102 protein-coding genes, 2 pseudogenes, 2 riboswitches and 1 other annotated feature (2 of these 107 running past the window's edge) are annotated in these 115343 nt (G+C 65.4%); of the genes and pseudogenes, 63 read left to right on the forward strand and 41 right to left on the reverse strand.

Annotated elements, in window-relative coordinates; translation table 11 throughout:
- Positions 1-744 carry the 5' portion of an FUSC family protein gene (locus PW843_08370; protein ID MDE1146622.1) on the reverse strand. Its footprint begins 1263 nt before the window's first position, so the window shows 744 of its 2007 coding nt (coding positions 1-744); it begins with the start codon at positions 742-744; the stop codon falls past the left edge of the window.
- A 149-nt stretch (positions 745-893) separates the two neighbouring features.
- Here PW843_08370 and PW843_08375 point away from each other — a divergent pair, with 149 nt between their 5' ends.
- Positions 894-1805 (forward strand): LysR substrate-binding domain-containing protein, encoded by a 912-nt coding sequence (locus tag PW843_08375; GenBank protein ID MDE1146623.1) that lies wholly within the window; start codon positions 894-896, stop codon positions 1803-1805.
- An 11-nt stretch (positions 1806-1816) separates the two neighbouring features.
- On the forward strand, positions 1817-2710 hold the full coding sequence (locus tag PW843_08380; GenBank protein MDE1146624.1) for a LysR substrate-binding domain-containing protein: 894 nt from the start codon (positions 1817-1819) through the stop codon (positions 2708-2710).
- Here the strand turns inward: PW843_08380 and PW843_08385 are convergent.
- The 4 genes from PW843_08385 to PW843_08400 form a co-directional block, all read right to left on the reverse strand.
- A complete protein-coding gene (locus PW843_08385; GenBank protein MDE1146625.1) occupies positions 2707-4146 on the reverse strand; it encodes an efflux transporter outer membrane subunit in 1440 nt (479 codons plus the stop codon). The genes PW843_08380 and PW843_08385 overlap by 4 nt on opposite strands.
- 2 nt (positions 4147-4148) lie before the next feature.
- A complete protein-coding gene (locus PW843_08390) occupies positions 4149-5096 on the reverse strand; it encodes an HlyD family secretion protein (GenBank protein MDE1146626.1) in 948 nt (315 codons plus the stop codon).
- A gap of 14 nt (positions 5097-5110) precedes the next feature.
- Positions 5111-5299 carry a DUF1656 domain-containing protein gene (locus PW843_08395; protein MDE1146627.1) on the reverse strand — a complete coding sequence of 63 codons (189 nt, stop codon included), beginning with the start codon at positions 5297-5299 and terminating at the stop codon, positions 5111-5113.
- Positions 5300-5603: 304 nt separating this feature from the next.
- The gene (locus PW843_08400; protein MDE1146628.1) at positions 5604-5966 is read right to left on the reverse strand and encodes a hypothetical protein; all 363 of its coding nucleotides are present in this window, start codon (positions 5964-5966) and stop codon (positions 5604-5606) included.
- Positions 5967-6312: 346 nt separating this feature from the next.
- Here PW843_08400 and PW843_08405 point away from each other — a divergent pair, with 346 nt between their 5' ends.
- A complete protein-coding gene (locus PW843_08405) occupies positions 6313-7833 on the forward strand; it encodes an acetyl-CoA hydrolase/transferase family protein (protein MDE1146629.1) in 1521 nt (506 codons plus the stop codon).
- A gap of 109 nt (positions 7834-7942) precedes the next feature.
- A complete protein-coding gene (locus PW843_08410; protein MDE1146630.1) occupies positions 7943-8965 on the forward strand; it encodes an intradiol ring-cleavage dioxygenase in 1023 nt (340 codons plus the stop codon).
- 201 nt (positions 8966-9166) lie between these two features.
- On the opposite strand, the gene PW843_08415 is transcribed toward PW843_08410, so the two are convergent.
- Entirely contained in the window at positions 9167-10102 is a 936-nt protein-coding gene (locus tag PW843_08415) for a cell envelope integrity EipB family protein (GenBank protein MDE1146631.1), read from the reverse strand.
- 431 nt (positions 10103-10533) lie between these two features.
- On the opposite strand from PW843_08415, the gene PW843_08420 reads away from it, so the two are divergent.
- Positions 10534-11211, forward strand: coding sequence for a GGDEF domain-containing protein (locus tag PW843_08420; GenBank protein ID MDE1146632.1), 678 nt, complete (start codon positions 10534-10536; stop codon positions 11209-11211).
- A gap of 131 nt (positions 11212-11342) precedes the next feature.
- Here the strand turns inward: PW843_08420 and PW843_08425 are convergent, their stop codons facing one another.
- Both PW843_08425 and PW843_08430 read right to left on the reverse strand, forming a co-directional pair.
- Positions 11343-11819 (reverse strand): DUF1579 family protein, encoded by a 477-nt coding sequence (locus PW843_08425; protein ID MDE1146633.1) that lies wholly within the window; start codon positions 11817-11819, stop codon positions 11343-11345.
- On the reverse strand, positions 11816-14722 hold the full coding sequence (locus PW843_08430) for a pitrilysin family protein (GenBank protein ID MDE1146634.1): 2907 nt from the start codon (positions 14720-14722) through the stop codon (positions 11816-11818). Before PW843_08430 ends, PW843_08425 begins: the two co-directional genes overlap by 4 nt.
- Before the next feature lie 293 nt (positions 14723-15015).
- Here PW843_08430 and PW843_08435 point away from each other — a divergent pair, with 293 nt between their 5' ends.
- The 5 genes from PW843_08435 to PW843_08455 all read left to right on the forward strand — a co-directional run bounded on the left by PW843_08435 (position 15016) and on the right by PW843_08455 (position 20262).
- Positions 15016-17169, forward strand: coding sequence for a TonB-dependent siderophore receptor (locus tag PW843_08435; protein ID MDE1146635.1), 2154 nt, complete (start codon positions 15016-15018; stop codon positions 17167-17169).
- A 176-nt stretch (positions 17170-17345) separates the two neighbouring features.
- A complete protein-coding gene (locus tag PW843_08440) occupies positions 17346-18449 on the forward strand; it encodes a DUF5694 domain-containing protein (GenBank protein ID MDE1146636.1) in 1104 nt (367 codons plus the stop codon).
- A 10-nt stretch (positions 18450-18459) separates the two neighbouring features.
- Complete coding sequence (locus PW843_08445; GenBank protein ID MDE1146637.1) at positions 18460-19572, forward strand: serine hydrolase; 1113 nt, start codon at positions 18460-18462, stop codon at positions 19570-19572.
- Between the two features lie 61 nt (positions 19573-19633).
- Complete coding sequence (gene vapB / locus PW843_08450) at positions 19634-19876, forward strand: type II toxin-antitoxin system VapB family antitoxin (protein ID MDE1146638.1); 243 nt, start codon at positions 19634-19636, stop codon at positions 19874-19876.
- Positions 19873-20262 (forward strand): type II toxin-antitoxin system VapC family toxin, encoded by a 390-nt coding sequence (locus tag PW843_08455; GenBank protein ID MDE1146639.1) that lies wholly within the window; start codon positions 19873-19875, stop codon positions 20260-20262. Before vapB ends, PW843_08455 begins: the two co-directional genes overlap by 4 nt.
- Positions 20263-20577: 315 nt before the next feature.
- Here PW843_08455 and PW843_08460 read toward each other — a convergent pair whose 3' ends face one another.
- From PW843_08460 to aspS, 3 genes are all read right to left on the reverse strand, one after another.
- Entirely contained in the window at positions 20578-20970 is a 393-nt protein-coding gene (locus PW843_08460) for a hypothetical protein (protein ID MDE1146640.1), read from the reverse strand.
- Positions 20961-21551: an N-acetylmuramoyl-L-alanine amidase gene (locus PW843_08465; GenBank protein MDE1146641.1), complete on the reverse strand. Its 591-nt coding sequence runs from the start codon at positions 21549-21551 to the stop codon at positions 20961-20963. Before PW843_08465 ends, PW843_08460 begins: the two co-directional genes overlap by 10 nt.
- 153 nt (positions 21552-21704) lie before the next feature.
- Positions 21705-23525 (reverse strand): aspartate--tRNA ligase, encoded by a 1821-nt coding sequence (aspS, locus tag PW843_08470; GenBank protein ID MDE1146642.1) that lies wholly within the window; start codon positions 23523-23525, stop codon positions 21705-21707.
- 198 nt (positions 23526-23723) lie between these two features.
- Between aspS and rnd the strand changes: the two genes are divergently transcribed.
- Entirely contained in the window at positions 23724-24875 is a 1152-nt protein-coding gene (gene rnd, locus PW843_08475; protein ID MDE1146643.1) for a ribonuclease D, read from the forward strand.
- Positions 24876-25186: 311 nt separating this feature from the next.
- Entirely contained in the window at positions 25187-25966 is a 780-nt protein-coding gene (locus tag PW843_08480; GenBank protein ID MDE1146644.1) for a hypothetical protein, read from the forward strand.
- A 172-nt stretch (positions 25967-26138) separates the two neighbouring features.
- Here PW843_08480 and PW843_08485 read toward each other — a convergent pair whose 3' ends face one another.
- The 5 genes from PW843_08485 to PW843_08505 form a co-directional block, all read right to left on the reverse strand.
- The gene (locus PW843_08485; GenBank protein MDE1146645.1) at positions 26139-26396 is read right to left on the reverse strand and encodes a hypothetical protein; all 258 of its coding nucleotides are present in this window, start codon (positions 26394-26396) and stop codon (positions 26139-26141) included.
- Between the two features lie 193 nt (positions 26397-26589).
- Positions 26590-27546 carry a hypothetical protein gene (locus tag PW843_08490; GenBank protein MDE1146646.1) on the reverse strand — a complete coding sequence of 319 codons (957 nt, stop codon included), beginning with the start codon at positions 27544-27546 and terminating at the stop codon, positions 26590-26592.
- Between the two features lie 362 nt (positions 27547-27908).
- Entirely contained in the window at positions 27909-30434 is a 2526-nt protein-coding gene (secD, locus tag PW843_08495) for a protein translocase subunit SecD (protein ID MDE1146647.1), read from the reverse strand.
- 280 nt (positions 30435-30714) lie between these two features.
- Complete coding sequence (locus tag PW843_08500; GenBank protein ID MDE1146648.1) at positions 30715-32214, reverse strand: RimK family protein; 1500 nt, start codon at positions 32212-32214, stop codon at positions 30715-30717.
- A 105-nt stretch (positions 32215-32319) separates the two neighbouring features.
- Complete coding sequence (locus tag PW843_08505) at positions 32320-32511, reverse strand: hypothetical protein (protein MDE1146649.1); 192 nt, start codon at positions 32509-32511, stop codon at positions 32320-32322.
- A gap of 158 nt (positions 32512-32669) precedes the next feature.
- Between PW843_08505 and PW843_08510 the strand changes: the two genes are divergently transcribed.
- Positions 32670-33137 carry an N-acetyltransferase gene (locus PW843_08510; GenBank protein ID MDE1146650.1) on the forward strand — a complete coding sequence of 156 codons (468 nt, stop codon included), beginning with the start codon at positions 32670-32672 and terminating at the stop codon, positions 33135-33137.
- Here the strand turns inward: PW843_08510 and PW843_08515 are convergent.
- The 3 genes from PW843_08515 to PW843_08525 all read right to left on the reverse strand — a co-directional run bounded on the left by PW843_08515 (position 33134) and on the right by PW843_08525 (position 36709).
- Positions 33134-34054: a hypothetical protein gene (locus PW843_08515; protein MDE1146651.1), complete on the reverse strand. Its 921-nt coding sequence runs from the start codon at positions 34052-34054 to the stop codon at positions 33134-33136. The genes PW843_08510 and PW843_08515 overlap by 4 nt on opposite strands.
- Before the next feature lie 4 nt (positions 34055-34058).
- Positions 34059-35894 (reverse strand): ABC transporter ATP-binding protein, encoded by a 1836-nt coding sequence (locus PW843_08520; GenBank protein MDE1146652.1) that lies wholly within the window; start codon positions 35892-35894, stop codon positions 34059-34061.
- Between the two features lie 98 nt (positions 35895-35992).
- Positions 35993-36709 carry a fumarylacetoacetate hydrolase family protein gene (locus PW843_08525; protein MDE1146653.1) on the reverse strand — a complete coding sequence of 239 codons (717 nt, stop codon included), beginning with the start codon at positions 36707-36709 and terminating at the stop codon, positions 35993-35995.
- Positions 36710-36865: 156 nt separating this feature from the next.
- On the opposite strand from PW843_08525, the gene PW843_08530 reads away from it, so the two are divergent.
- From PW843_08530 to PW843_08540, 3 genes are all read left to right on the forward strand, one after another.
- Positions 36866-37906, forward strand: coding sequence for a patatin-like phospholipase family protein (locus tag PW843_08530; GenBank protein MDE1146654.1), 1041 nt, complete (start codon positions 36866-36868; stop codon positions 37904-37906).
- Between the two features lie 319 nt (positions 37907-38225).
- A complete protein-coding gene (locus PW843_08535; protein ID MDE1146655.1) occupies positions 38226-38435 on the forward strand; it encodes a cold-shock protein in 210 nt (69 codons plus the stop codon).
- A 376-nt stretch (positions 38436-38811) separates the two neighbouring features.
- Positions 38812-39399, forward strand: coding sequence for a MarR family transcriptional regulator (locus tag PW843_08540; protein MDE1146656.1), 588 nt, complete (start codon positions 38812-38814; stop codon positions 39397-39399).
- 95 nt (positions 39400-39494) lie between these two features.
- On the opposite strand, the gene PW843_08545 is transcribed toward PW843_08540, so the two are convergent.
- Entirely contained in the window at positions 39495-41129 is a 1635-nt protein-coding gene (locus PW843_08545; GenBank protein MDE1146657.1) for a tetratricopeptide repeat protein, read from the reverse strand.
- Between the two features lie 490 nt (positions 41130-41619).
- On the opposite strand from PW843_08545, the gene PW843_08550 reads away from it, so the two are divergent.
- From PW843_08550 to thiC, 18 genes are all read left to right on the forward strand, one after another.
- Positions 41620-42279 (forward strand): flagellar hook capping FlgD N-terminal domain-containing protein, encoded by a 660-nt coding sequence (locus tag PW843_08550; protein ID MDE1146658.1) that lies wholly within the window; start codon positions 41620-41622, stop codon positions 42277-42279.
- A 91-nt stretch (positions 42280-42370) separates the two neighbouring features.
- Positions 42371-43639, forward strand: a complete 1269-nt coding sequence (flgE, locus tag PW843_08555) for a flagellar hook protein FlgE (GenBank protein MDE1146659.1) — start codon at positions 42371-42373, stop codon at positions 43637-43639.
- A gap of 13 nt (positions 43640-43652) precedes the next feature.
- Positions 43653-44063, forward strand: a complete 411-nt coding sequence (locus tag PW843_08560) for a hypothetical protein (GenBank protein ID MDE1146660.1) — start codon at positions 43653-43655, stop codon at positions 44061-44063.
- Complete coding sequence (locus PW843_08565; protein MDE1146661.1) at positions 44060-44575, forward strand: hypothetical protein; 516 nt, start codon at positions 44060-44062, stop codon at positions 44573-44575. Before PW843_08560 ends, PW843_08565 begins: the two co-directional genes overlap by 4 nt.
- A gap of 12 nt (positions 44576-44587) precedes the next feature.
- Positions 44588-46324: a flagellar hook-associated protein FlgK gene (gene flgK / locus PW843_08570; GenBank protein MDE1146662.1), complete on the forward strand. Its 1737-nt coding sequence runs from the start codon at positions 44588-44590 to the stop codon at positions 46322-46324.
- Positions 46325-46337: 13 nt separating this feature from the next.
- Entirely contained in the window at positions 46338-47261 is a 924-nt protein-coding gene (locus PW843_08575; GenBank protein MDE1146663.1) for a flagellin, read from the forward strand.
- A 144-nt stretch (positions 47262-47405) separates the two neighbouring features.
- On the forward strand, positions 47406-48230 hold the full coding sequence (locus tag PW843_08580) for a flagellin (GenBank protein ID MDE1146664.1): 825 nt from the start codon (positions 47406-47408) through the stop codon (positions 48228-48230).
- A gap of 112 nt (positions 48231-48342) precedes the next feature.
- Positions 48343-50043 (forward strand): flagellar filament capping protein FliD, encoded by a 1701-nt coding sequence (gene fliD, locus PW843_08585; protein ID MDE1146665.1) that lies wholly within the window; start codon positions 48343-48345, stop codon positions 50041-50043.
- An 84-nt stretch (positions 50044-50127) separates the two neighbouring features.
- On the forward strand, positions 50128-50511 hold the full coding sequence (locus tag PW843_08590) for a flagellar protein FliS (GenBank protein ID MDE1146666.1): 384 nt from the start codon (positions 50128-50130) through the stop codon (positions 50509-50511).
- Between the two features lie 269 nt (positions 50512-50780).
- Positions 50781-51443 (forward strand): sigma-70 family RNA polymerase sigma factor, encoded by a 663-nt coding sequence (locus PW843_08595; protein MDE1146667.1) that lies wholly within the window; start codon positions 50781-50783, stop codon positions 51441-51443.
- Positions 51433-51843, forward strand: a complete 411-nt coding sequence (locus PW843_08600) for a hypothetical protein (protein ID MDE1146668.1) — start codon at positions 51433-51435, stop codon at positions 51841-51843. Before PW843_08595 ends, PW843_08600 begins: the two co-directional genes overlap by 11 nt.
- A gap of 382 nt (positions 51844-52225) precedes the next feature.
- Positions 52226-53566, forward strand: coding sequence for an amidohydrolase family protein (locus PW843_08605; protein MDE1146669.1), 1341 nt, complete (start codon positions 52226-52228; stop codon positions 53564-53566).
- A gap of 213 nt (positions 53567-53779) precedes the next feature.
- Entirely contained in the window at positions 53780-54217 is a 438-nt protein-coding gene (locus PW843_08610; GenBank protein ID MDE1146670.1) for a TIGR01244 family sulfur transferase, read from the forward strand.
- Between the two features lie 37 nt (positions 54218-54254).
- On the forward strand, positions 54255-54563 hold the full coding sequence (locus PW843_08615; GenBank protein ID MDE1146671.1) for a hypothetical protein: 309 nt from the start codon (positions 54255-54257) through the stop codon (positions 54561-54563).
- Between the two features lie 768 nt (positions 54564-55331).
- Positions 55332-55949: a hypothetical protein gene (locus PW843_08620; GenBank protein ID MDE1146672.1), complete on the forward strand. Its 618-nt coding sequence runs from the start codon at positions 55332-55334 to the stop codon at positions 55947-55949.
- Between the two features lie 85 nt (positions 55950-56034).
- On the forward strand, positions 56035-57405 hold the full coding sequence (locus PW843_08625; protein MDE1146673.1) for a lysozyme inhibitor LprI family protein: 1371 nt from the start codon (positions 56035-56037) through the stop codon (positions 57403-57405).
- Between the two features lie 53 nt (positions 57406-57458).
- The gene (locus tag PW843_08630) at positions 57459-58826 is read left to right on the forward strand and encodes a lysozyme inhibitor LprI family protein (protein ID MDE1146674.1); all 1368 of its coding nucleotides are present in this window, start codon (positions 57459-57461) and stop codon (positions 58824-58826) included.
- A 67-nt stretch (positions 58827-58893) separates the two neighbouring features.
- Positions 58894-59004: riboswitch (TPP riboswitch) on the forward strand.
- 167 nt (positions 59005-59171) lie between these two features.
- Positions 59172-61034, forward strand: a complete 1863-nt coding sequence (thiC, locus tag PW843_08635) for a phosphomethylpyrimidine synthase ThiC (GenBank protein MDE1146675.1) — start codon at positions 59172-59174, stop codon at positions 61032-61034.
- Between the two features lie 35 nt (positions 61035-61069).
- Here the strand turns inward: thiC and PW843_08640 are convergent, their stop codons facing one another.
- Genes PW843_08640 through PW843_08650 form a run of 3 tightly spaced genes read right to left on the reverse strand, consistent with a single transcriptional unit; the run spans position 61070 to position 65303 of the window.
- Positions 61070-62251: a glycoside hydrolase family 99-like domain-containing protein gene (locus PW843_08640; GenBank protein MDE1146676.1), complete on the reverse strand. Its 1182-nt coding sequence runs from the start codon at positions 62249-62251 to the stop codon at positions 61070-61072.
- 33 nt (positions 62252-62284) lie between these two features.
- Entirely contained in the window at positions 62285-63754 is a 1470-nt protein-coding gene (locus PW843_08645; GenBank protein ID MDE1146677.1) for a glycosyltransferase family 9 protein, read from the reverse strand.
- Between the two features lie 28 nt (positions 63755-63782).
- The gene (locus PW843_08650) at positions 63783-65303 is read right to left on the reverse strand and encodes a hypothetical protein (GenBank protein MDE1146678.1); all 1521 of its coding nucleotides are present in this window, start codon (positions 65301-65303) and stop codon (positions 63783-63785) included.
- A gap of 164 nt (positions 65304-65467) precedes the next feature.
- On the opposite strand from PW843_08650, the gene PW843_08655 reads away from it, so the two are divergent.
- Positions 65468-67396 (forward strand): tetratricopeptide repeat protein, encoded by a 1929-nt coding sequence (locus PW843_08655; protein ID MDE1146679.1) that lies wholly within the window; start codon positions 65468-65470, stop codon positions 67394-67396.
- 14 nt (positions 67397-67410) lie between these two features.
- Here PW843_08655 and PW843_08660 read toward each other — a convergent pair whose 3' ends face one another.
- Together PW843_08660 and PW843_08665 are read right to left on the reverse strand one after the other, a co-directional pair.
- Positions 67411-67926: a TIGR00645 family protein gene (locus PW843_08660; protein ID MDE1146680.1), complete on the reverse strand. Its 516-nt coding sequence runs from the start codon at positions 67924-67926 to the stop codon at positions 67411-67413.
- Between the two features lie 101 nt (positions 67927-68027).
- The gene (locus tag PW843_08665; GenBank protein ID MDE1146681.1) at positions 68028-68774 is read right to left on the reverse strand and encodes an EF-hand domain-containing protein; all 747 of its coding nucleotides are present in this window, start codon (positions 68772-68774) and stop codon (positions 68028-68030) included.
- 475 nt (positions 68775-69249) lie between these two features.
- Between PW843_08665 and PW843_08670 the strand changes: the two genes are divergently transcribed.
- The 4 genes from PW843_08670 (at position 69250) to PW843_08685 (ending at position 73160) form a co-directional block, all read left to right on the forward strand.
- On the forward strand, positions 69250-70233 hold the full coding sequence (locus tag PW843_08670) for a VacJ family lipoprotein (protein ID MDE1146682.1): 984 nt from the start codon (positions 69250-69252) through the stop codon (positions 70231-70233).
- Positions 70234-70459: 226 nt separating this feature from the next.
- Entirely contained in the window at positions 70460-71071 is a 612-nt protein-coding gene (locus PW843_08675; GenBank protein MDE1146683.1) for a MarR family winged helix-turn-helix transcriptional regulator, read from the forward strand.
- A 370-nt stretch (positions 71072-71441) separates the two neighbouring features.
- Positions 71442-72008 carry a hypothetical protein gene (locus PW843_08680; GenBank protein MDE1146684.1) on the forward strand — a complete coding sequence of 189 codons (567 nt, stop codon included), beginning with the start codon at positions 71442-71444 and terminating at the stop codon, positions 72006-72008.
- A 91-nt stretch (positions 72009-72099) separates the two neighbouring features.
- A protein-coding gene (locus tag PW843_08685; protein ID MDE1146685.1) for an IS630 family transposase occupies positions 72100-73160 on the forward strand; the annotation gives its coding sequence in 2 pieces (ribosomal slippage) (positions 72100-72592 and positions 72592-73160; 1062 coding nt in all).
- A 121-nt stretch (positions 73161-73281) separates the two neighbouring features.
- Here PW843_08685 and dnaE read toward each other — a convergent pair.
- The 5 genes from dnaE to PW843_08710 form a co-directional block, all read right to left on the reverse strand.
- The gene (gene dnaE / locus PW843_08690; GenBank protein ID MDE1146686.1) at positions 73282-76770 is read right to left on the reverse strand and encodes a DNA polymerase III subunit alpha; all 3489 of its coding nucleotides are present in this window, start codon (positions 76768-76770) and stop codon (positions 73282-73284) included.
- Positions 76771-76945: 175 nt separating this feature from the next.
- The gene (gene ahpF, locus PW843_08695; protein ID MDE1146687.1) at positions 76946-78508 is read right to left on the reverse strand and encodes an alkyl hydroperoxide reductase subunit F; all 1563 of its coding nucleotides are present in this window, start codon (positions 78506-78508) and stop codon (positions 76946-76948) included.
- 254 nt (positions 78509-78762) lie between these two features.
- Entirely contained in the window at positions 78763-79326 is a 564-nt protein-coding gene (ahpC, locus tag PW843_08700; protein ID MDE1146688.1) for an alkyl hydroperoxide reductase subunit C, read from the reverse strand.
- A gap of 408 nt (positions 79327-79734) precedes the next feature.
- Complete coding sequence (locus PW843_08705) at positions 79735-80241, reverse strand: DUF2059 domain-containing protein (protein ID MDE1146689.1); 507 nt, start codon at positions 80239-80241, stop codon at positions 79735-79737.
- Positions 80242-80429: 188 nt separating this feature from the next.
- Entirely contained in the window at positions 80430-81410 is a 981-nt protein-coding gene (locus tag PW843_08710) for a sulfate ABC transporter substrate-binding protein (GenBank protein MDE1146690.1), read from the reverse strand.
- 558 nt (positions 81411-81968) lie between these two features.
- Here PW843_08710 and cysG point away from each other — a divergent pair.
- The 6 genes from cysG to sugE all read left to right on the forward strand — a co-directional run bounded on the left by cysG (position 81969) and on the right by sugE (position 87199).
- On the forward strand, positions 81969-83453 hold the full coding sequence (cysG, locus tag PW843_08715) for a siroheme synthase CysG (protein ID MDE1146691.1): 1485 nt from the start codon (positions 81969-81971) through the stop codon (positions 83451-83453).
- A 15-nt stretch (positions 83454-83468) separates the two neighbouring features.
- Positions 83469-83780, forward strand: a complete 312-nt coding sequence (locus PW843_08720) for a DUF2849 domain-containing protein (GenBank protein MDE1146692.1) — start codon at positions 83469-83471, stop codon at positions 83778-83780.
- A 58-nt stretch (positions 83781-83838) separates the two neighbouring features.
- On the forward strand, positions 83839-85563 hold the full coding sequence (locus tag PW843_08725) for a nitrite/sulfite reductase (GenBank protein MDE1146693.1): 1725 nt from the start codon (positions 83839-83841) through the stop codon (positions 85561-85563).
- The gene (locus tag PW843_08730; protein ID MDE1146694.1) at positions 85550-86062 is read left to right on the forward strand and encodes a DUF934 domain-containing protein; all 513 of its coding nucleotides are present in this window, start codon (positions 85550-85552) and stop codon (positions 86060-86062) included. The genes PW843_08725 and PW843_08730 overlap by 14 nt, the downstream gene beginning before the upstream one ends.
- Positions 86059-86790, forward strand: a complete 732-nt coding sequence (locus PW843_08735; GenBank protein ID MDE1146695.1) for a phosphoadenylyl-sulfate reductase — start codon at positions 86059-86061, stop codon at positions 86788-86790. Before PW843_08730 ends, PW843_08735 begins: the two co-directional genes overlap by 4 nt.
- A 94-nt stretch (positions 86791-86884) precedes the next feature.
- The gene (sugE, locus tag PW843_08740; GenBank protein ID MDE1146696.1) at positions 86885-87199 is read left to right on the forward strand and encodes a quaternary ammonium compound efflux SMR transporter SugE; all 315 of its coding nucleotides are present in this window, start codon (positions 86885-86887) and stop codon (positions 87197-87199) included.
- A 77-nt stretch (positions 87200-87276) separates the two neighbouring features.
- On the opposite strand, the gene PW843_08745 is transcribed toward sugE, so the two are convergent.
- Positions 87277-87663 carry a hypothetical protein gene (locus PW843_08745; GenBank protein MDE1146697.1) on the reverse strand — a complete coding sequence of 129 codons (387 nt, stop codon included), beginning with the start codon at positions 87661-87663 and terminating at the stop codon, positions 87277-87279.
- A 94-nt stretch (positions 87664-87757) separates the two neighbouring features.
- Here PW843_08745 and PW843_08750 point away from each other — a divergent pair, with 94 nt between their 5' ends.
- Positions 87758-88312, forward strand: coding sequence for a hypothetical protein (locus PW843_08750; protein ID MDE1146698.1), 555 nt, complete (start codon positions 87758-87760; stop codon positions 88310-88312).
- Between the two features lie 5 nt (positions 88313-88317).
- Here PW843_08750 and PW843_08755 read toward each other — a convergent pair whose 3' ends face one another.
- The 3 genes from PW843_08755 to PW843_08765 all read right to left on the reverse strand — a co-directional run bounded on the left by PW843_08755 (position 88318) and on the right by PW843_08765 (position 91229).
- A complete protein-coding gene (locus tag PW843_08755; GenBank protein MDE1146699.1) occupies positions 88318-89238 on the reverse strand; it encodes an AraC family transcriptional regulator in 921 nt (306 codons plus the stop codon).
- Positions 89239-89336: 98 nt separating this feature from the next.
- Positions 89337-90677, reverse strand: a complete 1341-nt coding sequence (locus PW843_08760) for a divalent metal cation transporter (GenBank protein MDE1146700.1) — start codon at positions 90675-90677, stop codon at positions 89337-89339.
- 84 nt (positions 90678-90761) lie between these two features.
- Positions 90762-91229 (reverse strand): hypothetical protein, encoded by a 468-nt coding sequence (locus tag PW843_08765; protein MDE1146701.1) that lies wholly within the window; start codon positions 91227-91229, stop codon positions 90762-90764.
- Between the two features lie 1064 nt (positions 91230-92293).
- On the opposite strand from PW843_08765, the gene PW843_08770 reads away from it, so the two are divergent.
- Genes PW843_08770 through PW843_08780 form a run of 3 tightly spaced genes read left to right on the forward strand, consistent with a single transcriptional unit; the run spans position 92294 to position 95575 of the window.
- Entirely contained in the window at positions 92294-92827 is a 534-nt protein-coding gene (locus PW843_08770) for a hypothetical protein (GenBank protein ID MDE1146702.1), read from the forward strand.
- A 31-nt stretch (positions 92828-92858) separates the two neighbouring features.
- A complete protein-coding gene (locus PW843_08775) occupies positions 92859-93266 on the forward strand; it encodes a MucR family transcriptional regulator (GenBank protein ID MDE1146703.1) in 408 nt (135 codons plus the stop codon).
- Complete coding sequence (locus PW843_08780; GenBank protein ID MDE1146704.1) at positions 93263-95575, forward strand: hypothetical protein; 2313 nt, start codon at positions 93263-93265, stop codon at positions 95573-95575. Before PW843_08775 ends, PW843_08780 begins: the two co-directional genes overlap by 4 nt.
- Before the next feature lie 36 nt (positions 95576-95611).
- On the opposite strand, the pseudogene PW843_08785 reads toward PW843_08780, so the two are convergent.
- Positions 95612-96178, reverse strand: a pseudogene (locus PW843_08785) (IS3 family transposase).
- 19 nt (positions 96179-96197) lie between these two features.
- Here PW843_08785 and PW843_08790 point away from each other — a divergent pair.
- From PW843_08790 to PW843_08805, 4 genes are all read left to right on the forward strand, one after another.
- Positions 96198-96368: a hypothetical protein gene (locus PW843_08790; GenBank protein MDE1146705.1), complete on the forward strand. Its 171-nt coding sequence runs from the start codon at positions 96198-96200 to the stop codon at positions 96366-96368.
- Positions 96369-96523: 155 nt separating this feature from the next.
- A riboswitch (cobalamin riboswitch) is annotated at positions 96524-96736 on the forward strand.
- A 110-nt stretch (positions 96737-96846) separates the two neighbouring features.
- Positions 96847-98787: a ribonucleoside-diphosphate reductase subunit alpha gene (locus PW843_08795; protein MDE1146706.1), complete on the forward strand. Its 1941-nt coding sequence runs from the start codon at positions 96847-96849 to the stop codon at positions 98785-98787.
- Complete coding sequence (locus tag PW843_08800; GenBank protein MDE1146707.1) at positions 98778-99875, forward strand: ribonucleotide-diphosphate reductase subunit beta; 1098 nt, start codon at positions 98778-98780, stop codon at positions 99873-99875. Before PW843_08795 ends, PW843_08800 begins: the two co-directional genes overlap by 10 nt.
- Positions 99876-99974: 99 nt before the next feature.
- A complete protein-coding gene (locus tag PW843_08805; protein MDE1146708.1) occupies positions 99975-100409 on the forward strand; it encodes a hypothetical protein in 435 nt (144 codons plus the stop codon).
- Positions 100410-100642: 233 nt separating this feature from the next.
- Here the strand turns inward: PW843_08805 and PW843_08810 are convergent, their stop codons facing one another.
- Positions 100643-101551, reverse strand: a complete 909-nt coding sequence (locus PW843_08810) for a LysR family transcriptional regulator (protein ID MDE1146709.1) — start codon at positions 101549-101551, stop codon at positions 100643-100645.
- Between the two features lie 110 nt (positions 101552-101661).
- On the opposite strand from PW843_08810, the gene metE reads away from it, so the two are divergent.
- From metE to PW843_08830, 4 genes are all read left to right on the forward strand, one after another.
- Positions 101662-103956, forward strand: coding sequence for a 5-methyltetrahydropteroyltriglutamate--homocysteine S-methyltransferase (gene metE, locus PW843_08815; GenBank protein ID MDE1146710.1), 2295 nt, complete (start codon positions 101662-101664; stop codon positions 103954-103956).
- Between the two features lie 74 nt (positions 103957-104030).
- On the forward strand, positions 104031-104165 hold the full coding sequence (locus PW843_08820; protein ID MDE1146711.1) for a hypothetical protein: 135 nt from the start codon (positions 104031-104033) through the stop codon (positions 104163-104165).
- A 27-nt stretch (positions 104166-104192) separates the two neighbouring features.
- A complete protein-coding gene (locus PW843_08825; protein ID MDE1146712.1) occupies positions 104193-104639 on the forward strand; it encodes a hypothetical protein in 447 nt (148 codons plus the stop codon).
- Between the two features lie 66 nt (positions 104640-104705).
- Positions 104706-105371, forward strand: a complete 666-nt coding sequence (locus tag PW843_08830; GenBank protein ID MDE1146713.1) for a hypothetical protein — start codon at positions 104706-104708, stop codon at positions 105369-105371.
- Positions 105372-105383: 12 nt separating this feature from the next.
- Here PW843_08830 and PW843_08835 read toward each other — a convergent pair whose 3' ends face one another.
- Positions 105384-105551: a hypothetical protein gene (locus PW843_08835; protein MDE1146714.1), complete on the reverse strand. Its 168-nt coding sequence runs from the start codon at positions 105549-105551 to the stop codon at positions 105384-105386.
- A 94-nt stretch (positions 105552-105645) separates the two neighbouring features.
- On the opposite strand from PW843_08835, the pseudogene PW843_08840 reads away from it, so the two are divergent.
- The 3 genes and pseudogenes from PW843_08840 (at position 105646) to PW843_08850 (ending at position 107649) form a co-directional block, all read left to right on the forward strand.
- Positions 105646-106891: pseudogene (locus PW843_08840) on the forward strand (IS3 family transposase).
- Positions 105927-106043: a sequence feature (AL1L pseudoknot), on the forward strand. It overlaps the preceding pseudogene by 117 nt.
- 40 nt (positions 106892-106931) lie before the next feature.
- Positions 106932-107285, forward strand: coding sequence for a DNA/RNA non-specific endonuclease (locus PW843_08845; GenBank protein MDE1146715.1), 354 nt, complete (start codon positions 106932-106934; stop codon positions 107283-107285).
- A gap of 139 nt (positions 107286-107424) precedes the next feature.
- Entirely contained in the window at positions 107425-107649 is a 225-nt protein-coding gene (locus PW843_08850; protein MDE1146716.1) for a hypothetical protein, read from the forward strand.
- 185 nt (positions 107650-107834) lie between these two features.
- Here the strand turns inward: PW843_08850 and PW843_08855 are convergent, their stop codons facing one another.
- Positions 107835-108461, reverse strand: a complete 627-nt coding sequence (locus PW843_08855) for a hypothetical protein (protein ID MDE1146717.1) — start codon at positions 108459-108461, stop codon at positions 107835-107837.
- A 467-nt stretch (positions 108462-108928) separates the two neighbouring features.
- On the opposite strand from PW843_08855, the gene PW843_08860 reads away from it, so the two are divergent.
- A complete protein-coding gene (locus PW843_08860; protein MDE1146718.1) occupies positions 108929-109342 on the forward strand; it encodes a hypothetical protein in 414 nt (137 codons plus the stop codon).
- A gap of 766 nt (positions 109343-110108) precedes the next feature.
- Here the strand turns inward: PW843_08860 and PW843_08865 are convergent.
- On the reverse strand, positions 110109-110669 hold the full coding sequence (locus PW843_08865; protein MDE1146719.1) for a hypothetical protein: 561 nt from the start codon (positions 110667-110669) through the stop codon (positions 110109-110111).
- Positions 110670-110829: 160 nt separating this feature from the next.
- Between PW843_08865 and PW843_08870 the strand changes: the two genes are divergently transcribed.
- Positions 110830-112035, forward strand: a complete 1206-nt coding sequence (locus PW843_08870; protein MDE1146720.1) for a serine hydroxymethyltransferase — start codon at positions 110830-110832, stop codon at positions 112033-112035.
- 103 nt (positions 112036-112138) lie between these two features.
- On the opposite strand, the gene PW843_08875 is transcribed toward PW843_08870, so the two are convergent.
- A complete protein-coding gene (locus PW843_08875) occupies positions 112139-113593 on the reverse strand; it encodes a hypothetical protein (GenBank protein MDE1146721.1) in 1455 nt (484 codons plus the stop codon).
- Positions 113590-115008: a DUF4365 domain-containing protein gene (locus PW843_08880; GenBank protein ID MDE1146722.1), complete on the reverse strand. Its 1419-nt coding sequence runs from the start codon at positions 115006-115008 to the stop codon at positions 113590-113592. The genes PW843_08875 and PW843_08880 overlap by 4 nt, the downstream gene beginning before the upstream one ends.
- A gap of 199 nt (positions 115009-115207) precedes the next feature.
- Here PW843_08880 and prpC point away from each other — a divergent pair, with 199 nt between their 5' ends.
- Positions 115208-115343 carry the 5' end (the start) of a 2-methylcitrate synthase gene (prpC, locus tag PW843_08885; GenBank protein ID MDE1146723.1) on the forward strand. 1034 nt of this gene lie beyond the right edge of the window, so only the first 136 of its 1170 coding nucleotides appear in the window; it begins with the start codon at positions 115208-115210; its stop codon lies beyond the right edge, outside the window.

Raw genomic sequence — 115343 nt, forward strand, 5'->3', positions numbered from 1 at the left:
CCGGAAGGCGGCGGATTCCACCGCGGCGTAGGTCGCCAGGTCATCCAGCCCCTGAATGTCGGCCAGCAGCGCCGAATAGCGCCCCCCCTGCCCGCCACCAAGCGCCAGATCGTCGCGCATGGCGACGGCCACGGCGGCGGTGACGCGGGCCACCCGGCTTTCCAGGCGCTGGACCGCCGTCACCGGCCACAGCACGCCCGAAACCGCCATCTTGCACACCACGCCCACGGTGATGGCGGCGATGCGGGCGGTGGCGATGTCGAAGGTGCGCAGGGGGTCGTCCACCGCCCCCATGGCGATCAGCGCCAGGGTGTAGCCCGCCAGCACGGCGGCATAAGACCGGAAGCGGCGCAGGCGCAGGGCCAAGGCAACGCAACCGCCCAGCCACAGGCTGTAGACCAGCAGGAAGGCCTCCGGCGATTGGCCGAACATGGCCATCAGGGCGAGCGCGCCAGCGGCACCCGCCAGCGTGCCCACCATGCGCCAAGCGCTCTTGGCGATGACGGCGCCACTCATGGGGTGGCTGACGATCAGCACCGTGGCCGTGGCCGTCTGGGGGCTGTCCAGTTGCAGGGCGTAGGCCAGGTAAAGCGCCAGCACGGCGGCGATGGCCGTGCGCACGCCATGGCCCATCGCCCCCCAGCTGGGAAGCTGGCTGGCCCAGGCGTCGGCGGCGCGCGTCCGCCATGACGTGAACGGCCGCACGGGGCCGACAATAAGGGTGGGCTGGACGGACAAGGACACTGGACCGGTCGGGGCGGCGGCGCGCCCTGTTCCATGAGCTTGGTCCCATGAGCGGGGCGCGCGCCAGTTCATCGAATAACAAGGTGCACCGGGCGAAGCTATAGGTCCAATATATCGACCAAACGTTTTCCATATTCTGGACAGGCATCTTGGACATTCGGCACCTGCGCTATTTTACCACCGTGGCCGAGGAGCTGCACTTCACCCGCGCGGCGGAGAAGCTGGGCATCCGCCAGCCCCCGCTGAGCCAGCAGATTCAGCAGCTGGAGCGGGAGATCGGCAGCCCGCTGTTCCACCGGCTGTCGCGCGGCGTGGAACTGACGGCCGTGGGCGCCGCCTTCCTGGAGGATGCCAAGGCCATCCTGGCCCACATCGACCGGGCGGTGGCCTCGGCCCGCCAGGTGGCGCGGGGGGAAAAGGGGCGCCTGCGGTTGGGCCTCAGCATGTCGGTCACGGCCCACCCCTGGATCTCCCACCTCATCCGCGATTACCGCGCCAGGAATTCCGGCGTGCAGGTGACCTTGGAACTGAACGATTTCGGCCAGTTGACGGACGCGGTGCGCGACGGCGCCCTGGACGTGGCCCTGGTGCGCGGCCGCACGGCGGAGGTGCCGGGCCTCAACACTTACGCTGTGGTGGAGGAAAAGCTGCTGGCGGCGGTGCCTGTCGGCCACCGCCTGGCCGACGCCGACGCCATCGACCTGGCCGACCTGGCGGATGAGGATTTCCTGACCATCACCCGCACCGCCGGCCCCAACATCTACGACATCATCATCGCCGCCTGCCGTGAGGCCGGATTCAGCCCGCGCATCGTGCAGGAGGTGCCGGCCTTCCCCCCCATGCTGAACCTGGTGGGCGCCGGCCTGGGCGTGGCGCTGGCCCCCGACAGCATGCGCAACATGCGGCTGGAGGGCGTGCGCCTGCTGGACCTGCGCCACGGGCAGGACACCGCCCCCATCATGATGGTGTACCGCGCCAATGAGGGGGCCGCCGCCGCGCGGGCCCTGATCTCCCTGGCCCGCCGCACCGCCGCCACCCCCACGCCCTCCGCCAGCGCCTAAGGACCTTCATCATGCTGGAACTGAAACTGCTGCGATCCTTCGTGCTGCTGGCCGAGGAACTGCACTTCGGCCGCGCCGCCGAACGCCTGCACATCGTGCAACCCGCCCTGACCCAGCAGATCCAGGCGCTGGAGCGCCAGATCGGCACGCAGTTGCTGATCCGCGGCCGGGGCCGCATCACCCTGACCGACGCCGGCGCCCTGGTGCTGGCGGAGGCGCGCCGGACGTTGGAGCAGGCGGCGCGGACGGAAACCATCGGCCGCCTGGCCGGGCGGGGTGAGGTCGGGCGGCTGGAGATCGGCTATGTCGGCTCAGCCGGCTTGAGCGAGTTGATGCCGGCCCTGTTGCGCGACTTCCGGCGCAGCCACCCGGCGGTGGATCTGGGCCTGACGGAGATGGCGGTGGGGGCGCAACTGGCCGGCATCGCCGCCGGCGGGCTGGATTTGGGTTTCATCCGCCTGCCGCCCCTGAGCCTGCCCAACGGCGTGTCCGTCCTGCCCCTGCGGCCGGAGGGTCTGGTGGTGGCGCTGGCCGCCGACCACCCGCTGGCGGCACTGCCCAGCATCCCCGTCGCCCGCCTGGCAAATGAGGCCATGGTGCTGCACCATCCCGCCAGCGGGGCGGAATTGCGCAGCCAGATCGACGATCTCTGCCATCGCCACGGCTTCAGCCCGCAGGTCGTGCAGGCCGTGCCGCAGGTGGCGCTGACCATCCGCCTGGTGGCGGCAGGCCTGGGCATCTCGCTGGTGCCGGAGACCACCACCTGGCTGACGGTGGCGGGTGTGGTCTACCGCCCGCTGGCCGACGGCGACGCGCCCTATTCCCTGGCGCTGGCCCACCGCACCGACGACCCGGCGCCGGCGGTGCGGGCCTTCCTGGCGGCGGCGCGGCAGGCGGCGGATTAATCCTTAACCGCCGCCTGCTCCATATCCTTATCCAGATCCACGCCCTGCCAGCCGCCGCCCAGCGCCTTGTACAGGGTGATGACGTGTTCCACCCGGGCCAGGCGGCTTTCCGCCTCGCGGTCCTCCGCCTGGTAGGCTTGGCGCTCGCTGTCCAGCACCTTCAGGAAGTCGGTCAGGCCGGCGCCGTAGAGCCGGGTGGCCTGGTCCAGGGCCTGGGCCGAATCGTCACGGGCGGCGATCAGCGTCTGTTGCCGGCGGGTTTCCGTCTGGTAGTTGACCAGCGCGTCCTCCACGTCCCGGAACGCCTCCTTCACCGTGCGCTCATACCCGATGCGGGCGGCCTCCGCCTCCGCCTTGGCGATGGTGATACGGGCGTCGTCGCGGCCGCCGTTATAGACGGGACCCACCACCTGGGCGCCCAGGGAATAGGTCAGGCTGGCCAGGCTGAACAGTTTGCCCAGGTCCGCCGCCTGCGGCATCAGCGTCAGGGGGATGGCGAAGTGCGGCAGGCTGGCCGCCGTGGCCACGCCGATGCGGGCGTTGGCGGCGGCGAAGGTGCGGTCGGCGCGGCGGATGTCCGGCCGGTTGGCCACCACCTCCGACGGCAGGCTGGCCGGCAGGCTGGCGGGCACCGACATCAGGGGCGCCGGCTGGGTCAGTTCCGCCTCCAGATCGCCGGGGTAGCGGCCCAGCAGGATGGCCAGCGCGTGGCTCATGCGCGCCACCGTCGCCTCCAGCGGCGGGGTGGCGGCCTGCACCGTTTCCAGCTGCGCGCGGGCCTGCGAGACCTCCAATTGCGTGCCCAGGCCGCGCTGGAAGGCGCGCTGGGCCAGGTCCAGCGCCTTGGCGGCGGCGGCGATGTTGCGGCCGGCGATGTCCAGGCGCAATTGGGCGGCTCGCAGGCGGGCGTAGTCGGTCGCCACCTCCGCCAGCAGGCTGACCAATAGGTTGCGCCGCCCCTCCTCCGTCGCGGCGATGTCGGCGTCCGCCGCCTCCACCGCGCGCTGGGTGCCGCCGAAGACGTCGATCTCCCACGTGGCGTCCAGTTCGGCCTGCCAGGTGTGATAGTTGCCGATGCCGGCCGGCCATTCCACGCTTTCGCTGGATCGTTGCACAGCCGGATCAATACCCAGCTTCACATCCGGCAGGTCGGCCGACTTGGCGATGACCCGGGCGGCCCGCGCCTGCACCAGGCGCTGGCGGGCGATCTTCAGATCCTCATTATCGGCGATGGTGGCCTGGACCAGGCGGCTGAGGGTCGGGTCCTGGAAGCTGTCCCACCAGGCCCGCATGTCGGCGACACCGGCAGCGGGCGGCAGCTGTTCCGTCCAATGGGCCGGCAGGTCCATCGCCACCGGCTTGTAATCAGAGCCGACCACGCTGCAACCGGACAGCAATGCCGCCAGCAGCAAGGCCCCGCCCTTGAGGCGTGACATCGTCAGATCCTCGATTCCAGATGCGCCAGCGCGCGGGCCACCAGGCCCTGGGGGTGCAGGGCCTCATCCCCCACCGACAGGGTGCAGGTCATGCCGGCGGCCAGCAGCACGCCCGGCGGCACGGTGTCGATGTGCACGCGCACGGGAATGCGCTGGGCCAGGCGCACCCAGGTGAAGACCGGGTTCACGTCCTGCAGGCCATAGGAATTGGGGGCGCTGTTGCGGTCGTTGATGCCGCGCGCCACGGTATCGACATGGCCGGTCAGCAGCGGGGCGTAGCCCATCAGCTTGACCATCACCCGGTCGCCCTCATGGATGTGGGCCAGCTTGGTCTCTTCGAAATAACCGGTGATCCAGAAGCTGTCGGTGTCGATCACCGCCACCCGCGGCTGGCCCGTGTTGGCGTAGTCGCCCACCCGCAGGCGCAAATTGGTGACGTAGCCGTTGACGGGGGAGCGGATGATGGACCGTTCCAGGTTCAGCTTGGCCAGGTCCAGCGCGGCCTCCGCCGCATCCAACTGCGCCCCGGCCACGGTGGCAGTGCTGCGGAAGCGGTCCTGCTCGGACGCGGAAACCACGCCGGTCAGGCCCTGGCGGCGCTGCGCGTCGCTGATCTTGAGCGCGCGTTCGTCGCGGGCGGCATCCACCGCCGCCTTGGCCTGGGCCAGGGCGATGCGGAAGCGCACCGGATCGATGACGAACAGCACGTCGCCCTTGTGGACCATCTGGTTGTCGCGGACCGGGATCTCCACGATGGTGCCCGGCACCTCCGGCGCCACGTCCACCACCTCGGCCCGCACGCGGCCGTCGCGCGTCCACGGCGCCACCATGTAGCGCTGCCACAGCCCGCCGATCAGCAGGGCCGCCAGCCCCACCATGGCCACGGTGGCGGCGATGCGCGCCAATGCGATCAGGATGCCCGCCAGCGGTCCCGCCAGCAGGCCGAACATCCCCTTCAGCCGTGTCATAGCAGCACCAGGCCCGACAGGATGGCGGAGAACAAGGCGGCCTCGAACAGGGCGGGGTGCCATACCGCCCGCCAGAAGCCCAGGCGCGCCAGCACCAGGCGCAACACCAGGAACAAAGCCAGGGCCGCCAGGCCATAACCCACGATGGGGGCCACGAAGATGCCGGCGACGTCCAATTCGGCCATCACGGTAAAACACCTTGGGGTTGGAGAGGGGGCGTCACGTGCCCCCGAAAGAAAGGCCCAGAGAAAGAAAAAGGACGTGGCCGGCAGAGATCGACCACGTCCTTGTTCTTTTACGTGACGGCCGCCGCCGCACCCGATGGGAGGGGGGTGGGGCGGCAGCCGATCACAGGACAGGAGGGCCAGCGGAACCGGATGACCGCTGTGTAGCCCCCTGCCCCCCACGGGTCGGCGGTTGCGAGGCGCCGTTCCCGTAGTTCCCCGGCACGGATACGCGCCGCCCGGGGCCCCAGCCGATAGACCCTTACTAGTTGGCCATCAGGGTCTGCTGGGTCAGGGCCGCGTCCAGGTTATCGACACAGGACGCGAACTGGGCACTGCCGGGGGCCACGCCGGCCTGGGCGCACGCCTGCTCCTCCTTCGCCACCTGGGGCGAAACGGTGCGGATGTGTTCTTCCCGGGCACGGTTCAACACGCTGGTGCAGGCGGCGAAGTCGCTGTTGGCCGGATGCAGGCCCATGGACTGGCAGGCCTGGTACACCACGGGCGTGACGGTCACCTCATTCGCGCTGGCCGGCAGCGGGGCGGTGGTGACCAGGATGGCCAAAGAGGAAGAGGCGGCGGCCACGGCAACCATCTTCAGGGACGACTTCTTCAGCAGCGCAAACATCAAAACTTCTCCGTCAATCAACCGGGCCGCGTCCTGTCAGGTCCATCGCCTTCAGTCAGCGCGGTCGTTGGTGAGGTGAACTGTGCGCCCGATTGTTGCGGTGCGTCCAATATATCGATGACGCGATATCGATATCTAAAAGCTATAACGCAACGATGCCGCCGGGCGGGTTGGCGGCACCCCCAATGGTTTGACGATCAAATTTCATGATCGTTTCTGCCCTCAGAAACTATTGGAGGGCAAGCCAAGGGCGGTCCCAAATATTCGTGATCCGCACCAAGGATACTTAATGGCCAAGGGGCCTTGGCCGTCCCGCCCGTGCGGTACCAAGACAACGGACAAGAACATGGTTAGAGAGCGAATCCGCCTGAGCAGCCTTCATGACCGCATCATGAGCGCTGAAGCTGCGGCCGGCCTGATCCAGGACGGCATGACCGTGGGCATGAGTGGTTTCACCCGGGCGGGCGACGCCAAGGCCGTCCCGCTGGCGCTGATCGAGCGCGGCCGGACAGAACCCCTGCACATCAACCTGCTGACCGGCGCCTCATTGGGCAACGATCTGGACGGCATGCTGGCCGACGCCGGCATGCTGAAGCGCCGCCTGCCCTTCCAGGCCGACGCCCGCCTGCGCGCCGCCATCAACCGGGGCGAGGTCATGTTCATCGACCAGCACCTGTCGGAAATGGTGGAACAGCTGCGGTCCGGCAATCTGGGCCACCTGGACTGCGCCATCATCGAGGCCGTAGCCATCACCGAGACGGGCGCCATCGTCCCCACCACCAGCGTGGGCAATTCCGCCAGCTTCGCCATCCTGGCCGACAAGGTAATCATCGAGATCAACCTGTCCCAGCCGGCGGCGCTGGAAGGCCTGCACGACATCTACATCCCCAAGCGCCGCCCGGCGCGTGAGCCCATTGAGCTGACCAAGGCGTCGGACCGGGTGGGCACGCCCTTCGTGCAGATCGACCCGGACAAGATCGCCGCCATCGTGGTGACGGACAAGGCCGACAGCCCCACGACGCTACAGCCGCCGGACACCGATACCAACGCCATCTCCCGCCACCTGATCACCTTCCTGGAGAAGGACGTGCTGGCCGGGCGCCTGCCCCGCCGCCTGCCGCCCCTGCAGGCCGGCATCGGCGCCATCGCCAACGCCGTGCTGCACGGCCTGATCGACAGCCCCTTCAACGACCTGGAGCTTTACAGCGAGGTGTTGCAGGACAGCGCGTTCGAGCTGTTCGAAAGCGGCAAGCTGGCCTTCGCCTCGGCCTCCTCCATCGTGCTGACGGCGCCGATGATGGCGCGGGTCATGCCGCACATCGCCGACTACCGCGACCGCATCATCCTGCGCCCGCAGGAGGTCAGCAACCATCCCGAGGTGGTGCGGCGCCTGGGCCTGATCGCCATCAACACCGCCATCGAGTGCGACATCTACGGCAACGTGAATTCCACCCACGTCAACGGCACGCACATGATGAACGGCATCGGCGGATCGGGCGACTTCGCCCGCAACGCCCAGCTGTCGGTGTTCGTCACCAAGTCGCTGGCCAAGGACGGCCGCATCTCCAGCATCGTGCCCATGGTCACCCACGTCGACCATACCGAGCATGATGTGGACGTCATCGTGACGGAGGTGGGCCTGGCCGACCTGCGCGGCCTGGCGCCCCGCGAACGCGCCCGCGCGATCATGGAGAACTGCCTGCACCCCAGCTACCGGCCGCTGATGGCCGACTACGTGCGGCGTGCGGTAGCGCGCGGCGGCCAGACCCCGCACCTGCTGGAGGAGGCCTATTCCTGGCACGTCCGGATGCGGGAAACCGGCAGCATGCTGCCCGCCGCCCCGGCGGCGGAAGCGCTGTCGGCGTAAAACGGAAGCCGGCGGCGCCTTTCGGGGTGCCGCCGGCGACAGGCCGGGCGGCGGTGGCCCGTGAAGGTGGGTTGCGACAGTTTGACCCACCCCGCGAGCCCCCCGCCCAATGCCTGACAAATCCCCCGCCGATCGGCCCGTCAGCCGGCGCCGTGCCCTGGCCGGTCTGGCCTCCGCCAGCGGCCTGGTGCTGACCGCCACGCCCGCCGGTGCGGCGCAAAATACCGCAGCGCAGCAAACCGCCCGCGTGACGGTCCCCACCGGCACCCTGTGTCGTGTGACGCCCCAATCCATCGAGGGGCCCTACTACATCGATCCCAAGCTGGTGCGGGCCGATATCCGCGAGGGGCGGCCGGGCGTGCCCCTGACCCTGGATTTCATCGTGTTGAACGGCGCCGACTGCACCCCGCTGGCGGGGGCCAGGGTGGACGTCTGGCATGCCGACGCCGGCGGCGTCTATTCCGGTTACGACCACCAGGGCGCTGACGACAAGACGGACACCAAGGGCCAGACCTTTCTGCGCGGTACGCAGATGACGGACGCCGCCGGCCAGGCCACGTTCCGCACAATCTGGCCCGGCTGGTACGCCGGCCGCACCACCCACATCCACTTCAAGGTGTTCCTAGACCAGAAGGACGGCGCGCCGAAGAACGTCCTGATGGGGCAGATGTATTTCCCCGACGCCCTGTCGGAATTCATCTACACCACCGTCCGGCCCTACTGCGACCGGCCGGGCATGCGCGACATGGTCAACGCCACCGACCCCATCGCGGCGTCGGACGATGCCGACCATGCCTGCTATTGCGCGGTGAAGGAGGAAAAGGGCGGCTACGTCGCCAGCCTGGCGCTGGGCGTGGACCGCAACGGCCGGACCAAGGAAGGATTCGGGCCGGGCGGCCCCGGTGGCCCCGGCCCCATGGCGGGCGGACCGCCACCCAGCGGCTTCGAGCCGCCCAAGGGGCCTGACGGCAAACCGCTGCCTCCACCCAATGGCCAGTTCGGCCCGCCACCAGGTGCACCACCTCCCGGTGGTCCCATGGGCGGCCCCCCGCCCGGCCTGGGCCCCGTCGGCCCCCGCATCCTGGTGCCCGGTGTGGCTTTGGCGAACCAGCAGGGCAAGGCCAAGGCGTAATAGAAAAGGCCCGGTTCCTGAAGCGTCAGGAACCGGGCCTTCGTCGTTCGAATACCGGCGGCATGAGATTTTGGCTCATGCCGCCGTAGGCCCCGACCGGGGCCGCCGGAAGTTTCCGGGAAGCGTAGCGGACTGGAAACTGAGGACCAGCCAAACCGGCGGATGCCGGTGCCGGCGACTGAGGACCGCGTATAAAGCCACTTAACAGGCGGGCTTGGGCAGGGGCTCCAGTGCCACCAGCTCGGCGCGGACCTTGAAGTCGCCGTAGTCGATCAGCATGGACTGCACGATGCCGTTGTCCATCAGCATCATGGCGGTGTCGTAGTCGGGCAGCGCCTGCTGTTCATCGTTGGGGAAGAAGGCCAGGTGCACCGGCCAGGCCTTGTCCTTGTGCAGGGCGGCCACCACGATGGCGTCATGGGCCAGCGGCTTGGCCTTGCCGATGACGGCGGAGACGGGGCCCGCCTCCTCCGCGTCCGAACCGTCGAACACCGGGCGGACATAGACCGGCGCGTCGCCGTGGCGGGCCTGGTCGATCAGCAGCAGGGTATGGGCGGTGGGAAAGACGGTGCCCGGCGCCAACTGGATGTCCTGTGGCTTGGGCTTTTCGAAATGGGCGACGCCGCCGTCCTCACCCGCCAGGGTGGCCACACCCTTCATCTCCTCATCCGGCTGGCCGCTGACCTGCTTGCGCACGTTGAAGCGATAGACGCTGCCGTCCTTCGCTTCCCACGTGGTGTAGCTGGTGGTCATCTCCTGGTCGTCGGACTCGGAATATTGGAAGCGGATCTGGAAGCGCTGTTCCGTCGTCCAGCCGCGGCAGACGTCGTTCCAGGCGAAATTCATGGCGCCGACCACACCGGTGACCCGGCTGCCCTCGCGCGAGGATGCCAGGCTGAGACGGTAGGCGGCGCGGTGGGGCGACATCTGCGCGCCAAGGGCCGTGACGGTGGACGCCATGGGCCCCCCGCCGGTGGACACCACCGCCGGGACATTGCCGGCGGTGGACGGCGGCACCGACGGCGCCGGGGTGGCGGAGGCGGGCGGGGCGGCATCGGCCGCCCAGGCGGCGGCACCCGCCATAGCCCCCGCGATGGGCAAAGACAGCAAGGCCAGGGCCGCCAAACGGGTGCGCATTCTGTCCGTCACTTCTCTCATCACCTTTCCAGGCGTTACCTTATGGTATCGCCCATGGCCCCGACCGTGTTCCGGGATGCCGAGTGGTCAGCATGCCGTGAGCCGGGGGCCGGCGCCAAGCATTCTTGTCGTCACACCCGCCCGCCGGCCAAAGACATACCCCGGTCGCCAGGCCGTCCAGGCGCAGGATAGATCATGGTTGATACGTCCCGGATGCCATCCTTTCGTCGTGCCCGCCTTCACCCCTTTGGGTCAAGAGGCAGACATTGCCGATGGGCTCTGCCGAAAGGGGGTCGGCAAATTCTGCCGACAGGGCCTCATAGCGTCGATAGACACTGAACATATTCTGTTATTTCAACACGCTAGCTAGCGGCACGGCCCTTGCGATCCCGTCTGGTGTCACCCACGACGCCTCGACCGGAGTAGCGCCCATGACCCCGCCGGACACCGCCCTGCCCCTGATGCCCGCCATCAACCTGACCCTGCCCCGGGGCCAGATGCCGGTCGGCCTGCGTGGTCCGGAGGCGGCGGCCAGCCTGAACCAGCTGCTGGTGCAGGAATTGGCCATGCGCCTGGCGGATGCGGAGCGTGTCATCACCGAACAGCGCGACCGCATCGACTATCTGGAAACCCTCAGCACCACGGATGAGCTGACCGGCCTGCTGAACCGCCGCGGCTTCCAGTCCGCCTTCCGGCGTGAGCTGGCGGCCGCCCGGCGCGGCGGCCGGGGCGGCGTGCTGGTGATGGTGGATCTGGACGGCTTCAAGCGCATCAACGATGTCCACGGCCACCAGGCCGGCGACGCCTACCTGCGGGCCGTCGCCCGCAGCCTGGCCGACCATGTGCGCGCCCAGGACGTGGTGGCCCGCCTGGGCGGCGATGAATTCGCCGTGCTGCTGACCCGTGTGGCCCCCGACCAGGGCAAGGCCCGCGCCGATGCCCTGTCCCAGACCCTGCACGCCGTGGCCCTGGATTGGCAGACCCACAGCCTGCCCCTGAAGGCCAGCTTCGGGTATCACGCCTATGGTGCCGACGACCGCGAGGAAGACGTCATCCACCGCGCCGACGTGCTGATGTACCAGACCAAGGCGGCCAGCAAGGCGGCTTGACGCCGCGCCTCAAGCGCCGGCGGGGCATCCGCCCCTTGGCTTATCCTCGATTTCCAGTCCGCTTTCGGCTCCCCAGAAATCTCCGGCGCCCGCAGTCGCGGGCTTGTCGCTACGCTCCATGCGCCAGGCCCTCACGGACGCCGGTAGCTGCCCCGCAGGAACGGGACCCAGGTCAGGCCGCCGTCGGTGGAACGGTCGATGGCGGTTTCCATGTGGTCAGGGATGGGCCACCAATAGCGGTGGCGGGCGCGGCCGCGGGCGGACGTGCGCACGAAGGTGAAACCCTCCGCACCATCCTCCGCCCCCTCGATGCCACCCCAAAGGCCGGGCGCCGGGCGGGCGGGCACATACCCCATGTCGTCGAACCAGAACAGCAGGTGCACCGCCACGTCCGGATCCCAGGTCAGAACGCCGTGCGCGGTGAAGCGCCCGGCATCCCCGCGATCCAGCAGATAATCCAGCAGCAGATGGTGGCCGCCCAGGGCCTCGCGCACCAGCATGCGGCCGGTGCCCATATCGCCGGGGCCGAACGGGCTGTCGGCCGCCACCCCGTCCGTGCCCGTCCAATCGCCCACGAAGGCGTGCAGGCGCCGCATCTCTTCCGTCATTGCGCGGCCTTTTCCTTCGCCGGCTTGGCCTTCGCCGCCGGCTGGTTCAGATTGCCGCTGTCCAGGTTCAACTGGGCGGCGGGGATGACCTCCACCTTGGGGTACTTGGCCTTCAGGGCGGCCAGGAACTGGCCGCTGTCGCCCACCACCACCAGGCTGCCCTGGTCCGGGGACAGGGTGCGGGACGCGGCCTGCTGCACCTGCTCGGGCGTCACCGCCTGGACGGAAGAAATGTAACGGCCGATCTCATCCAGGGGCACACCCTGCAAGGCCAGCGCGCCCACCAGGCCGGCGACACCCTGGGTACGCTCCACCGCGCGACCGAAATTGCCGATCAGCACCGCCTTGCGGCCTGCCAGTTCGGCCTCGCTGGGCGCCTGCGTCCCCAGCTTGGCCATCTCATCCGTGATCAGGCCGGCGACCTCGGGGGCCGAGGGGTTCTTGGTCTGGGTGGAGGCGACGAACGGCCCCGGCACCCGGCGGAAATCCAGCGCCGAACCGGCGCCATAGCTGAGGCCGCGCTTGATGCGGATCTCCTGGTTCAGACGCGAGGAGTACCCCACGCCCAGCACCGCGTTGGCGACGGAGGCCGGGTAATAATCCTTGTCCGACCGCGCCAGCCCGGGCCGCACCACCAGCACCGCCGCCTGGCCGGACTGGGGCAGATCGACCACCACGGCGCGACCCGCCGGCTGCACCGGGGACGCCGGCAGCGCCGGCAGGGCGGCCTTGGGCTTGGCCCAATCGCCGAACAGCTTCTCCGCCAGTTTGAGGCCCTGCTCCGCCGTCAGGGGACCGGCCAGCACCAGGGTGGCGTTGTCGGGGCGCCACCAGGTGCGATGGTAGGCCGCCAGGTCGGCCGGTTTCAGTGCCGCCAGCGATTTGGGCGTACCGGTCAGCGGGTGGCCGTAGGCGGCATCGCCGTACAGCACGCGCGGCGCCACCAGCTTGGCCAGTCCCGCCGGTTCCTTCAGGGAAACCGTCAGGCCGTCCAGGGTCTGGTGGCGTTCCCGGTCCAGTTCCTCACCCGCGAAGGCCGGGTTGCGGGCAACATCGGCGAAGATGGCGGCGGCCGGTTCCAGCACGTCGGCCTTCACCAGCAGCGACAGTTCCGACCCGTCCCAGCCGGCGGTGGCGGTCAGCGTGCCGCCCAGCGCCTCGACATCACGGGCGATCTCCGGTGCCGACAGCTTGTGGGTGCCCTTGGTCAGGACATCGGCGGTCATGGCCGCGGTGCCCGGCAGCCTGGCCGGATCCACCGCCCCGCCGCCGCCGATGCGCAAGGACGCCTCCACCAGCGGCACGCCGTGCGTGGGCACGACGATGACGCGCAGGCCGTTGGCCAGGCGCTTGTCCACCGGCTGGGGCAAGGCTGCCTCAACGGCAGGGCCGGCCGTGGGCGGCGCCTGGCGCTGGTCGGCCGGGGCCGGCTGCACGATCTTCAGGTCGGCCGGGGTCACCAGCGGGGCCGCCGCGATGGAGGGGGAGGTGGTGATGGTGTCGCCCCCCTTCCCGGCCCCTTCCGCCGGGACATAGCGCACGGCGATGCGGGTGTCGGGTTTCAGCCAGGTGGCGGCTACGCGCTTCACGTCGTCGGCCGTCACCGCCTGGATATCGGCCAGCAGGGTGTCGGCACGCTTGGGATCACCGAACACCACGGCGGCCTTGGCCAGCAGGCTGGCGCGGCCGTCCGCCGTCTCACGCTCCTGCAACTCGTCCGTCACCAGCTGGTTGCGGGCGGCGGCCAGCTCAGCCTCCGTCACGCCATCCTTGGACACCTGGGCCAGTGCGTCCAGCAGGGCCTTCTCCCCCGCCTCCGCCGTGGCGCCGCCGGCCAGGATGGCGCCGATGGCGTAGGCGCCCGGCTGCTGGTTCACCGCCTGGAAGGTGAAGACCTCGCTCGCCACCTGCTTTTCATAGACCAGCGATTGATTCAGGCGGCTGCTGTCGCCATGGCCCAGGATGGCGTCCAGCACGATCAGCGCCGGCACGTCCCGGTCCGTCGCCTTGGGGAAGGGGTATGAGAGCAGCACGGCCGGCAGGGGCAGGCCCGGCTGCGCCACCGTCAGCGTTTCCGGCGCTGTGCGCGCCGGTTCCACCGCCGTCACGCGGGGAATGGCGGCCGCGGGATGGCCCAGGCCGCCGAAATACTTGTCCACCCAGGCGTCCAGCTCGGCCGGCTTGAAATTGCCCACCACCACCAGGGTGGCGTTGTCCGGCCGGTAGTATGTCGCGTGGAAGGCCTGCACGTCCTGCAAGGTGGACGCGTCCAGATCCTCGATGCTGCCGATGCCGGGGCGGCCGTAGGGGTGCACCTTGAAGCTGACCTGCGGGAACATCAGGTAGAACAGCCGGCCGTAGGGCTGGGCCAGCACGCGCTGGCGCAATTCCTCCTTCACCACGTCGCGTTCGGACTTGAAGTTGTCCTCATCCACGACGAGGGAGCCCATGCGCTCCGCCTCCGCCCACAGGATGCGTTCCAGGTGGTTGGCGGGCACCGTCTCAAAGTAATTGGTGTAGTCGTCGTTGGTGGAGGCGTTGTTGTAGCCACCGACATCTTCCGTCAGCCGGTCGAACTGTTCCGCCGCCATGTCGCGCGTGCTTTTGAACATCATGTGTTCGAACAGATGCGCGAAGCCGCTGCGCCCCTTGGGATCATCCTTGGACCCCACGCCGTACCACACCTGCACCGACACGGTGGGCGTGCCGGTGTCCGGCAGGGCGATGACCTTCAGGCCGTTGGCCAGCGTGCGCTGCGTGAACGCCAGCGGCGGCACGGAGACCTTGCCACCGGGCGCAACCGCCGGTGTGTCCGCCGCCAGGGCGGGCGCCAGCGGCGGCAAGGTGGAGCAAAGGGCGGTGGTCAGGGCCAGGGCCGCGAGCGTGCGGGTGAAGCGCATCATGGGAACCGTCATCCTTTTTATGCCCGGCTTTTCATGCCTGGATTCCTAGATAGCCCAAAACCGTCCCGCTGCGGCGAAGCATTTGGTTAATTCGTTGTCAGGGAAGGGACTGGCGCCCGTTCGCGGCCAGTCACACGCCCAAGAAACCACCATCCCGCCCCTGTTTCTTTTCTGCCACAGGGGCACTTTAGCATGGCCGATAGCTTTGAAAGTCACTTGCATTCACAAGTGCGGCGGCGGTACCAAATTTCCATCAGGTAATGATAATAATTATTAGTTGCTGGAGCCATCAAGTGTCTAACCTGCGGCAGTTCCTCTCTGTGTATTCCATCGCGCTCGCGTCCGCCGTCTCGGTGGTCAGCCTGAGTGCCGGCATGGCCCGCGCCGATGAAGGCGCCCCCGTCTCTTCCGAAGAAGAGGTGCTGGTCACCGGTCAGCGGTTGGCGACCGACGCGTCCAGTGCGCTGAAAAGCGACACCCCCCTGCTTGAGACCCCCCAGTCGGTCAGCGTCATCACCCGCGCCGATCTGGATCTGCGGGTCGCCGACAGCCTGAACGAGGCGCTGAACTACATCGCCGGCGTCGGCCCGGACACGCGCGGCAACACCGCCGGCCGGTATGACCTGATGACCGTGCGCGGTTTCAACGCCGACCAGTACCTGGACGGCCTGCACGTCATCAGCTCCACCAACGGCTATGCCACGCCGCAGATCGACCTGGCCTTCCTGGAACGGGTGGAAGTGGTGAAGGGCCCGGCGTCCGTGCTGTACGGCAACGCCAACCCGGGCGGCATCGTGGCGCTCACCAGCAAGCTGCCCACGGGTGAGACCTTCGGCCAGGTCAGCCTGACCGCCGGCAGCTACAACACCTTCCGCGAGACGGTGGACCTGGGCGGCGTGCTGAACGAAAGCGGCAGCCTCAGCTACCGCCTGGTGGGCGTCAACGACCGGTCCGACACCCAGATCAGCCACACCGAGTCCGAGCGCTGGGGCGTCAGCCCCAGCCTGACCTGGAAGCCTGACAACCAGACCAGCTGGACCGTGCTGTTCGTGCACCAGCAGGACCCGAAGAGCGGCGGCTATGGCTCGCTGCCCGTCGATGGCTCGCTGCTGTCGAACCCGAACGGCAACATCCCGCGCGACTTCTATGACGGTGAGCCGGATGCCGAGCGGTTCAACCGCACGGAAAACATGGTCACGTCGCTGTTCACGCACAAGTTCGACAACGACTGGACGGTGCACCAGAGCACCCGCTACATGCACCTGACGACGGACTATCAGAGCGTCTACAGCACCGGCAGCTTCGCCGATGCCGCCGAGACGCAGCTGATCCGGTCCATCGCCGTCGCCAAGGAAGAGACCAGCAACCTGACGCTGGACACCAACCTGACCGGCACCGTCCACACCGGCCCGCTGACCCACAACCTGATCTTCGGTGTCGATTACCAGAACACCATCCAATTCGAGGCGGCCGGCTTCGGCGGCAGCGTCGGCAACCTGGACGTCTTCGACCCGGTCTACGGTTCGGCCATCACCCTGCCGGCCACCAGCTTCGACGTGCGCCTGCATATGCAGCAGACCGGCGTCTACGCCCAGGACCAGATCGCCCTGGGCGGCTTCCGCCTGGTGCTGAGCGGCCGCAACGACTGGCTGGACATCAACCAGCTGAGCTACCTCAGCAACAGCACCACGTCCAAGAGCGACTCCTCCTTCACCGGCCGCGCCGGCCTGCTGTACCTGTTCGACAACGGCGTGGCGCCCTACGTCTCCTACGCCACGTCCTTCCTGCCGCAGACCTCGACCGACAAGAACGGCAACGTCCTGTCCCCGACCGAGGGCAAGCAGGTCGAAGTGGGCGTGAAATACCAGCCCAAGGTCTGGAACGCGATGCTGACCGCCGGCATTTATGAGCTGCGCGAGACCAACGTCGCCACCACCGACCCCAGCTTCCCCACCGCCTCCATCGCGGCGGGCGAGGTGCGGTCGCGCGGTGTGGAACTGGAAGGTTCCGCCAGCCCGATCCAGGGCCTGGACCTGCACGCCAGCTACACCTACATCGACAACATGGTCACCAAGGACAATTCGGGCCTTGAGGGCTCGCGTCCCTACGCCGTGCCGCAGACCACGGCCAACGCCTACGCCAACTACACCCTGCAGGAAGGCCCGCTGGCCGGCGTGGGCTTCGGTGGCGGCGTGCGTTACCTGGGCCGCAGCTTCAATGGCGCCGCCGACGGTGCGGGCGCCATGGCCATCCCCGGCGCCACCCTGTTCGACCTGATGGGCAGCTACGACTTCAGCCACCTGGCGCCGTCGCTGACCGGCCTGACCGTGAACCTGGACGTCACCAACCTGCTGGACCGCCGCTACATCTCCTCGTGCTACAGCACCATCTGGTGCTGGTATGGCCCGGGCCGCGATGTGAAGGCCAACGTCAGCTACCGTTGGTAATACAGCCCTCCATGGCCGTGATCGCGGCCATGGGATAAGTGCCGGGGGCCGGGGTGGAGCGATCCGCCCCGGCCCTTCGCTTTTTGAATTGGCCCTGCGCCGGCATGGCCGTGCGGCCCCTCCCCTCCGGTCCCCCCGGTGCTATGTCACAGGCCATATCGGGGAATGGGGGTGTCATGAAGCGTATGCGGTGTCGATCGGTGGCCTTGGCGCTGGCCATGGCCTTGGGGCGTGCTGGACCGGGGGTGGCGGCCACCGCGCAGGACTACCGCCCCGTCTTTCATCCCGAGCAGTTGAAGGGCCCGCCCGCCGGCAAACCGAATGAGGTGCTGGTCCTGGGAACGGCCCACCTTTCCGAATTGCCCGCCCCTTTCCAGCCCGACATGCTGGCCCCGCTGTTGATGCGGCTGGCGGCATGGCGGCCGGCGGAAATCACCACCGAGAACGTCTCCGGCCTGCAATGCGACGCCATGCGCCGCTATCCCAGCCGCTACGCGTCAAGCACTCCGGATTATTGCCCCGACCCCACCGCCGCCGGCCAGTCCCTGGGGTTGGATGTGCCGGCCGCCAATGCCGAGGCCGAACGCCTGCTGGCGGCGTGGCCCTCCACGCCATCCGCCGCCCAGCGGCGCCACCTGGCCGCCGTCTTCCTGGCGGCGGGGGAGCCGGGCTCCGCCCTGGTGCAATGGCTGCGCCTGGCGCCGACGGAGCGGGCGGAGGGTGACGGCCTGACCGCCGCGCTGGTGGCCTATCTGGACAAACGCAAGGACCGGCACGACGAGACCGCCCTGATCGCCGCGGCCCTGGCGGCGCGCCTGGGCTTGGAGCGCCTGTGGAGCGTGGACGACCACACCGCCGACACCAGCGACCCGGCGGACCGGGACGCCTACACGGCGGCGATCACCCACGCCTGGGACAACCCCGCCACCAAGGCGCGGGTGGATGAGGACAAGCGGCTGCAGGCCGGCCTGGCGGAACCGGACGGCCTGCTGAAGATGTACCGCGCCGACAACGCGCCGGGGGCGCCGCTGCTGGCCTACCAGTCCGACTTCGGCGCCGCCTTGATGGAACCGTCGCCGCAGGCCTTCGGCCGGGGGTACGTCGGGTACTGGGAAACGCGCAACCTGCGCATGGTGGCGAACATCCGCGACGTGCTGGGCCAGCACCCGGGCACCCGCCTGCTGGCCATCGTCGGCGCCTCCCACAAGGGCTATTTCGAGGCTTATCTGAACCAGATGCATGACGTGCGCCTGGTGGATGCGAACACGGTGCTGCGCTAAAGAGGGCAACATGGACAGGCGGGGATTCCTGGGCAACACGATGCTGGCCGGCGCCGTCCTGGCATGGGCCGGTGCCCCGGCCACCGCCGCGCCCCTACCCGCCGACGGCCTGGAGGCGCAGGTCGCCACCCTGGTGGCCGACGGCGGCTTCAGCGGCACGGTGCTGGTGGAACACCAGGGTGCGGTCGTGCTGCACCAGGCCTATGGCCTGGCGGAACGGTCCTTCCAGGTGCCCTGCCGGTTGGACGGCCTCTACCGCATCGCCTCCATCACCAAACTGTTCACGTCCACCCTGGTGCTGCGCCTGGCCGCCCGGGGCCGGCTGTCGCTGGATGCCGTCATCCGTACCTATCTGCCGGCCTACAAGGGCCCGGCGGCGGACACAGTGAGCGTGCGCCAGTTGCTGACCCACACCTCGGGCATCGAGAATTTCGACAAGGGCCTGACCAGCTACACGGACGCGGCACGCGCCGGCATACCGGCCTACCAACTGCCGCACAGCAGCGATGAACTGATGGACCGCTATGCCAGCGGCCCGCTGGTCAACCCGCCGGGCAGCACCTTCGACTACAACAACGCCGACTACGTCATCCTGGGCAAGGTGGTGGAGGCGGTGACCGGCGGCACCTATGACCAGGCCCTGCGCCACGACATCCTGGATCCGTTGGGCCTGGCCCACACCGGCATGGCGCGCCAGGATGTGATCCTCCCCAATCTGGCGGCCACCTATTACAAGGACGGTGACCGGGATCTCGCCCACGACATGCCGGTCTATCCCCAGAACTGGTACGCCGCCGGCGGCCTTTATTCCACCACCGGCGATCTGCTGGCCTTCGCCCGCGCGCTCTACGGCGGCACCCTGCTGTCACCCGCCCAACTGGCCCAGTTGCTGACACCGGCCAAGGAGGAATACGGCTTCGGCCTCTGGCTCTCCGACCTCCAGGCCCGGGGCCGGCCCCACCGCTATGCCCAGCGCCCCGGCCGCATCATGGGCGCCAACACCCTGTTGCTGCGTTTCCTGGACGACGATCTCACCATCATCATCCTGGGCAACACCAACCTGGCGGACACCGACCGCATGGGCTTCCGGATCGCGCGGTGGTTCCTGGGGCCGAAGGACTAACCCACCTTGCTCGCCACCCCTTCATGGTATATATTTTTGATAGATATCAAAGGAGACAACCATGGATACCGCCAAGCTCTTCTGGTCCGGCCGCTCACAAGCCGTACGCCTGCCCAAGGACTTCCGGTTCGAGGGCCAGGAAGTGCGCATCCGCCGCCACGGTAACGCGGTGATCCTGGAACCCATCGCCGACAATTGGGACTGGCTGGCCGATGTCATCGGCCCGGTGGATGAAGACTTCGCCAAGGCGGCCATGGAGCGGCCCGATGACCAGGAACGCCCCGCCCTGGATTTCTTCGAGTGAAGTTCCTGCTGGACACCAATGCCGTCATCGCGGTGATAAAAGGCAACCCAGCCTTTCTCAGCCGCATGCAACAGCATAGGCCGGAGGACTTCGGCCTGCCGTCCATCGTGGTGCATGAGCTTTACTTTGGTGCCGCCAAGAGCCAGCGCCAAGCGGAGAACATGGCCCGGGTGGATGCCCTGCGCTTCCCCGTTCTGGACTTCGACCCCGAGGACGCACGAGAAGCCGGCCTCATCCGCGCCCAATTGGCGGCGGCGGGCACGCCCATCGGGCCGTATGACGCACTGATCGCCGGGCAAGCGTTGGCACGCACCCTGACGCTGGTGACGCACAATACGCGGGAATTTAGACGAGTGTCGGGACTGCGTTGGGAAGACTGGGAATAAATCCCGTCTGTACCGAACGAGTAATAGACCTAGAGAGTCAGATACGCAGTATAGCCGCCGCCAACTCCAGCCCCATCAAGACAATGAAGCCATTTTCCTTTTCGGACAAAAATATATAGCCAGCCCGCCCGCATCATGGGGGCCAACATCCTGCTGCCGGGCTTCCTGGACGATAACCTGACCATCGTCATCTTGGGCAACACCAACCTGGCAGGCACTCACCGGATGGGGGCGTCGTGGTTCCCTGGGGTAGAAGGAGGGATGAGAGGGCTCGCCAGGCATCCCCGGCCAGCGTAAGTCAGGGGCGAAGTGGGATTAGAGCTGCGGCCCCCTGAAATGAATCACGTCATTCACCTTATCGGACAAGAACACGTAGCCGGCGCCCCCGATATCTAGACGCCATGCGTATGACCTACCATCCTTCGTCTTCAAATGTCCGTGAAACACGCAGTTCAGTATCGTCGCCCGCTCGTGAAATCCCTCCCCTGGTTCTTCGTGAGCCACCTTGAACCACTTTAACACCTGGGAATTTGTCAGCTTCGTATCCGAGCAAGCCTCGACATATTCCTTGATGTCCCGATTCCCCTCGAAAACGGCGGATGATTCAACAGTGACCGACTTGATATCGATGGCCTTCGCCTCGACATCGCTGCCCGAGACCAGAAAAGCGGCTAAGGCTAATGGCGCGATTCTTTTTATCAATCCCATTTCGCGGTCTCCGCCTCATGTGGGTTTTTGACGCCCACCGCCGGGTGTCGGTAAATCTCAATGGTCGGGAAATTCAGAACCATCTTCAGGCCGGCGACCAGCCGGGTCAAAGATGTGTTCTGCTCTGGCGTGACTGGTTCATATGTCACGCCTTTCTCCGTTTCCACGTGGTAACCGACGATTTCTATGCCGATGGAATCGTCGTTCATGGGGAAGCGATCAGGAAACGCTTTCTTTTTCTCAATCTTATGAACCGCCGCGGCATCCCACTTCTTGATCGCCGCCAGCTCGGTCGGTGGACAACTGTGGCTCAGAAGGCAGCGCGCTTGTAACTGCCCGACATGCCACAGCTCCCAATGCATGGAGGCCGTCTGATAGACGTCCCCATTCTTGTCGATCAGGAAGTGCGCGCCGTTCGGCGCCTTGCCGGCGTAGCTGTTGAAGGTGGCGTCGCGGTTGGGCGAGTCCGTTTGGTGGACGATGATCCCGTCGATCGCGGTGATGGTCCCGTGCTTGAGATTGGGAAAGGGGTGTTTGGTCACCTCGGGGTCGACGACCCAACCATCCGCATCCAGCTGCATGGCGATACCCCTCCCACCGTCAACCTCAGGGATATCTGTCGCCGTGGGCGTGCGGCAAGGCGTACGTCCGGATGGATAGTTCCCAAAACAAAACGGGCGGCGCCCCGAAGGACGCCGCCCGCTTCAATCCTAAACCGATGCCGGAACCCGGCCTCAGCCTTCCTTCGCCTCCGTGGTGATCTTGGGCTTGGGCAGGTCGAGCTTGATCGACAGTTCCTTCAGGCGCGCGGTGTCCACCGCGTTGGGGGCCTGCATCAGCAGGTCTTCGGCGCGCTGGTTCAGCGGGAAGACGATGACCTCGCGGATGTTGGGCTCATCGGCCAGCAGCATGACGATGCGGTCGATGCCGGGGGCGGAACCACCATGCGGCGGGGCGCCCAGCTTGAAGGCCGACAGCATGCCGCCGAAGCGGGTCTCGAGGTCCTCGGCCGAATAGCCGGCGATCTCGAACGCCTTGTACATGATCTCGGGCTTGTGGTTACGGATGGCGCCCGAGGACAGTTCGATGCCGTTGCAGACGATGTCGTACTGGAAGGCCTTGATGTCCAGCGGGTTCATGCCGGTCAGGGCCTCCAGGCCGCCCTGCGGCATGGAGAAGGGGTTGTGGGAGAAGTCGATCTTCCCCGTCTCCTCGTCCTTCTCGTACATCGGGAAGTCGACGATCCAGCAGAAGCGGAAGGCGCCCTGCTCGATCAGGCCCAGTTCCTCACCCACGCGGGTGCGGGCCTGGCCGGCCAGCTTGGCGGCCGGGCCTTCCAGGTCGCAGACGAAGAACACGGCATCGCCGTCCACCGCACCGGTCAGCTCACGCAGCATCACCTGCGCCGCTTCCGGCACGAACTTGGCGATGGGGCCCTTGCCGGCGCCATTCTCGAACAGGATGTAGCCCAGGCCCGGCGCGCCCAGGCCGCGAGCCCAGTCGTTCAGCTTGTCGAAGAAGCTGCGGGGCTTGTCGCCCACGGCCGGCGCCTTGACGCAGCGGACGACGCCGCCCTTGTCCAGCACACCACGGAAGGCCTTGAACTCCACGTCGTCGCGGCGGAACACGTCCGACACGTCGGTGATCACCAGCGGGTTGCGCAGGTCCGGCTTGTCGTTGCCGTACTTCAGCATGCTCTCCGCGAAGGGGATGCGCGGGAACGGATAGGGGCTGACGGTCTTGGCCACACCGGTGAAGTCGCGGAATTCCGTGAAGATGCCGTGGATGACGGGCTCGATCGCGGCGAACACGTCGTCCTGCGTCACGAAGCTCATCTCGAAATCGAGCTGGTAGAACTCGCCGGGTGAGCGGTCGGCGCGGCTGTCCTCGTCCCGGAAGCAGGGGGCGATCTGGAAGTAGCGGTCGAAGCCCGCCACCATCAGCAGCTGCTTGAACTGCTGCGGCGCCTGCGGCAGGGCGTAGAACTTGCCGGGATGGTTGCGCGCCGGCACCAGGAAGTCGCGGGCGCCTTCCGGCGAGGACGAGGTCAGGATGGGGGTCTGGAACTCGGTGAAGCCGGCGTCGATCATGCGGCGGCGGGCCGAGGCGATGACGTTGGAGCGCAGGTGGATGTTGCGGTGCATCTTGGTGCGCCGCAGATCCAGGAAGCGATAGCGCAGGCGGATGTCCTCACCCGCGTCCTGGTCGGAGTTCACCTGCAGCGGCAGCTGGTCGGCCAGGCTCTGCACCACGACCTCATCCGCCTTCACCTCGACATGGCCGGTGGGCAGCTTGTCGTTGATGGTGTCGCCGGTGCGGGCCACGACGCGGCCGGTGACGGTGATCACCGATTCCAGGCGCGCAGCCTCCAGCACCTTGAAGCCGGGATTGTCGATATCGATCACGCACTGCGTCAGGCCGTAATTGTCGCGCAGGTCGACAAACAGCAATTGGCCATGGTCACGCTTGCGGTGGATCCAGCCGGAGAGGCGGACGGTCTTGCCGGCGTCTTCCAGGCGCAGGGCGCCGCAGGTGTGGGAACGATAGGAGTGCATGGGGCCGGGCCTTGACGAGTGCGGGTGGGACGAAAACAGCAGCCGACAGCCCCCGGTTGGGGGCGCGGCGAGGTTGCGACACTAGGGCCGGAGGGGGGCGGCTTGTCAAGCCGGGACGCTTTCCAGAGCCGGCCCGTCACGTCCTAGCCCCCACAGGCCCTATGCACGCGCGCGAAGCTATAGTATGTGAACTTTCTTATGACCCTGATCACCACGACCGCCGCCCTCGCCGCCTTCTGTGACCGACTGGCCTCCGCCGAGTACGTCACCGTCGACACCGAATTCATGCGGGAAAAGACCTACTACCCGCAGCTCTGCCTGGTACAGGTGGCCGGCCCGGATGAGGCCGCGGCCATCGACCCGCTGGCCGACGGCATCGACCTGGCGCCGCTGTTCGCCCTGCTGGCCAACCCGGCGGTGCTGAAGGTCTTCCACGCGGCACGGCAGGACCTGGAGATTTTCTTCAACCTCACCGGCACCGTGCCCGCCCCGCTGTTCGACACCCAGGTGGCGGCCATGGTCTGCGGCTTCGGCGACAGCGTGGGGTATGAAACGCTGATCACCAAGCTGACCAACGCGCGCATCGACAAGTCCAGCCGCTTCACCGACTGGTCCAACCGGCCGCTGACCGAGCGGCAGCTGACCTACGCCCTGTCCGACGTCACCCATCTGCGTCCGGCGTATGAGAAGATCCGCCGCCGCCTGGACAAGACGGGGCGCGAGGAATGGCTGGCCGATGAGATGGGCATCCTGACCAGCCCGGACACCTACCGCCAGGATCCGGAAGAATCGTGGCGCCGCCTGAAGCCCCGCACCGACAAGCCGCGCTTCATCGCCGTGCTGAAGGAACTGTGCGCCTGGCGCGAGCGCGAGGCCCAGCGCAAGGACATCCCGCGCAACCGCGTGGTGCGGGATGAGACCCTGATGGAAATCGCCGCCCACACCCCCAGCACGGTGGATGATTTGGGCCGCACGCGCGGCCTGGGCCCCAGCATGGCGGCAGGTCGTTACGGCACCGAAATCTTGGCGGCCATCGAAAAGGCGCGCGGCATCCCCGACAGCGACCTGCCCCGGGCGGAACCGCGGGCCGAACTGCCGGCCGGCATCGCCCCCACGGTGGAACTGCTGCGCGTGCTGCTGAAGCTGGTGTGCGATGACGAGGACGTGGCCAGCCGCCTGGTGGCCAACGCCGCCGATCTGGAGGCCATCGCCGCCGATGACGAGGCCAAGGTGCAGGCCATGCGCGGCTGGCGTTACGACCTGTTCGGCAGCCAGGCCCTGGCGCTGAAGCACGGCAAGCTGGCGCTGGCCATGGCCAACCGCAAGGTGAAGCTGGTCAAGCTGGACTGATCCGGCCGCCGCCCATCTCACCGCCAAAACGAAAAACGCCGCCCCCAGAACCGGAGGGCGGCGTTTTTTATATGGTTGCCCTCAGTCGCCGGGCGCGGGCATCCACCCGCTTGGCTTTCTCGCCTTCCAGTCCGCTCCGTTCCCCGAAAGGCTCCGGCGGCCCCAGCCGGGGCCTATGGCGGCACGAGGAAAAACCTCATGCCGCCGGTGCGAGGGATCAGCCGAAGGCGGAGCCCTGTAGCTGCGCCATGAAGGTCAGGGCGGAACCACTGAGCAGTGAGCTGGGGTCGATGGTGGTGCCATCGAGCGTGATGCCGTTGGTCGAACTGCTGCCAGACGTGCCGTCACTGCTGCTGGAGGCGACGGCGGTGCTGGTGCTGGAGGAACTGTCCGACGACGTGCCGTCACTGCCGGAGGCCCCGCCCGGCGGCGGCGGGGGCGGCGGGCCCATGGTACTGGCTGTCGATGTGCTGCTGGTGGACGTGCCGCTGGTGCTGGACGCGGTCGACGTGCTGGACGACGAGTCGCTGGTGCCGGTCGTGCTGGAATCACTATCCGAGCTGGAATCGCTGGAGCTTGAGGACAGACCGCTCATCAGCTGTTCCAACATCGCCAGCAAGGAGTCGGTGCTGCCGGACGTCGATGTGGTGCCGGTGGTGGACGACGTGTCGTCGGTGGATGAGGAACTGCTGGTGTCGGATGCGCTGGACGTGCTGTCCGTACCGGAACTGCTGGAGGACGAGCCGGACATCAGCTGCTGCAGCATCTCCATCAACGGGTCGGTGCCGTCGGACGTGCTGGACGTACCGCTGCTGCCGCTGGTGGTGGAGGATGTGGAATCGCTGGCGGCGGTGGCATCGGTGCCGTCGATGCCCTGCAGCATGGCGGCGAAGCTGCCGGTCTGGAAACTGCCGAAGGGATTGCTGACGCCATTGGCGGTGGTGCCGTTGTCGTTCAGCAGGCCGGCCAAGCCACCGCTGGAGGAAGAGGACGAGGTATCGTCCGTCGAACTCGTGTCGTCGGTGCTGGACGTGCCGAAGGTCGACGAGGTGGACGTACTCGACGACATTTGCGACAGCCAGGCGCTGTAAAGCGACTGGGTCGAATTGGTTGAGGAGACTGAGCTCATCGGGGGCTCTCCAGGAAGGGATCCCTCAAGGACGGCTCCCCCAACCGGTTGCCCCCCCAAGGATGCGCGAACACGCGCCAGCCGCCCTCAAAGCAACTGCCGTACCAGGTATCACAGCCTTGATTCCATTAGATTCAGAGAGGTGCGCCAGCAGTGATCATGTATTTATGGGCGACAGCAGGCAAAATCATCCCGGCAATTTCTGCCGACCCGGCAGGAATTTCATGCCCATCTTGGATGATTTTAACTTTTGCATTGTTGTAAATATCTGATTTTACTGCATTCCTGTTTGGCACGATAATTTCCCGAACTGGTACACGCGGCATTTGATCGTGACCGCTCAACTGCCGCCCCTCAGTCGCCGGGCGCCGACATCCGTCGGCTTGGCTCATCCTCACTTTCCAGTCCGCTACGCTCCCCGGAAAGCTCCGGCAGCCCCGGTCGGGGCCTACAGCGGCACGCGTGCCGCTGGTATCATTCCCGCCCGGGCGGCATGCGGCGGGGCATGGTTTCATACCGCCGCCACAGGACCGAATTGAGGGGACGCGGGCGCCACCCGTTTTGGGGGCCGCGTCCGTAGGCCGATCAGGCCGCCGCGAGGGAACCCTGCAACTGCGCCATGAACATCAGGGCGGAACCGCTGAGCATCGTGCTGTTGTCGATGGTGACGCCGCCGAACGTCGTGGTGCCGTTCGCCGATGCGGTCGCGGTGGTGCTGGTGGAGGTGCTGGACGACGACGTGCCGTCGGTCGCGCCCAGGATGCTGGCGGCCGAGGTCGGGTCGGTGTCATCGGTGCTGGTGTCGCTCAGCAGCGTGGAGGTCGAGGACGAGGCCCCACCGACCCCACCACCACCGCTGCCGCCATGATGATGCCCGCCGTGATGGCCGCCGCCCGCCGACTTCAGCGCGGTCTGCGCCTCGGACTGGCTGATGCTGCCGTTGCCGTCACTGTCCATCGCCGCGAACACCTTGTCCGCCAGTTCGGTGGCACCGGTACCGGTGCCGAAGGCGCTTTCGAACGCCGACTTGCTGATACCGTCGGTGGACGCGTCGGTGCCGTCGGTGGTGGTGGCGTCCGTGGTCGTGGTGCTGGAGGCGGCCGACGTGGTCGCCGTGGAGGTGGAGGTGCCGTTGGCGAGCTGCGTCAGCAGGCTCATCAGCGGGTCCTCCTGGGAACCATCCTGACCGGAAGGCGGCGGCCCCGGCGGCGGGCCGGGCGGGGGACCGCCGGCGCCGGACGCGTCAGCCGTGGACCCGTCCGTGCCGGACGCCTCGGTGGTGGACGGGTCGTTGCTGTTGCCGATGTCCTGCAGCATGGCCAGCAGGTCGCCCAGCTGGAAGGAAAACGGGTTACTGCCGGTGGTGGAAGTGGACCCGGAGCCCCCGCCCAGCAGCGACGAAAGATCGTCCGTGCCGGTGGTGGAGCCGGTGGTTGACGTGGTGTCATCGCTGCCGGCCGTGGTGGTCGACGTGCGGGACGCCCATTGGGCTTGCCAGGCGCCATAAGACGACTGGGATCCCGAGGCGGATACCGAACTCATGACATGGGTTCTCCCCGGTGAAGGAACCCTGGATGACGCCGCCCGAAGATGCCCCGCCGGCCCCGTCCATGGGATGGCGCGAACACGCGCACACCCACGGCCCGTCGCAACGGCGGGACCATTACTTACTTATTTGTAAAGATTGAGAGATTCGGTGCACGTTCGCAGATATGGAACATATGTGCGAACATATCGGCAGAATCTAGCCGGCAGTTTCTGCCGGTCGGGCGGAATCCGATTCCGCTTTGATTGCACTAATGCAGGAATTGGGCCGGGCAAATGCCTGGTTTTACTTCACTTGGGCCAGACACGCCTTGGGCCCCGGGGATATCAATCCCCGGGGCCCAAGGCATGGAAAACCATCACTCCGCCGGGGTGGCGGGGGCAGCGGCCCCGTCGGCCGGCGTCGGCCGTCGCAGGCTCTTCTCACCCAGGAACAGCAGGATGGGGGCGGCGATGAAGATGGAGGAGGACGTGGCCAGCACCACGCCGAACAGCAGCACCCAGGCGAACTCGCGCAGTTGTTCGCCCGCCAGCAGGGCCAGCGGCACCGTCACCAGGAAGATGGCCAGCGAGGTGCCGATGGTCCGGCTCAGCGTCTCATTGATGCTGCGGTCGATCAGTTCGCGCAGCGGCATCTTGCGATACAGGCGCAGATTCTCACGCACACGGTCATAGACCACGACCTTGTCGTTGATCGAGTAGCCCATGATGGTGAGGATGGCGGCGATGGACGTCAGGTTGAACTGCATGCCGGTGATGGCGAAGAAGCCCACCGTCTTGGTCACGTCCAGCAACATGGTCACCACCGCACCGATGCCGAACTGCCATTCGAAGCGGAAGGTGATGTAGATCAGCATGGCGATGGACGCCAGCCCCAGGGCCAGCATGCCGTCGTGGAACAGTTCGGCGCTGACCGATGCGCCGACGGCTTCCTGGCGGCGGATGACGCTGCCGGGGAAGTCCTTGGTCAACTCATCCTGCACGGCCTTCACCGCACCCTGCTGGGCGGCGTCGCCGCCGGCCTGCTGTTCCAGGCGCATCAGCACGTCGGACGGCGAACCGAACTGCTGCAACTGGACGGGGCCCAGATGCAGGGTTTCCATCTTGGAGCGCAGCTTGGCGAAGTCGGCCGGGCCCTCGGTGCGGATCTCGATCACCACGCCGCCGGCGAAGTCCACGCCGTAGTTCAGGCCCGGCTTGAAGAACAGCACGATGGAGGCGATGGACAGCAGCACGGACATGCCGATGCCCATGTGCCGCCCCTTCATGAAGGAAATGTTGGTGTGGTCCGGCGCCGGGCGCAGGCGGGTGCCGACGTTCAGCGTCTTGGGCCGGAAGCGGCGGAACCAGGTGGCCGTGATGAGGCGCGCCACCACCGTGGCCGTGAACATCGAGGTTATGATGCCCAGGCTGATGGTCACGGCGAAGCCCTTGATGGTGCCGGTGCCCACCGAGAACAGGATGGCCATCTTGATCAGCGTGGTCAGGTTGCTATCGGTGATGGTGGCGTAGGCCTTGGAGAAGCCGGCCTCCAGCGCGCCCAGCGGCGTGGCCCCTTTGCGCAATTCCTCGCGGATACGCTCATTGATCAGGATGTTGGCGTCGACGGCCATGCCCAGGGTCAGCAGCGCGCCGGCGATACCGGGCAGGGTCAGCGTCGCTTGCAGCAGGCCCAGCAAGGCCAGGGTCAGGAACAGGTTGCACAGCAGGGCGATGTTGGCGAACACGCCGAACAGGCCGTAGCTGACGATCATGTAGATGACGACCAGCACGAAGCCCACGCCCACGGCGGTGAGGCCGGCATGGATGCTGTCGGCACCCAGCTCCGGTCCGATGGTCCGTTCTTCCACCACCGTCAGCGGCACCGGCAGGGCACCGGCGCGCAGCAGCACGGCCAGGTCGTTGGCGCTCTGCGCCGTGAAGTTGCCGGTGATCTGGCCACTGCCGCCGGTGATGGGCGTCTCGATCACCGGGGCGCTGATGACCTTGTCGTCCAGCACGATGGCGAAGGGCTTGCCCACGTTGTTGGCCGTGGTCTCGGCGAAACGGCGGGCGCCAATGCTGTCGAAGCGGAAGGTGACGACCCAGCGGCCGGTCTGGTCGGTGCTGGGGCTGGAATCGGTCAGGTTGGCGCCATCGACCTCAATCTTCTTGCGCACCAGGACCTTGCGCTCACCCCGGCCGTCGGCGGCGGTCAGCAGCTGGGTGCCCGGGGGGGCGGCGCCATCGGGGCGCACGGCCTCACCATCCGCCACCAGGCGGAAGGTCATCTTGGCGGTGGTGCCGATCAGCTTCTTGATGCGGCCGGGGTCGTCCACGCCCGGCAACTGCACCAGGATGCGGTCGCTGCCCTGGCGGGCCACGACGGGCTCGTTCACGCCGGTCTCGTCGATACGGCGGCGGACGATTTCCTGGGACTGCGCCATCGCCTTGGAAATGCGGTCCTTGAAACCGGCATCGGTCAGGCTGAGCGTCAGGGTGGCGCCATCGGTGTTCAGGTCGATCTCGGGCACGCCGCTGCCGGTGGCGGCGCTGGCCGTCTGTGCCAGGGCCGCCCGCGCGGCGTCCATCGTGGACTCGTCCGCCAGGGTGACGACCACGGACCGGGCGGCCGGCGTCACGCTGGCGGTGGCGACCTTGGCGGTCCGCAGGGCGGTGCGCACCTCATCCGTCAGGCTTTCCACCCGCTCCTTGGCGACGGCATCGGTATCCACCTGCAACAGCAGGTAGGAACCACCCTTCAGGTCCAGGCCCAGATTGACGTGCCGGTCGGCTATCCAGCCGGGCAGGTATTTCGGGCTGATCAGGCTGGGCAGTGAGAACACCACGCCCAGCAGGCAGACAAGGGCGATCAACGCGGACTTCAGGGGCGAAAAGCGCAGCATAGGTGACGACGTCCTTGGGTCCTGGCGCGGGCCGGGGCCCGGTGCAGGGAACAGGCGGACCGGGCGGGGACACCCACCACGGGCCGGTTAAACCAAGCGCCTTGAATACTCGCAGCCCCGCACGCTTCCAACCAAAAAAGCGACGCGGTGTTGTTCTTATGCCCCCTCAAGCGCCGGGCGCTGGCATCCGCCAGCTTGGCTGATCCTCGCTCCGCCCTTCTGTGCTCGCTCCGGGGCCGGCGGTCGCCGGCCTTGAACCAGTGCTCTCATACCCCTGGCGTCACGCCACCGCCGCCCGCACCGCCGCCGTGCGGGCCAAGGCCGCCTGCTCAGCCGGCGGCAGGCTGGCGGCGCCGCGACGGTGATCCAGGAAATGGCGCAGGACGCGGCGCCATAGCTGGGGGCCTTCCGCCCGGTCTTCCGCGCCCACATCCAGGTTGGAATTGTCGTTCACCTCGATCACCACCACCCGGCCCTCCGCCGTCTGTTTCAGGTCCACCCCGTAGAGGCCATTGCCCATCAGGCGGGCCGCCTTTAGCGCCGCCACCAATACCGCCGGTGGGGCGTCTGCCACGGCCACGGCGCGGGTGGCGCCTTCGTCATGGCTGCCGTCGGCGCCATGGCGCACGATCTGCCAGTGGTGGGCGCACATATGATATTGCGCGACGAACAGCACCTGCCCGCCCAGCACGCCCACCCGCCAGTCGAAGGCCGTGGGCAGGTATTCCTGCGCCAGGATGATTTCCGACCGGTCCAGCAGGCCTGCGGCCACGCGATGGAAGGCGTCGATGTCCATCACCCGCTCCACGCCGCGACAGAAGGCGCCGTCCGGTACCTTCAGCACGGCGGGAAAGGCCAGCGTGGCCGCCGCGCGGGCCAGGCCATCGCGGGTGATCAGGTGGGTGCGCGGTGTCGCGATGCCGTGGCCGGCCAGGGTTTCCGCCAGGTAGACCTTGTTGGTGCAGCGCAGGATGCTGGTGGGATCATCCACCACCGGGATGCCCAGCGCCTCCGCCTTGCGGGCAAAGCGGAAGGTGTGGTGGGGCACGGCCGTGGTCTCGCGGATGAACAGGCCGTCGAAGCTGGCCAGGTGGCGATGGTCGCGGCGGCCGATGACCTCCACCCGCATGCCCATGTCGGCACCGACGCGGGCCAGGTGGGCCAAGGTGGCGGCCTTGCTGGGCGGCAACGGGTCGGCCGGGTCGTGCAGCACCGCCAGGGTGAAGGCGGGCGCGGCCCGGCCCCGGGGATGCTGCCAGCGACGCCGGGCGTAGGCGTCCAGCGCCGACAGGAATAGGGCGTCGTGCGCCGGGGGCACGCCGTCAGGCCCCAGCGGCGCCACACCGGCGATATGCCAGGCGCCTTCCCGAAAAACCAACGTCAGGCGCATCAGGGGGCAGTCCAGCCGCTGGAACAGCCGGGCGGCCAGATTGGCCAGGCCGGCGTCGGGCGTTTGCCCGAAATAGATGTTGGCGACGCGGCGCTCCGCCCCTGCCGCCGGCGGCGGCAGGGTGCCCAGGCCGGCGTCCAGGTCCGCCAGGCCATCGGCCAGGTCGGTGCCGGTCATGTCCGCCAGGGTCCGCAGCGCCGGGGTGACGCGATCGCCCCGCGCCTCCGCCAACAGCGAGGCGTAATAGCCGGCCGACAGATAATCGGCATGGCGGCACAGATTGATGACGCGGCGTGATCGCCCGGGCGATGCCGAGGCCGCGACATAGGCGCCGGCGGTCATCACCCGGCCAGCGGGGTCGGGCCAGCGGAAGTCACGCCTTCGTTCCACCACGATGGTCACATCAACGGGCGGCGACGATCTAACGGGCGATGCGGGGATGGATGAGGGAACGGCGACGGGTCCTGTGGAACAGTCCGGCATGGCGCCCTCCCCTCACCGTTGCACAGGCTTGGGCTGGGGCCGGCGTTCGGCGCCACGCAGCAGCACGGTGGGGTGGCCGGGCTGGAAAGCGGCGAAAGTCACGGCGTCGCGGCGCCGGGTGAAGATGCCGCCGATCAGGCCGGCGCTGTCGTGGGCCGCCCACAGGCCGCCCGGGCCGCGTTCGATGACGATGGTCCGTGCCATGGTTCTTCCCTTTCCTGGTTCCTGTGGCCCCAGGCTTCCGGGGCCAGCGATGCCAGTGTCCGGGCGACGGGCATTAAATCTCCATGGCAATGCCGCCGCTTTAAGATAAAGACCTTTTAATTAGGTCCCCTCCTTCCCCGTCCTTAAGGTGGCGCCCCATGAACACGCCCCCCGCCTTGTCCTTTCCAGCCCCCCGCCCGGCGACGCCCGCCGACCTGGAGGCGCTGCTGGTGCTGGAGAACGCGTGTTTCGAGTTCAACCGCATGGGCCGGCGCAGCTTTCGCCGCCTGCTGGAACGGCCATCGGCCCGCATCCTGGTGATCGACGGCCCTGCGGGCCTGGCTGCCGGCGCCGTGCTGTTGTCCCGCGCGGGCACCCGGGGCTTGCGCCTGTATTCCCTGGCGACCCATCCCGACCATCGCGGCCAAGGGCTGGCCGTCCGCATGGTGGAGGCCGCCCTGGCCCACACCCGCGACAGCGGCCACCAATGGCTGTCGCTGGAAGTGCATCCGGGAAACGCCGCCGCCCGCGCGCTCTACCACCGCCTGGGCTTCCACCAGGTATCGGTGGAGGAGGATTATTACGCCGACGGATCCTACGCCTTCCGGCTGCGGCGCCTGGTTTAGGACCTGTCCCGCGGCACCGGCAGGCCGGGCGGGCGCTTGGGCGCCGCGTGTTCCAACGTTTCCGCCTTGGCGCGGGGACCGGCCAGGAAGTCCAACAGCGCGTCGATGCCGCCCCTTTCCCACAGGTCGCCATGGCCGGCACCGGGGATGATGCCCAGCGTCTTGGGATGCGCCGCCGCCTGGAACACCGCCTGGCCCATGGCCGGCGACACCACCCGGTCGAACCCGCCGTGCAGCACCAGCAGCGGGCAGGTGTGGGGCGCGGCCCTCAGCCGTTTCACCACCGCCAGGGGATTGCTGGCCACGCCGGCCAGGAAGGAAAGATGCCAGTGTGCCGCCAGCAGGTCGGCGCCCGAGGTCGGCGGGGCCGCCAGCACCAGGGCCGCCGGCTTGCGTTCCCAGGCCATCTGCACCGCCAGGGCAGCGGCGGCCGACACGCCCAGGACAACCAGGCGGGAACCGGAAAAACCTTGCGCCGTCAGATGATCCAGCGCCGCCCGCGCATCGCTCAGCAACCCCGCCTCCCCCCACTCCCCGCCCGCGGGCAGGAGGGAGGACGGGCGGCGGCATGTCAGGAACACGCCGTAGCCGGCGGCCGTCACGGCACCGGCGAGGTCGGCCAGGTCGGCGCGGCGCTGGCCGGGACCGGCCAGGACCAGGATGACGGGCTTGGTCAGGCCGGCCGGGTCGGCGGCCCAGGCGGCCAGCAGGGCACCGTCGGCGGCCGGATAGGCCACGGCGCGCAGGCCGCTGCCGTCCGGCGGGGCGCCGGGATCGGGCAGGCGGGGATGGGTGAACAGGGCCGCCCCGCCCAGGCGCGACAGCTTGGTCAGCAGGGCGCCGAACCAGAGGGTCGCCGCGACCAGGGCAACCGCCACGACCATGAACACCATGTTCGTGACGGTGCCGCCGCGCATGGCGTCAGCCCGCCGCGGACAGGCTGGCGGCCGCCGCCAGGGAGCCGGCGTCCAGTTCCGCCACCGTGCCGTGGCCGCCGCCGGCCTGCAACGCGTGGAAGCGGGCATAGGCGCCGTCCAGCGCCAGCAACTCGTCATGCGTGCCGGATTCCACCACCCGGCCGCCGTCGATGACATAGATGCGGTCGGCGTCGATGATGGTGGACAGGCGATGGGCGATGACCAGGGTGGTGCGGCCCTGCTGCAACCGACGCAGGGCATCCTGCACCAGGCGTTCGGACTCGCTGTCCAGGGCCGATGTCGCCTCGTCCAGCAGCAGGACGGGCGCGTTCTTCAGCATGGCGCGGGCGATGGCGATGCGCTGGCGCTGGCCGCCCGACAGCTTCACCCCGTTCTCGCCCACCGGGGTGTCGTAGCCCTGGGGCAGGCCCAGGATGAAGTCATGCGCCGCCGCCGCCTTGGCCGCGGCCTCCACCTCTTCCCGGGTGGCGGACAGGCGGCCATAGGCGATGTTGCCCAGCACGGTGTCGTCGAACAGCCCCGTCTCCTGGCTGACCAGGCCGATGGCGGCGCGTAAGGACGACAGGGTGACGTCGCGGATGTCGGTGCCGCCCAGGGTCACCGCCCCGCCGGTGACGTCGTAGAAGCGGGGGATCAGGTTCAGGATGGTGGTCTTGCCCGACCCGCTGGACCCCACCAGCGCCACCGTCCTACCGGCCGGCACCGTCAGGTCGATGCCGTCCAGCGCCATCGTCCCGTCCTGGTAGGCGAACCGCACGTCCTTGAATTCGATGGCGTGGCTGGCGACGGACAGGTCCGCGGCATCCGAGCGGTCGACGATGGTGGGCGGGGTGTCCAGCAGGGCGAACACCCGCTCCGCCGAGGCCAGGCTGATCTGCAGCTGGGTCTGAAGCTTGGCCAGGCGCTTCAGCGGCTCGAACGCCAGCAGGAAGGCGCCGGTGAAGCTGGTCAGGGTGCCGGCCGTGCTGTGCCCGGCCGCCGCCTCCAGCCCGCCATAGATGATGACGCCGACGAAGATGAAGCCGCTCAGGATCTCATTGATGGGAATGAGCGAGGAGGAGACGCGGAAGGACTTGTTGGTCAGCTTGCGCAGATCGTCGGCGATGGTGGCCACGCGCTGCTGCTCATACGCCTCCATGCCGTAGGCCTTGACGTGGCGGGCCCCCTGGAAGGTCTGGGTCAGCAGGCTGGCGAAGGTGCCCAGCGCCGCCTGCGTGCGGCCGGCCACCCGGCGCAGGCGCCCGGTCATGCGCCCCATCATGAGGGTGGTGAAGGGCACCACGGTCAGCGAGATGGTGGCCAGCAGCCAGTCCTGCTGGAACATCACCCCCACCAGGAAGATCAGGGTCAGGGCGCTCTGGCCGTAATTGGTCAGCACCTCGGCCGTACCCTGGCGCACCTGGTTCACGTCGTTCACCAGGCTGGACACCAGCTGGCCCGACGGCAGGGAGTGCAGGTAGGCGAGATCCGCCTTGATCAGGTGATTGTACAGCTGCTTCTGCAGTGCCGCCACCAGCCGCTGTCCCACGTTATTCATGAGAACGGCCGAAAAATACCCGGAAAATCCCCGCACGACGAACGTGGCGAACACGATAATGGCGAAAGTGCGCAGATAGCCGGGGTTCTTGCCGCTCAGCACCTCATCGATCAGGGGCACCAGCTTCTGCGCCAGCACGGCGGAACTGCCGGCGTTGACGGCGATCAGGACGCTGGCCAGCAGCACCATGCCGATGTAGGGCCGCAGGTAATTGCCGGCCAGGCGCCGCACCAGCGGCATGGTGGCGGTGTGCTGCGGCTTCTGCTTAGGCTTCTTCGACAAGGGACCAACGAACCTCGGGATGCGGCAGGCCGGCGGCCCACAAAAGAAAACGGGCCATGCTTAACACAGCCGGCCCGCCGCCAGCCACAGCGGCCGCCTCATTCCCGCTCCGTGATCCGGATCGACAGGTCGGGCAGGCCGTCGATATGGGCTACGATCACGTCGCCCGGCACCACCGGCCCCACATTCTCCGGCGTGCCGGTGAAGATCAGGTCGCCGGGCAGCAGGGTGAAGGCCTGGGACAGGTTGGCGATCTGCTCCGCCACCTTCCAGGTCATCTGGTCCAGGGTGGACGACTGCTTGGCCGCACCGTTCACCCACAGGGTGATGGCGCCGGCGGCCGGGTGGCCGACCAGGGACACCGGGTGCAGCGGGCCGATGGGGGCGGCACGATCGAAGGCCTTGCCGATCTCCCACGGTTTCTTGATGTCGCCCATGGCGCGCTGCAGGTCGCGGCGGGTCATGTCCAGGCCGACGGCATATCCGACGACATGGTCCAGCGCCTGTTCCACCGGGATGTTGCGGCCGCCGACCGCCAGGGCCGCCACCAGTTCCACCTCATAATGATAGTTCTGGGTCAGGCTGGGATAGGGATGGTCGGCCACCGTGCCGACCGGGACCACCTGCACCGCGTCCGCCGGCTTCTGGAAGAAGAAGGGCGGTTCGCGCGTGGGGTCGGAGCCCATCTCGCGGGCGTGGGCGGCATAGTTGCGCCCGATGCAATAGATGCGATGGACGGGAAAGACCGCGTCCTGCCCCACCACCGGCACGGTCGGCTGCGGGACGGGGAACAGAAGCCGGGGGGCGCTGGTCATGCCTGGAAATCCGCGACAAACGAAAGGGCCGCCACGATAGCAGACATCAGCGCCGCGCCGCCGCCACTTTCACCGCCTATCAGAAGCCGGTACGCTGTTCCCCTTGGTCACCCGCCCTACCTTATGGTGGCCACCCCCCGGAGATACCCCGTCGCCATGCCCGATCGTCACGCAGAACGCCCCCACCCCCGTCCCAAGCTAGGCCTGGCGCTGGGGGGCGGCGTCGCCCGCGGCTGGGCCCACATCGGGGTGCTGCGCGGCCTGGCCCAGCACGGCATCGTGCCCGATGTCGTCGCCGGCTGTTCCATCGGCGCGCTGGTGGGCGGCGTCTATCTGGCCGACCATCTGGACACGCTGGAGAACTGGGCGCGCACCCTGACCAAGATGCGCATCCTGGGCCTGCTGGACCTGCGGCTGCGCACCGGCGGCGGCCTGATCGGCGGTGAGAAGCTGCTGGCCGAACTGAACCAGCACATCGGCGACGCCACCTTCGACGATCTGGGCCGCCCCTTCATCACCGTGGCCACCGATCTGGCCACCGGCAAGGAGGTGTGGCTGCGCCGCGGGTCGGTGGTGGAGGCGATGCGCGCTTCCTACGCCATGCCGGGCATCTTCCCGCCCAGCCATGTGGACGGCCGCTGGCTGGTGGACGGCGCCCTGGTCGACCCGGTACCCGTGGCCGCCTGCCGCGCCATGGGGGCCGCCATGGTGCTGGCCGTCGACCTGAACGCCGACATCATCGGCCGCACCCGGGGCCGCCATGACGGGGAAGCCACGGCCGCCGCCCCGCCCGACGCCGCCCCCGCCACCGAGGATATGGAGGCGCCGCCCGACGGCACCGCCGTAGCCGAGGCGCAGGCCGCCCAGATCGGTGCCCAGGGCCACGGCAAGCACAACTTCGAATTCCTGTCGGCCTTCCTCCAGTCCCGCCGCCGGCCACCGCCGCCCAAGTATGAGGGCCCCAGCATGTTCGGCGTCATGGCAACGTCGCTGGGCATCGCGCTGGACCGCATCACCCGGTCGCGCCTGGCGGGCGAGCCGCCGGACATCCACCTGAAACCCCGCCTGGGCCATATCGGCCTGCTGGAATTCGACCGGGCGGAGGAGGCCATCGCCGAGGGCAAGGCCGTGGTCGACCGCGCCCTGCCGGAATTGCGCGAGGCGTTGACGGTGTTCGGAATCGGGCACCGCAACTGACCCCATATCGGGCCCTGATACCGGGGTCCAATATCCGGTGGGGGAATGCCGGCCTATTCCTATCGGCCGAAAGGCGGCCCGGTTATATCCGCCGCCTGCGTTCCCCCCACCCATCAGGACAATCGCTGAATGACTTTAAGTATTGTTCAGCGTTTCTTGCTTGTCCTGAAACGAACTCCGCCGCATCACTATACGGTCGAATTTGTTCAGGATCTGCCCCCGGCACACCGGCACGGGTTCCGTCGCAATTTGACGCCCGTGGCCGCACGCGCGCGGCCGGGCGACATCCGTACCGGGGAATACCCCCAAAGGAGAGACTATGCCCATCGGCACCGTTAAGTGGTTCAACAGCACCAAGGGTTTCGGCTTCATTCAGCCTGAGGACGGCACGGCCGACGTGTTCGTGCACATCAGCGCCGTCGAACAGGCGGGCCTGCGTTCCCTGAATGAAGGCCAGAAGGTCAGCTTCGACCTGCAGCACGACCCCCGCAAGGGCAAGTCGGCGGCCGGGAACCTGCGCCCGCTCTGATCCACGCATGGTTTGGGGGATCACCCCCGGGAAAGGCGGCCGGCCCTATGTCGGCCGCCTTTTTCATGCCCTGATTCCAAAGCGCAATGCCAAGGGCACAAGTGCCGTTGTAGCCCGCGACTGCGGGCGCCGCAGGTTTCCGGGGAACGACGTGGACTGGAAACCGAGGATAGCCCAAGCCCCCGGAGGGGGCCGCCCGGCGATTGAGGGCAGCTTTGATCGGTCACGACCAAAGGCCACTGGCGAAACCACCCCTTTCGTATATAGGACCATGATGATCCCGATTTCCCGGCCCCTATTGATCCTGGTCAATGCCGGGGTGGGTCGGAGGGGGCATGGTGGGGGCCTGAAAACAGTTACGTGGGGGTTCCATTCCATGCCCGACGCCCTTGCCCATTTCCGCCCCGAGGACGCCATCGCCCTGTGCGTCGTCGACGTCGCCAACGCCCTGGTCCGCCACAGCGAACCCTTGCTGGAGGAAGCGGGGCTGACCGCGCCGCAATGGACCGTGCTGATGAACGTGGCGGGTGACCGCAACTTCAACGACGGTCCCAGCGGCCTGCCCGCCAACGACCCGCATATCGACGCCTTCGCCGGCGCCGACCTGGGCCGGGCGGGTTGCATCTTCTCGTCCGAGATCGCCGCCGCCCGCGGCCTGTCCCGTCCGCACATCAGCGCCACGGTGACGGAGCTGCTGCGCAAGGGCCTGATCCGGCAGGAGGACGATCCCAGCGACCGCCGCCGCAAGCTGCTGTCCGCCACGGCGGAAGGCTTGGCCGTGCTGCGCCGTTTGCAGCCGTTGCGCCAGTCGGTGAACGATCTGCTGCTGGCCGACCTGGACGCCAGCCAGCGGCGCACCCTGCTGGAAGCACTGCGCATCATCCGTGACCGCTCCCGCCGGGCCGACCAGATGCGCCCCTACGGTGACCGGTCGCACGCCCACGCCCTGCGCCACGCCTCTTGAGGTGCCGCCGCCAGGCGGCGGCGCATCCCGAATGCCGAAAGCATCCTCCGGTCATCTGATGCCGGGGGATGCTTTGGTGTGTCCGGACTCAGGATTCAGGCCTGACTTGACAGGGCCGCAACCACCCGCCCGACCAGGCTGGCCTGGGTCTGGCCGCCGGAATTGAAGACCCGCATGGACGGGAACCACGGTCGCGCGCCTGTGCCCAGCGAGGTGACGTCCAGATGGCCCGCCAGGCGCCAGACCGGCACGCCCAGCGCCGCCGCCAGTTCCCCCGTGGCCGTGGGCACGGTGATGACCAGATCCAGGGTCGACAGCAGGGCCGACAGCCCTTCCAGATCGTCACGCTGATCCAGGTCCGGGAAATGATGGGGGGCGGCATCGCCCAGGGCCGCCCGCTCGGCCGCCGTGTCGCCGTATTGCAGCGTCACGACCGTCACGCCCGGCAGGGTCAGCAGCGGCCGCCAATCCGCCAGGGTGGTGTAGCGCCCGTCACGGCTTTCCACCACCAGGCCGCTACGCCAGCACAGGCCTACCTTCAAGGTGGGCGCGCCATCCTCATCCAGGGCCGCCAGCCGGTCGCGCCAATGATCCGCCAGATCCGGCCGGGCCGACAGGAAACCCGCCCCCTCCCTGCCGAAGGTCGCCAGCCGGGAACGCAGCAGGCCAGGCAGGGAGCCCGCCGGCACCTGCGCCACGGCCCGCCCCTCGGCGGGATCGGGAACGGTGGTGACGCCCCGCGCCTCCGCCACGGCCTGGGCGCCCGGGAAAGCCCGACCGAACAGACCCACCAGGCGGGGATCACAGCGGATGATCGCCGATCCCGCGGCCGCCACGGCGTCGGCATAACAGCTGGCGAACATCAGCTCATCGCCCAGTCCCTGTTCCCGCCAGATCAGCAGCGGCCCCTCCGCCACGCGCCCCCCGGTCCAGCGCGGCAAGGCCGGTGCTGGGCGGAAGTGCTGGGGCTCGGCCGCGAAGCGCGCCTCGTAACCCGGCCAGGCCTGGTCCAGGCGGCCACGGTTCAGATTCAGGTTGGCCTGGCCGAACACCAGGCGTGGGTCCCCTGGACAGGCCCGCACGCCATCGTCCCAGGCGTCGGCAGCGCCCGTCAGGTCGTTCCGCATCTGCAAGGCGGCGGCCCGGGTATACAGCGCGTCCGCCTGGGCCGGGTCACGGGCCAGGGCCTGGCCGGCCGCTGCCAGGGCGCCGGCGGGATCCTGCCGCGCCAGGCGGATGGAGGCGAGGTTGACATGGCCGTTGACCAGGTCGGGGTCCAGCGCCAGGGCGCGGCGCACCGCGGCCTCCGCATCGGCCAGCCGGCCCAGGACACGCAGCACCGCCGCCAGGTTGCTATGGCACAGCGCGTCATTCGGCGACAGACGGATCGCCATGCGCAGCACCTGTTCCGCCTGGGCAACGCGGCCCAGACGGCGCAGCGCCACGCCCCACAGGGTGAAAAGCCCCAGGGCCGCCGCCTGCGTCACACCCGTGGTGGTCCCGGCCGCCAACGCCAGCAGCGGTTCCGCCTCCACCGGCCGGTCCAGCGCCAGCAGCACCCGGCCGGACAGGGCCAGCCAGTCAGGGGCCCGGATGCCCGCTTCCAATGCCGGCTGGCACACCGCCCAGGCGGCATCAGGCCGCCCGGCTTCCAGCAACGATGCCGCCGCGGCCAAGGTGGGATCCCCCGCCGCGTCAACCTGGCCGTCCCGCACCCGTGTCATGGCCATGAAGGCGGCCCCTTCCGTTTCGATCGCTTGCCCATCCCCTCACGTCGGGGGCGCGGCCATTCCGTCGCATCGATCCCGCATTCAAGCCCACCGGCATTCCGATGGGCAAAAACTGCCGGGCGCACAGGCGCATCCCCACGTGGGCGCGTGCCGCACAACCCTAGGATTCCCGCCATTTTTTGACGACGCCACGGACGCAATGCAAAGATTGCCGGGCAAAAACTGCCTATAGGAAATAAATATCCAGATAAAAACTGCCTATCTAAATACTCGATACTCTGTTTGAAAACTTAACCAAACACCCGAGAAGCATATAGCCGACGCATCGACTTCGTGGCTCGAAACTTTTTTTTGGATTTTCGAAAAAAAGTGCGCCCGCTTCTATAAGGGCTGCCGTTGAACCGACTGAAAGCCAATCCCAACGCGGGATCCGGGAACCGTTCGCCAAAGGTGGTGACAGGGTTCCGCCGCCGGATGATGGAGGTCAGTCGTGACGTCAGTAAGCAGCACCAGTTCAAGCTCGAGCAGCACCAGCACGTCCTCGTCCTCATCGTCCACCTCTTCGCTGGGCGACTTCACGACCATGCTGACGCTGCTGCTTCAGGAACTGCAGACGCAGGATCCGACCAGCCCCATGGACACCAGCACGTTCACGACGCAGCTGGTCCAGATGTCGAGCCTGGAGGCGCAGGAAGCGTCCACCACCATGCTGGACACCATCAGCAGCACGCTGAACACGTTCACCAGCAGCTACCCGGCTTATAGCTACATGGGGCAGACGGTTTCGACCGACAGCAACTCCGCCCCCTTGCAGGACGGGTCGGCCATCTGGAACTACAACCTGTCGTCGGCCGCCGACAGCGTCAGCTACTCGGTCACCGACAGCAGCGGCAACGTCGTCTACACGGGCTCCGGCACCACGACGGCCGGCAGCAACTACATCACGTGGGACGGCACCCAGACCGACGGCACCACGGCCACGTCCGGCACCTACACCATGACCGTCACCGCCACCACCGACGGCACCGCCACCACCCCCACCGCCTACGGCGTGGGCAAGGTGACAGGCGTCGACACCTCCAGCGGCACCGCGATGCTGGAGCTGGGGTCGTATGAGGTTAGCATGGACGACGTGACGTCAATCCTCTGACAAATAAGCGTTTTTTCGAGGTGGCGGCCTCGATCCCCCAACCGCCGGCCCACCGACATCCGGTCCTTCCAAATCTCAGGGAACCACGGCAATGAGCATTTTCAGCGCCCTGAACACCGCCACCTCGGCCCTCTACGCCCAGTCCAAGGCGTTCTCGTCGATCTCGAGCAACATCGCCAACTCGTCCAGCACGGGCTACAAGGCGTCGGACACGGCCTTCACGGCCTTGCTGACCGACAGCCAGTCGGGCTCCGCCGACTACGGCGGCGTCACCGCCAGCACGGTGCAGACGGTCAGCAACCAGGGCGACATCACCTCCACCACCACCTCCACCAACCTGGCGTTGGATGGCGACGGCATGTTCGTGGTGAACGATGGCAGCAGCACCCAGGCCTACTACACCCGCGACGGCAGCTTCACCGAGGATGACGACGGCAACCTGGTGAACGCCGAGGGCTACTACCTGGAAGGCTGGGCCACGGATGACAGCGGCAACATCACGGCCACGAACCGCAGCAACACCAGCAGCCTGGAAAAGATCAACCTGAACGACATCAGCGGCTCGCCCAAGGCGACGACCGAGGTGACGACCAGCATGAACCTGCCGTCCAACGCGGACGTGGGCGACAGCTTCACGACCGACACCGAGGTCTACGACAGCCTGGGCAACAGCAGCACGGTGACGATGACCTGGACCAAGACGGGCACCAACAGCTGGGAACTGGACGCCGCCAACCCGGTGTCGTCCGCCGACGGTTCCACCGTCACCGGCACCAGCAGCGGCACGCCCGTCACCCTGACCTTCAACACCGACGGCAGCCTGGCCAGCCCCACCACGGACATCACGCTGGGCGTCACCGGCTGGAGTTCCGGCGCCACCGACAGCTCCATCACCCTGGACTATGGCGAGAACGGCGGCAGCGGCGCCCTCACCCAGTTCGCCAGCACCAGCACCTCGCCCGGCATCACCACCACCAGCAGCACCCAGGACGGCTACGCCAAGGGCACGCTGAGCAGCGTGGACATCAATTCCGACGGCAGCGTGGTCGCCAATTTCGACAACGGCCAATCCAGCACGATCTACAAGGTACCGGTGGCGACCTTCGCCAACGAAAACGGCCTGACCGCCGTGTCGGGCCAGACCTACGCCCAGTCCACGGAATCAGGGTCCTACACCTTGAAGGAAGCCGGGACCGACGGCGCCGGCACCATCGAATCCAGCTCGCTGGAAAGCTCGACCACCGACGTTTCCGATGAACTGAGCCGCATGATCTATGCGCAGCAGGCCTATTCGGCCGCGGCCAAGGTCGTGTCCACGGCGCAGGACATGCTGACCACCCTGCTGCAGGCCAAGCAGTAAGGAGCCGGCGCCCATGAAACCGCCCTTCGTCCCCCCGCTGTTGATCCTGACCCAGGCCGAGGAACCCACCCCGGTCTCCGGCCCGGTTTTCGACGCCGGTTCCCTGCCCGTCCCCTTGCCCGGCACCGGTTCGTCCGCCTTCGACACCAAGCGGCTGGACCGTTTGCTGCGCGAGGGCAAGCGGCTGGAAGCGTCGGCGCGGTCCGTGCTGACGCCGGGCGTGCGGGTCAACGGCGAGGTGCGCCGGGCGGCCAATCTGGCGCTGATCGACGACCTGACCCGCTACGTGGAACGGCTGGAGCAGGCGCTGGCCGACCTGCGGCCCCTGATCCAGGTGCAGCAGCAGCGCTCGCAGGCCCTGAACCTCTACTCCCGTGCCCTCAACAACGCCTATCTGCCGGCCCATCGGAGGGGTAAGCGATGAGCTCTTTCTTCTCACGTCTGTTCACGGTTCCGGCCCCCGCCGCCAAGGCGGACGAGGCGGCGCCCACCGCGCTGGCCCTGCCGGCCCCGTCGGCGCCGCCCGCCGGCGCCAACCAGTTCCCGCCCGCCATGGCCGAAGCCTTCGCCGCCTTCCAGGCCGCCGCCCGTTTCGGCGAAGCCAGCCTGGAGCGCCGCCGCGCCATGTACAACGCGCTGAAGCAGCTGCGTGAGGCGGAGGCGGTGATGCGCGTGACGCTGCACCAGGTGCCGGCCGGCGCGCGGGCGGCCACGGGCCGCCACTGGGCGCCGCAGCTGCAGTCGATGATCAGCGAAATGGCCGACCTGCAGACCGGCATGGCCGCCGAGCTGAAGGGCCGCCGGTCGCGCCTGCAAGGCCTGCTGCACGTCACCCGCCAGCGCACCGAGGACGTGCGCGGCTATTACCCCGTCCGTGGCCGGCAGATCCGGGTGGATCGCCAGCAGACACGGCACTGTGTCCAGTTCACGGCGTAAGGACCAGAAACCATGTCGCTCCGGACCGCTGCCTCCATCGCCCAATCCGCCCTGTCGGCCACGCAGACGGCCATCACCGTCACCAGCGCCAACACGGCCAATGCCAACACGGCGGGCTACAGCAAGAAGACCGCGAACGACACGGCCGTCACCGTCAACGGCCAATCGTCCGGCGTCGAGGTCAGCAGCGTCACGCGCGACGTGGACAAGTATCTGTTGCAGCAGGTGGTTTCCGCCACGTCGGCCAATTCGCAGGCCAGCGTGATGAGCAGCTACATGGCCAATGTGGACACGGCCTACGGCACCGTCTCGGGCAGCACCTCCATTTCCGACGTCATCGACACGGTGACCAGCGACCTGTCCACCCTGTCGGCCGACACCGGCGCCGACGCGGACAAGAGCGTGGCCGTGAACGCGCTGTCGGACATGGCCACCACCATAGCCACGGCGTCCAGCACCATCCAGAGCCTGCGCGCCCAGGCCGACAGCGACATCGCCACCGATGTCACCGCCGCCAACACGGCCATCACCAGCATCGCCTCGCTGAACCAGCAGATCGTGGCGGCCAAGGCGGCCGGCCAGTCCACCGCCGACCTGGAAGACCAGCGCGACCAGCAGCTTGAGACCCTGTCCAGCTACATGGGCGTCAGCTATTCGGTGGACAGCACCGGTTCCATGCAGGTGTCCACCAGTTCGGGCCAGGTGCTGGTGGGCACGACCGCCCACACCCTGAGCTACACCACCGCCAGCTCGGTCGACGCCAGCACCACCTATCCCACGGGCTTCAGCGGCATCACGGTGGACGGCACCGACATCACCAGCACCATGCAGACCGGCGCCATCGGTGCCCTGGTGACCCTGCGCGACGACACCCTGGTGGACCAGCAGAGCCGCCTGGACAACCTGGCCTCCACCATCATCACCACGGTCAACACCATCTCCAACCAGGGGAGCAGCTATCCGGCGGCGGCCTCGCTGACGGGCACGACCTCGGTCAGCGCCAGCGACAGCCTGTCGGGCACCGGCACCATGCGCCTGGTGGCGGTGGACAGCGACGGTGACGCCGCCGCCGTGCTGGATGTCGACCTCAGCACCGTGTCCTCGGTCCAGGACCTGATGGACACGATCAATTCCAGCGGCAACTTCACCGCCAGCATCGACGCCAACGGCCACCTGACCATCGCCGCAGCGGACAGCAGCGACGGCATCGCCGTGAACGAGATGGACAGCAGCGTCGGCGACAACGCCGAGGGCGCCTCGATGTATTTCGGGCTGAACGACGTGCTGACCGGCACGGGCGCCAGCGACATCGCCCTGAACAGCAGCCTGGCCGCCGATCCGTCCCTGCTGCCCACCGGCACCGTGTCGGACAGCGCCGACCTGGCGGTGGGCGACACCGCCATCACCTCCGGCGATGTCAGCACCATCGACGCCCTGGAAAGCGCCTTCACCGGCACCCAGTCCTTCGCCTCCGCCGGTGGCCTGGCCAAAGCCAGCACCTCGCTGTCGGGCTATGCCGCCACCATCATCAGCAGTGCCGCCAACACCGCCTCATCGCTGTCCACCAAGGCGGACACCGCCAGTTCCGCCCTGGACACCGCCACCACGGCGCTGAGCTCGCAGTCCGGCGTCAGCCTGGATGAGGAGACGGCCATGGTCTCGACCCTGGAGCAGGCCTACCAGGCCGCCGCCAAGATCATGTCGGCGCTGCAGGAAATGTTCACGGCCACCATCGAGATGGTGAGCTGAGGGAGCCCTGAAGATGAGCGTACGGATCTCCACCTACGGCGCGCACACCGCCCTGGTTCAGTACATGCTGAGCAACGAATCCACGTTGAACGCGGCGGAAGTGCAGGAATCGACCAGTTCCAAGTCCCAGACCTACGCGGGCCTGGCCAGCACCGGCCTGAACGGCAACGTCAAGCTGCTGGTCAACCTGGAAAGCGAGGTCAGCTACAACACCACGCTGGCCGACAACGCCAACGTCGCCATCACCAAGATCGACGCCATCTCGTCCGACATCTCCAGCATCTCCGACGTCGCCACCAGCCTGAAGACCGCCATCAGCGAGGCGATGTCCGCCGACGATACTGAACGCGCGACATATCAGGAAGAGGCGTCGGGCTGGCTGTCGGACGTGGCGTCGACGCTGAACGACACCTACGGCGGCCAATACCTGTTCGGCGGCACCGAAACCGACAAGGCCCCGGTTTCGGTGGACAGCAGCACCTACCCCGCCCTGACATCCGACAGCGGCAGCGACACCAGCTATTACAGCGGCACGGACACCACGGCCTCGGTCCAGGTGTCCGGCACCCAGTCCATCAGCTACGGCGTCACCGCCAGCGACCCATCCATCGAGAAGCTGATGCGGGCCCTGAACATGATGGCCAACACCAGCCCGCTGGACGACGACACCCTGACCACGGCCCTGGATCTGGTGAACGACGCCTCATCCGGGCTCAGCGACATGTCGCAAACATTGTCGATCAGCTCCTCTAGAATACAATCGGCAGTCACCCATCTGAACGATATACAGACCTTCGCCTCGGACCAGAGCAGCGATATAAAAAGCGTGGACCTGGCAGAAGTGTCCACAACAGTGACGACGCTTCAAACGTCGTTAGAGGCGACCATGCAGGCTATTGCCGCGTCGCAGAAAATGAGTCTGGTGACCTACTTGTAGCGGGTCGAAAAATTTCTCGCGAATATGCGAAAAAAATGCGCCCGCTTCCATCTGATCTGCCGTTGAACCGTGTGAGGGGGAGTATGGCCCGGTCGCAAAACGCGGCAACCCCATCATCCTCTCGCCAACCAGATGGAGGTTTAGATGCCTGTAGTCTCGACCAACACAGCGGCGAATTCCGCCCTGCGTTATTTGAACATCAACTCCGCGGATGAATCGTCGTCGGTCTCCAAGATCGCCTCCGGTTCCCGCATCACCAAGGCGTCGGACGACGCCGCCGGCCTGGCCGTCGGCACCTCGATCCAGTCCGACGTCACCATGCTGAACCAGGCGTCGACCAACGCTTCGAACGGTGAATCCATCCTGCAGGCGGCGGACGGCGGCATGGCCCGCATCGCCGACATCCTGCAGCGCATGGAATCGCTGGCCACCGAATCCGACTCAGGTACTGTGACGGATACGGAACGCAGCTACGTCGACGCCGAATTCCAGCAGCTGACGAGCGAAGTGGACAGCATCGCGTCCGGTACCCGTTTCGACAGCCAGAGCTTGCTGGACGGCACGGGCAACTGGGCGTCGGGCGTCACCTTCCTGGTGGGCACGTCCACCTCGGACACGCTGACCATCCAGCTGACCACGGTCAGCAGCAGCGCCCTGGGCCTGTCGGGCACCAGCGTCTCCACGGCCGATGGCGCCGTGTCGGCGATCTCGGTCATCCAGTCGGCGATCAGCACCCTGTCCACGGCCCGCGCCAAGGTCGGTGCCCAGATCTCCCGCTTTGAATACCAGAGCGAGATGATCTCGACCTCGATCGAAAACCAGACGGCCGCGGAATCGGCCATCATGGACGTCGACGTCGCGTCGGAGGAAACCAACCTGGCCAACGAGGACACGTTGGTCCAGGCCGGCATCGACGCCTTGTCCAAGGCCAACCAGCTTCCCTCCCAGCTGCTGAAACTTCTGCAGTGAGGATGCGCGCGGGGGCGCCCTCAACCGGCGCCCCCGTTCTCTTTTTCCTGTTTCCACTTATCCGTCCGCCTAGCGGCTGACGGAACGCGGCGCGCGCAGCGGGGTTTCGATCATGACGTCGGTCTCAACCATTTCCACCAGCGGCTCAAGTACCACGACGAGCACCAGCACGAGTTCCGGTTCCTCATCCTCAGTGACGGGCCTGGACTATTCGGCGTTGGTCGCCGCCGCCGTGGCGGCGCGGGAGACGCGGGCGGATTCGATCGACACCGAGGTCACGAACAACGAAACCAAGATCTCCGCCTATGAAGATTTCCAGACGCTGCTGAACAACCTGGCGACCGCGGCGGAAGCCCTGTCCAATCCGGTCAGCAGCACCGCCACCAACCTGTTCTCTGAACGCACCGCCTATCTGTCGGGCGGCAGCACCGACGTTTCCGCCTCCGACATGCTGGGCGTGACCGTCGATGACGGCACCGCCACGGGCACACACACGGTCGTGATCAACCAGTTGGCGACGGCGGAAAAACTGGGCGGCGGCACGCAGACCAGCCAGACGACGGCGCTGGGCCTGACCGGTTCGCTCACCATCGGCCTGTCCGGCGGTTCCACCGCCACGCTGACCGTGGCCAGCACCGACAGCCTCAAGGACATCGTCAACAACATCAACAAGCTGACCGGCACCACCGACGTGGCGGCCAGCATCGTCCAGGTTTCCAGCAGTTCCTACCAGCTGGTGCTGACCGCCACCGACGAAGGCGAACCGATCGAGTTCACCAACGACAGCAGCGGCATCATGACTTCGCTGGGTGTCACCAATTCCGACGGGTCCTACGCCGACGAACTGACGGCGGCGCAAGGGTCGGACATCGAGGTGGACGGCATCGACATCAGCCGCACCAGCAACATCATCAGCGACGTGCTGGATGGCGTGACGCTGGACCTGTACACGGCCGTGCCGGACTCCACCATCAGCATGGAACTGACCGCCAACCTCAGCGCCATCAAGACCGGCATTTCCACCTTCGTCACCGCCTATAACGCGGTGCGCGACTTCATTTCCGTGCAGCAGGCCACGGGCACCGACGGCACGCCGGCCAGTTCCGCCGTGCTGTTCGCCGACAGCGACGTCCGTTCCATCTCCACCTCGCTGCAGGACGCGTTGAACATGACGTTCGGCAGCTATTCGCTGTCGTCGCTGGGCATCACCTTCAACACCGACAACACGCTGGCCATCGACAGCACCACCCTGGACAGCGCGCTGGCCGACAACCTTAACGATCTTGAGACCTTGCTGGGCTACAACTTCAGCTCAAGCTCGACTTCGCTATCCCTGCTGGCCAACCCGGACAGCACGTCCAGCATGTCCTTCGGCCTGCAGATCACCATGAATGACGACGGCACCATCGCGTCCGCCGGCGTCGATGGCGACACCTCCCTTTTTAACGTCAGCGGCAACCTGATTACCGGTGCCGCTGGCACGCAGTATGCAGGGATGTCGATGGTTTATACGGGAGCGGAGAGCCAGACAGTCAACGTCAGTGTCAGCGCCGGACTGGCCGACATCATGTACACCACGTCGGACAATGCGGCGAACGTCGACACCGGCACGCTGCAAACCAACATCGACAACCTGACGAGCTACGACACCGACCTGACCAGTCAGGCCGACGATATCCGCAGCCAAGCCGAAGCGTATGGAACGCAGCTGACAACCTACTACGCGCAGTTGGAAGCCCAGGCGTCATCGGCACAGACACTGCTGAAGACGCTGAAGGCCAACACCGCGGCAGCCAATAGCAGCAGCAGCTGATGACGGCTCCGGCCGTCATCGGCCGGAGGGCGACAGAGATTTTCGAAAACGGCGTTTCCCTCCAGAAAAAGCGAACAGACGGCCATGAATTACACCGCGTCCAAGCACGCATCGAGCGCCTACCGGACCGCCAATGAGACCCTGCCGCCGCACAAGGTGGTGGAGGCGTTGCAGGACCGGGCCATCCAGTTATGCATGTCGGCGGAGCGTCATGCCCGCGATGGGCATTTCGAACAGTTCCATGGCGACATCGTGCGCGCCATCAAGATCTACACCGGCCTGCAGGTGGTGATGACCAACCATGTGGGCGGTCACACCGGCCAGGCGCTGAACCAACTCTATGGCGCCTTTATCATGGCGCTGGGGCGGGCGGCGGGCGGCCGCGACGTGCCCAACCGCGTGCGGCGCATCCAGGAACGCCTGGCCCTGCACCGGCGCCTGTGGATGCGGAAGCCAAAAGGAAGCTGAATAAATTTGCATGCCTGTCGATTTCGGGAACAACCGGCGGCGTTTGCCCCGTTTAACAATCAGAATCCGGTGATTTCCCTTGCAAGCCATGGGGGTGGCCCAGGAGAAAACCGGAACGAAGGACAAGGGGGTGCCGGCTGAAACCGGAACCCCGGAACTGGAAGACGAGAGGTCGGGGATTCTGCCTGGTTGGGGCCAGGTCGGGGTGGATCAATGAAGACCGCGCGCGGGACAACCCGCGCGGGGAAAAAGACGAATGGCGGTGACGTATGACAAGCTCCACTTATCCGCGCGGCGGCATGGCCGGCGTGGTTCGGGATGACGGCGTGACGGTCGTGACCCCCGTGCTGGGTGACGGCGGCCTTGCCAACGCCACCGACGAGACGCTGATGGCGTTGCTGAAGACGGGCAACGTCGACGCCTACCGCCTGTTGATCCGACGCTACTTCCGCCGCCTGTACGCCGTGGCCCGCCGCATCCTGCCCAACGACAGCGATGCGGAGGACGTGGTGCAGGACGCCTTCCTGCAGGTGTGGAACCATCGGGAAACCTGGCAGCCCGTCAGCGCCAAGTTCACCACCTGGATCCACCGCATCGTCATCAACCGCTGCATCGATTATCGCCGCCGGCCCGCCGAAAACAGCCTGGATCTGGCCGAAGACATCCTGGACGACAGCCAGAGCTTCGACGAAATTGTCCTGGAAAAGGAATTGGCGACAGTTTTGCGGACAGAACGGCAACGACTTCCCACTAGTCAGCAAGTGGCGCTGGCCCTATATTACGATCAATCGATGTCCGCGGCCGAAGTGGCGGCGGCAATGAATACAACCGTCGTGGCGGCGGAAGCCTTGTTGAAACGCGCCCGCCAGCGCCTTCGCATCGCCTTTCGTAAAACGTCCATACGGCCCCGGGATGCTTTTGATGACGCCTGAGGAACTCGACGATTTGCTGTGCCAATATGGAGCGCAGCTCCGTGCTTGGCCCGTCGAGTATCAACGCGGCGTCGCGGCACTTCTTATTTCTTCGCTGGAAGCCCGCATCCGCGTACGGGAAATGCGCCGGCTGGAACGTCTGATCGCTGAGGACGTGCCCGACGCCGAACCACCGCCCGGCATGATGGAACGCATGGAACAGCGCCTGGTGGCCGCAGCCCTGAAGGACTGGAAGCCACCCGCCGCCCAGACGCAGGGCACCAAATCAGCCGTTTTTTTTGGCCCGCCCGGGATCAAGCCAGGCCAGCCGCCATCGTCCGCCGCCGCTAACAGCGACACGGAGCAGGCCACCCCGGCCAATGAAGGCCGGCGCCACATTCCAGAACCCCAACGCGACTGATTCCGGCGCCGCCCGGCACCCCACCCCGGCCCTCTCGCCACTGACCGGGTGGTGCGCCACACATATGGGCGCGCTCTGGAATCAGCCGCATCCGCGGCCGCCTGGATTGTTATGGGATCCCAATTTGGGAGGTTAATCGGTTCAAGCCCGCGCCTTTGCGCTGGGCCGGTCGCGCACCGTTTTACGGCGTCGCACACATTTCCACGCACACCCTCGCATATCCTGTCGCCGTTTCCTGACATTTTTTTAATGCTCGGTTTACGGTGCGACAAAAAGGGTAATGCGCCTCCCCGGCCAACGGCATTGTCGCCCTGTTGACGCCGGGGGGATGGGGACGGCACCTTCGCGTCAATCTTTTAACCACCATCAAAAGAAGAAGCCCATGCCACGTTCCCCCGCCGTGCCGTCCCGGAGCCACACCATGCGCAAGCGCGCCGGCGCCAAGGCCATCCTGGCCGCCACCGCCCTTTGCGCCCTGGCGGCAATCCTTCCGGTCGGCGCCCAGGCGGACACGGTGCTGGTGACGGCCGACCATCTGGTCGACGTGCTGGCGGGCAAGACGGTGGACAAGCCGGCGGTGCTGATCGTCGACGGCCGCATCACGGCAGTGGGCACACAAGGCGCCGTGACGGCGCCGGCCGACGCCCGCACGGTGGCCCTGCCCGGCCTGACCCTGCTGCCCGGCCTGATCGACATGCACACCCACCTGACTTTCCAGCCCACCTGGAACGGTTATGAATCCCTGGGCGTCAGCACGGCGGACAAGGCCATCGCCGGCGTGGCCAACGCCCGCCTGACCCTGCTGGCCGGCTTCACCGCCGTGCGCAACGTGGGCGCCGACGCCTTCACCGACGTGGCCCTGCGCAACGCCATCGACAGCGGCCTGGTGCCAGGCCCGCGCATGAAGGTGTCCGGCCCGCTGCTGGGCGCCACCGGCGGCCATTGCGATGAGAACCTGCTGCCGGCCGACTATGGCCGCGTGGGCGAGGGTGTGGCCGACGGCCCCTGGGCCATGGTGCAGAAGGTGCGCTGGGTGAAGAAGTTCGGCGCCGACCTGGTGAAGGTCTGCGCCACCGGCGGCGTGCTGTCCAAGGGCGACAGCCCCGGCGCCCAGCAGCTGACGCAGGAGGAACTGGACGCCATCGCCAAGGAGGCCCACGCCCTGGGCATGAAGGTGGCCGCCCACGCCCACGGCACCGACGGCATCAAGGCGTCCATCCGCGCCGGCATCGACACCATCGAGCACGCCAGCCTGATCGACGACGAAGGCATCGAGATGGCCAAGAAGCACGGCACCTGGCTGGGCATGGACATCTACGACGACGACTACATCCTGTCGGAAGGGGCCAAGGCCGGCATGCTGCCGGAAAGCCTGGAGAAGGAACGCAAGATCGGCCGCGTGCAGCGCGAGAACTTCGCCAAGGCCTACAAGGCCGGCGTGAAGATGATCTTCAGCACCGACGCCGGCGTCTACCCGCACGGCGACAATGGCAAGCAGTTCGCCAAGATGGTGCAGTGGGGCATGCCGGCGATGGAGGCCATCCGCGCCGCCACCCGCAATGCCGCCGAAGCCATGGGCACGGACAAGGACATCGGCGCCGTCGCCGTTGGCCGCTATGGCGACCTGGTGGCGGTCAAGGGTGACCCCCTGGCCGATGTGACCCTGCTGGAACACATCCCCGTCGTCATCAAGGGCGGCGAAGTGGTGAAGGACCAACGCTGAGTTTTTTCCTTGCCCTCAGGTGGCGGGCGGCCACATCCGTGGCCTTGCCTCACGGACCTGACCGGTCCGGGCCGGCAGCCGCCGGCCTTGACTGAACGCCACACCAATCAGCCGATTCAAGCCGGCACTGGAACCGGGCGGGGGATGGAGGTAGCTTCACCCGACATTCCCGCCCGGATCCCCTCGGGCGTCCTTGACCGGAGCCCGCAGCCCATGCTGAACCCCCGCCCGCTGACCGACACGCTGAGCGTCTCCCCGCAGATTGAGGAGGCGGACATCGCCCAGGCCAAGGCCCTGGGCTTCCGCACCATCATCAACAACCGCCCCGACGGGGAAGAGCCGGGCCAGCTGACCCACACCCGTGCCGCCGAACTGGCCAAGGAAGCGGGCCTGGAATATCTGTACCTGCCGGTCAATAACATGAACCTGGGGCCGCAGACCGCCGCCGCCTTCGCCGAGGCGCTGGACGCCCTGCCCGGCCCGGTCCTGGCCCACTGCCGCTCCGGCACCCGTTGCACCATCCTGTGGTCGCTGGGTGCGGCGTCCAAGGGCACCCCGGTGGGTGAGATCATCGAGGCCGCCGGCCGCCAGGGTTATGACCTGTCGCCTTACGCCCATGCCCTGGACGGCCTGGCACGCGGCCAGGGCTGAACCGATTCCCCTTCAACATTCACATCGCAGAATGCCCATGACCCGTACCCGCTTGGCGCTGGCCGCCCTTCTGGCCGCCCTGCCGCTGATGACCGCCACCGTGGCGCCTGCGATGGCCGAAGGTGCCGCCTGCACCCGCCCCGACCGCCCCAAGCTGCCCCCCGGCAAGAAGACCACGGGGCCGGACATGGAGACGGCGCAAAAGAAGGTGGCCGACTACACCGCCAAGCAGACCGCCTACCTGAAGTGCCTGGACAAGGCCAAGAGCGACGCCATGACCGAGCACAAGGCGTTGATCGAGGAATGGAACGGCGTCATCGACGCCTACAAGAAGAACCCGGGCTGAGGTTCCCACAGCACCCCGATCCCGCCATGCCCCCTTGGTGGCGCGCCCGCCGCGCCCTGACCGTGTCCACGTTGGCCCTGATCAGCGTCTCGGCGTTCGCCGCCGGCGTGGCCCGTGCCGGCGCCGACTGCGCCGCCCTGCCCAAGCGGACGGAGCGGATGATCTGCGCCAACCCGGCACTGGCGGCCGAGGATGCGGAGATCGCCCGGCTGTACCGGCTGGCCCTGGCCAAGGCGGGCCGGCGGGGCCCCATCGTCGCGGCCGAACAGGCGCGGTGGCTGGCAACGCGCGACCGGCTGTGCGGCGACCTGGCGCCGGCGGATGACGAACGGGCGCGCACCTGCCTGGCACGCACCCTGCCGCTGCGCCGGGCCGCCCTGGCCGTGCAGGCGGCCAAGCCGGCGCAAGACTTCTGTGATCGGGCCGCCGCCACGCTAGGGGCCGCGCGCGGCATCGACGGTGCCCCGCCGGCCAGCGACCTGGATGAACAGTTGATCGCCGCCGGGCTGCTGACCCCGGCGACGGAAGAGGACCTGACCGAGGATTGGCGCCAGCGCCTGCCGGCCGAGGCCACGCAGGACGCCGGCGACCAGATGGCGGTGGTTCCCTTCGGCCATCATCACGTGGCGGTGACATCGCTGGACGACGGCGCCTCATGCACGAACTTTCAGCGTCCATTGGCTGGACACGGCCGGCAACGGCGGCCCCGCCCTGCCGGCGCCGGAGGCGCGGTCCGAACGGAACGCCGCCTATTGCTGGTCGGAGACGGTGGGCTTCGGCACGGACGCCATCGGCGCGCCCGTCTTCTTCGCCCAGGATTCCGGCCCAACCCGGCCCATGGCCCGGCCCGACCGCCCGAACATCCGCATCCGGCCCGTCCTGGGCGACCGCTGGGGCCGCACCTGCCGTATCGACGCAACCTATCAGACGGTCTTCCGGCTGGGCGATGGCCGCTGCGCCGCCGACGCAGCCACCTGCCAGGCGGTGACCGCGAACGCACCGCGCTGGGCCGCCGCGCTGGCGGCCAGCCCCTGGTCCACCGGCGCCGACCACCCGCCCGGCCGCCCCGACTATCCGGCACTGGACGGCCTGGCCCCGCATTCGGGGCCGGTCCAGGACTTTCCCCTGAAGATCCCCAGCCTGGATGGCTGGACCTATACGGGCCTGCCCTTCTTCGAGGAGGAGGCGCCCTTGCAGGATTGGCAAAGCCCCGGCGGCCCGCTGGTCCTGCGGCTGTCGCCCGGCATGGTGAACTGGCAGCCCGGCCCCATGATCCTGGGCGTCTGGCGTCGGGAGGGCGACGCGCTGACCCCGGTGGCCGCCTACGCCATCAACCAAATAAGGGTGGGGACGCCGGCGGTGACGGCAAGCCAGGGCAAGCCCTGACGCCCCACCATCAACAGCCTGTGGCATTGTTGACAAGAATGCTTAATTCTGGCGCGCCCCGTCCCCACATCGGTTGCCTGCCGCCGTGAATCACCTCCCTTTCCTGATCACCGCCGTCTCGCTCCTTTCCGTCACGGCGCAAGCGGCCACCCCAGGCCCTAGCTTCGACTGTGCCGCCGCCAACAGGCCGGCAGAGAAAGCAATCTGCGCCGACGCCAAGCTTGCGGCCCTGGATGCGGAAATCGCTGCCCTCTACAAGACGGCACAGGCCAAGGCCGGCCCGGCGGCCGAAGCGCTGAAAATCGAACAGCGGCGGTGGCTGCAAGGTCGGGACGGCCTGTTCGTCCAGGACGGGCGGGTCCTGGATACCCAGGGACAGATCGGGGTGGCCAAGAACAGTTTGCCCGGTTGGCTGACCGCCCGCCGCGCCGCCCTGTCCGTGCTGGCATCCCAAAAGGCACCGCTGCCGATCTGTGAACGGGTCGCGGCTACTTTCCGCATCCTGCGCAACGCCAACGGCGGCATTCCGGACGGCACGCTGGAGGACCGATTGCGGACGGCCGGCCTCCTTTTCGAGCCCGCGCCTGAAAAGCCCTTATCGACCGGGCAAGTGGCGCAGATGTTCCGTATGGCCCGCGAACTGCGCGATGAGATTGGAAGTGACGATGGCCACGTGGATGTGATTGGCAAAAACTATGCCATCGCGCAGATTTACGTCACGGGCAAGGCCTCGGAGGCTTGCACCAACTTCATCGTCTTCCAGCGTGGGGCGGATGGCGGGTTGCAAGCCCTGCCCCTGCCGGACGGAACCGAGGACGGCTTCTGTGACTACGGCCTGCACGACAACGGCTTTGACATGCTCACCCTGGCAGGGGACGCCGCCAACCATCCAGCCCTGGTCACGTGGAACAAAGAAAGCCTGAGCATCCGCCAAGCCGAAGGCGCGCAATGGGGCGACACCTGCGACATCGACGTCACCTACGCCAAAGATTATTCCCTGACGATATCCGCCTGCGACGTGGATGAGGCCAGTTGCCAGGCTCTGAAGAAGCATGCCGTGGAATGGTCCCGCATCTTCGGCGAACCGGAACCCGATACCCCGGGTCCCGGCCCAGGCCATCGCTTCCCCGGTTTGGAGGCCACGGCCATCCAGGTGGACGAAACGATGATGCACAATCCGGTCCTGAATGCCTTTCCCAGCCTGGAAGGCTGGTCCTATTCCCAGGTGGAGGGCGGGCCCCATTATCTATGGCGGGGCCCCAAAGAGGCACTGGTGGTCGGCATCAGCGCCCTTACCACTTCCCACGGCGATCCGATTGATGATTTGCTGATCAGCGTCTGGCGCCAGGCGGGCGAAAAGTGGGTGCCCGCAGCCGCCCTCATCACCAGTCCCGAGGATGTCGGCGCACCCACGGTAAAGGCCGCCGTAACCCCGGCCCAGATGCTTAAGCCTTAGGCTTGCTCGGCAGCCTTCCTCGATATCACTTTAACCGCTTGGAACGCTTGACCGTGCCCCGCTTCCCCCCCTCGCTCGCCGCCGTACCCCTGTTGCTGTGGGCCAGTGGGCCCCATGCCCGAACACCGACCCCCAGCTTCGACTGTGCGGCGGCAACCAAGCCGGCGGAGAAGGTCATCTGCGCCGATCCCAAGCTGGCCGCCCTGGATGCGGACATCGCGCAACTCTACCGGCAGGCGCTGGCCAAAGCCGGCCCGAATGCGGAGGCCATCAAGGCCGAACAGCGCCGGTGGCTGGCCTATCGCAACCTTTCCTGCGGCGCGGTCCAGGGCCCGCCGCCGCCGGACGATAGTGCGCGGGGGGAGGTTCAGTCTTGTTTGGCAAAGGTCTTGCCCTTCCGCCGGGCCGCCCTGTCCGTCCTGGCGGACGGCACGCCGTTCACCCCCTTCTGCCAACGGGTGGCCAATACCCTGAGCGCCGTGCGCATGCCCGACGGCATCGTGCCGAAGAGCGGCCTGGACGACCAGGCGATCAAAGCCGGCTTGGTGCACGCCACCACCGATGACCAGGAATTGACCCCGGCCTGGAACCACCGCTTGGCAACCTACCTGGAGGAGATGATCAACGGCCAGGTCGACCTACGCCGCTTCGGAACGCCACCCGCCTACATGGTGCTGTCGACTGTGGGTGGTTCCATGAGTTGCCAGCGCTTCACGTGGTTCAAACTGAACGGTCCGGACGTCGTGGTTCCCCTACCCCCGCCCGAAGAGGCCGACGAAAGCACCTATTGCTTGAGCGCCGGTGCCCTGTCCACCAGTGCCACGGCCGGCGAAATCAGCACGGGCGTCACCGGCACCGCCGCCTTCATCGTAGGCGAGAACGAGATCACCGCCGCCACCTTGCGCACCCGCAGCCTGGTGAACGGCGCATGGGCTGACACCTGCCAGGTCTCGGCCGGTTACCGCACGGCCTATCAGGTGACGGAAGGGGGATGCACCGCCGACACCGCCACTTGCGAGGCCCTGAAGGGACAACTGGCCGGTTGGGCCACGACGGTGGAGAACAGTGGCTGGAGCAAGCAAGCCAGTGCGAAGGACGCGCACAAGACCTTCCCATCCCTTCCCGGCATCACGACCGGCGACCTTCCCCCTGCCAACAGCCTGAACGTGGCGCCGGAGATAGCGGGATGGCGGGCCAGTTGGCCCCAGTTCATCGACGAAGCCCCGCTGCTTACCTGGCGTGGCCCCGGCCGGCCCCTGACCCTGCGCCTGTCCCACGGCACCCTGGGCTGGCGGGAGGACAGCACTTATATCCTGGGCGCCTGGCAGGACGCCGGGGGCAAGCTGACACCCGTCGCCGGCTATGTCATTGCCCTGAAACGAACGGCCGTGAATACGATCCAAGTCACGCCGCGCCCCTGAACGCGTGGCCCAACCATTCATTTCCCCGCCCCATTGACAGGGCCCGCCGGCCCTGCGCATGCTGCGGCCTTCGTTCCAGGGGTGCGCCGGAGGGCGCTGAGATCCGCGGGTTGACGCGGGGACCCTTTGAACCTGATCCGGATCGTACCGGCGTAGGGATGGGAACAGGGGCCTTCGCGTATCCGCCGCATGCGGAATCCACACGCGTATCCGCCCCGAAGGGCCGCAGCCGCAGCGGCCGACCCCCATCTCCTCCGCCGTTGCCCCGGGTTGGCGACATGTGACGTGCCGAACGCATCCCCCGAGGCCGGAGAGCCTCCGCGTTCGGACTACGGAGGAGCCCCCATGCCCGATACCCCCCTGAACCCCGCCGCCATTCCGGATGCCGACGGCTTCACCGTCACCACCGGCCCCCTGCCCGCGTCCCGCAAGGTGCACGTGGCCGGCACCGTCCATCCCGATATCCGGGTGGCGATGCGCGAGATCGACCTGAGCCCCAGCGCCAATGAGCCGGCGGTGCGCGTCTACGATCCGTCCGGCCCCTATACCGATCCCACCGTCACCACCGACATCCGCCTGGGCCTGACGGACCTGCGCCGCGGCTGGATCGAGGCGAGGGGCGATGTGGAACGGTACGAAGGGCGCACCGTCAAGGCGGTGGATAACGGCCTCAAGGAAGGTGAGACCAGCCCCGTGCCGGTGTTCGACCGCGCCGGCCGCGCGCCCTTGCGCGCCAAGGACGGCACCAAGGCGGTGACGCAGCTGGCCTACGCCCGCGCCGGCATCGTCACGCCGGAGATGGAATACGTCGCCATCCGCGAAAACCTGGGCCGCCAGGCGCTGAAGGAACAGCTGGAGCGCGACGGCGAAAGTTTCGGGGCCGCCATCCCGGACTTCGTGACGCCGGAGTTCGTGCGGGATGAGATCGCGCGCGGCCGCGCCATCATCCCCAACAACATCAACCACCCGGAAACGGAGCCGATGGCCATCGGCCGCAACTTCCTGGTCAAGATCAACGCCAACATCGGCAATTCGGCCGTCACCTCCTCCGTCGCGCAGGAGGTGGACAAGCTGGTGTGGTCCATCCGCTGGGGCGCCGACACGGTCATGGACCTGTCCACCGGCCGCAACATCCACACCATCCGCGAATGGATCATCCGCAACAGCCCCGTCCCCATCGGCACCGTTCCCATCTATCAGGCGTTGGAGAAGGTGAACGGCAAGGCGGAGGATCTGAACTGGGAGGTGTTCCGCGACACCCTGATCGAGCAGTGCGAGCAGGGTGTGGACTATTTCACCATCCACGCCGGCGTGCGCCTGGCCCACATCCCGCTGACCGCCAAACGCGTCACCGGCATCGTCTCCCGTGGTGGTTCCATCATGGCCAAGTGGTGCCTGGCGCATCACCAGGAGAACTTCCTCTACACCCGGTTCAATGAGATCTGCGAGATCATGAAGGCCTACGACGTGGCCTTCTCACTCGGGGACGGCCTGCGCCCCGGCAGCATCGCCGATGCCAACGACGCCGCCCAGTTCGCCGAGCTGAAGACCCTGGGCGAGCTGACGCAGATCGCCTGGAAGCATGACGTGCAGGTGATGATCGAGGGCCCGGGCCATGTGCCCATGCACAAGATCAAGGAGAACATGGACCTGCAGCTGAAGTGGTGCGGCGAGGCGCCGTTCTACACCCTCGGGCCGCTGACCACCGACATTGCGCCCGGCTATGACCACATCACCAGCGCCATCGGGGCGGCGCAGATCGGCTGGTTCGGTACCGCCATGCTGTGCTACGTCACGCCCAAGGAGCATCTGGGCCTGCCCGACCGCGACGACGTGAAGGTGGGTGTCGTGACCTACAAGATCGCGGCGCACGCGGCCGACCTGGCCAAGGGCCACCCCGCCGCCCGCCTGCGCGACGACGCGCTGAGCCGCGCCCGGTTCGAATTCCGCTGGCGCGACCAGTTCAACCTGTCGCTGGACCCGGACACGGCGGAGAAGTTCCACGACCAGACCCTACCGGCGGATGGCGCCAAGCTGGCGCACTTCTGCAGCATGTGCGGGCCGAAGTTCTGTTCCATGAAGATCAGCCAGGAAGTGCGCGATCTGGCCGGCGTGGAGGGGGCGTTCGACGAGGCCGAACAGGGCATGGCCGAGATGTCGGAAACATTCCGCGCCCAGGGGGCGGAGATTTACCACACGCCTGCCTGAAGGCGACGGAGCGGGGGCCGGCGACCACCGGCCCCCTAATCCCCCGCCTTGGTGGGTGTTATGGGCAATTCCCCCTCGATCCGGTTGCACAGCGCCCGGATCGTCTCCAGATCGACAGCTTCGGAAAGCGTCGGCTCCCCCACGCGGGTGCGGGCGACATAACCGCCCTGGCGCACGGCGTTCGATGTCTCGTCCAGCACCACGGTGCCGAACTGACTGGTGGGTTCGATCTGGCTGCGCTGGCCCCAGTGGTTCCAACTGTCAATGAAGACCAGCCGCTCGCCCTCCGGGAAATGCCGGGCGACGTAGGCCACGCAGCCCGCCAGGAAGCGGCGGTAATAAGTGGCCGAGGCGCTGGCCAGCAAGGTGCCCCCCCCTTGGGGATGTTCCGTCCAATTGGCAAAGTCCGGCATGACGCGCGGCAGGACCTTGCCCCGGCTTGGCCGGCCGATCATGCGGCTGTTCACGAACTGGGTGTAGGTCATGAGGGTGTCGTCGAACATGCCGCCGTCGGCCTGGCCCGCCTCCGCCTGCAGGAAGGTGTAGCCGGTCAGCAGGTCCGCCGGCTTGCATGACGCCCACTGCGCCGGGTTGGGGTCCAGCAGTGCGTCAAAGCCCGCGTCCAACAGGCCGCCTTTGGCCTCCGCCGCCGTCGCCACCAGGTAGAGCCCGCCGATACCGGCGGTCGATGCGGCCTCACGCAACAGTGCCACCGTACGGGCGGGACGCGGCAGGCGGTAGGGGTCATTGACCACCAGAACCGCCCGGCCGTCGGCCAGCACATGGCCGAAGCCGGTGATGGCGTCCATCAGGGCCGCCACCGTCACACTTTGCGCCGCCTCATCCTGCCCCGCCACGCCATCGGTGTAGGGATTCCAGCGGAAGGCCACACCGAAATCCTCGTCACACCAGGCATCCAGGCACTCCGCCCCCGTGACATAGCGGTCGCCATGACGGTGGCAGTCCAGGACGAAGCCGCCGATGCCGGCAGCCCGCGCCACCGCCACCACCCGGCCGACCGACCGGGCATCGGCCAGGTCATAGCGGCCCAGGGCCTTGGACGGCTGCAGCAGTGGGCTGTGGTGACGCCGGAGCGGATGGATGCCCAGGATGCGATCCCAATTATCGACGCGGCCGCCAGCCTCCCACAACTCGCCGGACGACTGGAAACGGGCGTCAAAGAAGGCCAGGACGCGGATGTTCAGGGGCGGGATCATCTTCGGATTCCTAACGATATCGGACATCGACCATCATGCCACCGCCGCCAGGCCATAGGCCTCAAGCGCCAGGTCCATGATGGCCGCCACCAGGTCGGCCGGGTGGGGAAAGTTGCCGCATTCCGGCGCCTGGGTCAGGGGGCAGACCTTGTAGCCGCCGCACGGGCCGCAGGGCAGCAATGGTACGGGCAGGCGATAGCCGGGACGCCGGGCAGCGTCGGAATGGCCGGGGAAGGTCGGGCCGAAGACCGCCACCGTGGGATGGCCCAGGACCTGGCTGGCGAAATGCAGCGGGAAGCTGTCCACGCTGACGACGACATGGTGGTCCGCGATCAGCGCGGACAGGCGTTCCGTGCTGCCGCCCTTGGCCACCTGGGCGCCGGCCGTGTCGCCCTCCGGCGCCTCCAGCACGGTGACCTGGCAGCCCAGTTCCAGCAGCGCGCGGGTCAGCACCCGGCGCTGCTGGTCGGGATAGGTCTTCAACGGCCAGCCGCCCGTCAACTGCATCAGCACCCGCAGGGGCTGGGCCGGCCGTGCACAGCGGCTGCTGACCACCGGCGCACGCCGGTACAGCGTGTCCTCGAACCGGGCGACGGGATCGCCCAGGGCGAAGCGCGCCTGGTCCACCAGGTTGAAGGGCATGCGGGTATAGGATTTGGAGAAGCGGCAATAGACCTGGAAGGTGCCGGCCCGCACGGCCGGATCCAGGCGCGCCAGGCTGTTGATGAAATAGCGCCCGTCCGACATGTCGCCGTTGCGCGAGACAGGCGGCATGTCCAATGCGATGGGGTCCAGCCGGTTGCCGCAATCGTGGAAGATGTCCAGGTAATCGCGGCACACCACCTGGCGCTCGAACGCCAACGCCCCCTTGGGCACCAGGCGGGAGGCCAGGCTGAAAAACAGCACGTCGCCGGCATGGTTGGGGTGGTGGGCGGCGAACGGCAGCGTCCGCCAGTCGCCCGGCCGCGCCCGGATCAGCCGCACGGCCTCGGTGCATTGCGCCAGCCACGCCTCCAGATTGTCATCCAGGATATAGCCCTGGCCGGTGATCTTGGGCAACGGCAGCACGGATTTCAGCGGCCCTTTGCGACGGGGCACCACCTGGCCGGTCAGTACCGACAGCAGCTGAGCGTCGGCCGCCGCATGAGCCGCAGACAGCAGGCAAAGGAAGCGGCCCAGGCCCTGGTCGAACAGGCTGCGGGGCAGGACGTAGGCGACGGGGAAGGTCCGTTCATCCGTCACCACGCTGGGGCATTTAAGGGTGCCGCCCCCTTGCAACATGGGCAACAGGCGGTTGCCACGCACGGCCACCAGGGGGTTGCTGATCACCACGGCATCGGCGCCGGGCGCCAGCGCCAGGGTGCGGCGCGCCACTTCCCACACATAGCGGCCGGGGGGGGCGGTGGCGCTGTCCAACATGTCGAAATGCGACAGCGTGCCCTGGGAAAAGCGGAAGTCGAACGCCTCCACCTTGCCTTTGGTGATCGCCACGCTGCCCAGCATCGTCCCGCTTCCTCAATCCAGCCAGTCGTCAGGCGGCGTTTTCGCGGAGGGCCGCCGCCGGCAGCTGGCCGTAGGCCTCCAGCGCCAGATCCAGGATGGCCCCGATCAGGTCCGCCGGCCGCGGCTGGTTGGTGCATTCGCGGATCATCAGCAGCGGGCAATAGTCCAGGCAGCCGCAGGGCGCGCAAGGCAGGATGGGGGCAGGCAGGCGGTAGCCGGGGCCCCGAGGCGCGTCGGAATTGCCGGGCGCGGTGCAGCCGAAGATGGCCACGGTGGGATGGCCCAGGACCTGGCTGGCGAAGTGCAACGGGAAGCTGTCGACGCTGAGGAAGACATGATGGTCATCCAGCAGGGCCTTCAAGGCGCCAGTGCTGCCGGCGGTCACCACCGTGGCCCCATCCTCCGCCGCGTCGGGCATGTCGATCACAGTGACCTCCGCCCCCAGGTCGGCCAGGGCGCGGATCAGGACGCGCCGGTCCCGGGCGGGATAGGTCTTCAGATCCCAGCCGCCGCTCAACTGCATCAGGACGCGCAAGGGGGCGCCGGCCGATGGCGCCGGCAGCCCCGGACGATGCGCCGGCCGCGGCAGCCCGGTGCCCGCTTGCGCCCGGCCATGCAGCGTTTCGCCGAACGTCGCCACCGGATCGCCCAGGCTGAACCGCGCATGGTCGATCAGGTTGAAGGGGGACCAGGAATAGGCCTTGGAATAGCGGCAATGGACGATGAACGTCCCCTCCGCCACGCCGGGCGGCAGGTGCGCCAGGCTGTCGATGAAATAGGTGCCGTCCCCCACGCCCGTGTTGCGGGGGGCGGGCGGGATATCCAGCACGATGGGTTCCAGCCGGTTGCCGCAATCCTGGAAGATGTCCAGGTAGGCCGCGCACACCACCTGCTTCTGGAAAATCAGGTGCTCGTCCGGCACCAGGCACGAGGCCAGGCTGAAGAACAGCACGTCGCCGGCATGGTTGGGGTGATGAGCGGCGAAGGGCAGGTCGCGCCAATCGGGCCGTGCGCGTATCAGCTTGATGGCGTTGACGCACTGGACCATCCAGGCCTGAAGGTTGTCGCCAAAGGCGAAACCCTGGGGCGTGCCTTCCGGCAGGGTGCCGATGGCGCGCAGGCTGCTGCGCCGGCGCGCCACCAGGCGCCCGCCGGTCAGCAGCGCCAGGAGTTGCGCGTCCGCTGCCGAGCGATTGACCGACAGCAGGCAGAGGAAGCGGCCCAGCCCCTCGTCGAACAGGGCGCGGGGCAGCACGTATCCGATGGGGAACGTGCCCTCGTCCATCAGCACGGCGGGGCATTGCACCGGGCCATCGTCGCGCAGCAGTGCCGCCAGGCGGCTGCCGCGGATGGGCAGGATGGGGTTGCTGACCACCACCACCTCGGCATCCGGGGCGGCGGCCAGGACACGGCGCCCCACCTCCCACACATAGCGGCCGGGGGGGCAGGTGGCGGAATCCAGGATGTCGTTGGGGCCCAGCAGGCCCGTGGACAGCCGGAAATCAAAGGATGTCAGGCGTCCGCCCGTGATCGCCAATCCGCTCAGCATCGCCGCCCCCAGCTCACGCAAATAGATTCAATTTTAGTTAAACGATGCAAACGTTGGAAACTGGCGCGCCAATTGCGCATTTCCGCAACCGCCATGCAGCGTTGGCGCGGGATCGCGCGCGCCGCCACACTGCAGGCTGGGGTCGTGTCGGGATAGTGGGCATCATGAAGCAGTCAAGGCCGGGGAAATTGGCCAAGGGTCGGGCAGCCGGCGGGGCAGCGGGGGACCTGGCCGCCCTGTTCACGCAAGCCGTCAACCATGACCGCGCCGGCCGGCCGGCGGAGGCGGAAAAGCTGTGCCGCCTGATCCTGCGCCGCCTGCCCGACGAGGTGCCGGTGCTGCATCTGCTGGGCCTGGTGCTGTGCAAGATGGGCCGGCTGGTGGATGGTGCCCAGATGCTGGGCCGGGTCATCGGCCTGGCCCCCGGCCACACCGCCGCCCTGAAGTCCCTGGGCGATGCCTTCCACGGCCTGGGCCGCGGGACCGACAGCGTCGCCGTCTATCGCCATCTGGCGACCCTGCAGCCGGACGACGCCGACACCTGGGTCCGCCTGGGCATCTCATTGCAGGAGACGGGCCAGGCGGCCGACGCCGCCGACGCCTTCCGCCGCGCCCTGACGCTGGCGCCGGGGTCGCATGAACTCATGGTCAACCTGGGCATGGCGTTGGAGGCCCAGGGCAAGGCGGACGAAGCGCTGGCCGCCTATGCCGCCGCCGGCCGCGCGGTACCCGACCACGCCCCGGCCTTCCTGGGCATCGGCAACATCTTCGCCCAGCAGGGACGCGGACAGGACGCCATCGCCGCCTATTCCCATGCCCTGACCCTGGCGCCCGATTGGCCGGAGGCCCTGACCAACCTGGGCCTGGCCCTGCAAACCGCGGACCGGCTGGACGAAGCGGTGCAATTGCACCGCCGCGCCGCGACCCTGGCGCCCGACTATGTCAACGCCCATGTCAATCTGGGCACCGCCCTGCAGTTGCTGGGCCGGGGGGATGAGGCGGTGGCAAGCTACCGGCGCGCCGTCGCCCTGGAACCGGCCCACGCCGCCAACCTGTCCAATCTGGGCCAGGCGCTGGCGGAACAGGGAAAGGTGGATGAGGCCCTGGCCGTCCACGCCCAGGCGGCGGAACGGGCCCCGGCCGACCCAGTGGTGCGTTTCAACCAGGCGCTGACCCATTTGCTGGCCGGCGATGACGCGCGCGGCTGGCCGCAGTACGGCTGGCGCTGGCGCGGCGGCGTGCCCAACCTGAAGGACCGGGGCCTGCCCATGCCGGAATGGCAGGGGGAGGATCTGGCCAGCCGGACCCTGCTGGTCCACGCCGAACAGGGCCTGGGCGACACGCTGCAATTCATGCGTTTCCTCAGCCGCCTGCCCCCTGCCGGCCGGGTGGTGTTCGAGGTGCAGGCCCCCCTGGCGCCCCTGCTGCGCCAGGGCCTGGACGCGCCGGGCATCGAGGTGGTGACCCAGGGCCAGCCGCTGCCGCCTGCCGACCTGCACCTGCCGCTGATGAGCCTGCCGCACCGGCTGGGTGTTGCGGACGAGGCCGGGCTGGCGGCAACCGGACCCTACCTGGGCGTGGCCGAGGCCGACGCGGCCCGCTGGCGGGCGGCCCTGCCCGCCGACCGTCTGAAAGTGGGCGTGGCCTGGTCCGGCAATCCCCGCCACCGCGCCGACCGGCTGCGCAGCATTCCGCTGACGGATTTGGCGAAACAGTTGGAACCGGTGCTGACGGCGCGGCCGGACGTGGCGCCATACGCGGTGCAAACGGACCGGCGCCCCGGTGATGCGGCGATACTGGATCGGATGGGCGTGGCCGCGCCGGAATTGGCGGACTTCACCGATACCGCCGCCTTGGTGGCCAACCTGGATCTGGTGATCACCGTGGACACGGCGGTGGCCCACCTGGCGGGCGCCCTGGGCCGCCCGGTGTGGCTGCTGCTGCCCTTCGCCCCCGACTGGCGCTGGCGATTGGGGCGGGACGACACGCCCTGGTATGCGGCCACGCGCCTGTTCCGTCAGGAGAGGCAGGGGGATTGGACGGCCCCGCTGGCCCGGGTGGCGACGGCGCTGACCACCGTCCAGCGGGTTTGAGGCACGGGCGGCCGTCAGTGGCCGTCGTTCTGCAGCTTGTGGGCTTTTTCCGTCAGGTAATCCATCAGCGCCAGCAGCACGCCGGACGCCACGAACACCACGTGGATGACGGTCGACCACATCATTTCCCGGTCGCTGTAGTCGTTCACGCTCATGAAGGCGCGCAGCAGCTGGATACCGGAGATGGCGACGATGGAGGCGATGAGGCGCAGCTTCAGCCCGCCGAAATCCACCTGCCCCATCCATTCCAGGCGATCGGCGTGGGCCGCCACGCTGATCTTGGACACGAAGTTCTCATAGCCCGCGAAGATCACCATCAGCACCAGGTTGGCGATCAGCGACAGGTCGATCAGCGCCAGCAGGCCCAGGATGATGTCGTGCGTGCCGACTTCGGTAATGTGGCTGCACAGGTCGTACAGTTCATGGACGAAACCGGCCAGGGGCAATATCAACGCCACGACCAGCCCCAGGTATAGGGGGGCCAACAGCCAGCGGCTGGCGAACAGCACGCTTTCAATCAACCGAACCATGCGCTTCCTGCGTGATGGGGCGCCCGGCACGGGCACCGATAGGTGAGGATATGGGCGACCTTAACGGTTTTGGCCGCCGGCGTCGCCCCTTACCTCATCCCTCACATGCCGCCGGGGCCGCCGCCCATGCCACCCCCGCCACCGGGACCGCCGCCCATGCCGCCACCGCCGCCGTGATGGCCGCCACCCATGCCGCCCCCCGGCTCGCCGCCGCCATGGCCGCCGCTGCCGGGTTCCTGCACGGTCAGGTCGGCCTTCTCCACCTCATCAAAGGTCAGCTGGCCGTCATGATCGGCATCGATGACATCGAACAGGGCGCGGGCATAGGTGCGGAATTCCTCACGCGTCACGCGGAAGTCCAGGTTGGTGTCGGCCGCCATGATGGGGTCGACGCCGCCCCGGCCGCCCCCCATGCCAGGCCCGCCACCGGGCCCACCGGGCGGCGGGCCGCCATTGGGGGCGCCGTCAGGGCCGCCGTTGGGGGGCGGGCCGCCGGGGTGGCCGCCATGGCCGGCCTGGGCCATGCGGTCGGCCTGGCGGACCTGCTCCAGTTCCGTCACGTTCAGGGCGCCGTCGCCGTTCAGGTCGTAGTGGGTGAAGACCGCGTCGGCCTCGACCTGGAATTCGTCGCGCGACAGCTTGCCGTCCTGGTTGGCGTCCACGCGGGCGAACCAGGCGCGCAGCGTCGCCTTGGCGGTGTCTTCCGACGTGGTGCGGCCCAGGCTCTGCCCCAGGGGCGTGTTGACGTTGTAGAAGACCTTGTGGCTGGAACATGCCGCCACCAGCGCCAGCCCGCCCATCAGGACCGGACGGATCAGATGCCGACGAAACCGGAGGCGATGATGCATGGCGTGTTCCCTCATGTTGCGCAAAACGCGTTGGCAGGCCTGGGGCGTCAGGGGGCGCGGGCGGGCGCGTCCGACAACGCCGATCCGCCCTTATACGGCCGAAATGCCGCACCTTGTCGATGATCCGCGGCCACGGCAGCCCCGCCGCCCCCATGATTTGAGCCGCCCCGTTGGTAAACAAGGGTTTTACAACGCCCCCCAAATGGCAAAGCGGCCATGCGCGCGCGACAACAGGCGCCCTGATTTTCCCGTTTTGAGGCAGCGTACAGGTCGGTATGGTTAAATCCTGGTTGGGGGAGACAGGTTGGGTCACCACCAGCGTATCTGGCAGGGGAATGCGCGCAGCGCCGCACGCCTCCGGTCATTTGCGTCGATTTATTCGTCATCCCCCGTTTTTCGTCACAGCGCGGGTTCCCGCGTTGCTTCACCTTGGCTGCTTCAGCCGTCCTGTCCCGCCACTGGAGGCATCCGCCCGATGCTGCGTCCCGGTTTCACCGCTTCTCGTGACCGTTCTGTTTCGCTCATGCCCGTGACGCCGCCCGCCGGTCTGCGCCTGGGCCTGAAGGCCGCCCTGCTGGCGGGCCTGCTGGCCCTGCCCCTGACGCTGCCGGCCGGCGCCCGCGCCCAAGAGGCGACGGCGCCCCTGGACGAAACGCAGGCGCAGCCGTCGACCGTGCCCGCGGCACCCATGGCCATCGATCCGGCGCCGGCTGAGTCGGGTGCTGGCGAGCACACGGAGGTGGCCGAGGCCAAGACGGCCGAGGCGCGCGCCGCCATCGCCGCCGCCGAGCAAGAGGACGCCAACGACCCGCTGGAGGGGATGAACCGCGCCATCTTCTGGTTTAACGAAGGCCTGGACACCGTGCTGCTGCGCCCAGCCGCCAAGGTCTACCGCACGGTGGTGCCCGACTTCGCCCAGGACAGCATCCGCCATGCGCTGTGGAACCTGCGGTCGCCCCTGACCCTGGCCAACAAGCTGCTGCAGGGCGACTGGGACGGTGCCGGTGTCGCGGCGGAACGCTTCGTCATCAACACCACGGTCGGCCTGGGCGGCCTGATCGACGTGGCGGGCGATCACGGCCTGACCTACGAATATGAAAGCTTCGACCAGACACTGGCCGTCTGGGGCGTGCCCGAAGGCTTCTACCTGGTGCTGCCCATCCTGGGGCCGTCCACCGCCCGCGACGCCGTCGGCTTCGGTGTCGAGGCCTATGCCGACCCGGTGTCCCGCTACCTGGAAAACATCCACGACGATTGGGCCGCCTATACCCGCGCCGGTGTCTATGCCGTCGACCTGCGGTCCCAGTACCTGGACGTGCTGGACGACATGAAGCGCAACAGCGTGGACTATTACGCCACCATGCGTTCGCTGTACCGCCAGCGGCAGAACAACTACATCAACAACGGCAAGACCGATCCGGACCAGTTCCCGTCCATCCCGGATTACGACAGCAAGTAAGCCGGTCCGCCGGGGCAACACGCCGCCGGCCGTGAACGAATCGTCCTGGTACGCCCAAGACCCGGCGCGCGGAGCCCCCGCACGCCGGGTCTTGTGCATTTGTGCCCATGATGCCAATCATTGTGGTCACAAGCATCCCGATCCCAGGTCCCATGGCCCCGGGATCGGATCAAATACCGCGAACAAGACCCCCCGAAGACGGGGTCGCACCAGGACAGGAAACACCATGCCCCCTAACCGGCCCCAGCCGGCCACCGCGTCAACGGCGCCGGTGACCGATCCCAGCCCACACGCTACGACCCCGCACGATGCGGTGACATCCACCGCCGCCAAGCTGGACGTCAGCCGCTATGTGCCGGCCGCGCTGAACATCATCGCCAACAAGCTGTCGAGCGGCGCCTCGCGCCTGTACTTCAAGCATTTCGGCGTTGGCGTGGTGGAATGGCGCATCATCGTGCACCTGATGGCCGAACCCTGGTGCACCGCCGCCCGCATCTGCCAGCTGATCGGCATGGACAAGGCCGCCGTCAGCCGCAGCTACGCCCTGCTGGAAGAACGCGCCCTGATCCAGTTCCGCCCGGCGGAACCCCGCGGGCGCGAGGCGGCGCTGACCCAGGCCGGACGGCAACTGCACGACCGCATCCTGGTGATGGCGCTGGAGCGGGAGCGGCGGCTTCTGGCCGACCTCAACCCGCGTGAGGTGGAAACGCTGATCACCCTGCTGGGCCGCCTGATGGGCCGGGTGCCGCATGTGAACGCCTATGACCCGGCGCCGGAGGACTTGGCCGCCCCGGAAACGGCGCGCCAGGACGAACGGCTGCCGGAACCGGCCGACTGACGGCCGGCCTTACCTGCCCCCTTCCCCGTATCCTGGTCCCAAGACATCACGCCCCGTCGGCCCCGCCGGCGGGGCGTTTCATGTTTCAACTCGGCGGCACGAATGCCCAGGCATCGCCCCGGGACCGGCGGGTTTCAGCCAAACGGCGGCCACAATTTCCCGGCTATAAATAACGGGTGAGACAATCCAAATATTCAACTAACCATCCAGCCCACCAACAAACCACCAACGGATTAATGACGTCGCCCCACTGAGTCTCATGCCAGCCAGAGATTCTTTCAGGACTCTCTGGAACTCGGTGCCGACCTTGGGCGTTCATGAATTCGAGGCACCCTGTTGGGCCCGGCTGATCGAAGATTAGGAGATGGACATGCGGATGCACCTTTTCGCCGCCACGTTGCTGGCGACCGGCCTGATCGGCGGCGTCGCCGCCGCGCAAACCAACGATCCCAACGAAGCCATTCCCCAGCCGGAGGCCAACGCCCCGCCCCCCGCCCCCGTGGGTGACGAAGGCGCCATCGGCCCCGCCACGACCACCACCAGCTATTCGTCGTCCAGCTACGAGAGCAACACGGTGACGGTGCGGCCGCGCAGCTACATGTCCACCGGCACCGGCAAGGTGCAGACCGCCATGAAGCCGGGCGACACCGTGCCCAAGCCGGTGTGCCTGCCCGACAGCAACACCACCCCGCACGTCTGGGCGGCCCCCGTGGTCTTCGGTATGCCGCAGGCCCGTGGCAACCTGCACGGCATCGACACCTGGGTCGAGGACCGCGGCGGCAACTGGGTGGTGAAGTCCACCATGGTCGCCGGCGAGGGTGATGCCCCGGTCAGTGACCAGGGCCAGGGCGGCTGGGTCGAGATCAGCACCATGTGCGCGACCCCGGACGTCCCGGACAGCACGCACGCTGGTTCAGCCCAGACGGCCATGAACTAATACCAACGAGCGCTGATGGCGACTCTCGCTAAGGGGATTCCCTTCGGGCTGATTTTCTGATTCACCAGAGCAGGCAAAGAGGAGGCTTGCGATGGGTTCGGCAGTTGAGGTTCGTTCGGATTATTCAGCGGCGGCTTTGCGCCAATTCGCGCGCCGATGCGGCGATGCTGACCAGGTTCGGCGGTTGTTGGCCCTGGCGCAGATCCTCGACGGCCGGAGCCGGGGTGAAGCGGCCAGGACGGCTGGTGTGACGCTGCAGATCGTGCGGGATTGGGTTCTTCGTTTCAACGCGGATGGCCCGGACGGCCTGGCTACACGCAAGGCGCCCGGCAAAGTGCCGTTGCTGAACGATACACAGCGCGCGCGCCTGGCCGCGGCCGTCGAAGCCGGGCCGATCCCGGCCGTGCATGGCGTCGTGCGCTGGCGGCTTGTCGATCTGGCCCAGTTGCTGTGGGATGAGTTTGGTGTGTCGGTGACGCGCTTCACCCTTGGCCGCGAATTGCGCGCGCTGGGCTATCGCAAGCTCTCGGCCCGGCCGCGCCATCGCGGCCAGAAGCCCGAGGACATCACCGATTTTAAAAAACCTTCGCAACCCGCCTGGCGGGCATCCGGCACCACCTCCCGCCGGGAACGCCCATAGAGTTGTGGTGGCAGGACGAGGCGCGGATCGGCCAGCAGACCGAGTTCACCCGGCGTTGGGCCAGGATTGGTACCAGGCCGTCAGCACCGAAGGATCAGCGCCGGACCTCGGCCTGGATCTTCGGCGCCATCTGCCCCGCCGAGGGCAAAGGGGCCGGCATCGTCATGCCCCGCTGCAACACCGCCGCGATGAACAGCCATCTCCAGGAAATCGCCGTCCACGTCGCGCCGGGCGCGCACGCCGTCCTCATCCTTGATCAGGCCGGTTGGCATAGCTCGGCCGAACTCATTGTGCCAGCCAACATCACGCTCATGCCCTTGCCGCCCCGCTGCCCGGAACTCAACCCCGTCGAAAACCTCTGGCAGTTCATGCGCGACAACTGGCTCTCAAATCGCATCTTCCAGAACTATGACGACATCGTCGAGCACTGCTGCCACGCCTGGAACAAACTCGTCGAACAGCCTTACCGCATCATGTCCATTGGACGCAGGCAGTGGGCACATGGGTCGTAATTAACGCTCTTTGGTATAACTTCTGGGAAATCTGTGATGAAGGGGCGGTCCATCCGGGCCGCCCTTTTCATTTGGCTTTGAGGCCCCTCAAACGCCGGGCGCCGCCATCCGGCGGCTGGCCTCAGATATCCTGGACATCCAGCACGCCGGGAATGGCGCGCAGGGCCGACCGGCTGGCGCTGTTGATCTGATAGGCCTGGGGCAGCACCACCTCCACCTCCAGCCGGTCGATCTCCACCATCAGGTGGATCTTGCCCCGGCCGGAGGGCATGCGCTGCAGCACCGACTGCAGGCCCGCCACCGGTTCCTGGTCCTTCAGGGTCAGGCGCAGGCCGGACGCCACGCGGGCGACCTCATCCTCCAGCAACTGCACCGTGCTGCCGGTCAGGCGCAGTTCCTCGCCGTTCTGCTGCACATCGACCGTCATCATCACGGCCTTGCCCGGTTCCAGATGTTCACGCGCCGGCGCCAGCGCCTCGGAGAACAGGGTCACCTCATAGACGCCGGACGCATCGGACATGCCGATGAAGGCGAAGCGGTTGCCGCTTTTGGCCGTGCGTTCCTGGCGGGCGACGACGATGCCGGCCATGCGGTAGCGGGTGGAACCGCCGCCGCGCGCGATGATGGCCGGCAGGTCGGCGAACCGCACCACCTTCAGCTTGGCCAGGGGGGCGGCGAAGGCGTCCAGCGGGTGGGCGGACAGGTAGAAGCCGATGGCCTCGAACTCATGCCGCAGCTTTTCCAGCGGTTCCCAATCCACCACCCGCGGCAGTTCCGGCGCCTTCAGCGGGGCCGACGCGCCGAACAGGCTGGCCATGCCGCTTTCCTTCTCCGCCGCCTGGGCCTGAGCGTAGCGCAGCATGATTTCGATGGCGGAATGAACCTGGTGGCGGTTGGGCACCAGGCTGTCGAAAGCGCCGGCGGCGGCGAGATTCTCCAGCTGGCGCTTGTTGATGACCTTGTTGTCCAGGCGGCGGGCGAAATCGAACAGGTCGCGGTAGGGGCCGTTGGCGTCGCGCTCCGCGATCACCGCCGCCATGGCGGGGCCGCCCACGCCCTTCACCGCCGCCAGGGCGTAGCGCACCGCGCGCTCGCCATTGACCATCTCCACCCGGAAGATGTCGCCGGATTGGTTGATGTCCGGCGGCAGCAGCTTGATCTTCAACCGGTCCAGTTCCTGGCGAAACTGGTTCAGCTTGTCGGTATTGCCCAGATCCAGCGTCATGGACGCGGCCATGAACTCCACCGGGAAATTGGCCTTCAGATACGCCGTCTGGTAGGCGATCAGGGCGTAAGCGGCGGCATGCGACTTGTTGAAGCCGTAGCCCGCGAACTTGTTCACCTGGTCGAAGATCAGGCCGGCCTGTTCCGAATCCACCCCGCGCGCGGTGGCGCCGTCGATGAACTTGGACCGCTCCTTCTCCATCTCCTCCTTGATCTTCTTGCCCATGGCGCGGCGCAGCAGGTCGGCGCCACCCAGGCTGTAGCCCGCCAGCACCTGGGCGATCTGCATCACCTGTTCCTGGTAGACCATGATCCCGAAGGTTTCCTTCAGGATGGGCTCCAGCGAGGGATGCATGTAGTCAGGTTCTTCCTGCTTGTCCTTGACCTTAATGTACTTGGGGATGTTGTCCATCGGGCCCGGCCGGTACAGCGAGACCAGGGCGATGATGTCCTCAATGCGATTGGGCTTCATGCGGCGCAGCACGTCGCGCATGCCCGAACTTTCCAGCTGGAACACGCCCGAGGCCTCGGCCCGGCCCAGCAGCCTGTAGGTCTTCTCGTCGTAGAGGTCGAGGTTCAGCAGGTCCAGATCCGGCTGGCGCGGGCGGATCAACTCCACCGCCTTCTGCAGCACGGTCAGGGTCTTCAGACCCAGGAAGTCGAACTTCACCAGGCCGGCCAGTTCCACATACTTCATGTTGAATTGGGTGACCGGCATGTCGGAACGCGGATCGCGGTACAGCGGCACCAGCTGGTCCAGCGGCCGGTCGCCGATCACCACGCCGGCGGCGTGGGTGGAGGCGTGGCGGTACAGGCCTTCCAGCTTTAACGCCACGCCGATCAGGCGGTCCACCGTCTCATCCTGGCGGCGCATCTCCTGCAACAGCGGCTCACCATCCAGGGCCTGTTGCAGGGTGACGGGGTTGGCCGGGTTGTTGGGCACCATCTTGCAGATGCGGTCCACCTGGCCATAGGGCATCTGCAGCACACGCCCCACGTCGCGCAGCACGGCGCGGGCCTGCAGCTTACCGAAGGTGATGATCTGCGCCACGCGGTCGGTGCCGTACTTGGCCTGGACGTAACGGATCACCTCGTCCCGGCGGTCCTGGCAGAAGTCCACGTCGAAGTCGGGCATGGACACGCGTTCGGGGTTCAGGAAGCGTTCGAACAGCAGGCCGAAGCGGATGGGGTCCAAGTCGGTGATCAGCAGCGACCAGGCGACCAGCGAACCGGCGCCCGAACCACGGCCCGGTCCCACGGGGATGCCGTTGTCCTTGGCCCATTTGATGAAGTCCGACACGATCAGGAAGTAGCCGGGGAACTTCATGCGCTCGATGACGGACAACTCGTAATCCAGCCGCTCGCGGTAGCGCTTTTCCGTGTCGGCCTTGGCCTCCGCGTCCATCTCGGGCGTGAAGACGTAGCGTTCCAGGCGGAAGGTCAGGCCGTCATGCGCCTGGGCGTGCAGTTCCTCCGCCTCCGTCCGGCCGGCCTCGGTGGGGAAGTTGGGCAGGATGGGGTTGATCTTGCGCGGCATGTAAGCGCAGCGCTGGGCGATCACCACCGTATTGTCCACCGCCTCGGGCAGGTCGGCGAACAGGTCGCGCATCTCCTGCGCGCTCTTGAAATAATGGTCGGGCGTCAGGCGGCGGCGGTCGTCCTGCATGATGAAGCTGCCGGTGGCGATGCACATCAGGGCGTCGTGCGCCTCGTACATGCCGGCGTCGGCGAAGTAGCAGTCGTTGGTGGCGACCAGCGGCAGGTCGTGGGCATAGGCCAGGTCCACCAGCGGGCCTTCGATGCGCGCCTCCGCCCGGCCGATGGGGCCGTCGCCATGGCGCATCAGCTCCACATACAGGCGGTCGGGGAACAGGCGCTTCAGTTCCAGCAGAAGCTCGGTCGCGGCCGGTGTCTGGCCTTCCAGCAGCAGGCGCCCCACGCCGCCGTGCAGGCCGCCGGTCAGGGCGATCAGGCCCTCGGTATAACCTTCCAGCCCGGCCATGGACACCTGGGGCTCCAGCCCCGGTTCCGTTTCCATATAGGCGCGGCTGATCAGTTCCATCAGGTTGTCGTAACCCTTGGCGCTCTGTGCCAGCAGCACCAACTGGTCCGCGCCGAAGGCGCCGGGCCGCTGGGCCCCACGGGTGTTGGCGGCGGGGCCCCAGCGGCCGATCCACATCTGGCAGCCGACGATGGGCTGCACGCCCGACTCCGACGCCGCCATGGCGAATTCCAGGCTGCCAAACAGGTTGCCGGTATCCGTCACCGCCACCGCCGGCATGGCGTTCTTGGTGCACAGCTTCACCAGTTCCTTCACCTTGATCGCGCCCTCGGACAGCGAATAGGCGGAATGGGTGCGCAGATGGATGAAACCGGGGTGCGACATGGGGCGAGGGGTTCCGGGGTATCGGGATCAGGATGTGAGTTTACGAAGACGGCGGTGGTGGCGTCACGCGTCGTGTGACCATGGCCGATTCCCCAAATGAAAACGCCCGCCTCAGGGTTAGCCGGCCGTAGCCGGCAACCCCGAAGCGGGCGCCCCACGTTTAAAAAGACGCGACTCAGGCGACCTTCACCGAACTGCGGATCATGTGGTCGAAGGCGCCCAGCGAGGCCTTGGCACCCTCGCCCATGGCGATGATGATCTGCTTGTAGGGCACGGTGGTCACGTCGCCGGCGGCGAACACCCCGGGGACCGACGTGTCGCCGTGGTGGCCCACGATCACCTCACCCCGCTGCGTCAGCTCGACCGTGCCGCGCAGCCAGTCGGTGTTGGGCAGCAGGCCGATCTGGACGAAGATGCCTTCCAGCGCCACGCGGTGCGTCTCACCCGAGGCACGGTCCTTGTAGACCAGGCCGTTCACCTTCTGGCCGTCGCCCGTGACCTCGGTGGTCTGGGCCTGGGTCAGGATGGTGACGTTGGGCAGGCTTTTCAGCTTGGTGATCAGCACGGCGTCGGCGCGCAACTGGCTGTCGAACTCCAGCAGCGTGACGTGAGAGACGATGCCGGCCAGGTCGATCGCTGCCTCGACACCGGAATTGCCGCCACCGACCACCGCCACGCGCTTGCCCTTGAACAGGGGGCCGTCGCAGTGCGGGCAGAAGGCCACACCCTTGGTTTTGTACTGTTCCTCCCCCGGCACCTTCATCTCGCGCCAGCGGGCGCCGGTGGCGATGATGACGGACTTGGCCTTCAGCGTGGCGCCGCTTTCCAGCGTCACCTGGTGCAGGCCATCGACGGTGGCCAGCGCCTTGGCGCGCTGCTGATTCATGATGTCCACGTCATAGCTGCGGACATGTTCCTCCAGCCCGCGCACCAGCTTCGGCCCTTCCGTCGCGGTGACGGAGATGAAGTTCTCGATGCCCAGCGTGTCCATCACCTGGCCGCCGAAACGCTCCGCCACGATGCCGGTGCGGATGCCCTTGCGAGCGGCGTAGATGGCGGCCGCGGCACCGGCGGGGCCACCGCCCACCACCAGCACGTCGAACGGGTCCTTGCCGTCGATCTTGGCGGCCTCACGGGCGACGGAGCTGGTGTCCAGCTTCGCCAGGATTTCCTCAAGCTCCATCCGGCCCTGGCCGAAGGGCTCGCCGTTCAGGAAGACGGCCGGCACGCCCATGATCTGGCGCTTGGTCACCTCATCCTGGAACAGGCCGCCGTCGATCATCTCATGGCGGATGCGGGGGTTCAGCACCGACATCAGGTTCAGCGCCTGCACCACGTCCGGGCAGTTGTGGCAGGTGAGCGAGATGAAGGTCTCGAAATGGAAATCGCCCTCGATCGCCTTGATCTGGGCGATGACCTCATCCGAAACCTTGGGCGGATAGCCGCCGGCCTGCAGCAGCGCCAGGACCAGCGAGGTGAATTCGTGGCCCATGGGCAGGCCGCTGAAGCGGATGCCGATGTCGCCGGCGGGGCGGTTGACGGTGAAGGACGGGCGGCGGCCGGGGCCGTCCACGTTCTCATTGATGTTCACCAGGGGGGAGGCCTCGGCGATATCTGCCAGCAATTCCATCATCTGGGTGGAGGCGGCGCTACCGTCGGGGAAGGCAACGATCTCGATCGGCTGCTTCGCGCGCTCCAGATAGGCCTTCAATTGCGCTTTGAGGTTGGCGTCCAACATCGGATCGGGCTTTCTTGGCAGAAATTAGCGGAAGGGGCGGGCAAGGAGAGAGCGTTACCGGGAACCACGGAAGGGCCCGGACCTATCTCGAAACGTAATGTTCAGAACGGCGTGTTCAAGCGGGACGGACCAGGCGACCCGGAAGCGGCGCTCAGGCAAGGTACAAAAGCCCGAGGGCGACCGGGGGTGCCACCGCACCCCCGGAAGGGGCCGGGACGCAAACCGTCCCGGCCCGACGTCAGACGACGTCTGGATCAGATCTTGCCGACCAAGTCCAGCGACGGCTTCAGGGTCTCGGCGCCATCGGTCCACTTGGCCGGGCACACTTCGCCGGGGTGGCTGGCGACGTACTGGGCGGCCTTCACCTTGCGGAGCAGCTCGCTGGCGTCACGGCCGATGCCGTTGTCGTGGATCTCGCACAGCTTGATCTGGCCTTCGGGGTTGATCACGAAGGTGCCGCGCAGGGCCAGGCCCTCTTCCTCGATCAGGACGTCGAAGTTGCGGGCCAGGGTGGCGGTCGGATCACCGACCAGCGGGTAGCCCACCTTGGAAATCGTGTCGGAGGTGTCGTGCCAGGCCTTGTGGGCGAAGTGGGTGTCGGTCGACACGCCGTAGATCTCCACGCCCAGCTTCTGGAATTCGGCGTAGTTGTCGGCCAGGTCGCCCAGCTCGGTCGGGCACACGAAGGTGAAGTCGGCCGGGTAGAAGACAACCACGGACCACTTGCCCTTCAGGTCGGCCTCGGTCACCGGAACGAACTTGCCGTTGTGGTAGGCGGTGGCCTTAAAGGGCTTCACTTCGGTATTGATCAGGGACATCTCTAATTCCTTGGTTGGTTAATTGAGATTATTCGTGGTTGGTTTCGGCGGGGCTGCCGGGTCGCGGGGGGCAACCGCGCCCTGCCGACACCCAGGACCATATCGCCATCTTAGAATAATTCCAATTATAAAATGCGCGGCCGTGTGCACCTGCGGCATGCCTGCCTGGCGGCGGCGCGCGGGTGGCGGCCCCTTGCATTGGCGGCGGCCCTTCCCAAGGCCATCCTTTATGCGAAACATCCCGGCGAACAGGGAATTGGCCGGACTGACCGACAGGCGGCAGGGGCGGCGATGGCCATCCCCTTCTTGCAAAGACGGCCCTCATCTTAAAGGCAGGACGGCGACGCGTCACCTGTCCGATTGCCAACTAATCCCCCTGGATCAGTTGGCAATCGGCGGTCGCGTTCCTTAATGGGGAATGGTCAGACCGGCCTTCTGGCACTCCGCCATGAAGTTCAAGGCCACCGGGGTGACGCTTTGCGTCAACGTCGTCCTGGATTCCGTGATGGTCTGTTGCACCAAGGACGGCATCTCACTGCGCAGCTTGCGGCCCGCGGGGGTCTCATAGAACGCCAGGATGGCCTGCAACTCCCCCTCGGTGAAATGTTCGGCATAGAGTTGGATGATCTTCTCGAATATGGGGTCCAGGGCCTGCTTGAAGCCCGGCACCAGTTCCTTATCGACCAACCCCTGGACCTCTGCCTCACGCCCTGGATTCGCGGCCTTGATCCTGGCGGCCAGGGGCTGGACCATGGTGGGCAACAGCTGCTGCACCAGCCCCACGGCATTGGTCTTTTCAACCAGGGTGCGGGCCAGTTCCAGCGTCTTGGGCGTCGATGTGGCCGTCTGCGCCCAGGCGGGTGCGGCCATCAACAACGAAACGCCGATCAGGCCGGCCGTTATCTTTTTGAGCAATTCCCTCTCCCCCAATCGAAACGATGATTATGAACGCCGGCACGGGTGGCCGGCGTTCGCATTATCGCCCCGGTTTCAGGCCGTAGATAGGGGAGGCGCCACCTTCGCGCGAAAGGTCGCAGGCACAGACACCAACGGCCGGGAAAACCCGGCCGTTGTGACTTTGGGGGCAATAGTGCGGCGCGGGCTCAGCCCGGCTGGTACAGCTGGTCGAAGCTGCCGCCATCGGCGAAGTGGGCCTTGTGGGCGTCGTTCCAGCCGCCAAAGGTATTGATGTCGAACAGGTCGATCTTGGCGAACTTGTTCTGCACCTCCTGCAACACCACCGGATCACGCGGGCGGTAGAAGTGCTTGGTCGCCAGGATCTGGGCCGGCTGGGTGTACAGGGTCTGGAGGTAGGCCTCCGCCACGCGGCGGGTGCCGTGGCGGTCCACCACCTTGTCCACCACCGCCACCGGCGGTTCCGCCAGGACGGAGACGGACGGCGTCACCAGTTCGAATTCGCCCGGGCCCAGTTCCTGGATGGCCAGATAGGCCTCATTCTCCCAGGCCAGCAGCACGTCGCCCAGGCCGCGCTGCACGAAGGTGGTGGTGGCGCCGCGCGCCCCGGTGTCCAGCACCGGCACCTTCTTGAACAACGCCTTGATGTAGTCGCGCGCGGCCGCGTCACCACCCTTGGCACGGGCATAGCCCCAGGCCGCCAGATAGTTCCAGCGGGCGCCGCCCGACGTCTTGGGATTGGGGGTGATGACATCGATCCCCGGCTTCAGCAGATCCGGCCAGTCCTTGATGCCCTTGGGGTTGCCCTTGCGCACCAGGAACACGATCGTGCTGGTGTATGGTGTGGAATTGAAGGGCAGGCGCTTTTGCCAATCCTTGCCGATCAGGCCGCCGTTTTCGACGATGGCGTCGATGTCGTAGGCCAGCGCCAGGGTGACGACGTCGGCCTCCAGCCCATCGATCACGGCGCGGGCCTGCTTGCCCGACCCGCCGTGCGAGGTGTTGACGCTGACCTGGTCGCCATTGGCGGCCTTCGCCCATTCCTTGGCGAACAGCTCATTGTATTCCTTGTAGAATTCGCGCGTCGGGTCATACGACACGTTCAGCAGCTGCGAGGCGGAGCGCGCGCGTACCGAGCCGAACACGGCTAAGCCGGCGGCACCTGCCATGGCGGTCAACAGCGTCCTGCGTTGCATTCGAATTCCCCCTCGATGGATCGGGGGCCCGGCCGGAACGGGGCCCCGTGGCGCCGGCCGATGCAGCCCCTGGTTAGGGCGCAGCAAGCCTAACGCGCTTTTGCGTTGTTGATCCCCATCACAAACGACACCTCAATCTGTGTCAACAGAAACATAAATGACAAGATCGTTGTGTTGTTACTGTCAGGCAGCGCCATCGTGCCTTTCATATCTTGCGGACCGTTGATTTGCCTTGATTTCGAGCAATTCACCTTTCGGCCGATGTGAATCCGCACCCATCTTACGCTATCCCTGTGCATGGCAGTGTTGCGGGGCACCCCGACATGCCCATCCCAAGGGCACTCGCATCCCCGGCAATATCCGTACAGGTCCTTGCGCCAAAAGCGTTTTTTGTTTCCCGGTGCCGGACTGTGGCAGGGACGTCACGGCCCCCTCCTATCCCCCCGGCCAGACCCTTGAACCTCGACAAACTTGCCGATTACGAACACATTATGAGGGAACATCAGCGCTTTCACAGGACTATTCTGTATAATGACCGCCCCCTTCCCCCTTTTCCTGACGCTGACCGGCCAGACGGTGCTGATCGTCGGTGGGGGGGAGCTTGCCTTGCGCAAGGCGCGACTGGTGGCGGGGCAGGCGGGTACGGATGGCCGTGGCGCCCGGCTGGTGGTGGTGGCGCCCGACGTGCAGCCCGACCTTGCGGCCCTGGCGCAGGAGGTGCGCCACCGCCCCTTCGCCGACAGCGACCTGGACGGCGTGACCCTGGTGTTCGCAGCCGGCGAGGATGATGTGGAGGCCGCCCGCGTGGCCGCCCTGGCCCGAGCCCGCGGCCTGCTGGTCAATGTGCCGGACCGGCCGGCCCTGTCCAGCTTCATCATGCCGGCCATCATCGACCGCGCGCCCGTCACCGTCGCCATTTCCACCGGCGGCGCCTCACCCGTGCTGGCCCGCCGCCTGCGCGCCCGGCTGGAGGCGGCGCTGGAGCCCGGCCTGGGCCGACTGGCGTTCTTCCTGGATGGCTTCCGCACCGCCGTGCGCGCCGTGAAGACCGATGAGACCGCCCGCCGCCGCTTCTGGGAACGGGTGATCGACGGCCCCATCGCCCGCCGTTTCCTGGCCGGGGATGAGGCCGGCGCGCACGAGCAGTTGGTGAAGGCGCTGAACGCCAGCGGCGAGGGTGCGATCGAAGGCGGTTCCGTCGCCCTGGTCGGCGCCGGCCCCGGCGACCCCGACCTTCTGACCCTGCGGGCCCTGCGCGTGCTGCAGGACGCCGACGTGGTCGTCCACGACAAGCTGGTGGACGAGCGCATTCTGGACTACGTCCGCCGCGACGCCCGCCGCATCTACGTGGGCAAAAGCAAATCCTGCCACACCCTGAGCCAGGGTGAGATCAACGCCCTGCTGGTGCGCGAGGCCCAGGCCGGCCACCGCGTGGTGCGGCTGAAAGGCGGCGACCCCTTCATCTTCGGCCGGGGGGGCGAGGAGATGGTGGTGTTGCGCGCCGCCGGCATCCCCGTCGAGCTGGTGCCCGGCATCACCGCCGCCGTGGGCTGTGCCGCCGCCACCGGCATCCCGCTGACCCATCGTGGCCTGGCCCAGGGCATCACCGTCATCACCGCCCACGGCGCCGGCCCGGCCGGCGAAGGGGCGGAGCCCCCCCTGGACTGGCCGGCCCTGGCCCGCCTGGACCATACGCTGGCGATCTATATGGGCCTGAGCAAGGCCGGCCTGGTGGCCGAACGCCTGATCGCCGCCGGCAAGGCGCCGGGCACGCCCGCCGCCCTGGTGGAGAACGGCACCCGGCCGGACCAGGTGCTGGCCGTGGGCACGCTGGCCCAGCTGGGTGAGCTGGCCGTCCGCCACGCCCTGAAGGGCCCGGCCCTGATCCTGGTGGGCGAGGTCGTGTCCTTGGCCGACCCCGCCCAGATCGCCGCAGACGTTTTCGCCCAAACCACTCCCACCTCGGGGCGCTTCGGCGACACGACCCCCGGGGCGGGCTTCAAAGCCGCTGTTTGAAAGAGGATTTGCGTCATGGCCCGCGTTACCGACGCCCCCAAGGTCGTCACCGCCAACCGCCTGCAGGACGGCGCCGTCGTCTGGCTTGACCGGGCCGGCGTCTGGTCGACCAACGTGGCCGAGGCTGAGGTGCATGCCGAGGCCACGGGGACGGAAGCGGCGCTGGCCGTGGCGCGCGCCTCCGCCGCGCGGCAGGAGGTGGTGGAGCCTTACGCCATCGACGTGGTGGTCACGGAAGGTGCGGCCCCGCAGCCCGTCAAGGTTCGGGAGCAGATCCGCGCCGCCGGCCCCAGCATCGACGCCATCCCGGTCGGCTTCGCCGCCTGAAACAAAAAAGCGCCTGTCGCGTTCCCGCATGAACAAAGATTACGCAGAGCCTGCCGTCATGAGCCCCTCAGCCGCCGCCACCCGCCCCCTTGATCCGCCCAAGGATCTGCCCGACAGCACCGCCGGTATCTACCACTACGACCAGGTGGACCGGCAGTTCCTGAGGGAGCGGGTGGAGCAGTTCCGCCGCCAGGTGGATCGCCGCCTGTCGGGTGAACTGACGGAGGATGAGTTCAAGCCGCTGCGCCTGATGAACGGGCTGTACCTGCAGTTGCACGCCTACATGCTGCGCATCGCCGTGCCCTACGGCGTGCTGACCAGCCGGCAGTTGAGCCAGCTGGCACACATCGCCCGGGTCTACGACAAGGGCTTCGGCCACTTCACCACCCGCCAGAACCTGCAGCTGAACTGGATCAAGCTGGTGGACGTGCCGGCCATCCTGGACCTGCTGGCGGCGGTGGACCTGCACGCCATCCAAACCAGCGGCAACTGCATCCGCAACGTCACGTCCGACCAGTTCGCCGGCGTGGCAGATGACGAGGTGGTGGACCCCCGGCATTACGCCGAGGTGCTGCGCCAGTGGTCGACCCTGCACCCGGAATTCACCTTCCTGCCGCGCAAGTTCAAGATCGCCATCACCGGCAGCGCCACCGACCGCGCCGCCGTCTGCATCCACGACGTCGGCCTGCTGGTGAAGCGCGACGCCGACGGCCGCGTGGGGTTTGAGGTCTATGTCGGCGGCGGCCTGGGCCGCACGCCCTTCATCGGCAAGAAGCTGCGCGACTTCCTGCCCGAGGATGAGCTGATCGCCTATCTGGAGGCGGTGCTGCGCGTCTACAACGCCTATGGTCGGCGCGACAACATCTACAAGGCGCGCATCAAGATCCTGGTGCACGAACTGGGCATCGACACCTTCCGCCAGGAGGTGGAGGCCGAGTACGCCCGCATGTCGCCGGAGACCTACCGCCTGGACGCCGCCATCATCGACGGCATCAGGGCCCGCTTCGCCAGCCAGCCCTATGAGGCGCTGCCGCCGGTGTCTGGCGCCCTGGGCCGGGCGCGGCTGGAGGATCACACCTTCAACCGCTGGGTCCGCACCAACGTGGCCGCCCACCGCCAGCCGGGCTATGCCATCGCCACCATCACCCTGAAGCCGGCGGGCGGCATCCCGGGCGACGCCTCGGCCGACCAGATGGACGCCATCGCCACCCTGGCCGACCGCTACAGCTTCGGCGAACTGCGGGTGACACATGAGCAGAACCTGGTGCTGGCCCACGTGCGCCAGGACGATCTGCACGCCCTGTGGAAGGAACTGTCCAAGATCGGCTTCGGCGAGGCCAATTCCGGCCTGATCACCGACATCATCGCCTGTCCCGGCCTGGACTACTGCGCGCTGGCCAACGCACGCTCCATCCCGCTGGCGCAGCGCATCTCCGAACGTTTCGCGGATTTGGACCGGCAGCACGACATCGGTGAGCTGAAGATCAAGATCAGCGGCTGCATCAACGCCTGCGGCCATCACCATGTCGGCCACATCGGCATCCTGGGTGTCGATAAGAAGGGCGTTGAGGCCTATCAGCTGACCCTGGGCGGCACGGCGGCGACCGAGGGCGCCATCGGCGACATCCTGGGCCCGGCCATGTCGGCGGATGAGGCGCTGGACGCCATCGAAGGCGTGGTCGGCGTTTATTTGGAACGGCGGCAGGACGGGGAACGCTTCCTCGACACCCTGACCCGCATCGGACATACCCCGTTCAAGGACAAGGTCTATGCCGCTCATTGAATCCGGAGCCCTGGTGGCGGACCCCTGGGTGCGCCTGGGCGACGATGACGCCCTGCCGTCGTCGGACGTGCCGGTCATCGTCAGCCTGGCGCGCTTCCGCAAGGAGCGCGACACCCTGGCCGGCCGCAACGGCGGCCTGGGCGTGTTCCTGACCAGCGACCAGCACCCCAAGGACATCGCCGCCGACCTGTCGGACTTCGCCCTGGTGGCGCTGGACTTCCCCAAGTTCCGTGATGGCCGCGGCTTCACCGTGGCGCGCGAACTGCGGGAACATCTGGGCTATCGCGGTGTCATCCGCGCCGTGGGCCACACCATTCCCGACCAGTACCTGTTCCTGGTGCGCTGTGGCGTGACCCAGGTGGAAATCCCCGACGGCCGCGATGTCGCCCCTTGGGCGCACGCGCTGAAGGAAATCGACGTAGCCTACCAGGTGTCGGTGGCGGGGCCCCTGCCCCTGGCCCGCCTGGCGCGCCACAAGCGTCCGGAGAATGCGGCATGACCACGCTGGCGGAGCCTGACATAGCGAAGCGGGGTGCCGACCTGGCACGGGCCTATGCCGGACTGACCGGCCCAGCCCTGCTGGAACCCTTGCTGACCCGGGAGTTGAAGGGCCAGATCGCGCTGGTCTCCTCCTTCGGGGCGGAATCGGCCGTGCTGCTGCACATGGTGGCGGAGATCGACCGGGCCACGCCGGTCATCTTCCTGAACACCGGCAAGCTGTTCGGCGAAACCCTGCGCTACCGCCGCGACCTGATCGCGCGCCTGGGCCTGACCGACGCGCGGGAGATCAAGCCGCTGGCGGAGGCCGAGGCGGCCAATGACGCCGACGGCATGCTGTGGCGCCGCGACCCGGACGCCTGCTGCCGCTTCCGCAAGGTGGAACCGCTGGAGCGCGCCCTGAGCGGCTTCGGCGCCTGGATCACCGGCCGCAAGCGTTTCCAGGCCGCCACCCGCGCCGACCTGGTGACCATCGAGGCGGCGGACGGCCGCCTGAAGGTCAACCCGCTGGCCGACTGGGGCCGTGACGATTTGGTGGCCTATCTGGATCGCCACGATTTGCCGCGCCATCCGTTGGAGGCCGACGGCTACCTGTCCATCGGCTGCATGCCCTGCACCGACCGCGTGGCGGCGGGCGACGACATCCGGTCCGGCCGCTGGTCGGGCATGGGCAAGACGGAATGCGGCATCCATCTGCCGCTGCCCGCCGTGGCCGCCCCCAGCGTCTAACGAGTAAAACCGGGGACGACCCCGGGTCCGGGACGGTGGCTGTTCCGGGCGATCCTCCGGCGGGGACGGCCCTGCGCTTTACCGGAGAGATGCCATGGCATGGCTATGGTTGTTGCTGGCCGGCCTATCGGAAGTGGGCTGGGCCGTGGGCCTGAAATACACCGACGGCTTCACCCGTCTTTTGCCATCCGTCCTGACCCTGACCGCCATGGGCGTCAGCCTGGGCCTGCTGGGCCTTGCCCTGCGCACCTTGCCCTTGGGTACGGCCTACGCGGTGTGGACCGGCGTCGGCACCATCGGCACCGTCATCGCCGGCATCATCCTGTTCAACGAGCCCGCCACCGTCCTGCGCCTGGCCTGCATCGCCCTGATCACCGCCGGCATCGCGGGATTGAAGCTGGCGCACTGACGCCGGCTGGCAACCGCGTTCCACCGGCCGCAACGGCGCGCAATCCTCGCCATGGCTCTTCGCGTAGCCTGCCGCCATCATGACGGTGATGGACGGAGCGGTTGATGAGCGGCGGGCGGAATTGGCGTGAGATTTACGAAGGCGGCAGTGTCGAGGCCGAGCGCGAAATTTTCCTGGCGCTGGCCCGCGACATGCTGGCCGTGCAGGAAAGCAACCGGCAGAAGACCGGCGCCGCCCACCCCGGCCGCACCCTGCATGCCAAGTGGGTGGCGGGGGTCACCGATGCCCGGCTGGTGGTGGACGCGGACTTGGCACCCGAATTCCGCGTCGCCTGGTTCCAGCCGGGCGCCGACCTGACGACCGCCATGCGCCTGTCCAACGCCAGCGGCGTGCCCCAGCCCGATGGCGTGCCGGACATGCGGGGTGCGGCGCTGAAGATCACCCTGCCCGACGGTGGGGTTCATGACCTGCTGATGACCAGCTTCCCGGCCTCACACGCCCGCGACGCCCGCCAGTTCGTGGAATTCGCACGTCATCGCCTCGGGCCCGCGCGAAACCATGGGCGCGCGCCTGGTCGCCGCTTTCGGCGAGGCGGAGACCCAGCGCATGATGGCCAACATCCGCCAGGGTTTCCGCCCCTGCCCCAGTCTGGCGCTGGAGCGGTTCTGGAGCCGGGGCGCCGTGCTGTGGAGCGGCCAGCCGGTACGCTTCGACCTGCGACCCGTCCCCGACGCACCGCCCGCGACGGGCGCCCCGGCCGACGGGCCCGACGCCCTGCGCCTGGAACTGGCCGCCCGCCTGGCGGCCGGCGACGTGCGTTATCGCCTGGCCTTGCAGCGCTACGTGGATGAGGAAAACACGCCCATCGAAGATGGAACGGTGGAATGGCGGGAAGAGGTGTCGCCGCCGGTAGCGGTGGCGACCTTGACCATTCCCCAGCGCGACTTGCTGGATGAAGCGGCCCGGGCACAGGCGGCGGCCGTGGACGCCCTGGCCTTCAACCCCTGGAACGCCCCGGCGGAGTTCCGGCCGCTGGGCAACCTGAACCGGGCCCGGGGCGTGGTCTACGGCATGAGCGCCCGGCGCTGGCAGGCCGTGACGCCTGAGGCCTGATGTCGCTAACGCGCCCGGCGGAGATGGCCCCGTTCGCGCGCGTACGCCCCGGGCGTGCAGCCGACCTGCCGCTGGAAGCGGCGGGTGAAATGGCTCTGATCGGCGAAACCCGCCACCAGGGCCACCTGCGCCAGCGACAAGGCACCGTCCGCGATCAGGGCCTGGGCACGGTGAATGCGGCACCGTTCCACATAGGCGCCGACGGTCACGCCCGTGGCCCGCTTGAACAGGCGGGTGAGGTGGAAACGGCTGACACCTACCAGATCCGCCAGTTCGGCCAGGCCGATGCGCCGGTCGAGATTGTCCTCGATATAGTCGGTCAGCCGCGCCAGCTCCACAGCACTCAAGCTCGCCGTGCCCGCCGCCGGGGCCGGGTCGAAGGCGTTATGGCTGCGCAGCAGATGGGCGGCCAGGGCGCAGGATAGGGCATCGGCGATCAGGCGCTGCGCCGGATGGGGCGGACGGTCCAGTTCGCCCATCAAGGTCAGGGCGATGTGCCCGATCACCGTGTCACGCATCTCAAAGACGTTGCGGATCTCGAAAGGGGCCGCACGCCGCCCCAGCTGCTCTGCCGCCGTGGCGACCAGGGCGGTGGGAATGCGCAGGCGGGCGGAAGCGGCGGCGTCCCCTTCCCAGGCGGAATCATGACCGGCCGGCATCATCAGGGACATGCCGGTCGAGAACAGGCCGGCATGCGCCTTCCCGTCCCGCGTCTGGATCAGCCGGGCGCCACCGCCCGGGCAATAACAGATCAGGTGGTGGTCGTAGGCCGGCATGCGCAGGGAATAGCCGGGCAAGGAGCCGTAGACGTCCATGGTGACGCCGGCCCAGTCGCGGTCCCGGGTGCTGCACAGCGGCGCCCAGGGCAGGGCGCCGACAACATCCTGGATGGTGATCGCGGCGGCCGGGGGATGACGCTTGCTCACGATCGGCCGCTCTCCGGAAGGGGGTGGCCGTCATCTTTGCCAAGCCGCGCGCGCGTCGCAACCCCGGAACCGTTAGGGCTCACTGTGATGTCGCCGCCTCACATCACCCAGGTGACCACCATGCCGATGTCCACCACCGCCATGGCGGCCATGGACAGCCAGCCCAGGGTGCGCAGCACCGGCGGCAGGGTGAAATCGCCCATGATGTCGCGGCGGCTGGTCATGCGCATCATCAGCACCATGACGGGTACCGCCACCACGCCGTTGACCACGGCACTCCAGAACAGGGCCTTCACCGGATCGATGTCGATCACGTTCATGGCGCAGCCCACCACCATGGCGGCCAGGATGGCGCCGTAGAAGGCCTTGGCCTTGGAAGGCGCGCGTGCCAGGCCCACCGGCCAGCGCCGCGCCTCCCCCAGGGCATAGGCGGCGGACCCGGCCAGCACCGGCAGGGCCAGCAGGCCGGTGCCGATGATGCCCAGCGCGAAGATTGCGAAGGCGAAGGTGCCGGCGATGGGGCGCAGGGCCTCCGCCGCCTGGGATGAGGTCTCGATGTTGGTGATGCCGTGGGCGTGTAGGGTGGCGGCGGTGGTGATGATGATGAACAGCGCCACACCGTTGGACAGCAGCATGCCGATCATGGTGTCCAGGCGGATACGGCGGAATTCCTCCGGCCCCTGTTCTGGCGCCTTCTTCAGGGGTCGGGCGTCGGGATCGCCCTTTTCCTCCTCCACCTCCTGGTCCGCCTGCCAGAAGAACAGATAGGGGCTGATGGTGGTGCCGAACACCGCAACCACCGCCACCAGGTATTCCGACTTCAGCGACAGGGGTGGGTGGACGATGGCGCGGCCCAGCTCCGCCCAGGGGATGGGCACGACGAAGACGGTGGCGACATAGGCGAACAGCGACAGCGTCAGCCATTTCAGGATGGAGACATAGCGGCAGTACGGCACGAAGATCTGCAGCAACGCCGAACCCGCCCCGAACAGCATGACGTACAGCCAGATGGGCCCGCCGATCAGCAGGCCCAGGGCCGCCGCCATGGCGCCCAAATCGGCACCGATGTTGACCACGTTGGCCGCCACCAGCAGCACGACGATGCTGTTGATGGTGATGGGTGGATAATAGCGCCGCAGGTTGCCGGCGATGCCGTGGCCGGTGACGCGGCCGATACGGGCGGCGATTTCCTGGATGGCCGCCATCAGGGGGTATGTGAGCACCAGGGTCCACACCAGGCCGTAGCCGAACTGCGCCCCCACCTGGGAATATGTGGCGATGCCGCTGGGGTCGTCGTCGGAGGCGCCGGTGACCAGGCCCGGCCCCAGGCACTGCCAGATGGTCTTGCGCCGGGGCGGCGGCTGGGACGGTGGTCCCCCGCCGGGAATGGAGCCGGCGGACACAGGCGTGGTTCCGGACACCGGCTCCCAAGTATCCATGGCGCTTCGCTCCCGTCCGTATTTGGGGGCGGGGGCACGTGCCTGGCACGGCGTGCCCCCGATACTTATCCCCGGAATACTGGATCAAGGACGGGAACGAACTTTTGGTTCCACCAGGGGTTGGTCTTCTTTCCTCATAGACCGGTGCCCGCCGGCGGCTGGCGGGGTGATGAAAAGGCCTGTGGCGGCCTGAGTTCCGGAATGATTCATTCCGCGAACGATGGTCGCCGGGCCATAGCCAACCGTGGCCATCATCCGGCCGCGGAAGGCGCCCACATCGCGCGACGCCAGCATGGTCATCCGCATCAGGCTGATCTGGTCGTCCAGGATCGCGGCCAAGTAGCCCTTCTCCCTGTCGCCCCCCGCCTTGCTAGGCGTGATCTCCACCTGATACCGGCGGATCAGGTCGCCCCGGGGGTTGTCCACCTCGGTGCGATCCACGAAGACGCCCCGGGAGATTTCCGATTCCATCTCGGTGGCCCAACGCTTCGCATCGGGCATGGTCTCGAAGGTTTTGGATTGGGTAGGGAAGCCGGTGCGCCGGATCTTCACCTGCTAGCCAATGACCTGGCCATCCCGATTCTTCCGGGGGCCGATGGTAGCCATGGGAAAACTGTCTCCGCTGGGTGTCCCGCAGAGCCATTTGTCCCCAGATTGTCCCGCAAAATCCAGCCGAAACGCTGGAGGCGTGGCGTCCCCTACGGGAGGGTGCGCCACCTGGCCCCCAAGTGATTGGGCCGCTTGGCATAGACGCCACCAGATCTTGATGATCCGCGTGTGGCACGAGCGTATGCCACGTCGATAGTGGACGCAAGAGGATAGGCCCTGCATTGAGCCCCCGTAAGCGTCAGCGCAGCCACGCCTTCCCATGGCGTTATTGATGGGCATGCTTGCCGCTCGGCTTGAACGGTGGGCGCATGGACGACGTGACGGTGATCGGCAAGGGGGCATCCACACCATCAGTTCATGACCGACGCAAGTTCTATGACTTGGAATAAGGAGGGGAACTGCTTCGGTTGCCAAGCCTGTCCAACCAATAACGCAGCTTCTGGATGCCGTCCGGCGAAACGGAAACCTGAGACAGGTCGGCACCGATCTTTCGGGCTTCGCTGGGCGCCATGCCGAAACGGCGCCTAAACGCGGCTAAAATGGGCATCGCTGCCAAAGCCGTAGGTGTAAGCGACTTCGCCAACCCCAACGGCGCGCCCCCGGTCGCGGCTGCGTGTGAGTTCCGCGAAGCAGCGATCCAGGCGGCGGGTTTGAATGAAGACCGCGACCCCACCCTCGTCCTCGAACAGCCGGTACAAGGTCGCCCGGGACATTCGGAATGCCGCTGCCAGGTGTAAATCGGCTTGATCAAATGACCCTACCGACTTCAACGGAATCAAACGGATACCGCGCCGATCAGCGTCCAAGCCGCGCGCCGATTAACACCGAGACGGCGAAGACGGCTCGGGGAGCGGCGCGGGGCGGCACGTGTAGAGCCTGGCCGACCCTATGGGAGCGGGGCGCACCAAGAAATCCCGCCCTCTCTCGCCCTCAGAAGAACACTCCCGCTTGCGACACGTTCCAATCGTCCCCATGTCCCGCCGGGACAACATAAACGGGGAGCTCCGATGCCGTTTGGCACCTTTCTCGCGCATACCCTGCTGGCCCATACCTCCATCGCCGGAAAGACGCTTTCCGGCATCTTCGGCCTGTTGACGGAAAGCCGCCTGAATATCGACACTATCCCATCAAGAAAGCTGGCATGGCGTGCCCGCTTCGCGGCGGGGCTCTTCTTCAGCATGAGTTTCTGCGCACTGATCAACCTCGGCCTCGCGCCATTCCTGGGCGACACCCTCTTGTCGACTGCAGCCTTTCTCGGCTATCTGCTGGCCGCAAGCGCAGGTTTCCACACCTTCATGCTGATCATAGTCAGCTACCCCTCCCGCCAAAGGGCAGGCTTGCGGCGGGCCGCAAATGAGAATGTCCAGCGCGGCATCATGACGGCACTTCTTTTTCTTTATGCCGCCACGACTATTGTCGGAGCTAGGTGGGACGACCTTCTCAGCATAAGGCTGGTGGCAATCCCCTTCTTCGGTTTTGCGATCCTGCTGCCGTTCTTATTCAGCCGCACCTACTTGTGGCTCGGGAGCACCATCCGTTAGACTCTGAACAAATTCACAAGAGCCGAACACCATGACCGAATTCCTGGAAGAGACTGCCGCCATCGTCGCCAGCTACGTAGCTGGGAATCAAATCCCGGCGACCGAACTGCCCGGCCTGATCCGCAACGTGCATGACGGCCTCCAAGCCCTCACGGCTCCCCCGCAGCCCATCCTCGAACCGGAGAAACTGACCCCGGCGGTTCCCGTCCGCCGGTCTGTGACACCGGAATACATCATCTGCCTCGAAGACGGCAAAAAGCTGAAGATGCTGAAGCGCCATTTGCGCTCGGCCTACGGCCTGACACCGGAGGAATACCGGGAGAAGTGGGGCCTGCCCGCCGACTACCCAATGACCGCGCCGAACTATGCGCAGACGCGCTCAAAGCTGGCGACGCAAGCGGGGTTGGGCACGCGGAAAACAGCCAAGAGACAACCATGAAGAAGAAAAGAAGCAATAAAAGAAATCCACATAGGAAAAGTAATGGGACAGATTTCACATTAACCGAACATCCATTATCGGGAATTGATCCACACGCGCTGAAAGCTGCAATGAAAGCAGTTGCCGAGAGAGAGACTCTTGCTTTCAACGGCTATATTTCACGCATCAATGACATATTTAGCAAAAAAGACCCCGCACAGATTATTTCCATATTTTCCGCTTATGCCTCATTCACGACCGTATCGGCAACCGGGGTCAGCACAAAAAGCATGATGCCTGATGTTCAGCAACATCATGTTGAAATGCTACAGGCGCTATCCCTTGCGATACCTGCGGAGAGATGGGGATTAGATCTCGCTATACCTCAAGACGTTCAGAATATTTCCGACTCCATCCGAAAATTAACGGAGGCTTTTGCTTACCGTCGCCATCTTGTAACTGAAGGAAAAATAACCCAATCAGAAAAGGTGGTTCTATCTCTGCAAGAGAAACTACGACTTCATACGCAGTCCGTTCGAAATTGGGGATACTTCTCGAATGTCGTCACCATCTCCAATGATCTATATAGGCCATTAGATGAGATACTCAAGAAATACCACGGATTCAGCGCAACAGAACTTCTTGCTGTTTCCAATTCCCTCTTGGAGCTAATAGAGGGGCGCGTTAGCGACAGATTTAAGCTCCTTAAGCGTGTGTTTCGCGAACACACGCCCATTAAGTTAGTGAAATCATATCATAAGACTTTTCCGAATCTCTCAGAAATTTCTGACGAAAAGGCACGGGAGTTTGTATCTGATAAAAGCTTTGAGGAAGTAAAATTCTGCATACTGTCTCATGCTGATCTCTTTTTATCTAAGATGATGACCGTCAGCGCCGGCGACATCTCTCAGAGAATTGGCGTTAATAATGACGCTGTGCTGAAGATATTAGCCAGCCTCTCCCTGTCGCCCGGAGCTCTCGCCAACGGAAATCCGGAGCATTTCTTCCTGAGCAATCCAATCTGGAGCGCTCCTCTCATCCGAATGGGCGAAGATTTCTTCTGCCCATTGCCCCAAGCCATTTTCAGCCACGTTCACACCGTAATTCGGCGACTCGCAGATATGGCAAAGGCCAATGAAGCCCTTGGAAAGTGCCGATCTTCATATTTAGAAAACAAAGCCCAGAATATTATTTCTTCAGTGTTCCAAGATAACGCCCCATTGATTAATAAGAAATGGCACACGGGCATCCCGAGCGAACAATATGAGACCGATCTTCTTGTTGTGGTAGATTCTATAATTATTATTATAGAATGCAAATCTCATGCGCTTACCCCAACCGGTCTTCGTGGGCTGCCCGAGCGTGTTAAACGGCATATCGACGAATTGATACTCGGCCCGTCTATTCAATCCGCTCGCCTGGAAGATCAGATTTGGCGAGCAAAGTCGGGAGACGTAGAGGCAATAAGCGGACTCGCCAACTTCGACCTCGACTTTAAGAGAATAGAATCTATCGTTAGGATTTCAGTCACACTTGACGATTTTTCGATATTATCCTCTTCTGAATTAGATCTTAAGGAAGCTGGTTGGATACCTGAAAGTGTCCAGCTAGCCCCAACCATGAATATTGCTGACTTTGAATGCGTTGCTGATCTTCTGAATCGGCCTGCCTTCTTTGTTCATTATATGAAGGAAAGAAGCAGAATACAAAAATCGATGGAGATTTATGCGGATGAACTAGACTTTTTGGGATTCTATATGCAAACTGGATTTAATATATGGGATATAGAAAGCCAAGACGTCAGAGTTTCAATTTCGGGAATGTCTAGAGATGTCGATCACTATTATTCCAGTCGCGACGCTGGTGTTCGTGCACGAAAGCCCAGCCCAAAGATTCATCCGTACTTTTCTGATCTTATTAGGGCAATACAATCTAGGAAGTTTCCAGGATGGCTTTCTGTTTCAATTGATCTTCTTTATACCGGAGATTATTCCATCCAGAAGCAGATTGTAGCTGGAATCGCTTCAAATAAATTAAATGTTAAAAGAAACTGGCGGGACCCAGAACACATATCTTCGTTAATTTTGAAACCCCCACCTCACAGGGACGTTTCTTTTGTATTTTATCTGTATCCTCCACATCTATCAAACACACGCAGAGAATCCGCTGACAATCTCATTCAAAACACCCTTGAAACAACTGAATGTGGTAGATGCGTTCTTATCGGAAAGAATCTGAACAATACAACATCGCCATATAACTTCATTGTCATCGCTAATAAATCCGACGACAAAGACTATGCTGAGGAAGCCGTAACCATTCCCATATGAACCGCACCGGGATTGTTGGAGGCCGTTTGGTTTGAGTCAGGCGGCCATGGTAGGGGTGTCCGTCATGGCGTGGAATCGTGCCTCGGCTTCGGCTGGCGGGATGTTGCCGATGGATCCCAGGATCCGCCGGTGGTTGAACCAGTCAACCCATTCCAAGGTGGCGCACTCGACGACCTCGAAGGATCGCCATGGTCCACGCCGGTGGATCACCTCGGCCTTGTAGAGGCCGTTGATGGTTTCCGCCAGAGCGTTGTCGTAGCTGTCGCCGACGCTGCCGGCCGAGGGCTCGATCCCGGCGTCGGCCAGGCGCTCGGTGTATTTGATGCTGACGTATTGAACGCCCCTGTCCGAATGGTGAGCCAGGCCGCCGTGCTTGGCTGGTCGCCTGCCATGCAGGGCTTGCTCCAGGGCGTCGAGCACGAAGGCGGCATGGGCTGTCCGCGACACCCGCCAGCCGACGACGCGCCGGGCGTAGGCGTCGATGACGAAGGCCACGTAGACGAAGCCCTGCCAGGTGGCGACGTAGGTGAAGTCCGACAGCCACAGCGTGTTCGGCCGGGGCGCATGGAATTGCCGATTGACGTGATCCAGCGGACAGGGTGACCATTGCCTGGAGGTCGCCGTGTTGCAGGGGCACACGGGCAAGGTCAGGGACTTCGCGCAGGCCATCATCGCGGAGCGCGACGTCAGGCACGGCACCGTCGCCCATGTGCCGGTGGATGTCGGCGCGGAACCCCACAGCCATGGCCATGGGGCGCCTCATGACCATGGGCACGCCCGGCCCAAAGGCTGAAAAACTCCGTAAAAGTTCAAAGAATTCAGAAAAAGTCCGAACAAGTCCGACTTTGTCCGAGGATCTCCGACAAAGTCGGAAAAAATCGGAGATCGCACCGCCCATGGCCATGGCGATGGCCGCAGTTCCCTCTTGACGCTCGCCCGCACCAGGAACAAGATTTGGACGTTCACGGTCCCTGGACTACTAAATCTAGGGCTAAGAGGGAAGCCAGTGCGCCCTGTCGAAAGGGCAATGCCGGCGCTGCCCCCGCAACTGTAAGCGGTGAGCGGCCGTTCCATCAGCCACTGGCGCCACCCGCGCCGGGAAGGCGGAGCGGTCGCATCGACCCGCGAGCCAGGAGACCTGCCGTGATCGCTAGAACGTCCTCGGGCGGGGTGTCCCGATGGTCGCTTGGCGTGTGCCTGCCCGCTGGATGGCGCCCGCCTTCGCGCCATCTCTTCCCGCGTCCGTTCCGTTTCAACCATGGGGGATGCAGATGTCCGCGCTTGCCTACGACCTCGACCAGAACGGCCACCTCGTGCCGCTCACCCGTCCGGCGCCGCCGCCGGCCCCGGCGGAGCGCGCGGCCGAACCCCGGGCGGCGGAGCACCGCGCGCCGCTGATCCCGCCGCTGGCGCCGCGCCCCCAGCCGGCCGACCTGGTGCTGGACCGCGCCCGCGACGACCTGCTGACGCCCTTCGGCAAGGCCACCTTGCAGGACCGCTACCTGCTGCCGGGTGAGAGCTTCCAGGACATGTTCGCCCGCGTGTCCTGCGCCTTCGCCGACGACAAGGACCACGCCCAGCGCCTGTACGACGCCATGTCGCGGCTGTGGTTCATGCCGGCCACCCCCATCCTGTCCAACGGCGGCACCACACGCGGCCTGCCCATTTCCTGCTTCCTGAACACGGTGCCGGACTCGCTGGACGGCATCGTCGGCACCTGGAACGAGAACGTGGCGCTGGCCTCCAACGGCGGCGGCATCGGCACCTATTGGGGCAAGGTGCGGTCCATCGGGGAGCCGGTGAAGGGTTCCGGCGTCACGTCGGGCATCATCCCCTTCATCCACGTCATGGACGGCCTGACCCTGGCCATCAGCCAGGGGTCCTTGCGACGCGGATCGGCGGCCTGCTACCTCGACATCCACCATCCGGAGATCGAGGAGTTCCTGGAGATCCGCAAGTCCTCCGGCGACTTCAACCGCAAGGGCCTGAACCTCCACCACGGCATCAACATCACCGACGCCTTCATGGACGCGGTGCGCGACAACACCCCCTTCCCCCTGAAAAGCCCCAAGACGGGGGAGACGCTGCGCAAGGTCAACGCCCGCCAGCTGTGGCAGCGCATCCTGGAAACCCGGATGCACACGGGCGAGCCCTACCTGCTGTTCATCGACGCCGTGAACCGGGCGCTGCCCAAGCACCAGCGCGAGCTGGGGCTGAAGGTCACCAGTTCCAACCTGTGCAGCGAGATCGTGCTGCCCACCGGGCCGGACCACCGGGACGAGGAACGCACGGCCGTCTGCTGCCTGTCCTCCCTCAACCTGGAAACCTGGGATGAGTGGCAGGGCGAGGAAGGCTTCGTCGAAGACGTGCTGCGCATGCTGGACAACGTGCTGACCCATTTCATCGAGGTGGCGCCCGACGGCATGGCGCGCGCCCGCTATTCCGCCCTGCGCGAGCGGTCGGTGGGCCTGGGCGTCATGGGTTTCCATTCCTTCCTGCAGGCCCGCGGCATCCCCTTCGAAAGCGCCATGGCCAAGTCCTGGAACCTCAACATCTTCCGCAAGATCCGGCGGCAGGCGGACGCCGCCTCCGTCCTGCTGGCGGAGGAGCGCGGCCCCTGCCTGGACGCGCAGGAGCGGGGCATGAAGGCGCGCTTCAGCCACAAGATCGCCATCGCCCCCACCGCCAGCATCAGCATCATCTGCGGCGGCACCAGCGCCTGTGTGGAGCCCATCCCGGCCAACGTCTACAACCACAAGACCCTGTCCGGCGCCTTCGTCGTGCGCAACCCGCACCTGGGCCGGCTGTTGGCGGCCAAGGGCCTGGACACGCAAGAGGTTTGGCAGTCCATCGTGGAGCATGAAGGCTCCGTCCAGCACCTCGACGGTCTGAGCGAGGATGAGAAGGCCATCTACCGCACGGCGTTCGAGATCGACCAGCGCTGGATCATCGACCTGGCGGCCGATCGCACGCCCTTCATCTGCCAGAGCCAGTCGCTGAACCTTTACCTGCCGGCGGACATCGAGAAGTGGGACCTGCACATGCTGCACTGGTCGGCATGGAAGCGGGGGATCAAGAGCCTCTACTACTGCCGTTCCAAATCCATCAGCCGCGCCGCCGTCGCCGGCCGGCTGGAACAGGCGCCCGCTGCGGCCGCCCCCACCGCGCCCACCACCCGTACCGACTATGAGGAGTGCCTGGCATGCCAGTGACCGGCCTTTCCCACCTGGACCCGCACACCCTGGTCGGCACCGGCCGCGTCGGCCTGCTGACCGGCACCGGCAGCTACGATGTGGAGCGCTATCCCTGGGCCTATGAGTTCTGGAAGCGCCAGCAACAGACCCACTGGATGGGGGAGGAGGTGCCGCTGGGCGCCGACATCAAGGACTGGGCGTCGGATCGGGTGACGGATGCCGAGCGCGCCCTGCTGACCCAGATCTTCCGCTTCTTCACCCAGTCGGACGTGGAGGTGGGCGACAATTACCTGAAGCGCTACATCCCCTTGTTCCAGCCCCTGGAAATCCAGATGATGATGGCCGCCTTCTCCAACATGGAGACGGTGCACATCGACGCCTACGCCCTGCTGCTGAAGACCCTGGGCATGCCGAACACGGAGTTCGCGGCCTTCCGCAATTACCGGGAGATGCAGGCCAAGGCGGACTACATGCACACCTTCGGCGTCAACACGGTGGCGGACGTGGCCCGCACGCTGGCCATGTTCGGCGCCTTCACCGAGGGCATGGCCCTGTTCGCCAGCTTCGCCATGCTGCTGAACTTCCCCCGCCACAATAAGATGAGCGGCATGGGCCAGATCGTCAGCTGGTCGGTGCGGGATGAGAGCCTGCACTGCGAAGGCATCATCCGCCTGTTCCATGAGTGGAACCGCGAGACCGGCGCTGTCACCGCCACCGTGCGCCACGACATCATCGACGTGGCCAAGACCATGGTGGGCCTGGAGGAAGGCTTCATCGACCTGGCGTTCGAGTTGGGCGAGGTCCAGGGCATGACCGCGCCCGACATCAAATCCTATGTCCACTACATCGCCGACTGGCGCCTGACCCAGCTGCGCCTGCCGCCCGTGTTCGGCTATTTCACCGAGGCCGACAGCGACTACCGCCAGGTCCGCCCCCACCCGCTGCCCTGGCTGGTGGAGATCCTGAACGGCGTGGAGCACGCCAACTTCTTCGAGCAGCGGGCGACGGAGTACAGCAAGGCCGCGAGCAGCGGCAGTTGGGACGGCGACGACGGGGTGTGGGCGGCGTTCGATAAGGGGGAGGCGGGGCGGGGCCGGGCGGCGTGATGTTGCAACATTAACGTGCCGCGCAGCAACTAAAGTGTTAAACATTAAGTGAGCTTAAACTAACCTGGCCTTACTCAACTTCTAACTGGTAGCTCCACCATGCGCCTCCCTTTATTGGTCATCGCGTTAGTTGGCCTTGCCTTCCCCAATACGTCCATGGCGGCTCCTCGCCTTCACATAACCTGTGGATCGAGAGAGGGGAATACCATCAATCCAGCGGGTGTCCTGTTGGATAAAGTAGTTGATATTCCGAGCAATATTTCCATAACTGAGGGCATCGCTTCCCCCAATGCCATGCAAAAATCTGGGGAACGCTCAATAGAAATAAAGGGGAAAGCATACTTTAATGAGACTGGGCAGGTCGTGTTTTTAGGGCGCGCTGTTTGCGTTCAGCAAATTGGACAAGCCTCCTATGAAAGGATAGGTCCCAATCGCATCAAAGATCAAACATTCACTGCCAAATCGGGAATTATAATAATTGAACCTGATAATAGATCCGAAAATCTCGTCGTAAAATTTGAATACCTTCCCTAAATTGCCATGATTTCCTACTCGGTCGCGCATATGGCGCAAACCTCATAACCACCTGATCTACTGCCAGTGGCCGGCCAATGTCGGGGAAGGTGTGCTATGGGCGATGGCGGTCGAGGCCAACAGGGGCAGTGGCGTTCAATGAAGGGAAGCTTTAGCGCTTCTCCCTCTCAGGAAGCGTGAACTTGAAACTCAGCGTTTGATGCGAGGCCAACGAACAGGTCTCAGCCCCCGCACTAAGCGCCGCCCACCGCGTCCCGCCGGCTGAGCGCCAAATCGACGAAGGCTCGCAGGTAGTCGATGTCGCCATCGGCCTCGCGGTAGCCCAGGAAGATCTGTTTGGCCACGCCTTGCGGCCCCAAGCGCACCGGCGTGACCCCGAACTTGGGCCCCAGTTCCTCGACCAGCCAGCGCGGCAGGGCGGCGACGCCGCGTCCGTGCGCCACCATCAGCAGCATGATGTCGGTGGTCTCGATGGGCTTGTGCTGCCGGGGGCTGACCCCGGCCGGCATGAGGAACTGGGTGTAGATGTCCAGGCGGTCGGGCGGCACCGGATAGGTGATCAGCGTCTCGTCCGCCATCTGCTGCGGCTCCACGAACTCGGCGTCGCGCAGCCGGTGATCGGGGCCGACCACCAGCACCTGCTCGTAATCGAACACCGGCTCGAACCGCAACCCCGGTTTGAACAACGGATCCGGCGTCACCAGCATGTCGATGTCGTAGCCGAACAGGGCACCGATACCCCCGAACTGCACCTTCTGCCGGACGTCCAGGTCCACCTTGGGCCAGGCGTCCAGATAGGGGGCGGCGATCTTCAGCAGCCACTGGTAACAGGGGTGGCACTCCATGCCGATGCGCAGCTTGCCCCGCTCGCCCTGCGCGAACTGGCGCAGGCGCTCCTCCGCGTGGGACAGCTGCGGCAGCAGGCGGTTGGCCACGGCCAGCAGCCACTCCCCCGCCTGGGTCGGCCGCAGGCTGCGCCCCTCCCGCCGCCAGACGGGCGTGCCGATCTGGTCCTCCAGCTTGCGCATGGCGTGGCTCAGCGCCGACTGGGTCAGGTTCAGCCGATCGGCCGCCGCCGTCAGCGAGCCCTGCTGGTCAACCTCGCGGATGATGGCCAGGTGGATGCGTTCCAGGATCGCCATGCGGCCGCCCCATATGAATGAAGTTCATCGATTGATGAATTCATACCATTTTTGTTCATGGGTAGCAGTCCCTATGGTCCGCCTCATCCTCCCTCCTGAAGGCGATATCCATGGCAACGACCCACAACCTCGGCTTCCCCCGCATCGGCGCCAAGCGTGAACTGAAGTTCGCGCAGGAGGCCTACTGGAAGGGCCAGTCCACCCGCGATGACCTGATCCAGGTCGGCGCCGACCTGCGCGCCCGCCACTGGCGCGACCAGGCAGCGCTGGACTTGGTGCCCGTGGGCGACTTCGCCTTTTACGACCAGGTGCTGGACATGAGCTTCACCCTGGGCAACCTGCCGGAGCGGGTGCGGGGCTTCCACGGCGACGCCCTGGACAACTACTTCCGCGTGGCCCGTGGCCGCTCCGCCCAGTCCGCCGAGGAGCATGCCGAGTGCTGCGGCGGTGTCGCCGCCGGTGAGATGACCAAGTGGTTCGATACCAACTACCACTACATCGTGCCGGAGTTCGACGCTGGCACCCAGTTCACCCTGGACACCACCCGCCTGCTGGCGCAACTGGCCGAGGCCCAGGCGCTGGGCGTGAAGGCCAAGCCGGTGATCATCGGCCCCGTCACCTACCTGGCACTGGGCAAGGCCAAGGATGGCTCGGACAAGCTGGCCCTGCTGCTCCGCCTGCTGCCGATCTATGCCGAGCTGCTGGCGGCGCTGGCCGGCCAGGGGGTTGAGTGGGTGCAGGTGGATGAGCCCATCCTGGTGACCGAGTTGGCCCCGGAATGGCAGGCCGCCTTCACCCAGGCCTACCAAGCCCTGAAGACCGACACCGTCAAGCTGCTGCTGGCCACGTACTTCGGCCCGCTGAAGGAGAACCTGCCCCTGGCCGCCGGCCTGCCGGTGCAAGGCCTCCACCTGGACACCATCAACGCCCGTGATGAGGTCGACGCCCTGACCCAGGCCGTGCCCGCCGACCGCATCATCTCCCTGGGCGTCGTCAATGGCCGCAACATCTGGAAGACCGACCTGGAGGCGGTGCTGGCCTGGCTGGAGCCGGTGGCGAAGACCCTGGGCGACCGCCTGTGGATCGCGCCCTCCTGCTCCCTGCTGCATGTGCCGGTGGATCTGGGCAATGAGCGCAAGCTGGACGCGGAGATCAAGTCCTGGCTGGCCTTCGCGGTGCAGAAGCTGGAGGAAATCACCGTCCTGGCCACGGCACTCAGCCAGGGCCGCGCCGCCGTCGAGACCGAACTGGCCGCCAACCGCGCCGCCATCACCGCCCGCCGCACCTCTCCCCGGGTCAACAACCCGGCGGTGAAGGCGGCCGTGGCCCGCATCGACGCCGCCCTGGGCCAGCGCAAGAGCGTCTACGCGGCGCGCGCGGCCAAGCAGGCGGCCCTGCTGAACCTGCCGCTGTTCCCCACCACCACCATCGGCTCCTTCCCCCAGACCATCGAGATCCGCCACGCCCGCAGCCAGTTCAAGGCCGGATCCATCGACGCCGCCGCCTATACCGAGGCCATGCGCGGTGAGATCGCGCGCAGCGTGCGCGAGCAGGAGGCCCTGGGCTTGGACGTGCTGGTGCATGGCGAGGCCGAGCGCAACGACATGGTGGAGTATTTCGGGGAGCGACTGGACGGTTACGCCTTCAGCCAGGGCGGCTGGGTGCAGTCCTACGGCTCGCGCTGCGTGAAGCCGCCCATCCTGTTCGGCGACATCAGCCGGCCCAAGGCCATGACGGTGGAGTGGATCACCTACGCCGCCTCCCTGACCGCCAAGCCCATGAAGGGCATGCTGACCGGCCCGGTCACCATCCTGAACTGGTCCTTCGTGCGCGACGACCAGCCCCGATCCACCTCCTGCCTGCAACTGGCGCTCGCCATCCGGGAGGAGGTGCTGGATCTGGAGAAGGCCGGCGTGCGCGTCATCCAGATCGACGAGGCTGCCCTGCGTGAGGGCCTGCCCCTGCGCCGGGCCCAGTGGCGGGAGAACCTGGACTGGGCGGTGGAGAGCTTCCGCATCACCGCCAATGGGGTGGCCGATGAGACGCAGATCCACACCCACATGTGCTACTCGGAGTTCAACGACATCATCGCGTCCATCGCCGACATGGACGCCGACGTCATCACCATCGAGACCTCGCGGTCGGACATGGAACTGCTGGGCGCCTTCGACGACTTCAACTACCCCAACCAGATCGGCCCGGGCGTCTACGACATCCACTCGCCCAACATCCCGACCGAGGACCACATCGTCGGCCTGATGCGGAAGGCGGCCGAGCGCATTCCCGCCGACCGCTTGTGGGTCAATCCAGACTGCGGCCTGAAGACCCGCCAGTGGACCGAGGTCATCCCGGCCCTGACCAGCATGGTCAGCGCCGCCAAGACCCTACGCGCCACCGTTTCCTGACCTGACATCCATGCGCGGGCGGAAGGGGGCGACCCTTTCCGCCCGCGCGGACCTTTGCCTGAGGAGCCCAGCCCATGTTTGACCGCAGCCGCGACACCATCGAACGCATCGACCCGGAACTGTACGCCGCGATCGCGGACGAGAACCGCCCGGAATGGTGGCGCAAAAACACCCAAATCAAAATCGCAGAGCGGGTGCCAGGCCGGTAGACTGATCCTGCAATAGCAGGAGCCAGCATGACGTCCCCTACAATAACGGCGCTTCTTGACCAGCGCCGGGACATCCTCCGAGATATGGCGATACTTCGGGATGAGATGGCCGAATGCGAGAAGGCCGTTCACCACCTGGACGCGGTGATACATTTGCTTGACCCCACAGTGGATCTTGCGGCCGTGACGCCGAAAAAGCACGTTACCTTTGATGAGATTTTCCGTCCAGGCGAAGCGCCATTGATGGCGCTTGATGCCCTGCGGGAAGCGAATACGGCCCTATCGACGACCGATATCCTGAAGGTGATGCTTGAGAAGAAGGGCGGACCCCGGCTTACACCCCGGCAATTCCAGGTCTTACTGCGAAAAATTAATGCCGGTCTGAATGGGCAATTCCGCAAAGGGTTGATTCGAAAAGCAGGACGTGATGGTGGACATGGTGCCAACCGAGCCGTAATCTGGCATTTAATATAGTTTACCTGAGGGCTGCGCGATATTTTATATATCACGGCACCCAATAGATATTATGGAGCATATTTAATGAAAAAAACAAAACTTACACAATTTCATCCCGTCATTATCGATCGTCTGCGCCGTATAACGCAACATGAGTTTGGGCACTATGTTGTTTCGCGCGCTCTTGGTTTTCGTACTGGCGGGATCAAAATTAGTATTAATTCGATGGATAGTTATCATGGATACTCTGAAACGAAATTAGCCGAATCCGGCCATTCAGCTGAAAGTATTATTGATTTGCTTCATCGCCGCGCAATAGTACTTTATGCCGGTGCATCAGCAGAAACTCTGCCCGGCCCTGGTCCAGTTTCTAATATTGTTAATGTAAAAGAGGCGAATCGCATCATCTGTGCGGACAATTTGGGGGCTCAAGACGATAATAAAAAGGCACAGGAAATTTTCCACATACTAAGGAATGCACATTACCCTCTTACTGACACGTCAGTAAAATCAAATTACCAAATAGAATTGGATACAATTTGTAGCGCCATATTTAATGATGCAGTCGTTCTTGTTAATAAGAATGCTGACAGGATCGTAGATTTGGCAAAGACCCTCGCTCAAAGGGCAAAATCTTTCCCCATTTCCCTGGAGATGGACGAGGCTACAATTGAAGCAATGCCCCTAGTCCAAGGGATCGTAAAAGCGCGCTTGTCAGAAGTCGGCCCACCTGGCGCGATAGTTAGTTGACGGAAAAGCTGTTCACACTCCCAACCGCGTCATCAACTCATCCAGCGACTCCGTGATCAGCAGCATGGCGCCGGTGCGCAAGGTGATGCAGGCGTTCATGGCGGTATCGTCGGCGTCAGAGATGCCGGCGATGAAGCTGGGGGCCAAGGCGTGCCGGCGGCCCGTCATATCGGTCACCATGACGAAAACCTCGCGTAGCGCCGGCGGCCGTTCTCTTCCAGTGAACCGCGCCGGGATTGTCGGAGGCTTCCACTCCTGAGAGACTGAAGCCACGATGAGCAAAACGACGAACAAGTTCTCCCCCGAAGTTCGGTCCCGCGCGGTGCGGCTAGTGTTGGATCACGAGAAGGACCATCCGTCCCGTTGGGCGGCGGTGATGTCGATCGCGGCGAAGATCGGCTGTTCGGGCCAGACGCTGAACGAATGGGTGAAGAAGGCCGAGGTTGAAGCTGGCACGCGAGCCGGTGTGCCCAGCGATGTGGCGGAACGGCTGAAGGCGCTGGAACGGGAGAACCGGGAACTGCGCCAAGCGAATGAGATCCTGCGCAAGGCGAGCGCGTATTTTGCGGCGGCGGAGCTCGACCGCCGGTTCAAGCCATGATCACCTTCATCGATGAGCATCGGGGTGCGCACGGGGTCGAGCCGATCTGCCAGGTGTTGCCGATCGCCCCATCCACCTACCACCGGCATGCGTCGCGGCGTTCCGACCCGGACCGCCTGCCGACCCGGACCGCCTGCCGACGCGGGCCAAGCGGGACACGCGGTTGAAGGTCGCGATACGGCGGGCGTTCGACGAGAACTTCGCCGTCTATGGCGTGCGCAAGGTCTGGCATCAGCTCAAGCGGGAGGGCCACGCCGTCGCGCGCTGCACGGTCGCCCGACTGATGCGGGACCTGGGTCTGCGAGGTGTGATCCGGGGCAAGCCAGTGAAGACGACGGTGAGCGACAAGGCGGCGCCCTGTCCATTGGACCATGTCAATCGGCAGTTCCATGCGCCCCAGCCGAACATGCTGTGGCTGTCGGACTTCACCTACGTTGCCACCTGGCAGGGCTTCGTCTACGTGGCCTTCGTCATCGACGCCTACGCCCGGCGCATCGTCGGCTGGCGGGTGTCGCGGACAGCCCATGCCGCCTTCGTGCTCGACGCCCTGGAGCAGGCCCTGCATGACAGGCGACCGGCCAAGCACGGCGGCCTGGTTCACCATTCGGACAGGGGCGTTCAATACGTCAGCATCAAGTACACCGAGCGCTTGGCCGACGCTGGGATCGAGCCCTCGGTCGGCAGCGTCGGCGACAGTTATGACAACGCCCTGGCGGAAACCATCAACGGCCTCTACAAGGCCGAGGTGATCCACCGGCGTGGGCCATGGCGATCCTTCGAGGCCGTCGAATACGCCACCCTGGAATGGGTCGATTGGTTCAACCACCGGCGGATCCTGGGGCCTATCGGCAACATCCCACCCGCCGAAGCTGAAGCGCGATTCCACACCATGATGGACACCCCGGCCATGGCCGCCTGACTCAAACCAAAACGCCTCCGACAATCCCGGCGCAGTTCAGTTGGAGGAAGTGACGCGAGCGTGGGCGCTGACTCGGGGACCGTTGGTCGTGATGGACGGCCCCATCTGGGGGGCCACTGTGGAGACCATCGGCGTCGACCAGGTGGGAGTGCCTGCGGCGTATTGGAAGGTGGTGGATGGATCCGGTCAGGTCGCCGCGTTCATCATGCAGAACGAGCCCACGGCAAAAGGCGACCTAGCCCCATACGCAGTGTCCATCGCTCAGGTGGAGGCTGCCGGAGGGCTTACGCTACCCCTGCCGGCCGGTGTGGATAGGGCCGCTGTCAGCGCGGTTTGGCCCGCCGATACGGAGGCGTTTCAGGAGCGCAAGCATTCGATTTGCCAGGTGCATTGACGGGGTTCGTCGCGACCTGGGGGCCACCAATCGTCCGGCCCTATCTCTCGGCTGCTAACGCGACAGCCACCAAAGAGCCGATTGACGAAAGGAACATAAAGAGAACATCCTTGGCGGCCATTCCATGTTGGAGGCCGCCATGACCCATACTGTCATCCCCACCACCTTGCTGATCTCCGCCCCTGACGCTGACCACGTTTCCCTCATGGTGGCAGACCTGACTAACCTCTACGGCACCCGTGTCCGCGTGGCTGACCGCTTCATCGAATCTAGCGCGTCCGGCACCGGTGATACCCATTGTGCTTCCGTTGAAATCATCGGCCGCGACCCTTGGCTGCGGCCGGCGGCCGGGGCTGCCGCCTGATTCCAGGAGGGCTACAAATCCTGTAACCGCGGCAGGGAATCGCTCGCCGGCGTTACCGACGCGATCACCCGGGGAACGGGATGGGGAGCCAACCGTCGCCTTTTTTGCGCCACGTCTCGCCGGTGTCGGCATTGATCATCAACCCTAATGACGAAGATGCCGTTTCGGCTGAATTGATAAAACGACTATGATTTCCTCGCTATCGCGGTTGCTATACGCGCCAATACGGGATGCGAAATATCAAAACTAGAAAAATATTCTGGCCTTGCTTTATGTAGGTCATAATAAAAATCAAGACATTGCTTTGGTTCTTCGCTTGGCGATTTTCGCTGAAATAGGCTGAAAAGCAACGTAGAAATGGGGCCTAATTTGCTCTCAATCATTGCATTTGTTAATTTCATTTCGTCGATTGTACTTTGGAACATGCACGCACCAACTCCGGCTTTTGCAATTTCATTTTCCTCCTGCGTAGAATCCATTGTATCCAGACTGAATTTAACAAAAAGCTCTTCTAATTCAGGAATGGCGCTTTGAATATCGGAATTAGTTAATGGACTTTTTAATAAGAAAGTGGTGACGCTCACTACCGTTAAAATAAAAAATGCACCACCAAGAACACCATTGGTACTAATTTTCTGATTATAGCATATTATTGAGAGTGAAGCTATTATTGCATTGATAAAAAATATTACAGCTTCAATATAATTACCAATAATACACTGATCAATTGACAATAATGCCCCTACCACGAAGATAAATATAGCGAATATGGCCGCATATCGAAATGGCACAATGGGTTCTAGATCAATCATCTTAATGCCCGTATATAGCTGTATTTGAACACAGCCTCAGTCGTTGCGCAGAGTTGCAAACACATTACAATATTCTAATTTATATTCCATATCAAAAAGCACCATGGCTCCGCTCGCCGTGGGGAGCGCCTATATCAGGAAATATTATTCTCACTACGCCTCGACGTCGTTTGTAGCTGCCTTCTTGAGGGCGATGAGAATCTGTGCGGGAGCGCAGCTATCGCAGGCCGCCTCAACTTTATAGGGCGGCTGGGTGACGGTGTTCCCGATCAAGGTGGCATCACCTAGCAGCGCGCTAGACGGTTGAAAATATGCGCAATCCCAAAGGTCAACCACAACTGCTATCACCCTGCTCTTTTGGGACCACAAAATGTCGTTGATGGTCGAAACTGGGGGCCGCATAGTTGGGATATCACAAGCAAGTTGCTGTGGTGCCCAAAGGGCTCTCCCTTAATCGTGAGGTCTATATGAAGTCCCCCTATGTGCCGCCTAAAAAGGCGGTGAATTCAGAGCTAATCATTCCGCTCGACAATCCACTGGCTGCGGCCAAGAAGATTGGTGATCAGTTCAATTTCACTCCAGGCTCTTATATCGCGACCGGTGATTGTCGTGATAGCCGCCAGAAGTTTGCTGTTTCGGGCGTTACGCCAACGGGTACCCAGGTACTCGTGGAAGTGGATCAAATTGCCCGCCCGGACGGGGCGCCCATGCAGAGCTTGCGGATGTCGAGTACTCCTGCGCCTGAAAACAACAATGACCAGCAGGCCATTGTTAGCGCAGCAACTCGGCATCTGAAAATGACCCAGCAGCGGGCGGGCTTGTTCGCTGACTGTAGCCAGCCGAAAGCGTCACGTCTGCTGAGGGCTTCCAAGAAGTCCTGAGAAGTAAGCACTTACCTAGACTGGGAATTTCCCAGCCTATAGCCCCTCCTTCCGGCTTGCGCGTCCTTCGAGCCTGGTTCCGGAACCAGCCCATATATCGCTCGAATACCGCTGGGAGTAACCAGCGGCTGCGCCTCTTCCAAACACGACCATGTATATATGCGGGGGTGGTCTATTTGGACCACCCCGTTGCTCTCTGTGGTCGCAATATTTGTTTAATTTGCTACCTATGGGAGATTTTCGCACAGAACTTGATTCCAAGGCAATGGGTAACCAAGCGGGCCATAACGGGCATTTAAATAGAATCATGGCCGGGAGTTCCCGGCTAATCATCCAAGTCTCGCGCAACGACTAAAATAATTAACAAAATAATCTATACGATTTACTTTATCGGCCTTCGCCTATTTAGCGTGCAAAAAGGAATGAAATGTATTCAATTACTTCAATGACATACCTAGCGGTAGCGAAAGCGAATTTAAAGTGCTGCAATGTTGGTACTCTTTACGAATGGCGGCGCACGTATTTTCTATACGTGAGTTTGCGGCCAGCTCCGGTTGGTTCGACTCCGTAGCAAACGAACACTAACACAGGCCGTCGGGCAATTTCAACAACTTTCTCAAACATCTGAAATGATCATGCGGGCGCGGCCAGAACTTCATCGCGAAGCCAGCGGAGAAACGCGGAAAAACACCCAAAAATAGGTTTATTATGGCAATAAACTTGATTTCATATACTGAGTTTAGCGTTGCTGCTGTCATCGTTATAGTCACAGAATCGCTCCTCCTAGCCGGGTGAGTTCTGCAGATACCATCCCCACCCAGATCCAGTAGACGGCGGGAGTGTATCCCGGCCCGCGATGCTGAGTCTTACCCTGCCGCTGAACGATGCCTTTCTGTGCTGCTGCAGAAAGGATGCCGTGAACATTTTGAAGTGTGCGGCGCCTACGCTCCGGCGCAAGGTTCAGGGCCCCTCTTTCACGCAGCAACGTCTCCAAGATTTCGACGGTGGTGAGCCGACAGCGGCTTTCTCGAAGGACCCGGAGGACACCGGCCCTCGTCTCGCCAGGCGTCAGAATCTCATGTCCGGGAATGAAGGTCCGGCGAGGGTATAACACAGCAACGTCGGTGTCGGGGGCGACGACCTTCAGCGCGCGCTCAACCGACTCGATTTCCGCCTCTTTTTGACGGACGATCAGAACCGCAGCACTTAGTTCGCCCAGTAACTTCTGATGAAGGGTGGCCAGGATATCGACCTGGGGAGTGACGGCCGGGGCACTTTCAACTGGCCGGGGAAGTTCAAGAATATCAACTGCGGCACCATCGACCATGGCCAAAGAATCCCCCTCGCAGCGCTCTGGTTTGTCCAGGTGGGCCCACAGGCAGTTCCCACGCCCGACGCTGCGTCGGCTTGTGGGGAGCCCGCCGCGCCAGGCGTGGGACCCTCCTATGGACTACCTGGGCAAACCTACCTCAGGGGATCAGAAAAAGTTGGGTGCGTTTGCGCCACCATTCCGGAACCGCCGGCAGGAGGACCATATCGAGCTGATCGCCTCGGAGAACTACACCTCCCCCGCCGTGATGGCGGCCCAGGGCTCCCAACTGACCAACAAGTACGCGGAAGGCTATCCCGGCAAGCGCTACTACGGCGGCTGTGAGCACGTCGACGTGGTGGAGCAGCTGGCCATCGACCGCGTGAAGGCGCTGTTCGGGGCGGAGGCGGCCAACGTCCAGCCCAACTCCGGCAGCCAGGCCAACCAGGCGGTGTTCTTCGCCACCCTGAAGCCCGGCGACACCATCCTGGGCATGAACCTGGCCGAAGGCGGGCACCTGACCCACGGCATGGCGCTGAACATGAGCGGCAAGTGGTTCAATGCCGTCAGCTATGGCCTGGATGCGAACGAAGACCTGGACTACGCCGCGCTGGAACGCCAGGCCTACCAGCACCGGCCCAAGCTCATCATCGCCGGCGCCTCCGCCTTCTCCCTGCGCATCGATTTCGAGCGCATCGCCCGCGTGGCCAAGGATGTGGGCGCCCTGTTCATGGTGGACATGGCCCACTACGCCGGCCTGATCGCCGCCGGCGTCTACCCCAACCCGGTGCCGCACGCCGACTTCGTCACCACCACCACGCACAAGAGCCTGCGCGGCCCCCGCGGCGGCGTCATCCTGATGCGGGCGGAGCACGAGAAAGCCATCAATTCCGCCGTCTTCCCCGGCCTGCAGGGCGGCCCGCTGATGCACGTCATCGCCGGCAAGGCCGTGGCCTTCAAGGAAGCGGCGGCGCCGGAGTTCCAGTCCTACCAGCGCCAGGTGGCCGACAACGCCGTGGCCCTGGCCACCACGCTAGCGGAACGCGGCCTGCGCATCGTCTCCGGCCGCGCGGAAAGCCACCTCATGCTGGTGGACCTGAGAGCCAAGGGCATCACCGGCAAGCGGGCCGAGGCCCTGCTGGGTACCGCCCACATCACCGTCAACAAGAACGCCATCCCCAACGACCCGGAAAAGCCCTTCGTCACCTCCGGCATCCGCCTGGGCACCCCGGCCATGACTACGCGCGGTTTCAAGGAGGCCGAGGCCCGTGCCGTCGGCAACCTAATCGCCGACCTGCTGGACGCGCCGGAGGACGAGGCCGTGAGCGCGCGGGTGCGCGAGCAGGTGGGAGAACTGACCCGAGCGTTTCCGGTTTATCGGTGATCAGTCTTGAAGGAAAGACCGCTCTGATGACAAGAATTACGGAATTGGAAACAAGAGATTTGCTTCGGTAGCGGATAGGAATTTGGAGTGTCAACCAAATTATTTAAATATAACGAGCGTAATCTGAACTGACTTTCTTGTCTGTTGTATATTTTAGAACCTCACCTACAGCGCGGGCCGCTCTAATGGGTATTGGTAATTTCTGGTTCATTTGAGTGGAATTCCAGTTAATTTTAGTCAATGATAGAACTTCGCTTGCGATCTGCGCAATAGTGCTGTCGCTACCAGGGTATGGACATAATAAAAGTGGCTTCGGATCGTATAGCCCTGGATAAGTTCCATAATATGGCATGCTACCATTTGTATACAGGAGCCCTTTCCCATCAAGCTCAACAAATGTGCCGCGCATCACAGGGTAGTTTCCATCCCGCAGAACTTTAACTGAGTAAGATTCTTGCACCCAGACAAGATCTCTAAGTTCTGTCCCTGCTTCATTTAGCGCCTCAAAAATACCATCCGCTTCCTCTTTTCTGAATCGAGATGTCTTTAGAACAATTACACGCGCCGGATAGTTCTTGTGATGGCTCTTATACGCACTGAGAGCACCGGCGACCAATTGGTTTGCGTCATCGTGCGTCATATAGGGATGACGACCACGGCTTTCGGTTTGCGCTCGCTTTCCTTTGAGGATAAATCCTCGCCCTCTTTCATCGAACATCTGGGCAGCACTAGTAAATAGTTGCTGCCCTCCCACTTCACGATAAAAGCTGATTCCGATGTAGCATGCCGTGAACTCACCGTCCTGCGGCATTTTTCGCCACGGAATGCGCCCCGTTCCCTTATAATAGAGAGTTGTAAGTAGGTTCCAAGTTCGGTCAGCTTGATCCTGAATCTTTCGAGCACTGCTCTCCTTTATCTTGCGTGGAATATTCGCCTTCTCATCGAATACATCCTCCCATGCAATCTGAATTGGGAAGCTCAAGCCCATAGCTTTCGCCTTAAGCATGCCGCGAAAATTAGGAGCATCCGATCCACCACTGTCATCTTTCTTAATCGTAACATCAGTATCGACCTTTGCATTCCACACACGCTCAATCAGGCTGATAGGCAGTGCTACGATGGCGACGTCAGGCCGATGGCGGCCTTCGTCGAGAGCCTGAAGTTCTTGAAGGATCTCATCCACCGCCATTTCGACAGCCTTGCCGTGATGAGGCTCCTTCCTGATTTTGTCGATCTTTGCCTGTGAAATGGCTGCCGTTGCGCCATCAGGAATATCGAATTTGCAGCGAAAAGGGTTCTGATTGCCTAGGCCTGGAAAATCAGGATGCAAATTTGGATGCTTTTCACTCTTCCCTTGGAACCCTGCGGCAGCTTCGATGAAAAATGTTTTTGTGTCCTCGACTGTCTTTGAACTTCCAACCACAGCGATTTTCACTACATCTCCCGTTGGGATTTGCAGTGGCCCAGCTTCAAACAAGCCCAATCGCGGATCGGGATGGTGGTGCTTGTCTCCGAATTCGAGATGCGGCTCTTCAAATATTTTTGTCTCGAATTTCATCCGAACAACCGCTCCTGCTTGCTCTCTGTCTCGGTCGTCGCCTTTTTAGGCGAACCCCAAACATCTTCCGGCACTCGTGTAGCAAGCGCTACAGTGGGTGGCTCACCGAATTTCAGGCGAGGGACGGAGGAGGTTTCTGCAAATAGACCTGCCGCATCTCGATCTGATTGGGTGAGGAAACGGTGCCACATGATGACTTGACCACGTAGAGAAGCGCTATTATCGAGCCGCTTCTTACCTGCCAAAAGTGCACCAGGATAGGAATGTGGAATAAATCCGTTAGTGGTAAAGAAATAAGTAGGATTAATAGCCAAATACCATTGATCAAAAATTCGCTCAAATCGAGGAATAAACGCATGGTGCCGAACAAAATCCACACGCGATTTGTCTATCTTACTAAATGAGACATTAACGACCTCAGTTGATGTTCTCTTTTTTGAGGATTCATAAGAAAAAGTACGGGATGTGTTTTCTGAATTTGCCCGGAAATAATACAATTTCCTATCTTTATTCCACACAAGTTCTGAGCGCACTTGATGATCGAACATCTTCCTTAAAAGATAGGAGAAGGTGTTTTGTTCATCATGATCCTCATGAAAAGCAAGAAATGTTGTATCAATGCCCTCGACTTGATCGGAATCTACAATGCGATGGCACGTATTCCCGCGAGGATCTGAAAATGACCAGAACGCTTCGCCTTTGATAACCCAGTCGAAGCGTGGGGACTCGTCAGCATCGAATAGGATCGCCAAGGCCTGCTGAGGCGTATAGGGTGTCGATGCGACAAACATTTCCGCAGGCAACGTTAATGGAAATATGTTGACTAGCGCTTCCTCACCACCGCCTAGCGGCGGAACATAATAACCGAAGCCAGCCTTAGGCACAGTCAACTCAGCAAGTCGATCTACTGCATTGACATCCAGAATATCAGTTTTTTTGTCAAAATATATTTTTCGGTCTTCTCGACTATGATCGGCAGATACTCCCTTCCAAAAATATGTCTCATCAGATCTACGGTATAGAACAATAATAATTGGGAGATTTGATCCACGCCAATAAGCCAGATCATCTGGGCGGAGCAAGTAGGTGAAGCCCACATCATCTTCTGAAGCATACCGAGAAGACTCAGTTGCCTTGACTTGCACCGCAATCATACGAGCAAGCGGCTTTCCGTTAGCCATTACCTCTGCGATGCCGTCTATGCCAGCCTCTAGCCGTGAGCGGCCATCAAACTGAAAGCCCATATTTAGAAAGCGCAAACGGACGGCCGCTTCGCCGATCTCGCCAAGAAGTTGGTTCGACGTGATGGTTTTAGTCATAGCCTGAGAGTAGAACAATTCAAGCACGCCGTTAAGCATTTTCGGCTGAATCTCACCACCTCCGCCCGCCCGTACATAGGTAACGTGGAACTGCATTTCAGCCTTTAGACTCCCCCACCCATCAGTAACGCCCCCCTTCGCAACCTTCGCTAATTCGCAAGCCCCTCTCGGCAAATCTCCACCATTTCAGCCATTCACCGGACAGGCTCCCCTCCCGATGATGCCGCCCGAACGGCGAAGGACCGGCACGCCGCCGCCCCGTCGCCCCACGGCATCTTCGAACAGGAACGCCCCGATGAACGCGATCGCGCCTGAGCCCGCCACGCCGACCCCCTTCAAGCCCAAGAAGTCCGTCGCCCTGTCGGGTATCGCCGCCGGCAACACCGCGCTGTGCACCGTGGGCAAGTCGGGTAACGACCTGCACTATCGCG

The organism is Azospirillaceae bacterium (assembly GCA_028283825.1).
GTDB lineage: Bacteria > Pseudomonadota > Alphaproteobacteria > Azospirillales > Azospirillaceae > Nitrospirillum.

Excerpts from the sequence above, each read along its gene's own strand:
- PW843_08380 (MDE1146624.1), top strand. The coding sequence starts at position 1,817 with ATGCTGGAACTGAAACTGCTGCGATCCTTCGTGCTGCTGGCCGAGGAA.
- PW843_08385 (MDE1146625.1), bottom strand. The coding sequence starts at position 4,146 with ATGTCACGCCTCAAGGGCGGGGCCTTGCTGCTGGCGGCATTGCTGTCC.
- PW843_08390 (MDE1146626.1), bottom strand. The coding sequence starts at position 5,096 with ATGTTCGGCCTGCTGGCGGGACCGCTGGCGGGCATCCTGATCGCATTG.
- PW843_08395 (MDE1146627.1), bottom strand. The coding sequence starts at position 5,299 with ATGGCCGAATTGGACGTCGCCGGCATCTTCGTGGCCCCCATCGTGGGT.
- PW843_08400 (MDE1146628.1), bottom strand. The coding sequence starts at position 5,966 with ATGTTTGCGCTGCTGAAGAAGTCGTCCCTGAAGATGGTTGCCGTGGCC.
- PW843_08405 (MDE1146629.1), top strand. The coding sequence starts at position 6,313 with ATGGTTAGAGAGCGAATCCGCCTGAGCAGCCTTCATGACCGCATCATG.
- PW843_08410 (MDE1146630.1), top strand. The coding sequence starts at position 7,943 with ATGCCTGACAAATCCCCCGCCGATCGGCCCGTCAGCCGGCGCCGTGCC.
- PW843_08415 (MDE1146631.1), bottom strand. The coding sequence starts at position 10,102 with ATGCGCACCCGTTTGGCGGCCCTGGCCTTGCTGTCTTTGCCCATCGCG.
- PW843_08420 (MDE1146632.1), top strand. The coding sequence starts at position 10,534 with ATGACCCCGCCGGACACCGCCCTGCCCCTGATGCCCGCCATCAACCTG.
- PW843_08425 (MDE1146633.1), bottom strand. The coding sequence starts at position 11,819 with ATGACGGAAGAGATGCGGCGCCTGCACGCCTTCGTGGGCGATTGGACG.
- PW843_08430 (MDE1146634.1), bottom strand. The coding sequence starts at position 14,722 with ATGATGCGCTTCACCCGCACGCTCGCGGCCCTGGCCCTGACCACCGCC.
- PW843_08440 (MDE1146636.1), top strand. The coding sequence starts at position 17,346 with ATGAAGCGTATGCGGTGTCGATCGGTGGCCTTGGCGCTGGCCATGGCC.
- PW843_08445 (MDE1146637.1), top strand. The coding sequence starts at position 18,460 with ATGGACAGGCGGGGATTCCTGGGCAACACGATGCTGGCCGGCGCCGTC.
- vapB (MDE1146638.1), top strand. The coding sequence starts at position 19,634 with ATGGATACCGCCAAGCTCTTCTGGTCCGGCCGCTCACAAGCCGTACGC.
- PW843_08460 (MDE1146640.1), bottom strand. The coding sequence starts at position 20,970 with ATGGGATTGATAAAAAGAATCGCGCCATTAGCCTTAGCCGCTTTTCTG.
- PW843_08465 (MDE1146641.1), bottom strand. The coding sequence starts at position 21,551 with ATGCAGCTGGATGCGGATGGTTGGGTCGTCGACCCCGAGGTGACCAAA.
- aspS (MDE1146642.1), bottom strand. The coding sequence starts at position 23,525 with ATGCACTCCTATCGTTCCCACACCTGCGGCGCCCTGCGCCTGGAAGAC.
- rnd (MDE1146643.1), top strand. The coding sequence starts at position 23,724 with ATGACCCTGATCACCACGACCGCCGCCCTCGCCGCCTTCTGTGACCGA.
- PW843_08480 (MDE1146644.1), top strand. The coding sequence starts at position 25,187 with ATGCCGTTGGTCGAACTGCTGCCAGACGTGCCGTCACTGCTGCTGGAG.
- PW843_08485 (MDE1146645.1), bottom strand. The coding sequence starts at position 26,396 with ATGAGCCAAGCCGACGGATGTCGGCGCCCGGCGACTGAGGGGCGGCAG.
- PW843_08490 (MDE1146646.1), bottom strand. The coding sequence starts at position 27,546 with ATGAGTTCGGTATCCGCCTCGGGATCCCAGTCGTCTTATGGCGCCTGG.
- secD (MDE1146647.1), bottom strand. The coding sequence starts at position 30,434 with ATGCTGCGCTTTTCGCCCCTGAAGTCCGCGTTGATCGCCCTTGTCTGC.
- PW843_08505 (MDE1146649.1), bottom strand. The coding sequence starts at position 32,511 with ATGGCACGGACCATCGTCATCGAACGCGGCCCGGGCGGCCTGTGGGCG.
- PW843_08510 (MDE1146650.1), top strand. The coding sequence starts at position 32,670 with ATGAACACGCCCCCCGCCTTGTCCTTTCCAGCCCCCCGCCCGGCGACG.
- PW843_08515 (MDE1146651.1), bottom strand. The coding sequence starts at position 34,054 with ATGCGCGGCGGCACCGTCACGAACATGGTGTTCATGGTCGTGGCGGTT.
- PW843_08525 (MDE1146653.1), bottom strand. The coding sequence starts at position 36,709 with ATGACCAGCGCCCCCCGGCTTCTGTTCCCCGTCCCGCAGCCGACCGTG.
- PW843_08530 (MDE1146654.1), top strand. The coding sequence starts at position 36,866 with ATGCCCGATCGTCACGCAGAACGCCCCCACCCCCGTCCCAAGCTAGGC.
- PW843_08535 (MDE1146655.1), top strand. The coding sequence starts at position 38,226 with ATGCCCATCGGCACCGTTAAGTGGTTCAACAGCACCAAGGGTTTCGGC.
- PW843_08540 (MDE1146656.1), top strand. The coding sequence starts at position 38,812 with ATGCCCGACGCCCTTGCCCATTTCCGCCCCGAGGACGCCATCGCCCTG.
- PW843_08545 (MDE1146657.1), bottom strand. The coding sequence starts at position 41,129 with ATGGCCATGACACGGGTGCGGGACGGCCAGGTTGACGCGGCGGGGGAT.
- flgE (MDE1146659.1), top strand. The coding sequence starts at position 42,371 with ATGAGCATTTTCAGCGCCCTGAACACCGCCACCTCGGCCCTCTACGCC.
- PW843_08560 (MDE1146660.1), top strand. The coding sequence starts at position 43,653 with ATGAAACCGCCCTTCGTCCCCCCGCTGTTGATCCTGACCCAGGCCGAG.
- PW843_08565 (MDE1146661.1), top strand. The coding sequence starts at position 44,060 with ATGAGCTCTTTCTTCTCACGTCTGTTCACGGTTCCGGCCCCCGCCGCC.
- flgK (MDE1146662.1), top strand. The coding sequence starts at position 44,588 with ATGTCGCTCCGGACCGCTGCCTCCATCGCCCAATCCGCCCTGTCGGCC.
- PW843_08575 (MDE1146663.1), top strand. The coding sequence starts at position 46,338 with ATGAGCGTACGGATCTCCACCTACGGCGCGCACACCGCCCTGGTTCAG.
- PW843_08580 (MDE1146664.1), top strand. The coding sequence starts at position 47,406 with ATGCCTGTAGTCTCGACCAACACAGCGGCGAATTCCGCCCTGCGTTAT.
- fliD (MDE1146665.1), top strand. The coding sequence starts at position 48,343 with ATGACGTCGGTCTCAACCATTTCCACCAGCGGCTCAAGTACCACGACG.
- PW843_08590 (MDE1146666.1), top strand. The coding sequence starts at position 50,128 with ATGAATTACACCGCGTCCAAGCACGCATCGAGCGCCTACCGGACCGCC.
- PW843_08595 (MDE1146667.1), top strand. The coding sequence starts at position 50,781 with ATGACAAGCTCCACTTATCCGCGCGGCGGCATGGCCGGCGTGGTTCGG.
- PW843_08600 (MDE1146668.1), top strand. The coding sequence starts at position 51,433 with ATGACGCCTGAGGAACTCGACGATTTGCTGTGCCAATATGGAGCGCAG.
- PW843_08605 (MDE1146669.1), top strand. The coding sequence starts at position 52,226 with ATGCCACGTTCCCCCGCCGTGCCGTCCCGGAGCCACACCATGCGCAAG.
- PW843_08610 (MDE1146670.1), top strand. The coding sequence starts at position 53,780 with ATGCTGAACCCCCGCCCGCTGACCGACACGCTGAGCGTCTCCCCGCAG.
- PW843_08615 (MDE1146671.1), top strand. The coding sequence starts at position 54,255 with ATGACCCGTACCCGCTTGGCGCTGGCCGCCCTTCTGGCCGCCCTGCCG.
- thiC (MDE1146675.1), top strand. The coding sequence starts at position 59,172 with ATGCCCGATACCCCCCTGAACCCCGCCGCCATTCCGGATGCCGACGGC.
- PW843_08640 (MDE1146676.1), bottom strand. The coding sequence starts at position 62,251 with ATGATCCCGCCCCTGAACATCCGCGTCCTGGCCTTCTTTGACGCCCGT.
- PW843_08645 (MDE1146677.1), bottom strand. The coding sequence starts at position 63,754 with ATGCTGGGCAGCGTGGCGATCACCAAAGGCAAGGTGGAGGCGTTCGAC.
- PW843_08650 (MDE1146678.1), bottom strand. The coding sequence starts at position 65,303 with ATGCTGAGCGGATTGGCGATCACGGGCGGACGCCTGACATCCTTTGAT.
- PW843_08655 (MDE1146679.1), top strand. The coding sequence starts at position 65,468 with ATGAAGCAGTCAAGGCCGGGGAAATTGGCCAAGGGTCGGGCAGCCGGC.
- PW843_08660 (MDE1146680.1), bottom strand. The coding sequence starts at position 67,926 with ATGGTTCGGTTGATTGAAAGCGTGCTGTTCGCCAGCCGCTGGCTGTTG.
- PW843_08665 (MDE1146681.1), bottom strand. The coding sequence starts at position 68,774 with ATGCATCATCGCCTCCGGTTTCGTCGGCATCTGATCCGTCCGGTCCTG.
- PW843_08670 (MDE1146682.1), top strand. The coding sequence starts at position 69,250 with ATGCTGCGTCCCGGTTTCACCGCTTCTCGTGACCGTTCTGTTTCGCTC.
- PW843_08675 (MDE1146683.1), top strand. The coding sequence starts at position 70,460 with ATGCCCCCTAACCGGCCCCAGCCGGCCACCGCGTCAACGGCGCCGGTG.
- PW843_08680 (MDE1146684.1), top strand. The coding sequence starts at position 71,442 with ATGCGGATGCACCTTTTCGCCGCCACGTTGCTGGCGACCGGCCTGATC.
- dnaE (MDE1146686.1), bottom strand. The coding sequence starts at position 76,770 with ATGTCGCACCCCGGTTTCATCCATCTGCGCACCCATTCCGCCTATTCG.
- ahpF (MDE1146687.1), bottom strand. The coding sequence starts at position 78,508 with ATGTTGGACGCCAACCTCAAAGCGCAATTGAAGGCCTATCTGGAGCGC.
- ahpC (MDE1146688.1), bottom strand. The coding sequence starts at position 79,326 with ATGTCCCTGATCAATACCGAAGTGAAGCCCTTTAAGGCCACCGCCTAC.
- PW843_08710 (MDE1146690.1), bottom strand. The coding sequence starts at position 81,410 with ATGGCAGGTGCCGCCGGCTTAGCCGTGTTCGGCTCGGTACGCGCGCGC.
- cysG (MDE1146691.1), top strand. The coding sequence starts at position 81,969 with ATGACCGCCCCCTTCCCCCTTTTCCTGACGCTGACCGGCCAGACGGTG.
- PW843_08720 (MDE1146692.1), top strand. The coding sequence starts at position 83,469 with ATGGCCCGCGTTACCGACGCCCCCAAGGTCGTCACCGCCAACCGCCTG.
- PW843_08725 (MDE1146693.1), top strand. The coding sequence starts at position 83,839 with ATGAGCCCCTCAGCCGCCGCCACCCGCCCCCTTGATCCGCCCAAGGAT.
- PW843_08730 (MDE1146694.1), top strand. The coding sequence starts at position 85,550 with ATGCCGCTCATTGAATCCGGAGCCCTGGTGGCGGACCCCTGGGTGCGC.
- PW843_08735 (MDE1146695.1), top strand. The coding sequence starts at position 86,059 with ATGACCACGCTGGCGGAGCCTGACATAGCGAAGCGGGGTGCCGACCTG.
- sugE (MDE1146696.1), top strand. The coding sequence starts at position 86,885 with ATGGCATGGCTATGGTTGTTGCTGGCCGGCCTATCGGAAGTGGGCTGG.
- PW843_08745 (MDE1146697.1), bottom strand. The coding sequence starts at position 87,663 with ATGAACCCCACCGTCGGGCAGGGTGATCTTCAGCGCCGCACCCCGCAT.
- PW843_08750 (MDE1146698.1), top strand. The coding sequence starts at position 87,758 with ATGGGCGCGCGCCTGGTCGCCGCTTTCGGCGAGGCGGAGACCCAGCGC.
- PW843_08760 (MDE1146700.1), bottom strand. The coding sequence starts at position 90,677 with ATGGATACTTGGGAGCCGGTGTCCGGAACCACGCCTGTGTCCGCCGGC.
- PW843_08770 (MDE1146702.1), top strand. The coding sequence starts at position 92,294 with ATGCCGTTTGGCACCTTTCTCGCGCATACCCTGCTGGCCCATACCTCC.
- PW843_08775 (MDE1146703.1), top strand. The coding sequence starts at position 92,859 with ATGACCGAATTCCTGGAAGAGACTGCCGCCATCGTCGCCAGCTACGTA.
- PW843_08780 (MDE1146704.1), top strand. The coding sequence starts at position 93,263 with ATGAAGAAGAAAAGAAGCAATAAAAGAAATCCACATAGGAAAAGTAAT.
- PW843_08795 (MDE1146706.1), top strand. The coding sequence starts at position 96,847 with ATGTCCGCGCTTGCCTACGACCTCGACCAGAACGGCCACCTCGTGCCG.
- PW843_08800 (MDE1146707.1), top strand. The coding sequence starts at position 98,778 with ATGCCAGTGACCGGCCTTTCCCACCTGGACCCGCACACCCTGGTCGGC.
- PW843_08805 (MDE1146708.1), top strand. The coding sequence starts at position 99,975 with ATGCGCCTCCCTTTATTGGTCATCGCGTTAGTTGGCCTTGCCTTCCCC.
- PW843_08810 (MDE1146709.1), bottom strand. The coding sequence starts at position 101,551 with ATGGCGATCCTGGAACGCATCCACCTGGCCATCATCCGCGAGGTTGAC.
- metE (MDE1146710.1), top strand. The coding sequence starts at position 101,662 with ATGGCAACGACCCACAACCTCGGCTTCCCCCGCATCGGCGCCAAGCGT.
- PW843_08820 (MDE1146711.1), top strand. The coding sequence starts at position 104,031 with ATGTTTGACCGCAGCCGCGACACCATCGAACGCATCGACCCGGAACTG.
- PW843_08825 (MDE1146712.1), top strand. The coding sequence starts at position 104,193 with ATGACGTCCCCTACAATAACGGCGCTTCTTGACCAGCGCCGGGACATC.
- PW843_08830 (MDE1146713.1), top strand. The coding sequence starts at position 104,706 with ATGAAAAAAACAAAACTTACACAATTTCATCCCGTCATTATCGATCGT.
- PW843_08835 (MDE1146714.1), bottom strand. The coding sequence starts at position 105,551 with ATGGTGACCGATATGACGGGCCGCCGGCACGCCTTGGCCCCCAGCTTC.
- PW843_08850 (MDE1146716.1), top strand. The coding sequence starts at position 107,425 with ATGACCCATACTGTCATCCCCACCACCTTGCTGATCTCCGCCCCTGAC.
- PW843_08855 (MDE1146717.1), bottom strand. The coding sequence starts at position 108,461 with ATGATTGATCTAGAACCCATTGTGCCATTTCGATATGCGGCCATATTC.
- PW843_08860 (MDE1146718.1), top strand. The coding sequence starts at position 108,929 with ATGAAGTCCCCCTATGTGCCGCCTAAAAAGGCGGTGAATTCAGAGCTA.
- PW843_08865 (MDE1146719.1), bottom strand. The coding sequence starts at position 110,669 with ATGGTCGATGGTGCCGCAGTTGATATTCTTGAACTTCCCCGGCCAGTT.
- PW843_08875 (MDE1146721.1), bottom strand. The coding sequence starts at position 113,593 with ATGAAATTCGAGACAAAAATATTTGAAGAGCCGCATCTCGAATTCGGA.
- PW843_08880 (MDE1146722.1), bottom strand. The coding sequence starts at position 115,008 with ATGCAGTTCCACGTTACCTATGTACGGGCGGGCGGAGGTGGTGAGATT.